Here is a 113,191-nt window from a genome sequence, read left to right on the forward strand (position 1 = left end):
CACCTTCGCCTTGGTTTCGAACAGCGGATCTTCCATCGCCTCGGGCAGATAGAGGCTGCCGAAGGTCACCTTATGCGTAGTGGCCGAATCCGCATCCATGATGATGTAGATCGCCACGTCATTGGTGATCACCAGCGAGAGGCTGGGCGGCAGGTTCACGAACAGCAGGCGGTTCTGTTCTTCCTCGGTGAGCTTGGGGAACACGGGGAACAGAGCCTTTTCCGTAGGATTGAAGGCGGCGTTCTTATGCAGCGTGCCGTTGAGGCGATAATAGCCGGCCGTGCCCTTGGGCACTTCGGGGAAGCTCGCCTTGGAACTGGGGATGTAATCGTGCAGCCCCTGATGCAGGCGGCTGGCGTGATAACCGTCATTGTTGTTTTCGAACTGGACCTTCCAGTTCCAGGCGAAGCTTTCGACAATCGGCGCGGGGCCGCGCAGCTTTTCCAGCTCGTAATTGGCGACCACCGGTTCCAGCGGAGCAAGGCGGGAAACGAGCGCCTCGGCTTCCGGATCGAAATTGACGAAGACGAAGCCGTGCCAGGTTTCCACCTTCAGCTTCGGCAGATTGTTCTTCGCCTTGTCGAAATTGCAGGTCTTGTTCATCGCCGGGGCGCCGACCAGCTTGCCGTCCAGATCGTAGGTCCAGTGGTGATAGGGGCAGATGAAGGCGCGGGCATTGCCCTGCCCTTCTGCCACCAGCATCGCGCGGTGCTGACACACGGCTGACATTGCCTGAAGATTGCCCTCGCGGTCGCGCGCAACGATGATCGGCTCGTTCGCGTGCGTGGCGGTGAAATAATCGCCTGCGGCGGGAACCCATTCCTCACGTCCGACACAGAGCCATTCGCGATAGAACAGCGCCTCTTTCTCGAAGCGATAGAATTCGTCGCTCGTATAAAGCTCGGGCGGCAGCGTCTCTGCCTCTTCCGTGGGCTTCACCGAAGTGGCGAAGCTATCGAAGAACTGGTCGGTAAGAAGCGTCATTGTGTTTCCTCGATCCTGTGCATGCCAATGATGCAGCGCACAATGCGAGTCTGGCAGGGGCTCGCGGGCGCGGCACTCAAAACGTCGAAAAATCGGGCCCGAATCCGACTTTCCGCGATGCAGCATAGGCAGCAAGCGCCTTCATGGCTTTGCAGTCTGCGAGCAAATTTTTGTCTGCCAGCAACCGGCATCTCATGCGCGCCGGTGCAAGTTCCTCTCCGTCAGCCGGGGCAATGCCCGGCTCTCTCCCCCTCTGCGGGGAAACGGATGACGAGGACTTCCGGACCGCCACTGTGCCCGGGCACCGGCATGATCCGGCCGCAGACAATGCCCTGCCTGATTGCGGCGGCGTAGCGGGAATATTCACGGGGAAACCGTGCCTTGTCCTGCCGATAAGTCGCCTCGTGCGAGAAGATGGCGTAATCCGCACGGCAACTGGGCAGGCGATTTTCATCGACATGGGCATAGTCCACCACCGGGCTTCCCTGCCGCGAGCGATCGACATCCTCCTCGGAAATCTGACCTTTCAGAGCGGCGCGGGCATCCACGCAACCCGCGGTGCCGAGGGGAAAAGTGATTTTCCATGGGCCCTGCATCAGGTCCAGCGCGGCATGTTCCACCAATATCGTGGATCCTGCCGGGATGTGAGTGCGAGCCCAGGCGGTGGCGATCTGGCGGGTATCGTGACGGCGTTCTTCGGCTCGGGCCTGCGCGGTAACCAGCATCGGGAGCGCTAGGGCGACCATGGCGACCAGCGATCCCAGCTGGGCGAGGCGTAGCTTTCCGTCAAGAATCCGCGCCAGTCCCGGCCCCGCGACCCATCCTAGCCCCAGCGCGAAGAAGGGCAGCACCGGCACCAGCCATCGCTCCCACAGCAGATGCTGGGTCGAAATAACGACCAGAAAAGCCAGAAACCCGGGGCATACGGCAATCAGCCAGATACGATCTCTCACCATGCCTCCAACGATACCTATCGCCGCGAGTATGAGACCGAGCGCGCCCATAGAGCCCGCCAGAGGCGTGGATATATACCAGAAAAGATTAGCCCAGAATCCTTCGCCCGTCGCGCCGGGATGGAAGGGCCGTGCCTCCCCCGAAAGGTCACGCAAGACGATATCGTAGCTGAAGATCAGGAAGGGCGAGACGGCGAACAATGCAAGCCCCGCCACTGCTGGCATCAGCAGCACCAGTCGCCGGTCTGCCCCCTGTTTCGCTACGCTGTAGAGCGCGGCGACGAAAGGGCAGAGCCCCACAAGGGCGGCGGGCCATTTGGTAGCACAGGCCAGTCCGGCGAAGATGCCCGCCAGCACGTAATAGCGCAGCCTGCCGTCCTGCAGGATAGCAATCGCCTGCAACACGCAGAGCAGCATGAAAAAGCTGGCCTGCACATCGGTGCGGATCACCTGCGACCATGAGATGTGGACCGCATTCACCGCCAGAAACAGCGCCGCGGCCAACCCAGCCCGCTGACCCCAAAGACGCTTGCCGATCAGATAGACCAGCCAGACGCAGGCAACGCCATTGGCCACGATGAACAGCCGCGCGGGCAGGAATACGATGCCCGGATCGAGATGCACCGCAGCCGCGAAATCCGGCAGATCGGCAAAGCGTCCGCTCAGCAGGCCAAAGGCAGCCACCGCCACCATCACCAGCGCCAGGCTGTAAAGCGTGATCGTGCCCGGATGGCCGAACCATTGCGGATTCAGCGATCCGCGGGCCAGCATGTCATAGGCCTTCATCATGAAAAGCGGCTCGTCCGGGTCGTTCAGCGCGGGCAGGCCGAAGCCCACGCCATCCACCCTCAGCCATGCCGCAAGGCACAGGATCGCGATGATCGGCCCGTAGGCGACCCAGAGGCGCGACAGGCGGTTACGGTTAGGCGTGGATGAGTTCGTCATAGTGCTGAAGGACATGACGTGGAGGTTCAATGCAAACCGTAATTCTGGCCGGCGGCCTTGGCACCCGCATCGGCGAGGAAACCGCAACCCGGCCCAAGCCGATGGTGGAAATCGGCGGGATGCCGATCCTGTGGCACATCATGAAGATATATTCCGCTGCCGGGTTCAACGATTTCGTGATCTGCCTGGGCTACAAGGGTTACGTCATCAAGGAATTCTTCGCGAATTACTTCCTCCAGACGTCCGATGTGACCATCGACCTGCGCAACGGCAACGGCATGGAAATCCACAATGCCCGCAGCGAGCCCTGGCGCATCACGCTGGTGGAAACCGGAGCGGACACCATGACCGGCGGCCGGCTTGCCGCCGTGCGCCCCTATCTCGATCCTGAAGAGCCCTTCTGCTTCACTTATGGTGACGGCGTGGCCGATATCGACATTGCCGCACTGGTGAAGTTCCACAAGAGCCACGGCAAGCGCGCCACCATTACCTCGGTCTCCCCTCCGGGCCGCTTCGGCGCGCTGGCCTTCGACAAGGATCGTGTCACCGGCTTCAGGGAAAAACCCAACGGCGATGGCGGGCGGATCAATGGCGGCTTCTTCGTGGCCGATCCTTCCGTGCTCGATCTGGTGGATGGGCCCCATGTGCCATGGGAATCGGAACCGCTGGAAAGGCTGGCCGACGCGGGGGAACTGATGGGCTATCGCCATGAAGGTTTCTGGCAACCGATGGATACGCTGCGCGACAAGCTACACCTCGAAGACCTCTGGAACAGCGGGAGCGCACCGTGGAAGCGCTGGTGAACCCCGTCTGGGCAGGGCGCCGGGTCTTCCTTACCGGCCATACGGGCTTCAAGGGCAGCTGGCTGGCCCTGTGGCTGCAAGCCATGGGAGCAAAGGTCACCGGCTATTCTCTACCCGCCCCCACGCGGCCCAGCCTGTTCGACAAGGCGCGCGTGGCCGATAGGCTGCACCACATCGAGGGCGACATTCGCGATGCCGGGGCGCTTTCGGCCGCCGTGGCACAAGCCCGGCCCGAGGTGATCTTCCATCTGGCCGCCCAGCCGCTGGTGCGCCTGTCCTATGAAGATCCCGCAGGGACCTATGCCACCAATGTAATGGGCACGGTAAACCTGCTGGAAGCCGCGCGGGCCACGCCCGGTGTCCGGGCCATCGTCGCCATCACCAGCGACAAATGCTATGAAAACCGCGAATGGCACTGGCCCTATCGCGAAGAGGATCCGATGGGCGGCCACGATCCCTATTCCAGCAGCAAGGGCTGCTGCGAACTAGTGATTTCGGCATGGCGCCGGTCGTTCTTTTCGGATGAAGGCCCCCTGCTCGCTTCCGGTCGGGCCGGCAATGTGATCGGCGGCGGGGACTGGGCAACGGATCGCCTTATCCCCGATCTGGTCCGCGCCTTCGAGGCAGGCGCCGCGCCGCTGATCCGTTCCCCCCATTCGGTGCGCCCCTGGCAGCACGTGCTGGAGGCCCTGCGCGGCTACATCATGCTGGCAGAGCGCCTGCTGGAGGGAGAACGCGGCTTTGGCGAAGGCTGGAATTTCGGCCCCTTGGAAGAAGACGCCCAGCCCGTGCGCTGGATCGTGGACCGGATGCAGGCCCGCTGGGGCGGCACCGTTCCGGCGAAGCGCCAGAGCGGCTTCCACCCGCATGAGGCCGGGCTGCTGCGGCTCGATTGTTCCAAGGCGCGCAACCTGCTGGGCTGGAAACCCGCCCTCCCCCTCGAAGCCGCACTCGACTGGATCGTCGAATGGCACAAGGCCGTGGGCAGCGGGGCCGATGCGCGCGAGGTTACGCTCGCCCAGATCGATCGTTACGCCCGGCTGAGTGCCATGGGTGAAATGACGGATGTGGCCCCGCAGCGGCTTGCCGTAGCCGGGGGCGTTTAGGCGGAAGAGAACTCCCCAAGTTCGTCATCCCAGCGAAAACTGGGATGACGAACTTGCGCAAACTCTCTCCAGTATAACCATCACCCCCGCGCCATCGTGATCATATTGCCCAGCTTGAGCCCAAGCGAGGTTCGGGGCGCCGGCAGGCGATCCAGCTTCACTCCGATCGCCCTGCCCGCTTCCTTGACCAGAAAGTCGATCGGGAAATAATTGGTACTGCGCGCCACCGCTGCCGAGGAATAGCCGGCCCGGTCGAGCATTGCGGCAATGGACGCCGGGCTGAACAATTGCGGATGCTGCAGGCAATAGGGCGGCCATTTGGGGCCCAGCACCTTGCTGAGCAACGATGCTTCATTATGCGTAACGATCATCAGCACCCCGCCAGGGCGCAGCTTGGCATGGATCTGTTTCAGCATCGCCATGGGGTCCAGCAGATGATCCAGCACATGGATCATGGCAGCAAGTCCGATAGACCCGTCAGGAACGGGCGACAGATCCGTCATGTCGGCAAACACACGGGCCGGGAACGGCATCACGGCCTGAGCGAGACTTTTGTGCACCACGCGATTGGGCTCGAACAGCCAGAACTCATTGAAGCGTCCGTCCTGCGCGGCCTGAGCCGCGACATAGCCCACATCCGGGCCGATCTCCAGATAACCGCCGCCCGGCACATCGGCCTTCCTCGCCGCCTCGAAATAGCCGCGCTGCGTGGCTTCCAGCGAAGCCGAAGGCACCATTTCCATGTTTGGCGCGAGCTCGGAATAGAGATCCGCCAATTGCTCCTCATAGAAGAAATGCGGCGCATAGAGCAGCCCGCATGCGGTGCAGCGGCGATACGAAAAGAACAGCTTGGAATCGTGGAAGCCCGACCAGAACGGGCGGAGTTCTTCCGACGAGAGAGTTTCCGCGGCAGGTTTGCTCACCACGCCGCCAGACACCTCCTGATGCCCGCAATTGGGGCATGAACGCTGCAGAAAACCCGACAAGTTCAATCCTCCCTGCGTCGGAAGCTGAAGCGGCTGTGCCAGAAATAGCTGCCGAAGATCACGATGGCGGTGAAACCGATCTGCGCGATGTCCGGGCGCACTCCGCCCAGTTCCACCAGCACGGGCAAAACCGCCCAGTTCGCCGCGTAGTTGATGACGTAGAAGCTGGAAAAAGTGACGAATTCCTGCACCACATTGCCCTGTGTGCGAAACACGCCCAGCTTGTAGGTGAAGAAGGCGAACAGCAGGCAGACCACTTGCGCGATACCCAGCGCCTGCAAATAATGCTCATGGAAATAGGGCACGAGCCAGACCAGCGCCGGATAGAACGCCAGTCCGAGCGCGGTGTTCACGCCCCCTGCCACCAGGAAGCGGAAGGGCCGGCTGCCGAGGAGCGCTGCCTTGCTCATTCGTCTTCCATCAGCTCGATCCGCATGTTCTCGCGCAGCACCTCGCGCGGGAGGAAGGGCGAGAGGTCTTCCAGCGCGGGCGAGGTAATGCGCCCGTCGGGATGAGACTTCGCGCCCAGCTTGGGTGCGAAAGACACATCCTCATCCACGAACAGTTCGCACAGAACCGGGCCTTCCGTGGCCAACGCGGCAGAGACGGCACCGGGCAGTTCGTTGTGGGAGCGGGCACTGAAATAGGCGAAGCCGAAGGCATCGGCCAGCCGCGAGAATTCCGGGAAGGTGACGTTGCTCTTGGGCCCGCCGCCCACTTCGACCCCGTTGAAGAAATTGCGGTGCGTCTGGAAGATCGAGACATAACCCGAATTGTTGATCACGAAGACCTTCACCGGCAGGCCATAACCGGCAATCGTCTGCATCTCCTGCAGGTTCATCATGATGCTGCCGTCGCCCGCGAGCGCAACCACCCGGCGCGTACCTCCTGTGGCCGCGCATACGCCGATGGCGGCGGGCAGATCATAGCCCATGGTGGCGCAACCCGAATTGGTCCACAGCCGCTGTCCCTGCCGGATATGGGCCGTCTGGAACCCGATCACGCAGGCGCTGCCATTGCCGGTGACCACCACATCGTCATCCCCCAGCTGGCTGAACACCTCGTCCAGCGCGACATAGGGGTGCATCAGCTGCGAATGGCTGAGATATTCGGGCTGGACCACCGGGAAGCGCCGCACGCGCTCCCGCGACCATTCCAGCCATTCCTTGTGGGCCTCGGTTGGCCCTTCATAGGCGGCGGCCAGCAATTCGGGGAGCAGGTCCGCCAGATCGGCGACTATCGGCATGTCGGGCACGACACTGGGCTTGCGCAGTTCCAGCGGATCGATGTCCACCCAGATCTTGAACGCCTCACGCGCGAAGCTCCGCCAATTATAGCTTACCTGCCGGATATTGAGCCGGCTGCCGAGCACCAGCAGCAGATCAGCGCTTTGCGTCACCATGTTCCCGCCCCGGTCCCCCACGGTGCCGGGCTTGCCGCAATTGAGTGGATGATCGGTCCACAGCGCATCATGCGCGTTCCAGCCCGTGACGACCGGAATACCGAGCTTCTCGATCAGCTGGAGGAACAGCTCATGCGCGCCGCTCAGCCGCACCCCCCCGCCCGCGAAGACGACCGGCCGCCTGGCCGAGGCGACCAGCGCGAGGATGGCTGCTGCCGAAGCGGGCAGATCGGTCTGCTTCCACGGTTCGTCCAGCTCAACCGGATCGAAACCGGGCAGCAGATCGTCAGGATCGATCTTCGCTGCCTGCACGTCCAGCGGAATATCCAGCCATACCGGGCCGGGCCGGCCGCTTTTCGCCAGATAGATCGCCTTTTCGAGGTGGTAGCGGATCGAGCGCGGATCGGTGACCATCACTGCATATTTCGTGACCGGGCGGACAATCGGCTCGATATCCAGTTCCTGGTCGCCATATTGGCGCAGCGGCAGGCCGGTGTGGCGCACCGTGGTTTCCATCTTCACCTGGCCGGAAATCACCACCATGCCGATGGAATCGACATAGGCGCCATAGACGCCGGTGATCGCATTGGTTCCGCCGGGGCCGGAGGTGACATTCACCACCGCCAGCCTGTTGGTCAGCCGGTAATAGGCCTCTGCCGCCATGGCCAGCGCCTGTTCGTGGTGAGTGAAAGTGGTCTTCAGGCCCGGATGCGTGCCCAGCGAATGGTTGAGGTGCATCGCCCCGCCGCCGGTCAGCATGAAGACATCGGCAATGCCATGCTCCACCAGCGTCTGCGCCACCCAGTCGGAAAGTTTGATCGTGCTCACTTGGTCCATCCATTGGCAAGGGCCGTGCGCCGGATCGCCTCTGCCAGAGGCACCGTGGCGCGCAGGCCAAGGTCGCGGCGGATCGCCGCAGTCGAAGGTACATAGCGGCCGGGATTCCAGCCCGGATCGGCCCGGCCCAGCACATCCACGCCGGGCCCGCCGAGCACTTCGGCGGTCAGCCGGGCGAGATCGGCGATTGAGATCGCCTCTTCCGACCCGCAATTATAGGCCGCCCCGGCGGGGGCATCGGCCAGCATGGTCCACAACCATGCGGCAAGGTCCGCCGAATAAAGATAGGATCGCACCGCCTGGCCCGAGCTTTCCACCCGGATGCGGCGGCCCTCCATCACATCGCGAATGAAGTTGCCCGCCGCGAAATGGAGATCGAGCGGCAACATCGGCCCCAGCAGGGCGAAAATCCGCGCGCTGACCGTGTCTAGCCCGAACTGGTGGCCATAGATGGCGCATAACGTCTCCGCCGCGCGCTTGCCCTCAGCATAGGAAGATTTCGGGTCGCGCATGTCGGGCGCGCCCGCATAGTCCTCGGACACGTGGGAAATGTCCGGCGGTTGCGCGCCATAGACCGCGCCAGAACTCATGAAGAGGTAGCGCCCCGCCCCGCTTTCCAGCGCAAAATCCAGCGTCCGGCGGGTTCCACCCAAAATCGTGTCGAACATGCGGCGCGGATCGTTCGCAGTCAGTTCCGCACTGGCATCGGTGGCGCCGTGGATCATGTGAGTGAACCGGCCTGAAGGGAATGCAAAGCTGGCCGTATCGCCTGCGATCATCTCGAACCGGCGCGCAAGATGCGGCGAAGTCCGCGCGAAACGCACTGGATCGCGGCTGAGCAGAACCACCTCCGCCCTGACCGGTGCGGCGGCGAGCGCTTCCAGCATCCAGCGCCCGATGAAGCCGGTGCCCCCGGTCATGAAGATGCGCGCGCCCTCCAGTTTGGGCCAGACCGGCGCCAGAGCCTGCACAAGTGCCGCGATGTCCTGCTGCACGATCATGCCTTCGCTCCTGTGGCGACCAGCCCGAGGGAGGGGCGGTATTTCGCATGGGCCCGCGCGACCTGCGCAATGGCGTCCAGCGACAGGGCCCAGACGATGGCGATGATCAGCGCAGGCCGCACGAAATGGCCATAGGTCAGGCCGAATTCGGGGCTGACAGTGCGCTCGCTCAGCCAGCTATTACTGGTGATCTGCAGCACCGATGCCAGCATCACATCGCCCACCAGACAGAGCACATAGGCGCACAGGATCGCGATAGAAGGCCCCAGCCGCCGCATCGGCTCCAGAAACACCAGGAACAGCAGGAACAGCTGCGTATATCCGCCGGGCGACTGGGTAACGAGATAGGCGCCGAGCAAGATGGCCGCGATCCGGCTGGCCGGCAGCGCCCTTGGCTGAAGCCATGCCGCCGCCAGCGCCGCCAGCGCCACAAGCTGTGTGGCGCGTATGGCGAGAGGCACGAAGAACTCGATCCGCTCGATCACGCGGGAGGATACGAATTCCAGCAGCGGCACCTGCGCCTGCCGCATGTTCAGGAAGGGGGTGTAGCTGGTGGAGTAATTGATCTCGTTCCACACCTGCCCGCTCTGGAATACGACCCAATTGGCAGTGTTGGACGCCAGTTCACCCGGTGTGCCTGATCCCACCCATGCAAGTGAAATGAGATACAGCGCCACAGTGGCGATCCCGGCCAGTTCCAGAGCGCGCCAGCGCCGACGCAAGGCCAGTTCGAAAACTGGCAGCACCAGATAGGGCTTGAAATTGATCGTCACCGCTGCCGCCAGGCCGCGCAGCAAGGGGGATCGCAGCAAGGGCCCATGTGCGAGTACGAAACAGGCGAAGCAGACAAGGATCAGGTTCCCCCGCTCCAGCGTGAAAAGCAGCGGCAGACCCAGCCCGAGGGCGATTGTCCGCCAGGTTGCAGTAATCCGATCAATCCGGCGCAGCGCGAGCCAGACCAGCACTACATCCAGCAGATAGAAGCCCAGCAGCGCGGCCCTGCCCAGCCAGTCGCAATCCCGCGCATAGAAGGGCGACAGGTGATAGCACTGGTCCAAGCTGAACATGTCCAGGAACACGAAAGAGAGCGGCGGATAGATGCTCCGCCAGACATCGTAGATTCCGCGATTATTCGCCCAATAGGCAGTGTTGAACCAGTCCATGAACGTGTCGTTGGTGTCGAGCACGAAGGGCTGGGGCAGATATCCAAGACGCTGGAACTGGAAAGCCGTGAAGCCAAGGCTGCCCAGCACCGCAAGGGCCAGCAGAATCTCCACGATCAGCGGCCAGAGCCGACGCTCCCCACTCCCCTCCCTCGCGATCATCGTGCGCGTGCCGGGAAATTGATCCGCTCGTCCTCAATCACCAGCGGCACGTTGCGGCTGCGCTCGCTGAGCAGGCGGACCTGTTCGGCCACCAGCCCGATGGATAGCAGGATCAGGGTCATGCCCGCTACGGCGAGACCTGCGAGGGCCAGTTCCCCTGCCGGTCCGCCCATCGCCAGCGCAATGAGCGCGGCCAAGGCCAGCCCTACGGTCATCAACGCAAAGAAGGCGGAGGCGAAAAGCGGCAGGCGAAGCAGCGACCGCGTCGATCCGGCCAGCGCCGACATGGCGAAAGTGAAGAGAGTACGGAAACTGTTCTTGCTCTCCCCCGCAGCGCGCGAGGGGCGGTCGAAAGGAATGACGGCAAGGCGAAAGCCGACTTCCAGCAGCATCCCCCGGAAGAACGGCTCAGGCTCGTTCCATTCGGCCAGTGCATCCACTACCTTGCGATCATACAGGCCGAAGCCGGTCGCGCCCGGAATGATCGGATGATCCCCGAAGCGCGCGAGGAAGGCATATCCGCCATCCCGGATCAGGCGCATCAGCACCGAAGTGGGCTCGCTGCGCCGCTGGGCCAGCACAATCTGTGCCCCCTTGCGCCATTCCTCCACGAAGCGGCCGATCATTTCCGGCGGGTCCTGGAAATCGGCGCACATACCGATCACGGCCCGCCCGCTCGCCTGGTAGATGCCGTAAGTGGGGCTGCGCATCTGGCCATAATTGCGGCTGTTGAAGATCGCCCGAATGCGGCGATCTTCCCGGCACAATTCCCGAATGATCGTACGCGTATCGTCGGTCGAGCAATTGTCGATCAGCACGATCTCATGGGAAGCGACGAACATTTCCGCCTGCGCGGTCACCGCCGCGCAGATCGCCCGGACATTCTCCTCCTCGTTGAAGCAGGGAATGACAATCGAGAGTTCGGGAGGCTGCTCGCGCCCGGTCACTGCGCCTCTCCCTCACCCCTGCGGGAAAGCCAGGGCAAGCGAATGCCTGTGGCCGGGGCATAAAGCTCGGTAAAGAGCGCCATCAGCACCAGGAGGGCCAGCGCCGCCACGGCCGGAATGTTGAACTTGCGATCGGGATCGAGATGCGCGGCTTCGATCACCTGCACATCGGTGGCCGTATCCCCGGCCAGCGTCTCTACCGCCACTTCCTCGGACGAGCGGGAGTAAACTTCGTAAAGCGCCTGGGCGAAGCGATAATCCCGATAGAGATCGAAATATTCCCCGGAAACCGCCGACAGACCGGCGACATTCGGCCCCGCCGCATCCGTGGCGGGATCGGCCGTGCGGGCAATCTGCCCCTGAAGCGAGGCAATCTCGGACTGGACGGCAACGAGGCGGGGATTTTCCGGCCCCAAGAAGCCGCTCAGCGTCTGAAGCTCCACCTTCTTCGCCTGCAATTGTGCCTGCAAGCCTGCACGCAGGGAAATCTCCGTGCCAAGCTGGGCTTCGGGCGCGGCAAGGTTGTTCTTGCGCCGGAAGGCCTCCAGCGCAGCCTCTGCCTTTGCCACCCTGTTCGACGCATCGGCAAAGCGCTGCTCGATGATCCGGCGCTTGCGTTCGGTCCGCTCACGGCCGAGCAAAACGATCCGGTCACTGATGGCCTCGCTATAGGCCTTGGTCAGCGCCTCTGCCTGAGCGGAATCATGCATCCGCGTTTCGATTTCGAGGATGCCGCCGGTGAGAGAGTGGATGTCCACCTTATTCTCCAGGGCAATACGGGCGTCGCGTTCGCTCCCATATTCGCCCTTCTCGACGAGCTTGAGGCGCCGGATAACTTCGCCCGTCACCTCGCTGCTGCGGGCCATGGCGAGATACATGTCCACCGGCTGCTTGGCCCCGCCCAGCAAGGCGGCAACGCCTGCAAATCCGCCGCCATAAGAGGTGGTCATGCTACCCAGCCCAAGGCTGTTCACATCCTGCGGCACGATCTTGGAACGCGCGACATAAGGCGCGGGCACCACGCACAGCACAGCCGCCACCAGCATCAGCGCGGCATAGCCACGACGGCGCTTGCGCGGGTCGGCCAATGCCGACCGGATCTGTTCGGCCCGGCTCATTCGACAATCGACTTCACGGAAGCGAGGCCGACCAGCCCGCCGAAGATGCTACCGGTAATATCCCGCAGCCGCGCCCAGAACTCGCCACGATTGGCATCGATCGGCACGAATATCAGGTCGCCGGGCAACGCCTTGGCCTTCAGCGTGTCGCGCCCTTCGGCCACCACGGTGCCATTGGCGCGAACCACGAAGATCTCGGCCTTGTCGCCCATCTTCTGGATACCGCCGGCCAGATCGACATAGTCGCGGATGCGGCGGCCGTCACCATAGGCAAAGGAAGCCGGGGTCGGCACCGCGCCGAACACGCCGACCGTTACCGGCCGCGGGGGAACGTAGATCGTATCGTTATTCTCCAGCACGAGATCGGCGGGCAGGTCCGTGGCATTGACCGGCAGATCGAATACCAGGCGCCCGGTCGGTTCACGCTCGCGCATCTGATCGACCACCGAACGGATCAGCTGGATATTCGCCGGCTGAACCCGCTGCACCCGGTCAGCAGAAGTGAGCGGCTGCGCGGTGAGCAGCATCTCCACATCCTGAATCGCGCGCTCGAAACTGGCCTTTTGCTGCTGGCGCACGCTCTCGCGCGTGATGACGCTGGCATAGGGGAACGCCTCGCTCGTCAAACCGCCCGCGCGCTGCAACACATCGTTCAGCGTGGTACCGGGGGTGAAATAATAACGGCCCGGCCGCGCCACTTCGCCGCCGATCGTCACCAGCAGCGATTGCTGGCGCAGCGGACGGGCGATGCCGGCATTGCTGATCACCCGGATTACCTCGCCCCGCCTGGCGGGCCGGGTCTGCGCATCGGCGGCGGAGATTTCTTCCCACCCCGCAGCGCTCTGGCCCAGCGGATCGAACACCATCAGCCGGCTGCGGTCCGCAATCGTATTGACCCCGCCCGCATAGATCAGAGCATCCGCCAGCGTCTCGCCGGGAGCGAGTTCGAAAATGGCTTCGTGATTGACGCTGCCGGTCACGGCCACCTGCTCGCCCGTGGGGGCGATATAGATCACGTCCCCGTTTTGCAGCACCGCGTCACCCCGGCGATCGCCCTTCAGCAGCAGATCATAGAGATCGAAATCGGAAACCAGTTCGCCATTGCGGCGCAGCTGGATCGAACGGAAGCTGCCCCCGGAGGAAGGGCCACCCGCCGCCAGGACGGCATTGACCAGCGTGGAAAGGCTGCCGACAGTGAAGGAACCGGGCGAAGCGGCAAAGCCGGTGACGTAAACGGTCACACCCTTGAGCTGCGCCACGTTCACTTCCAGCTCGAAGGAACGGTACTGGCGCGAAACCTCGTTGCCGATCACCTGGCGCAAATCGCCATAGCGCACGCCGCCAACCATCACAGAGCCGACCTTGGGAACGAATATCCGCCCTTCGCTGTCTACCGTCAGTTGCAGATTGCTGGCTTGTACCGAGCCTGCCAGCGCCAGCCGGATACGGTCGCCCGGATTGATGCGATAATCGGGCGGGATCGTCGCAGTGGGCGGCGATGTGAAATCGCGTGAGCCCGGCACGAGCAATTCGGCCCCGAACCGACGGAGGGGCTTGCCTGCCATTTCGGAGACATAGCTTTCGAACTCGCTCGGCAGGGGCGCCTTGGTATGGAATTTGGGAGGGGCCGCCTGTGACGATTGCGCGCCCGCCTGATCCGGCATTGCCTGCTCGCCATCGAGTATTTCGGGCTGATAGGGCGTGACAGTGGCTGCAGGCACGCTGGGCGCCTGCTGCGTGCTTGCAGCCGTGCCGGAACGCCCCGTCGATCCCTGCTGCTGAGTGGACGTATCCACCGGCAGGGCAAGCTGCGCTGCCGCATGCGTCGACAGCATCAATGCAACGGATGTCAGACCTGCTGTAAGCCTGCGAGGCCATAAACTCATCGGATCAGTTCTTCCATATTCGCGAGGCGCGCTTCGGCGCCGAGGAGCACTTCAGCCCCGAATTCCCACAAGTGATGGCTGCTGGCGGCGAGAATTCCCGTGCCGCTGCCGCCGACGCGATAGGGGGAGCGATCCCAATGCGTGACCCGCCCGCCCGCCTCGTTCACAAACAGCGCCCCGGCCGCGTGATCCCAAGGAAGCGAACGCTGGAACAGGGCCAGATCGTTCTCGCCCAGCACCAGTCGGGGATAGCTTTCCGCCGCGCAGCGCGGGATGGGGACACGTTCGAAATGCCGGGAAGCGTGAGCATGAACATGCTCTCGCCGGTGGGGATCGAGAAACTGAGTGCCCAGAGCGGCGACCGGCCTGCGGGCACCCGGTGAATGAGCCCTGATGCGCTGCTCATCGATAAAGGCGCCCTGCCCCGCTGCGGCAAAGCACATGCGGCCAGTGACGACATCGAGCATCCAGCCCATCTGCGGCGCGCCATTTTCCACCAGCGCCACCATTACCCCGAAGGGAGCCCGGCCGGCGGCGAAATTGGCGGTGCCGTCCAGCGGATCGACTAGCCAGACCAGCCCTTGCCCGACGCCGGAAAGCAGCCCCGGATCGGCGGAAACCGCCTCTTCACCCACGATACGCGCGCCGGGGCAAAGATTCGCCAGCCCTTCCGCCAGCAGCCTTTCGGCTTCCAGATCGGCGCTGGTCACCACTTCACCGGGGCTCTTTTCAGTCACGTCACCCCCCGCCAGCCGCTGGAAGCGGGGAATGATCGCGCGCTGGGCAACCGCCTCCATCAACAGGCCGACTTCGCGGTGGAGCGACATGGCGATCACGCAGCCAGGCTCTTGACCGGGGCAGTCGCATCTTCACCCAGCAGGGCGCCACTACGCTCGCGGATCATGCGGATGCGGGTCAGATCTTCGTCAGCGATGGCGCCATAATAATCGCGCTTGTTTTCCAGCCAGGCGAGTTCGAAACGCACGGCATTGGCAAGGCCATCGGCAAAGCGAGCGGATTCCGCTGCCCCGCCATCGAACACCACCTTGCGGGTTTCGAAGCGGTCGAGCCGGATCTTGCGGAATTCACGCAGGGCCTCGATCGCGTCGGCCGAAACGCCGCCGCCCACGACCAGTTCCAGATCATTGTCGCGGCAGGCCTGCGCCGCCATCAGCACCGCATCGCTGATCTGGCGCGAATTGATGTCCTTGCGCGACAGATCCCTGGAAAGGGTGAAATCGACCCGGCCGAACACCACACCGTCGAGGTTGCGGCGTGCAATGGGGATCATCGCATCGAGATTGCCCAGAGTGGTGGCTGTTTCCAGATTGAACAGGAACTTGGCGTTCGCTGCATCCTCGCCCCAGGTCTTGGCGCGGGCATCCACGAATTTGGAGAGCGCATAAGGCGTCTCTACCATCGGGGCGATGATGTAATCCGCCCCGTAAAGACGCGCTGCCAGCAGATCGGATACGGCCTCGCAGCCGCCGATCTTCAACGCTACGGCCAGATCAGCACGATGCGCCAGTTCCAGCAGGCGGAGCAGTTCATCCGGGCGGGTACCTTCCGCTTCGAACTCCGCCTTCACGGCGACGACGCCATATTCGTTGCGGCCCTTCTTGAGCATGTCGAGCATCGCACGTTCGGTGGTATTCATTGGCAGGCTCCAAAGATGAAATACGACTGTCTGAACCCGAAGACGGAGAGCGAGACGGGATTCCTCAAAGGAAAAATCGACCGGACAATTTTTTCAGGCAGAGCCAAGGCAAGCGGCGATTGTCTCCGTTATGTAGAAGATGTCCCTTCGCCTTCTGGCTCCCTCCGCGATCGCGCTGGCGCTGATTTTCCAGCCAATCCCGGCACTTGCGGGTGAAACCGGCCCAGCGGGTGAGTTGCCCGCCGGCAATGCCTTCCGCTCCCGAATGATGGATTGGTCGGCCCATCCCCCGGAACCCGAGGAAGACAGACAAGCGCCCTCCATGAAGCGCGTGCCCGCCCCCCACACGCTGCCGCGCCTCAGTTCCCATTACGGCTACCGCACCGATCCCATCGAGGGCGGCCGGCGGCTCCATGGCGGAATCGACATCCCCGGCCCCATCGGATCGGCCGTCTATGCCGCAGCCGCCGGGCGCGTCAGCTTTGCCGGATGGCGGGGCGGATATGGCGAGATGGTGGAGATCGAACACGGCAACGGGCTGGCCACCCGCTACGCCCACCTCTCCCATAGCCTCGTTCGTCCGGGCATGAGAGTAGAACAAGGCGAACGGATCGCGCTGATGGGCGCCACCGGGCGGGCAACCGGCAGCCATCTCCATTTCGAAGTTCGCAGCGACGGCCGGGCGCTGGACCCGCTCGGCTTCCTGACCGGCGGCTATCGCCAGATATTGCCGGATGCAGCGCCCCTAAAACCGCTTGAGCGGCATATCTCCCCCTTCGCCCGCGCAAAGGCAGCAGAGACAGCAGAGGTAAGCCCGTGAACCCGAGCAGCCTGCAGGCGGTGGCAATCAATGAGCGGTCCCGCCTGCTGCGTTTTCTTGCGGCGCGCGGTGCGGGGGAAGACGCGGAAGACCTGTTTCAGGAATTGTGGCAGCGCGCCGGGAAGCCACCCGTCCAGCCGCTGGCAGACCCGCTTTCCTATCTGTTCCGCGCCGCCGATAATCTGATGTGCGATATGCGCCGATCCCAGATCAGCCGCGCACGGCGCCAGTTCGATTGGCATGAGGCGGCATTCTCACAAAATGAAGACACTCTGAGCGAACGGGCCCTCATAGCGCGCGAGAGGCTGGAGGCGGTGGAGAGAGTTCTGGACAAGCTCGGCCCGCGCGTCAGCCAGGCGTTTCGCCGTTATCGACTGGAAGAGCAGAGTCAGGCCGCGATTGCCCGCGATCTGGGAGTAAGCCTGAGTTCGGTCGAAAAGGATCTCCAGAAGGCCTATCGAGCGCTGGCCGAGTTGAAGCGCCGGTTCGACAGCGAATAGGGCCGCCCGCAAGGCTACCTACCGCGAATTCGCCACTTGACTCATATCAATGAGATGTGGACGAGGCTGCGCCATACGCTTATGCGAATGCCTCGCAATAGCTGCTTCTGGAACGCCGGAAATGAACGCGCCCTTCAAGCCGGAAATCGTGATGGAAAGGCGGACGGCCTATGCCGCTGCCTATGAGCCGTCCCGTGGCGGCAAGCCGGTTGCCATGCTGGCCTCGGTTGCGTTCACCGGACTGCTGGTTTCCTCGCTGTTCATGCTGAACGTGAATGCTCAAAAAGAGGAGCGGACCAGTATTGCGGTGGTGGAGTTGAACACTCTGCCCGAAAAGCAGCCTGAGGACCGCAAGGAAAAGCCTGCGCCGGAAGAAGCAGCACTGATCCAACCGCAGATGATCGCACCTGTGCCGCCGGTCGATGCTCCGGCCCCAGTGGTGCCCATGCCTGCCTTGGCCATGGCCAATCCGGCTCCGGTCACGGTTGCTCCGCCAGCGCCCCCGGCCCCGCCCGCCCAACCGGCTGCGCGCGCCGTCGCCCCTGCCGGACCGGCAGATGGCGGCGACCTTTCGGGAAATCTTATCTCCGCGAAGCCACCTTCCTACCCGGTCGAATCCCGTCGCAAGCGGGAACAAGGAACTGTCGTGCTGGCTGTTCTTCTATCCACCTTGGGGGATGTCGCGGAAATATCCGTGGCGCGCAGCAGCGGATATGACCGGCTGGACAGGGCAGCGCTCTCCGCCGTCAAAAAATGGCACTGGGCGCCGTTCAAGCGGGATGGCGCGCCCGTAATGGTCAAGGGCCAGGTGACCATTCCCTTCATACTGACGAACTGATCCGCGCTCCCTGCCGGGGCCTCCCCAGGAATTGGGGATTTCCGCCAGATCGGCGAGCCAATCTCCTGCCTGCAAAGCCTCTTTCTATGCCGCAGAGAAAAATCACTACTGCAAATCATTCCTAATTGACGTTGCAAACGATTCGCAATAGCAGCGCAGCAAATCACGTCTCAACAGGGAAAAGGGAACCTCATGACCAAGCCCACCTCGCGCGCCGCCAAGACTCACGCGTTTCTCGCACTGTCCTGTGTCGGCTCGGTGCTCGCGCCGCAGGCCGCCTATGCGCAGGACTCGACTGCAGCCCAGGAAGAGCCGCGCGCGCTGGGCGGCGTTACCGTCAGCGATAGCGCAATCGTCGAAGAACCCGGTCGCAGGCAGGAGAGCCCCAAGGCCACTCGTCCGGTGCGCGATACCCCGCAGACCGTCACTATCCTGACCAATGAAGTGATCGAACAGCAGAACCTGCTGACCCTGCGCGATATGTTGTCCACCGTTCCGGGCATCACCTTCGGCGCAGGGGAGGGCGGCGGCGGTTATGGCGACAGCATCAACCTGCGCGGCTATTCCGCCAATACGGACATCACGACCGACGGCGTGCGCGACAGTGCCCAATATAGCCGCACCGATCCGTTCAACATGGAACAGATCGAAGTGACCAATGGCGCCAATTCGGCAACGGCCGGCTCAGGCTCGGTCGGCGGTTCGATCAACCTCGTCACCAAGCGCCCCAAGGCCGATACCGAATATAACGCGACCATGGGCGTCGGCACGGAGGATTACCTGCGCGGCACGGCGGACATCAATGTCCGCGCCAATGATCTGATCGCCTTCCGCCTCAACGCCATGGCCCACCGCAATGACGTTCCCGGCCGCGATTACGAGGAATATAGCCGTTGGGGCGTGGCCCCCTCCGTCACCATCGGGATGGAGAAGGACACCAGGCTGACGCTGCAATATTTCCATCAGGAAGATACCAACACACCGCAATATGGCCTGCCCTATTACAACAATGGGGTGACAGATGGGATGCTGCCGGGAGTGGATCGCGCTTCCTATTACGGCAATCGCAATGTCGACACGCAGGAGAGCAATGTCGACCAAGCGACCATGATCTTCGAGCATGATTTCAGCGACACGCTGAAGATCCGCAACCTGACCCGCTGGCAGGATGTGACGCAGCTGACCATGGTCAGCCCGCCGCAGGGCACCTGGTGCCTTGCCAACGGCAAGCTGCCCACCGGCGCGGCCTGCCCGGCAACGACACCCGCAGGCTATTACCTCGCGGGCGGCCCGCGCGGAAACACTCGCGATTCCCACAACCAGCTGGCCTTCAACCAGACCGACCTTTCGGCCACCTTCAACACTGGCGGAATCGAGCACACGCTCGTCTTCGGCGGCGCAGTGAGCTGGGAGAAGTACGAACTGCTGACCGGCAATTGGGCGCGCAATGCCGATGGCAGCGCGGTTTCGACCGCACAGCTGATCAACATCGCCAACCCCGACGAGATCGTCCCGGGCCCGGCAGGCTACGCCAATGCCTATGGCAGCAATTACTGGACTGGCCCTGTCAACTTCATCCCCACGGCCAAGCAGAATGGCGAGCTTGAAAACTACGCCGTCTATCTGTTCGACACGATGAAGCTGTCCGATCAATTCGAGATCAATGGCGGCATCCGTTACGAGCACAACAAGGGCTGGTATCGCGCCGACACGATCGCCGGGGCGACGGCTTCCAGCGCCGGCACCACGACGCTCGGCACCAAGTTCGAGAACGAGGATGACCTGTTCTCCTACCGCATCGGCCTGGTCTACAAGCCAATCGAGACGGTCAGCCTTTATGTCGCCTATGGCAATTCGAAGACCCCGTCCAAAACCTCGGTCAACGGATCTTGCACGGCTGCGACCTGCAACGTGAAGCCGGAAAGCGCCCTCAATTACGAGATCGGCGCCAAGGCTGAACTGTTCGACGGCGGGCTGCTGCTTTCCGCTGCCGCGTTCCGCAACGAACGCGATCAGTATAAGGTCGCCTCCGCCGATCCTGCCATTCCTGACCAGCCGCTCGATGGCCGCTCGCGCGTGAACGGCATTGCCCTCAGCGCCTCGGGCCATATCACTCCAGCCTGGGCGGTCACCGCGAACTACACCTATCTGGACAGCAAGGTGATCCGCAGCATCGCACTTAACTCGCCGGTCGGCACGCTGGACCCGCAGGCAGGCAATCCGCTGACCAACACGCCGGAACATTCGGGCAGCCTGTTCACCACCTATGCCCTGCCCTTCGGCCTGACCATCGGTTATGGCCTGACCTACCAGGGCGGCTTCTATCTGAACAACAACGCCGCGACACTGTTCAAGACGGAGGATTATCTCATCCATAATGCCTTCCTGGCCTATGATGTGGCGAAGGGCGTGAACCTGCAGCTCAATGTGAAGAACTTCACGGACGAGCTTTATTTCACTCGTGTTCGCAACAATGGCTGGGCAACTCCGGGTGACGGCCGTTCCGCCATCCTGACGGCGAACTTCAACTTCTGATGCATCTCCTCGGTCCGGGGCAGTTGCCAGCCCTGCCCCGGACCACCCCTTTGCCGCCCCGCAAGGTGGCAAGTGCGATGCGCCTCGGCTAAGACCGGGGCCTCACCCGTTTCGGTAAGGACTCCTTCGTGCTCCTGCAAATCCCAGCTCTCTTCTCGCCCGATGAAGTCCGCGAAATCCGCGCGCTGCTGGAAAGCGCCGAATGGGTGGACGGGCGCGTGACGGCCGGGCACCGGGCAGTCAGCGTGAAGGACAATCTGCAACTGCCGCTGGATCACCCAGTTGCCCGCCAACTGGGGGAGCGTATTCTGGAACGGCTTTCCATAACCCCGCTGTTCATCGCCGCAGCCCTGCCGCTGCGCATCCTGCCGCCCCGCTTCAACCGCTATGAAGGCGGGGGCACCTATGGCAACCATGTGGACAATGCCGTCTTCCCCATCCCCGGAACGCCTGTGCGGGTGCGGACCGATGTTTCGACCACGATCTTCTTCAGCGATCCCGATGAATATGAAGGCGGCGAACTGGTGGTGGAGGACACTTTCGGAGAAAAGCGCGTCAAACTGCCTGCCGGAGACGCGATCGTCTATCCCGGAAGCAGCTTGCACCGTGTAACGCCTGTAACATCGGGCACCCGCTTTGCCTCTTTCTTCTGGACGCAGAGCCTTATCCGGGACGACCGCCAGCGGTGCATGCTGTTCGAACTGGACAGCGCGATCCAGCAGCTTTGCGCGGATCACCCTGACCACCCCTCGATCGACGGTTTCACCAATACCTATCACAACCTGATGCGTGGCTGGTCGGAGACATGAGCGAGCCGCTTCCTCCACTAACAGCGATCCCCCCCGGGCTATCCAGCCTCTCCGCCTATGAAGCGCGCGCCGCCGCACACATGGCCGCCGATGCCTGGGCTTACCTCCAGGAAGGCACGGGCGACGACATTACAATGGCCGAAAACCGAGGCGCCTTCGACCGGTCGCGCCTGCTGCCTCGTATCCTTGCCGATCTCCGGGGTGGAAACACCACGCTGGACCTGTTTGGCCGCCGACATGCATCCCCGATCCTGCTCGGCCCAGTTGCCTATCACCGGCTGGTCCACCCAGAAGGGGAACTGGCCACAATACGCGCCGCGACTGCATTGGGCACGGGAATGGTGATAAGCACGCTTTCCAGCTTCACCATTGAGGAGATCGCCGGGGCGGCTGGAGCCGCAGCGCGCGAATTGGGCATGCTGGTGCCGCCGATGTGGTTCCAGCTCTACCTGCAGGAAGACCGGAATTTCTCGGCCGAACTGGTCCAGCGCGCGGAAGCCGCCGGCTATGAAGCGGTAATGCTGACCGTAGATGCCTCCATCAAGCGCGCCACGCTGACCCTGCCTCCCGGCGTGGAGGCAGCCAATTTGCGCGGCATGCCGCGCCGCCGCCAGACTGCGGATGCAGGCGGACGGATTCTCTTCGGCACTCCTCTGGCCGATATGGCCCCCCGCTGGGGGGATCTGGAATGGCTGCGATCTCAGACATCCCTGCCCCTGCTTGTCAAAGGCGTGATGGCTGCGCCCGATGCCTTGCAGGCCCTGTCCATGGGTGTGGACGGACTGGTAATCTCCAACCACGGGGGGCGCGTTCTGGATGGAATGCCCAGCGCACTGGAGGTGCTGCCCGCCATTGTCGAAGCGACCGGGGGCGAGGCGCCCTTACTGCTGGATGGCGGCGTGAGGCGCGGCACGGATGTGGCAAAAGCGCTGGCTCTCGGCGCTTCCGCCGTGCTGCTTGGCCGCCCGCAGATTCATGGGCTCGCCGTCGCCGGGCTGGCCGGGGTTGCCCACATGCTCCATCTGCTGCGGGCCGAGCTGGAACTCACGATGGCGCAACTGGGTTGCGCTGCTCTCGCCGATCTCGGGCCGGACCGGCTGTTCCTGCCGCCTCAGTAGATGTCCCGGCTGTAGCGCCCCTGCACCAGCATCTCGTTCACTTCCGCCTCGCCCAAAACCTCCCGCAGGGCGGCATCGACACCTTCTCCCATGGCAACGCTGCCGCACAGCAGGATTGCAGCATCGCCTGACACCCAGACCCGCAGCATGTCAGCCACGCGCCGCACTTCATCCTGAACGTAGAGCCCTTCCTCGGCGCGCGAAAAGGCAAGGTCCAGACGGGCCAGATGGCCTGATCTCTGCCAGCCTTCAAGCTCTGCGGCAAAGGGCCGGTCATGCAGCGGATCGCGTTCCCCATAAATCAGCCAGTTGCTTGTGCCCGGCTCGCGCGCCTTGAGATGCGCCCGCAGGGATGAAATGCCGGTTCCATTGCCGATAAGCACAAGCGGCACCCGGGATGCCGGCGTGTGGAAGCGAGGATTGGAGCGAATGCGCAGCGCCACGCCCGCACCGATTTCCGCTGTCTCGCACAGGAAGCCGGAACCCAGCCCGCTGCGGCCCTGCTCGTCGCGGAACAGGCGCACGACCAGCCCCAATTCGCCTTCCTGCGGGACTGTGGAGAGAGAATAATCGCGGTGTGGCAACGGGGGTTTGGGCAGGAAGGCTTCTTCCGCGGAGCCAGGATAGACTTCTGCGATATCACCCGCAGCCCAGCCGGGCATCTCGCCCTCGCAGGTCAGCGTGATGCGATACATCGGCCCACCAGCACTCCCGGGATTGAGCAATTCGCGGCCAGCCAGCACCCAGCGCCGATAACGGGGGGATTCCCAGTCCGGCAGGGCGGCGGAAGCGCCGAACAATCGCAAATTCTGCTGCCAGTGGCGCAAGGCCCCGGCATCACCCTGATCGACCTCCACCAGATCCGCCACCGGAACCGCTCCCGCATCATGCAAAAGCCGGTCCAGGGCGTGGCCGAAGGCGCAGAAATGCCGGTAATGCGTGTCGCCCAGCGCCAGAACGGCATAGTGCAGGCCCGAAAGGTCCGGCTTTGCCGCATGAAAACGCGCGAGGAAGCCTGCCGCATCGTCGGGAGCATCGCCCTCACCGGTCGTCGCCGCGATCAGCAGCGCCTCCCCCGCCTGCACCAGCATCACCGGCGTAACCGCCGCAAGCGACCGCAGTGCCACCGACCGACCGGAAACCTCCAACGCCTCCGCAGTTGCCTTTGCCAGGCCCGCTGCCGTCCCGGTCTGGCTGGCATAGATCACCAGCACCGCGCCGGGAGCGACAGGAGCCGCCTGGTGCAGGCGATGCCGCCATAGCGTCCCGCCCACCAGCGCAAGCCAGCCAAGGCAGGCCAGGCCTGCCAGCAGAAGGCGCATGCCCTCGCTCACGATTCCGCCATCATCCGTGCGTAGGAGGAAAGCGTGCGCTGCCAGCCCTGCCCATCCCTCTCCGTGACTATGGCCGCGACCTGCGCCCGCTCCGCCAATGCCATGCCTGCCTCACGGCCAAGGACCATTATCGCGGTGGCCAGCGCATCGGCGATCATGCATTCGGAATGAAGCACCGTGACGGCAGCTGGAGCATCGACAAGCGGCGCGCCGCTGCGCGGATCGATGGAATGGGCCATGCGTCGGCCGTCCATATCCACATAGCGGCGATAATCGCCCGATGTGGCAATCGCCAGATCCAGCAAGCCTACGCGGATCGGGGCCAGTTCCGCCCCGGGTGGCAATTCCAGTTCCACCCACCACGGAAAGGCATCCGGCTTCAGGCCGCGTGCGATCAATTCGCCGCCGAGTTCGAACAGGAAGGACCGATACCCAGCCTGCTCCAGCGCACGGGCCACGCGATCCAGCGCATGCCCCTTGGCGATACCCGAAAAGTCGAGCTGTAACCCACCAGGCTGGCACGCACGCCGGTTCACTTCATCCAGCTCGATTTTCTCCCAGCCGGATTGCGCCCGCGCCTGTTCGAGCTCTTCCGGCAAGGGCGGGAAGTGTTTCACGGCTACCGGGCCAAAACCCCATAGATCCACCACGGCGCCCAAAGTGGGATCGAAAGCCCCGCCAGTCGCACGCGCCATGGCCAGCCCTGCGCGCAGGACATGAAAGAAGCCCAGCGATAATTCACGCCAGCTTCCCGCTTCGGCCCGGTTGAAGCGGGAAATCTCGGATTCCGGCTCCCACTGGCTCATTTCCCGGATTACCGCGCCGAGCTCGGCTTCTATCAGCGCCTCCAGCGCCTGCGGGTCCGCATCGCCGGACAAATCCAGCGACCAATGCGTGCCCATGGAGGCACCCGACAGGGCATGCCGCCCCTCCCCGGCGGAACGCACCAGCCGGCCCGGTTCCACTGCGGGCGGCAACAGGACCAGCGTTTCGTTCACATCCGGCTCCGGACGGCGCCCTTCAGGTCAGGGGGCCATCACCTCTACATTGGCGGTATATTGGAAGCGGCGACCGGTGATGCCCGGGCGGGGCGAGGTTTCGTCGCTGAACGAGGCGTGGACCCAATAGAGGCCTGCCGCCGGCCAGTCCAAACTCGCCTCGCCATTGGCATCGGTGGTGGCGGTAATCGTACCCTGTTCGTCGCGGAAGCGGCGGCCATCGGGCGTTGCCTCAACCTCGATACCGGCGGCCGGCTTTCCATCGACCAGAAAACGGAAAGTCGCCGGCTCTCCCGCAATCAGATCCGCCGGATGCGTCACCGGCTCCAGTTCCAGACCACTGCCGGAAAGACGGATTTCGCTCGGCATGCCCAGCGTGACGAACACGAAATTGCGATTGCTGGTAAGCGTCAGCTTCACATCCGTCGCGCCTTCGGGAGGGGAGAAATCCGCCCCGCCGGGAACCACCACGGGTCCGCTAGGCGTGGGTCCGCTCGGCCGCGCAGCGCCGCCCGGAGCAGCACCGGGGCCGCCCTGCGCTCCGGGAGGCGGGCCGCCACGGCCGCCCACGCGATATTCCTGCCCGTCGAGTTTGTAGCTCCCCGTCACCCCTGCGCTTTCGGTGCCGATACGCCAGGTGCCCTGCTGGGTCAGATGCAGATCGAAGGTGCTGCGCAACTGGCCGGTCGATCCATTCTCGATCCGGGCCTCGCTGCCATCGGGCGCGATTGCCTTGATCATGTTCAGCCCCATCGGGCGGTGATCGGCATTGTAGACATCGGTGGAGGCGGCAACGTCGAACGTCACCCAGCCGCTCTCTCCAGCCACCGTCGTGGTTGAAGGCTTGATCCAGACATTATGCGCCTGAAGCGGAGCGGCGATCAGGAATGCCGCGGCGGCGAGAAGTATCTTGCGGTTCATGGCTATCTCTCCGAATTCAGGGCTTGATTACGGCCTTGACCGCGCCGAGTTCGGTGCGGCCGCTGGCAGAGGCAGTCGCGCTCTTGCCGTTCCAGTTGAAAGGCAAGGTCACCTGTTCGCGCCCGCCTTCCTCGCGGGCAGCTTCCACCACCAGCGCATAGTTGCCAGGCTTAAGAGCGCCGACATCGAGCCGGACCTTCTGCACGCCCGGCGCGCGGGTTGCTCCCGTCACGGCATCGGCGGGCTTGGCAGCGTTACGGCCGCCTTTGCGCCACCAGGTCCGCAGGTCGCGCAGCCACTTGGTTCCGGCATTTTCGCGATTGTCGTAGTCATACCACACCGCAAGAGTACGGATATTGGGCTGACCAACCTGCTCCAGCCAGATCGCTACATAAGGCCGGTGATATTCGGCAACCTTGAGCTGCGGAATGGCGACCGTCAGTTCGACGGTGCCCGCAGCGGCAGGAGCCGAAAGGCCTGCGGCAGCGGCGCCGGTGAAGATGATACGATAGGCAATCGGGGACATGTCTCTCACCTGTGTACGAAAAGGAGCATGAGGATCAGCGGCAGCAGCAGGCCGAAGCCCACCACTGGCCAGGTGGACGGCCGCGTGCGAGCATGAAGCTGCAGCAAGACTAGGCCGGTGATGGAGAAAACCAGGCAGGCAACGGCGAAAATGTCGATGAACCAGGACCAGGCAAGGCCGGTATGGCGGCCCTTGTGGAGATCGTTGAAATAGGAAATCCAGCCATGATCGACCGTTTCGTAACGGGCCTCGCCCGTTTCGCGGTCGATCGTCAGCGTTGCATCCCCACCGGGGCGCGGCATGGGCACGAACACTTCATATTCGGACCATTCGGCCACCACATCCGCCAGCGAGATTTCCAGCTTCTGTTCCAGCCAGTGCCGCGCGCTGGGCGGAAGCGGCCGCTTCGCCCCTTCTTCCACCGGGCGCTGCAGGGCCTGAAGCGGGGCGCCGTTCATCGTGACGGCCTGCTCCCGAGTGACGGGCTCCCCGGCAATATCGCCCGCATGGTTGAGCGTTATCCCGGTGATGGCGAACAACAGCATCCCGGCAAGACACAGGCCTGAGCTGATCCAGTGCCAGCGATGCACCTGACGCAGCCAGAAACCGCGACTGCGGCTGGCGGCAAGCATCTGGCTGGATGGATCAGAATCAGTACGGGTCACCGCGCTCGATTATCGCTATCGCAAATCACTCGCAAGAATAATCGTCTGATAGAACTGGGAAAGCGCTCCCGACACAAAGCGCGAGGGCGAAGGGCGGACAGATCACTGTGAGAATGCCCAATTGCCCAAGCCGCTTGGCAGTTGACTAATATCGGGTGCAACTACATGCTCCCGTCATTGGCCGCGCTCCTTGGGGCTGGAGTCTTCTTGGGCCTGCGGTTCAGAAGGGGGATTGCGAAATGAAACCCGTGCTGCTCCGCGCGGCGCTGCTGGCCAGTGCCTGCCTTTCCGTTCCAGCAATAGCCCAGGAGGCAGCACCACCCCTCGCTCCGCCCCAGATGGCGGGCGATACCTCGGATGAGGCGGAGGACCAGGGCAATACGATCATCGTGACCGGCACCCGCGTCGCTCGATCTGAACTGGATTTCGCCAATCCAGTGGCGACTATCACTGCCGATGCCATCACGGAATCCGGGCGCACCAATCTTGCGGACCTGCTCGTCCAGAGCCCCGCCCTTATTGGATCGGTGACCGGCAATCTCACCGCTGGGTCCAATCCGGATTTCGGCGAGTCCGGGCTCGACCTGCTCAATCTGCGCAATCTTGGTACGGACCGCACGCTGGTGCTGGTGGACGGGCGGCGCCATGTGGCCGCGCTTTCCGGGTCTGCCGCAGTGGACATCAATGCAATCCCGACCGACCTTGTCGAGGCGGTGGACGTTCTCACCGGCGGCGCGTCAGCCATCTATGGCGCGGATGGCGTGTCCGGCGTGGTCAATTTCCGGCTGAAACACGATTTCGAGGGCATCACCGCACGCGGCCAGATCGGCACTTCGAAATATGGCGATGGAGACAATGTCTTCGGTGCCATTACCGTGGGGCAGAACTTCTCCGAAGGGCGCGGCAATATCGCCGTCGCTTATGAATACAGCAAGGATCAGCGGGTTTCCGATCAGGCCCGCCCCTTCTTGCGCAATCCGGTGGCGGGCGGGCTGTTCCGCAATCAGGCAGACCTCCTGGACGACCCCAACGTGCCTGACCTGATCTACTACAATGACGTACGCTATGCCGATAGCGCCCCCATGGGCGCGGTGGATGTCGATTTTGACTATGCCGCCGATTACGAGGGCAACGGCAAGCGATATGATCGCGGCTTCGTGCTGGAGGAATCCGGCGGCTATACTCAGGGCGGATCGAGCACGCCCATCGATGGCTATCAGGGCGATCTGTTCCCCGGGCTCGAACGGCATCTGGTGAATGCCCTGGCCCAATATGAATTCAGCGATGCCCTGACCCTGTTCGCGGAAGGCAAATATGTCCGCACCCGTTCGGAAACGCTCGCCCAGCCGACCTATGATTTCTATCTCTTCATCACTCCCGAAAATCCCTTCATGCCGCAATCCATCCGCGATGCGATCGTGCCCGGCGCGGCGGCTGAATGGTTCGAGGATCCGGACACGCCCGACGGCGTGCTGGTAACCCGCGACAATTACGATCTGGGCATCAATACGGAGCAGGTCACCCGCGAGACCTGGCGCGCAGTTGTGGGGGCCAAGGGCCGGATCAGCCCGCATGCGACCTACGAAATCTCCTATGTTTATGGCGAAACCAGCGGGCGCATCCTGTCTCGCGGAAACCGGCTGGAAGCCCAGTGGCTTGCGGCGGTCGACGCGGTTGAAGATCCTGTCACGCACAAGCCGGTTTGCCGTTCCAGCCTCGATCCCGAAGCGTCGGCCGAGCTGAAGGGCTGCGTACCCTACAACATCTTCGGCTATGGCGTGCGCGATCAGGCAGCGGTGGACTTCGTCACAACGGACAGCCTCAGCCGTTCCAAGGTGACGCAGCATGTCGTCTCAGGCTCTGTCTCGGGCGATACCGGCGCATTCCTGAACCTGCCCGGCGGGCCGGCGGGTTTCGCCTTCGGCGCGGAATATCGCAAGGAAAGCAGCAGCTTCGATCCAGATCCGCTCATCGCCGATGGGCTCACCTGGCAGGGGGCCGTACAGGCCGAAAGGGGCAGTTTCGACGTGAAGGAACTGTTCGGGGAGATCAACCTGCCGCTGCTGGAACGCAAGCCACTGGCGCATCTGCTCTCACTGGGTTCCGCATTCCGCTATTCCGATTACAGCACGATCGGCAGCACCACGACCTGGAAGGTCGATAGCGTCTATGCGCCGATCCCCGACATCTCCTTCCGCGCGACCTATTCGCAAGCAGTACGCGCGCCTAATATCGGGGAATTGTTCGGCCCGGGCAGCACGGCGTTCAACTTCATCGTGGACCCATGCGATACGCAAGAAACCAATAATGGCACCAGCTATCGCGCGGCCAATTGCGCAGCGCTGTTGAACGGATTGGGGGTCGATCCCTCCACCTTCAGCCCCTCCAGCACCCCGCAGGCCAGCCTCTATACGGAAGGGACCGCCAGCGGGAATCCGGATCTACAGGAAGAAACTGCCAAAACGTGGACCGCAGGCGTGGTGCTGCGTCCCACTTTCATGCCGGGCTTCAGCCTTTCCGCCGACTGGTATGACATCAAGATAGAAAATGCGATCAACACGGCGGAAGCTCAGGATCTGGCGCAGCTCTGCGTGGACCAGCCGACTATAGACAACCAGTTCTGCGGCGGGATTACCCGCGATCCGGCCACGGGATACATTGTTGGCTTCACTGTGAAACCGGCCAATGTCGCGCAATTCCGTACGGCGGGGCTGGATCTGGCGGTGCGCTATCACCTTCCCACCGTTGCACTTGGCACCATCGACCTGTCGCTGACCGGCAATTATCTCGACTGGCTGGAATTCGTCTCAAGCCCCGGAGCCACGGTGGATTCCGACAAGGGCGAGATCTACGCGCCCGAATATTCTGCCACCTTCGATCTCACCTGGACGCTGGAACCGGTCACGATCAATTACGGCATCAACTGGTTCAGCAAGACGGATCGCTTCACCTCCGAAGTGCTGGCGGGCGATCCGGATTATGCCGATCCTCGCTATTTCAGGATCAAGGCGAAATGGGAGCATGATTTCCAGATCAGCTACAATTTCGCCGATCGCGTGGACCTCTATGCCGGGATGCAGAACATCTTCGATGCGAAGCCGGACTTCGAATATAGTTCCTACCCGGTCTCAGGCATGGGGCGGTATCTCTATGCCGGGATTTCCATGAAGCTGGGGCCGGTGTTCTGATCGATGAAACTGATGTTTCCGCTGGGCCTGGCGCTGGCCCTGCTCACATCCTCGTTTTCAACTACAGGCCTTTGGGCTGCCGGACCTGTACCTGTTACGCTGCAGGATTATTATAACCTTGCCGATGTCGCGGGGCCCGCCTTCTCCCCAGACAGCGAGCGGATTGCCTATTCCGTCACCAGAAGCGACCAGGAGCGGGACCAGCAGACCAGCGATCTGTGGGTAGTACCGTGGCAGGGAGGTGAACCACGCCAGCTGACGAAGACGCCCGACAGCAGCGAATGGCAGCCCCGTTTCGGCCTGGACGGCAAGGCACTGTTCTTCCTGAGCGACACGGCTGGGCCTGATGGCGAGGAAGATGTTCAGCTATGGTCCATGCCCGGCAAAGGCCGCAAGGCACGACGGATCACCGCCATTCCCGGCGGGATCAGCGATTACACACTCTCGCCTGACGGAACCCGCGCTGTAGTGGTGGCCGAACAGGGGCGCAATGTCGACCGCAAGACCGGCACCCAGCCGCCGATTGAAGTGGATCGCTTCTTCTTCAAATATGACGGGCGCGGCTATCTGGACGATCGCACACAGCAGCTTTTTCTGGTCGATCTGGCGAGCGGAAAGGCGCGCGCCATCACCACCGGCGCGCGCGATCACTGGCATCCGGCATGGTCGCCCGATGGCAGCCTGATCGCCTATGTTGCCAAGGATCATGCCGATGACCGGACACTGAATTACGAGATCTACGTCATCTCCCCCGACGGCGGCGAGCCAAGGAAAATCAGCACTTTCCCCGGCGCGGACAATGATCCGGACTGGGGATCGGGCCCCTCATGGTCACCGGATTCCCGGAAGCTCGTCTGGCTGCAGGGGGGCGAGGACACGTGGATCTATTATGGCTCGGTTCAGCTGGCCGTGGGCGATCTGACTACTGGCGAAGTCACTCATCCGGCCTGGATCGACCGGTGGTTCTATTCCCCTCGCTGGAGCCCTGACGGGCAGATTCTCTCGCTGATCGAGCAGGACCGCGATACCTTGCTGGCACGGATCGATCCTGCCAGCGGAAAGATCGATTATCTCACGCAGGGCAGCCGTTTCGGCTATGATTTCGCGGTGGCGCCCAATGGCAGGATCGCCCTGCTGGACAGCACCAGCGAGCGCCCGGCCGAACTGGTGTCCATTGGGACAGAGCGTGTGCTTACAGAGCACAACAAATGGCTGAGTGAACGCAAGTTGGGCGAAACGCGCGACATTTCCTTCACGAGCGGGAATACCGAGATTCACGGCTTCATGATCCTGCCCCCGGATTACGATCCGGCCCGGACGTATCCCGTGATCGTGGATCTGCATGGCGGACCGGTCTATCAGCACAGCCATGAATTCGACATCGATGCCCGGCTGCTGAATGCGGCAGGCTATGTCGTGCTGAAAATCAATCCGCGCGGCTCATCCGGACGTGGCTTCGACTTTTCCCGGGCGATCTATGCCGATTGGGGCAATCTGGACGTTCAGGACATCAGCGCCGGCATCACCTATGCGATAGATCAGGGAATTGCCGATCCCGAACGCATCGGGGTGGGGGGATGGTCCTATGGCGGCATCCTGACCGATTACATGATCGCCAGCGACAAGCGGATCGGGGCGGCGGTGTCCGGAGCGGGTGTGGCCAATGTGCTCGCGACCTTCGGGGTCGATATGTATGCCCGCGAATATATGCTGGAACTCGGCGCCCCATGGGAGAATTTCGAGACCTGGCGCAAGCTGGCCTACCCCTTCCTGGAATCCGGCCGGATCACTGCCCCCACTCTGTTCCAATGCGCGGGCGAGGATGACAATGTGCCCTGCGCGGGGGCTCAGCAGATGTATCTGGCATTGAAGGCCCATGGCGTGCCAACCCGGCTGATCGTCTATCCGGGCGAGAACCATGGCCTGTCCGTGCCGAGCTATCTCATCCACCGGATGCGCAGCGATATAGACTGGTACGATCGCTGGCTGAAACCGGCAAAGCCCTGAGGTTGGCGAGGGCAGGTTTGGCTAGCACCTCTGGCTTCAGCGCCGCGCCCACAAGGATCAGAGCCGGGCCATCGCCCAGCCCAGCCCGCGCGGCCAGCGGCAGCAGATCCAGCCGGGTCATGATGTTGCGCCCTTCAGGCAGGCTGGCGCTTTCCGCCAATGCGACGGGCGTATCGCCCGGCAGGCCCGCTGCCATTAGTCCAGCCGAGACATCCGAGGCGGCTGCCTTTCCCATATAGATGGCCAGTGTCGCCTGAGGATCGGCCAGCGCGCGCCAGTCCAGATCGGGCTCCTGCCCTGCGCGAACATGGGCCGTTACGAAAGTAAGACGGCGAGCCATGCCCCGTAGCGTAAGTGAAACCCCCAGATCGGCCGCTGCCGCGCTGGCGGCTGTTACGCCGGGGCAGATGCGCACGGCGACGCCATGGGCCCGGCAGGCCGCCATCTCCTCCGCAGCGCGGGCGAAGATCGCCGGATCGCCGCCCTTCAGGCGGACCACTCGCTTCCCGGAAAGCGCCGCTTCCACGATCAGCGCGTCGATTGCCTTCTGGTCCTTCGAATGGCGGCCGGACCGTTTGCCCACGCTCACCAGCCGGGTGCGGCGAGGCGCCAAATGGAGTATGCCCTGCCCCACAAGCGCATCGTGGAAAATCACGTCAGCCGCGCGGATCAGGCGCTCCGCCTTGCGGGTCAGCAAGTCCGGATCGCCTGGACCTGCCCCGACCAGCCAGACCATGCCGGGTTCAAAGTCATTCATTGCGCGGCCTCCTTCAATGCGGCCCGAGCCTCTTCCAGCAGGCGGGCAATCGCCGGGCGGCACGATCCACAATTCGTCCCCGCGGCAGTGCATCGGCCTACTTCCGTCACATCGCCCGCCCCACGGGAGATCGCCGCCAGCACCTGCTGTTCTCCAACATCGTGACAGATGCAGACCAGCGGGCCGAGGTCAGGCAGGGGTACGGCGGGGCGGCCAGCGAGCAGCTCCGCAATTTGTGCCCCGGCCCTGCCCAACTGCTCCGCCAGCCATTCCCGAGGCGGCAACTCCCCATTGCGAGCGACGAACAGAGCCGCCAGCAGCGTGCCATCCCGGTCCAGCACCACATGGCGCTCCATTCCCCGCCCGGCGTCGGCCACGTGGCCATATCGCCCCTGCGGCAGGAGGTCGACGATTTTGGCCGTGCCCTCTCCGGCCTCCCCCGCCAGTTCTGCAAGCCAGCCGCCCCGCAGACGCGAGCGGACCCAATAGGCCGCATCGCAAGGCAGCGGATCGCGCGAGATGAGGAAGGCCCGCCATGCCGGCTGCACAGGCTCCACACGGGCAGGCGTATCCTTGAAGCCCGGCTGGCCTGAGATGGGATCGTGCAGGGCCTGCGCCAGCCGCCCGGTGCGTCCTGCGCTGCCCATAATGTCAGTCCAGTGCATCGGCACGAAAATCTGCCCCGGCTGCTGCCCCTCGGTGACTGCAACACGATAGATGGCCTGCCCATGGGGCGTGACGATCCGCGCCAGTTTGCCGCCTGTGAGCCCGTGGCGCGCCGCATCGGCGGGATGGATTTCCAGCAGCGGTTCGCGCCTATGCTGGGACAAGGTCGCGCTCAGCCCCGTGCGAGTCATGGTGTGCCATTGATCGCGATAGCGGCCGGTATTGAGGCGCAGCGGCCAGTGGCGGTCCGGCGCCCGCTCCGCCACCGGAGCCACCTCAATCAGCCGCGCCTTGCCGTCCGGCGTGGGGAAACCCTCCGCAAAGGGATGGCGCCCGCCCCACTGGAATGGCTCCATCGCGTCATACTGCCGGGGCTCGCAATCGGCCCACTCGGTCAGGTCCAGCAGCTTGCCATGTTTTCCGGCCAGCGCCGTCATCGCGGCATATTCTCCGAAGATCGCGGCCGGATTGTCGAAGGCGAAGGCATGGCCATGGCCAAGCCGGGCGGCAACGTCGCAAATGATCCGCCAATCGGCCCTTGCCGCTCCCGGCGGGGGGAATATCGGGCGCTGGCGGCTGATCCGCCTCTCCGAATTGGTGACCGTGCCGTCCTTCTCGCCCCAGGCGAGGGCGGGCAGGCGGATATGGGCAAAGCGGCCGGTATCCGTATCGGCCATCGCATCGGAGACGACAACGGTGGGGCACCGCACCAGCGCCTCCCGCACGAAGGTGGCATCGGGCATGGATACAGCCGGATTGGTGGCCATCACCCACAGGAACCTGATCCGCCCTTCATGCACTGCGCGGAACAGGTCCACCGCCTTCAGGCCCGGCACCGCGCAAAGGTTCGGCGCCTGCCAGAAATCCGCGACATCGGCCCGCTCGCCCTCCGAAAAGCCCAGATGGCAGGCCAGCATATTGGCCAGCCCACCCACTTCGCGCCCGCCCATGGCATTGGGCTGGCCCGTGATGCTGAACGGCCCAGCGCCTGTGCGATTGATACGCCCCATCGCGAGATGGAGATTTACGATGGCATTGCCCTTGTCCGTTCCGCCAATGGACTGGTTCGCCCCTTGGCTGAACAGTGTGACCATCCGGGGATGCGCGGCCACCAGATCGGCCAGTTGGGCGAAGGCTGACGGGGAAATGCCACCGACTTCCCCCTCTTGCCCGGCAGAGCAGAGCAGATTGTTCCAGAAGCCTTCCGGCACATCGCAATTCCGGGCGAGAAAAGTCTCATCCAGCTGGCCTCGCCTGCGCATTTCCAGCAGGAGAGCGTTGAACAGGGCCGTATCCCCATCGGGAGCGAGCGCGATGTGCAGATCCGCTCGTTCGGCGGTTTCCGTGCGGCGCGGATCGATCACGACCAACTTAGTGCCACGTTGCTGCCGCGCCTTTTCGATGCGCTGCCAGATCACCGGATGACACCACGCCGTATTCGATCCCACGAGCAGGATCAGATCGGCCTCGTCCAGATCCTCATAGGAACAGGGCACCACATCTTCGCCGAAGGCGCGATTATGGGCCGCCACGGCGCTGGCCATGCAAAGCCGCGAATTCGTGTCGATATTGGCGCTGCCAATGAAGCCCTTCATCAGCTTGTTGGCGACGTAATAATCCTCGGTCAGCAGCTGGCCCGAAACGTAGAAAGCGACGCTATCCGGTCCGTATTCCTCAGTCGCGGCCTTCATGCGCCCGGCCACTTCGCCAAGCGCGCGATCCCAGGACACACGCCGATCCCCGATCATCGGATGGAGCAGGCGCCCCTCCAGCCCCACGGTTTCGCCCAGATGGGTTCCCTTGGAACAGAGCGAACCGCGATTGGCCGGATGATCCGTATCGCCCGCGATTGTCACGGCCCTCCCCTCTCCCGGCCTGGCGGCGATACCGCAGCCCACGCCGCAATAGGGGCAAGTGGTGCGGATCGGAGCCATCGACCTCAGGCCGCCTGCGGTGCAGCTTGGCGGGCCAGCACCGCTTCGCGCAGCAGGAATATCCGTCCCCCGTCCATTTTAAGCGGAATGGTGGGCACGCAGCCCTTGTCATCCCCGAGCGCCTCGCCCGTCATCAGGGAGATGTTCCAATTGTGGAGCGGGCAGGTCACCACAGCGCCATGGACAATACCCTGGCTGAGCGGCCCCTGCTTGTGCGGGCATTTGTTCACCAGAGCATAGCAATCGCCATTCATGGTGCGGAACACCGCGATCTCCTCGCCCCCTTCCACGGGCAGGGTGCGGGCGGTGCCCGGCTCGATCTGCGTTACCGGACCGATATCCAGCCATTTACCGATCATTCTGCGGGCTCCATCTGCAAAGGGCGGACCTGGGCGATATGAGCGTGAAGATCGGCGCGCTTGCCGCCCGCTCGCTCAGCCCATGGGTCATGCTGCGAATATTTCTGGGAAAGGCGGAATCGGGCGGCGAGCTTGCGCACTTCCTCCACATCAGCCAGCCGCTGGCGGAGGCTCTCGATCCCAACCCGCTCGATCCACGGGGCGGTCCGTTCAAGGTAATGCGCTTCCTCCCGATAGAGCTGGATGAAGGCGCCGCACATCTCCATCGCCTGCTCCTCGGTCTCGACCTTGCAGAGCAGATCGGTACCGCGCAGATGAATGCCGCCATTGCCGCCGACATGCAGTTCATAACCGCTATCGACGCAGATCACGCCGAAGTCCTTGATGGTCGCCTCGGCACAATTGCGCGGGCAGCCGCTGACGGCGATCTTGAACTTGTGCGGCATCCAGCTGCCCCAGGTGGCGTGCTCGATCTTCACGCCCAGCCCGGTGGAATCCTGCGTGCCGAAGCGGCACCATTCGCTGCCCACGCAGGTTTTCACCGTGCGCAGCGCCTTGCCATAGGCATGGCCGGAAACCATCCCCGCCGCGTTGAGATCGGCCCAGATGGCGGGCAGGTCTTCCTTGTGGATGCCGAACAAATCGATCCGCTGGCCGCCGGTGACCTTCACCGTGCGCGCGCCATATTTCTCCGCCGCGTCGGCAATCGCGCGTAGTTCCTTCGGATTGGTCAGCCCGCCCCACATGCGCGGGACGACCGAATAGGTGCCGTCCTTCTGGATGTTGGCGTGGAGCCTCTCATTGACGAAACGGCTCTTCTGATCGTCCTCATATTCGCCCGGCCATGCGCAGAGCAGGTAGTAATTGAGCGCCGGGCGGCAGGATGCGCAGCCATCAGGCGTGGTCCAGTGCAGCTCCTGCATTACCTGCGGAATGGCCCTGAGCTGTTTTTCAAGGATCAGGCGGCGGACATCGTCATGCGTAAAGCTGGTGCATTTGCACATGGTCTTCGGGCCGGACTTCACTTCCGATCCCAGCGTCAGCGCCAGCAAGCTCTCGACAAGCCCGGTGCAGCTGCCGCAGCTGGCGGAAGCCTTGCAGGTGGAGCGCACCGCATCGAGACTGTGGGCCCCCCCTTCGATGCAGGCCACCACCTGCCCCTTGGATACGCCGTTGCAGCCGCAGATTTCGGCATCGTCCGAAAGGGCGGCAACGGCGGTGTTAGGGTCCGCAAGGGCGCCCCCCATCGCAAAGGCCTGGCCGAAGATCAGCGCCTCGCGGACATCGGAGATGTCCTCGCCCTTCTTCAGCAGGTCGAAATACCAGCTGCCCTCGCCCGTATCGCCATAGAGGACCGCGCCGATCACGCGATTGTCCCGCACCACCACGCGCTTGTAGATTCCGCGCGCGGCATCGCGCATCACGATGTCCTCGCTCCCGTCGCTTCCGGAGAAGTCCCCAGCGGAGAACAGGTCGATCCCGGAGACCTTGAGCTTGGTGGAAGTGACCGATCCGGAATAGCCGGTGGGGCTCTCGCACAGGAAATCCGCCAGTGCACGGCACATTTCCCACAGGGGCGCAACAAGGCCATAACAGGTGCCGCGATGCTGCACGCATTCGCCCACGGCCAGGATCGCGGGATCGGAGGTCACCATGTGATCGTCCACCACGATACCGCGCTCGACCTCTATTCCCGCCGCCTTGGCAAGCAGGGTGCTAGGCCGGATGCCCACAGCCATGACCACCAGATCAGCGGGGATTTCCCGCCCGTCTTTCAGGCGGACACCCGCGACATGCCCATCCCGTTCGAGGATCGCTTCCGTATCCGCTCCGGTCAGAATGGTCTGGCCGCGCCGTTCCAGCTCTTCTTTCAGCAACCATCCGGCCGCCTCGTCCAGCTGGCGCTCCATCAGTGTGGGCATCAGGTGAACGACGGTGACCTTCATGCCCCGAAGCGAGAGGCCATGCGCCGCCTCCAGCCCCAGCAGGCCACCGCCGATCACCACCGCATCGCCCCCGGCATCCGCCGCGGCGAGCATCTTGTTCACATCGTCCAGATCACGGAAAGTGACGACGCCCGGCAGATCCTTGCCCGGCACCGGAATGATGAAAGGGTCCGAACCCGTTGCGATGATCAGCCGGTCATAGGGTTCAACGCGACCTGACGCCGCGATCACGGACTGCATCTTGCGGTCGATCCGTTCCACCGGATCGCCGGAGATCAGGGTGATGCCGCTTCCGGCATACCATTCGGCCGGATTGATCACGATATCCTCGAACTGCTTTTCGCCCGCCAGTACGGGAGAGAGCATGATCCGGTTGTAATTGACGCGCGGCTCGGCGCCGAAAATCGTGATGTCGTAGCGGCCTGGATCGCGGGCGAGGATTTCCTCCACGGCCCGGCAACCGGCCATGCCATTGCCGATCACGACCAGCCGCTCGCGCCCTCCCCTGTCGAAATTCTGCGGTGCATTCACTCTTCCTGTCCTCCAGCCCGCAAGGGGCCAAAAGCGCACGCAAAAAAGCCGCCAAGCCTATCCCGAAGGACATGACTGGCGGCGACATTGCCACGCTGTGTTGAATTCATCACGGCTGCGCTGGATCGCCCTTCCTTGGGCGGCGCGATTCCGATCGAAGGAATTTCTAACTCACAAAAACCCCTCCCGGCAAGAGACTTTTTGCAGTGCAGCATCACGCCGGGAGCAATCATCACAGGGCTACCGATGCCTGCAGCCACAATTTGTCCGTATCCGCGCCAAAGCCATCGGCGCGATAGCTGGCATATTTGGCGAGCAACCCGACTTTGCCCAGCCTGAAGCCCACGGAAGCATCCCATTCGCTGCCGTAATCCACGCCCCCGAAATCGCTTTCGAAACTGTGCCACGTCACGGCTGCATTAAGGCCGGGCAGCACCGTCACCCCGGCGAATTTGTAGCTCACCCCGATGGAATAATCGCGCAGCCCCGCTGCTGGCGTCGTCAGGAACAGATCCGCCCAGCCGCTAAAGGCATGCAGGGTGGCCAAAGGCGTCTGGAACGAAGCCACGCCGCCATCGCTGCCGAGTTCCTCATAGGCCACCTTGATGCTGAAGCCCCGCAGGCCAAGCCCGACCTGAAGATCATGGTATTCCGCCGTATAAGGGATGGGATTTCCGCCGAAATCGGACTGAGTGGCAAAACTTGCCGAAAGGTCCAGAACCACGCCGCCACCCAGCTTGACCGTTCCGGCAGCACGCAGGCCATAGGTCTGGCTGCTGAAGGCAAGGCGGGTGTCATAGTCGATGAGATAGGCAAAGGCGCTCAGCGTCACGGGCTTGAGGCCAACTGCCGCATTCAGCAGCACCAGATCGCCGTCGAAATGCTCGTTCGGGCTTTCCGTGCCGAAGACGGTGCGCTGTGAAATGGCATAGGCGGCATCGAGCTTCACCGGCCCCAGCGCAGCCTGCGCGCGCATCGCGTCGAAAGTTTGTTCGTTCTGGCGCCACCCGACATTGCCGACGAAGCGCGCATTGTCCTGCACGATACGCTGGCGGCCCAGGGTGAGACTGTATCCACCCTTTGCATAGGCGACCTGCAGACGATTGAGTTCGATATTCTCCGGATCGGCAACAATGGGATAAGGTTCCACCCCATTGCCCGGCAACGTGTCGTTGTAGTGATCCGAGATTGCCCCGGTTCCCTCCCCTTCGGCCAGCAGGGAAAAGCCGCCAGCCTTCAGCTCGGCACCCAGCCGGAGCCGTATCGTGACGGCATCGGCATCCCTTGCGACCCCGGCCTGGTCGACATGCTCATAGCGCAGATTGGCATCGAGAATGGGATCGAGGGTGACGCCGTCTCCAAGCGCGACCGGATCGCCCGGCGCGGCCCATGCGGGTGCGGCGAAAGCAATGGTGGAAATAGCGGCGAGGGAAAGGAATTTGAAGCGCATCTATACCTCCCTGTGCGGCCCATCAGGCCGGCTTGAGAGGCGAGCGCCGTTGCCCGCCGGGATCACGCGGAACCATCCGCGGCCTGCCCGGAAACCGAATGCAATGGGCAACCGGCGCCTTTGCCGGTTCCCTTCTCTCCCGATGCGTATCAGGCTGCCCTTGCGGCTGGCCCGTGATCATATTCGGCCAGGAAATGCAGCACTTCCTGTCGGTATTGATAGAATTTCGGATCTTCCAGCAGCGCCTTGCGGTCACGCGGGCGTGGCAGATCCACCTTCAGCACCTTGCCGATCGTGGCATTGGGGCCGTTGGTCATCATCACCACCCGGTCGGCCAGCAGGATCGCCTCGTCCACGTCATGCGTCACCATGATCGCGGTCACCTTGGTGCGGTTCCACACTTCCACCAGCACATCCTGAAGATCCCAGCGAGTGAGGCTGTCGAGCATGCCAAAGGGCTCGTCGAGCAGCAGCAGGCGCGGACTGAGGGCAAAGGCACGCGCGATGCCCACGCGCTGGCGCATCCCGTTGGACATCTCCGCCGCCAGCTTCTCCTTGGCGTCGCCAAGACCCACCCGGTCGAGGTAGTAATCCACGATGGCCCTCCTTTCGGCGCGGGCGGCATGGGGATAGACCCGCTCCACCCCCAGCGCCACGTTCTGCCGCGCGGTAAGCCAAGGCATCAGACTGGGTGCCTGGAACACCACGGCCTTGTCAGGACCGGCGATGTCGATTTCCCGATTGTCGAGCACGATTCCGCCCCCGCTGATCGGATTGAGCCCGGCCGCCATGGTCAGCACCGTGGATTTGCCGCAACCCGAATGGCCGATCAGCGAAATGAACTCGCCCCGGTCCATCAGCAGGTTGAAGTCTTTCACCACGGTCAATTCACCCTTCGGCGTGGGATAGGCCTTCCGCAGCTTGTAGAACTCGAGATAGCGGCTCTCCACCGCGCTGCGCGCTGCATCGCGATAGGCATGCGGCGGAGGGGCCAGATCCAGCGGCGTGACGTTGGGTAAAGCGATGGTGCTCTGCTCCTCGCCGGAAGCGGCGACGTTCAATCCACCCAGATAGCCGACGATTTCCTTGCGCAGGCGCTGAAATGCCACATCGTCATTCATCGCTTCACGCTCACGCGGGCGGGGAATGGCGATGTCGAAGGTCCGGCCGATGCGAGCTGCCGGTGCCGGCGTGAGCACCGCCACCCGGTCGGCCAGCAACAATGCCTCGTCCACATCGTTGGTGACGAGGATGATCGTGCGCTTTTCCTCTTTGCGGATACGTTCGATTTCATCCTGCAATTTCGCACGGGTCAGCGCGTCGAGCGCGGACAGAGGTTCGTCCAGCAGGAGGATTTGGGGCTCCATCGCCAAGGCCCGTGCCACTGCCACGCGCTGTCGCATACCGCCGGAAAGCTGGGCAGGCTTTCGCTCTCTCGCGTGGTCGAGGCCCACCAATTCGATCTTTTGCCTGACAAGCGCGGCGCGCTCGGCCTTGCTCCTGTCCTTGTGGACGGCGTCCACCGCCAGGGCGACATTGGCCTCCACCGTCAGCCAGGGGAACAGGGAGTAGGACTGGAACACCAGCCCCCTGTCCCTGTCCGGGCCGTCGATGGGCTTGCCACGGAGCAGTATCTCCCCCGCATCGGGTTCAAGCAGGCCCGCCACCGCCGAGATCAGCGTCGTCTTTCCAGCGCCCGAGAAACCCAGGATGGCAACGAATTCGCCCTCGGCAACCTCCAGATCCACTCCGCCCAGCACTTCGCTTACGCTGCCGGATTTGCCGGTGTAGCTCTTGGAGACACCTTTGAGTGACAGGATCGGTTGCATGGTCATCCGCCCCTCCCTCAGGCCGCGTGGTTACGATTGGCGAGCGACTGGAGCGCCATCATGACCCGGTCCAACCCGAAGCCGATGAAGCCGATCACGATCACCGCGAACATGATCCGTGCGAGGCTCTGCGAGCTGCCATTCTGGAATTCGTCCCACACGAACTTCCCGAGGCCAGGGTTCTGCGCGAGCATTTCCGCCGCGATCAGCACCATCCAGCCCACTCCCAAAGACAGGCGCATGCCGGTGAAGATATAAGGCAAGGCGCTGGGAAGGATGAGGCGGGTTAGCCGGGCGAACCAGCCCAGCCGCAGCACGCGGCCGACGTTCAGCAAATCCTTGTCGATGGTGGCAGTGCCGATGGCTGTGTTGATAAGCGTCGGCCAGAGCGAGCACAGCATTACCACCAGCGCCGAAATAACGAAGGCCTTGGGCAAGGCCGGGTCAGGGCTGGTGATCATGGCTGAAATCACCATGGTGACGATAGGCAGCCAGGCCAGCGGGCTGACCGGCTTCATGATCTGCACCAGAGGATTGATCGCCGCATTCACTCGCTTCGACAGCCCGCAGACAAGCCCGACAGGCACTGCGACGAGTGTGGCAAGCAGGAAACCCAGCGCCACTGTTTCCAGCGAGGTCAGCACCTGATCGGGGAAAGTGGGCGGCCCCGCAAATTCGAATTCCTGCACTGCGCCGGGATTGCCACCCGCCAGTGCTGCGGCATTGCGCGCCTCCTGCCCGGCGTAGAATTCCGCCTCCGCAGTCTTGGCCGCGCTCCATTCCTCATAAAGCGAAACACCCTGCTCCGCGACTTCCAGCGGGCCGGGAAGCGATCCGAGCGAGGTCTGGACCTGCGGAGCCAAAGCGGCCCACAGGCCAAGGAAGGCCGCGATGCCGATCAGCGGCCAGACAAGACCCTGCGCAATTTCCGCCACCCGGGCCAGCACTACGCTCCGCCTGGGCGGAGCGACCGGTTCCGCGGCAAGTCCGGGCGCGTTGCCTTCCGATACTCCTGCTCCTGCTTCCATCACGTCGGTTTCTTCCAAATCGGCATAGAGGGTTGCCATATCGTGCTCCTGAATCCTGCAACGTCGCGGAAAACCGCCTCAGCGGACACCGCCCGGCGTGACTTTCTGCCCTTGCTTCAGGCCGATGCTGAACTTGGCGAGATATGCGTTGGGGGCCCGGCCATCATAGGTAATACCGTCGATGAAGCCGCTCTGCGGATCGCGGAAACCATCGGTCTTGGGGACGCTGGTCGCAGGGATCGCTCCCTTTTCGACCAGCGAGTTGGCCGCCGCCAGATAGATGTCCGGGCGATAGACGGCCTTGGCGGTGTCGAAATACCACTGATCGGTCTTGTCCTGATCGATCTGCCCCCAGCGGCGCATCTGGGTGAGATACCAGACGGCGTCCGAATAGAAGGGATAGCCCGCGAACTTGCCGAAGAAGATGTTGAAGCCGGGCGCCGGCCGAGTGTCGCCGGGCTCGAAAGTGAACTGACCTGTCATGCTGGCGGCAATCACCTTGGCATCCGCGCCGACATAATTGGGCTGGGACAGGATCTTGACCGCTTCCGCCCGGTTCGCCCCGCCATCGGCGTCCAGCCATTGCTGCGCCTTGATGATCGCTCGCAGCATGGCGGCAGTGGTGGCGGGATATTTGTCGGCGAAATCCTTCCGCAGGCCGAAGACCTTTTCCGGATTGTCGTGCCAGATCTGATCGTCGGTAATCACCGGCACGCCGATCTTCTTCTGCACCGCGGCCTGGTTCCACGGCTCGCCCACGCAATAGCCTTCGATGGTTCCGGCCTCCAGCGTGGCGGGCATCTGCGGCGGCGGCGTGACGGAGAGCTTCACATCCGCCCCCACCGTGCCACCCACATCGCCCGGCGTGTAGAAGCCGGGATTGAGCCCGCCCGCCGCCAGCCAGTATCGCAGCTCGTAATTATGGGTGCTGACCGGGAAGACCATGCCCATGGTGAAGGACTTGCCCTGCTTCTTGAGGCCATCGACCACCGGCTTTAGCGCGGCAGCCGAAATCGGATGGACCACCTTACCGTCCGCCCCCTTGGGCAGGGTCGGCTTGATCTGGTTCCACACCTTGTTGGACAGAGTGATGGCATTGCCGTTCAGATCCATGCTCAGCGGGACGATCAGATCGGCCTTGGTGCCATAACCGATGGTTGCGGCGATCGGCTGGCCTGCCAACATATGTGCCCCGTCCAGCTGGCCGCCGATCACTCCGTCCAGCAGCACTTTCCAGTTCGCCTGCGGCTCCAGCGCAACGTTCAGCCCCTCTTCCGCGAAGAAGCCCTTTTCCTTGGCGATGGCCAGCGGGGCCATGTCGGTCAGCTTGATAAAGCCCAACTTGAGGACGGGCTTTTCCACCGCGCCAGCGGCACCCGGTGCGGCGGCGACATCGGCCCCGCTCTTGCTGCCCCCGCTCGATCCGCAGCCGGCCAGGGCCGCGCTGGCCAGCAAGGCCACGATCACGCCCCGACGGTTGAACTTGCTTCCCTCGAACCCTGCCATTCGCACCACCCGTCGCTATGCGAACAACACAAAAAAGCCGCCACGATTCAACTCCGGTAGAGGGAGCGGATCGGGCGGCGACGTTGCCACGCAATGTTGAATTTCGTCCGGCCTGTGTTGGACAATCCCCCATCGGATGACCGTCCGGACAAAGCGATGACTAACCGATTCGCCCGAGCGGCGTAAAGCGTTTTTTGCGATGCAGCATGCGATTGCCCGTCACAGCAGCTTCGCAAGATAGCCGGGAATATCGTCGGGATCGAAGATTCCGCCATCGAAAAAACTGTTTTGCGATAATACCATGGCCCCCTGCTGGGCAGTCACGGAAGTCAGCCCGCGCAGGCTCCCTTCAACCTTGGAACTGGCCCCCGGAAGCACGTCGCCCGTGCCCATCAGTGCACTGCGGTAAACATCCGGGCGAAACACCCGAGCGGCCGCCTGCGCATCCTGCGCCGAATAGGCCAGCCCATCCCAGCGGAGCATCTGCGAATAGAGCCACTCCGCCTGACTGACCCAAGGGAAGTTCGCCGCCTCACGATACTGGAACATGAAATCGGAATAATGCACCGGCTCCCCGCCGCGCCGCAGCACCAGCCGGTCAGAGATCGAACGCATGATGAGCCCGGCATCGCCATCGAGATATTCGGCGCGGGCGAGAATTGCAGCATTGTCCTGCCAGTTCTCCGGCTCCACAAAATGCCTGCCGGCCTTGCGCATCGCGCGGATCAGTGCCTCGATGGTTGGGCGGCGATCTTCCAGCAGCGGCTCGCGCAGGGCGAGGACCTTTTCCACGCCACGCCGCCAGATCTGCGCCGTGGCCAGCACGATGGCGCCCACGCCGCGCTCCACGCAAACGCTGTTCCATGGCTCACCCACACAGGCACCATGGACCTCCCCGCTAGCAAGCGCGTCGGCCACGAAAGGCGGCGGGACAGTGACGATCTCGATATCCCGGTCCGGCCGGATTCCACAGGCTGCCAGCCAATAGCGCAGCATGTAGCTATGGCTGGAATAACGGTGGACCACGCCGAAGCGGAGCTTCTCCCCTCGCGCCGCAAGCTCGCGCACTTCCTGCGCCAGCGCCGCGCCGACCAGCCGCGGATCGCCAAGGGAATCGGTCGGCGCGACCTTTGCCGCAAGCGCGTTCGACAGGGTGACGGCATTGCCGTTCAAACCCAGCACAAAGGGTGCTGAAAGGGGCTGGGGCGGACGGTTACGGCCCAGAGTAGTCGCGATGGCGAGCGGCGCCAGCATATGCGCGGCATCGCTGTGCCCATAGAGCAGGCGGTCCAGCACCGTTGCCCAGGATACATCGCGCACGAAGTCGAGCGAGAGCCCCTCCTCTTCCGCAAAGCCATGTTCCTGCGCCAGGATCGGAAGGCAGGCATCGACGAGCGGCAGGAAGCCGATGGTCAGCTTTTCGCTCATTCCGCGTCTCCCATCCCGCTCATTTCCCCATCAGTTCATGCGCGGTGACCACCGCTTCGGCAATGTCCACGATGCGCCGGCTCGATTGCATCGCCTTGCGGCGCAGCTCGGCATAGGCTTCGGGTTCGGTAATGCCCTTGCTGTCCATGAGGATGCGCTTGGCACGGTCCACCGTCTCGCGCTCGGCCAGCTTGCCCTTGGCTTCGGCAAGATCCGCCTGCAGCCGCGCAAAGGCATTGAAGCGCTTCACCGCGAGATCCACCACCGCCCGGATGCGGCTGGCATGCAGGCCGTCCACCACATAGGCCGAAACACCCGCATCAATTGAAGCGCCGATCGCCTGATCGTCGGCCTGATCCACGAACATCGCAATCGGTCGGGCGAGCGCGCGGCTGACGGCGAAATATTCCTCCAGCACGTCGCGCGAGGGGTTGCCCAGATCGATCAGGACGATGTCAGGCGAGATTTCCTCGATCCGGGCGAGCAGCCCCTTGCGCTCGGCCAGAACGAAAATCTCGCATCCCGCAAGTTCACGAAGGCCCTCCTCGATGACCGAGGCACGCGCTGCGCGCTCATCGACGATGGCAATCCTCATGCCCGCGATATTGCAGCGCAGCATTGCGCTGGCAAGCTGTCAGCTTACGAACTGACGAAATACCGCCACGATGCATCGACCCGCCGCCCCAGGCAGTCCGGCAAAATACGGCGGCTAACGAAATATACGTAACGCCGTGCGTGCCAGATCCCGTGCATCTTCCTCGGCCAGCCCCGTACCCCAGTGCCCAAACCCTCTCACAACTGAAGAAAATACAGCCACGAGCGAGGGCGATGTCAGTTCATTCTCGCCCAGGAACTTGGCGAGAAGAGCCCCGCCAACGGGGTCACGGAAGCCGCGGATCACTCCACATAGCGCGCGGTCCCCTTCATCGCGGGACAGATTGAGGATCACTTCGTCCAGCGCCCTCAGCAAGGGCTCATGACCGCCGATTACACTTTCGATAACGGCTTCCGTCGCCGCTTCGGGATCGGAAGGCATGGCGTCGATCAGGGTAAGGGTCGGTGCGGTGGAACTGCCTTCATACACGCCCTGCAATGCCAGCCGCAGCATCTTGGACTTGGAGCCGAAATGATAGGACACCGCGCCCAAAGTGGAATCGGCACGCCGGGCAACCGAACGGAAGGTCAACGAAGCAAGGCCCTCCTCCGCGAGTATCGCAGCGGCAGCCGCGTCAATCGCGGTAAACTCCTCTCGCGCCCCGAATGCCTCACGATACTGGCGCTCAGCCAGATCCTGATATTGCACGCGGATGACGGAAGATGGCGCACTGCTTGGTTCGACAAAATGAAACAATGCCGCAACCGTCTCATCCAGCAGAGCGCGATCCAGCAGGCGATGCCAGCGGATGAGATGCTGGCTTGCCTCACCGTCAAAAAACAGCGCCAACAGTTCCTCATTCGGGAAAAAGCCCACTTCCCGGCACAGCCGGCTCCACAAGTTGCGCCATAGTGTGGTCCATTGACGATGAGGCTCGCATAGTGCCGGGTTGGCTGCCACAGCCGCATGCGCCTCGCGCCAGGCGAGCGCCAGAGAACGCTGATCACAAGTCCACTGCTCAATGAGCGAAGCCAGCAGGGAGGCCCGCGCAGCCATCGGAAATGTATCCAGCGGAAGAACGCGCAACTCTTCGAAGACGCCGTTCATCCACGCGCTTGCCTCCATCAGCGCGGCATGCTGGGCATGGACAAACAACTGTTCCAGACTGCCAAAATGATAGTCAATGGCGGAAACGGAGGCATCTGCCTCCCTTGCAATCATTCGTACGGAAATCTCCGCCTGACTGTGCCGCAGCCAAAGCGCAGAAAGCGCCTTGATTAACCGGCCCTGCGTATCACAAGCGCCCGCTTCCCTACGAATTGAAGACGAATTTCCAGCGTTATACGCCATTGATTATTTTGCCCCAGTCCCTTTTCCCATCTCGCAAAATGCACGATCCCGCACCGTTTGGGAATGCCCTCAGTTTCGCTCCAAAAGTGACATACAGATGTTCTAAATTACAGCGGTTGGCAGATAAGAAAGAAGGAAGCCCCAATAAGTACCAGGCCCGCTTCTCGGGGGGCCGTTCCCTGCTTTACGGGGCAGCAGTTGCTCTTGTATTTATGTTCGGCGCCCCTCGAAAGGCGGCTCGCCTCCGCCAAGCAGGCCGACGCAATCGCTTGCTAGGCAGCTTCAAGTCGCCGAATACGCCCACCCCTCTTTTTCCTTGCCCAATCAACAGGATATGGCAAACCCCCATAAGGGCACAGGGGTATGGGATGATACAAGCAGTCATGCCGGAGAGCGCCAGAGCAGGCTTGTTCTGGAATCCGGCAGCGATCAGCTATCTTTCACAATTACTGATTGCCCTTATGCTGTTCCTCTATCTGGCCTGGCGCGTCCGGGCGGAATACCGCATCGGGCGTGAGATCGCGCCAACGCTGCTGTTTGGCCTCACGATCGGCTTTCTCGTCCCGGCCCTGCTGACTTCATTGCTCTACGCGATGACCGGCGGCGGGTGGATGAGTTACGTTATGCCGTGGATCTCCCCGGCTTCGTTTCCGGTGCTGGCGATGCCCTGGGTCTCGGTATTCACGGGCAGCGCCGCGGCCACCTTCACCCAGTTTGCCTATCGCTTCCCTCGGCCGTTACCTCGAGCGAAGCGGGAGCCGATGATCGTGGGCGGGCTGATGGCCTGCATGGTTGCTATGGAAGCGGTCATCGCCCTGCGAACCGATGCAGCTATGCTGGCGGGGGACAATTGGGCTCGTCCCGATTGGGTCGCATGGTGGATGAACGCCGCCGCGCTTTGGATCGCGATGATATTCGTACGCCAGTATCTGGCCGCGCAAATGGCAGCGCACCTGCCCAGCCCCCCCCTCTATCCCGGCAACCTCGGTGCGCGATCTCATCCGAGCTGGTTTTGCCCCAGCCACGAGCCGCGAGGCGAAGGCGGCACGGGGCGTTCTGATTTTCACATTGCTGCCGGTGATGCATACGACCGCCCTCGCCTTGCAGCAGCAAGGCTTACTGGGGCCCTACTCGATCGACATCCTCCTCTGCTGGTCGGTGCTGGCGCAACTTACCGGCTTTACTCTCGTTTACATCGGCTATCTGCCGGAACGCTCGTCCTTCCTGTTCAAGCTCACTTCGATCAGCGCCGCGCTGCTGCTGGCCGCGATCAACGGCACTTGCTGGATCATCGCCCCCAGCTATTTCGCACAGTTCGAAGCACCCGGCATGGTCACTGCCGGGCAGGAAATCCGCTTCTCGCCCAATGGCCATGGCGGTTACGCCGTGGGAGACGCCCCCCAGTCGCCCGCCCCCATGACCGGACGAAGGATCGGCCCGCAAGGGAGCATGGTGCCGCTTCCTTTCACGTTCCCCTTCTATGGGCGGAAATATCAAGCGGCCTATGTTTCAGCGGATGGCACTGTCGCTTTCGATCATGTTCCTCACCCTGCTGAAACCGTGTTCCATTATGGCGCCCAGCCTACGATCTATCCGTTGCTTGTCTCCGTTCCCAAAGCCGGGACCGATGTACGATTCCACACCGCTCCAAAGCGCCTCGTCATTACGCGACGCGACAGATGCGCCTTCGGACAGGAAGGCTGCTATGGCTTCCAAACTGTCCTGCACGCCGATGGACGGATCGATTTTGTCTATCTGGCAATCCCTGCCCAACCCCGGTTTCAGCCCTTCAAACCCCTGGCTTCACCATGGCTGATGGGGATCACTCCCGGAAATGGGTACAGCGCGACGGGTACTTCCCCACAGGTCACTCTGATCCGGGATTACCACCATGAATTTCTTACCCATATCGACCGCCTTTATGCGCCGCTGGTTCCCTTCCTGATCGGCGCATTGTGCGTTCTGATAGTGGGGTTACCGCAGCTTCTCAGAGGCTTTCTGGTGCGCCCCCTCGAACAGCTGCTGGAAGGGATGAGGCAATTTCGCGATGGCGATCTGGGCGTCCAGGTGCCGGTCAGCTTCAATGACGAAATCGGCTACCTCACCGAATCCTTCAACGCCATGGCTCGCTCGCAACACGACATGGTGCATGGGCTCGAAACGATGGTTGCCCAGCGCGTGGCCGAAGTCACCGACGTCACTGCGCGGAACGCGCAACTGGAGGAGCGCAATCGCCTTTCCGCCGATCTGCATGATTCCGTAAGCCAGACGCTGTTTTCGGCCGCTCTGCTCTCGGATGCCCTGCCCGGCCAGTGGCGCCGGAACCGTATCGAAGGGATCAAAACTCTCGAACGGCTCGGACAATTCAACCGCGATGCACTCAACGAGATGCGGTTGCTGCTCACCGAATTGCGGAACGGCGTGGAGGAGGACCAGCCTCCGGGGGGACGGATCAAGGCCCTGGTGGCCCAGTTCGAGGCAAGACATGGCCTGAAGGCACAAGTGGACATCTCCGGCGACGCCCCTTTGCCTGCCGAAGTCCGTACGGTTTTTCATCGTATCACACAGGAAAGTCTGAATAATATCGCAAAACACGCGCAGGCCGCTAATGTGCGCGTGGCATTCGAGGCATTGCCGGGACAGGCACTGCTCGTAATCGCCGATGACGGCCAAGGATTTGATCCGACCGCCATCGAAGGGGACCATTTGGGGCTACAGATCATGCGGGAACGTGCGCAGCGCATCGGCGCGACGCTGGAGATCGAAACTGCTTCCGGCAAAGGCACCACCACTACGCTGGTATGGATGCGTAACCATGCCGAATAGAGGTATCCGCATCCTGCTGGTGGACGATCACATGGTGGTGCGCGCGGGGCTTGCACAAGTGCTCGGTGCAAAAGCCGGCTTCACGGTGGTGGGAGAAGCGGAGAGCGGAGAGGAAGCCTTGTTCCTGTGCCATCAGCATCAGCCCCATGTGGTACTGATGGATGTGGTGATGCAGGGCATGGGCGGGATCGGCGCAACCGAAGCAATCCGGAAATACCAACCGAATACGCGGGTGATCGCCCTCAGCACCTTTGCCGATGGTGATACCATTGCGCAGTTGCTGGCTGCCGGTGCGAGCGGGTTTCTACCCAAGACCATTTCGGCCGAGGAACTGGTCGATGCCATCAAACGGGTCCATGCCGGGGAGACGATCGTCCTTTCAGGCCCCGCTTCCCCAGAGCCGGTGCAACAGACAGTTTCCCCCGGCGAAATCAAGCTGAGCGGACAGCAGCGGCGTGTCCTCGCCTTGCTGACCAGAGGCTATACAAATGGCGAAATCGCCGCCTATCTTCGGCTTTCGCTTCCCACTGCGCGCTATCACGTCAGCGCGATCCTGTTGAAGCTTGGCGTCTCCAACAGGGCCGAAGCCGCAGCACTGGCCGAACGCAACCGGCTGGTGGGCGAAGCGGATTTCTAGCACCCCTGTACAATCGTATAGGGTGTACTGGCCGTGCGGCCAGTTCCGCTTCCCTGTTCCATCCCTATCCTCCCCGGCCAACAGGCGGGTCCGCCCGCGAACGGGGGTGATCATCTTGAAGCTCGTTTGCCAGGAGCGCTCCGACCGAAGAGTAGCTCTGCTCGCGGCTCCCGCAATGCTGGGGCTAGCGCTGCTCACCAGCGGCTGCGACGACGCGCCTGCTGCCGACAGAAGCGACACTTCAGTTACTCCAATGCGCGTAGAAACGGCTGCAGCAGCCCATCTGCCGTGCCCCGACAAGGGGCCGAGACTTCCGCTCACGGGATTATGCGTCAGCCGCGCAGTCAAATATCTCCATGAGGTCGATGGAGGCACTCCGGAGAAACCGGATGGGTGCGAATGGGTTGTTCAGGAAACAGCGACGCCCGGCGGCGACGTTCTGCTCTATCGGGCACTACAATGCGCAGGTAGAGCCACCAAGCTCGCCTGGTCCGCCATCGATACGCAAAGCGCCCAGCTCAAATATGAAAGCTCGGCACTGGGCCACAAGGCAGGCGATCTGGCAGTAACGATCACGGGGATGGAAGAAGGCAATCCCGGCGCGGGAGCCCTGGCCTTCGCCCGGGCAGCGCTGGGCGATCCCGGTAAGACCGTGCGCTGTGTAGCGCGCAAGTCCGATGTGGCCGATTGGCCTGCCGACGCGCTGGTGATCGATGCCTGGCCCGGCACGCCTGCCGGCGGCGCTTGCGGACCCTTTGGATTTCAACCCGGCACGCCTGCTTACTGGCGCGAATTCCAGCACCAGTCGTGGTTTTTTCAACTCGGCCCAGGCCGCCCGGAGTTTGATCCCGGTTCTTTCACCCTGATTACCTGGGACGGGCAGGCCTCGCGCTGGAGCAGGGCGCAATAGCTGCGCTGCCAGAGCGCATCATCTCATGCGGAAGAATAGGGGGCCGGACGCTTGTTGCGTCCGGAAAGGACGATCCGCCGGCCCAGGGGGCATCAGGGCCGGCGGATCGGACATCCTTCCGTCCAGCCCGATGCTGCACTTGCAGGCAAGCACTGGCACAATCGGGCATCTAGGCTGGTCCATCACAGCTGAAGACTAAGGGATTGGATGATGGACGAGTTGCAAACCCTGAGGGATGAACTCAAGCTCCTGCGCGCAGACTTCGATGCGATGGCGACAAAGGCCCGCAAGGCAGACGATTACATCGAGATCTGCAATCTTCAGGCGGCCTATGGCTATTATGTCGACAAAGGCCGGTGGGACGACGCGGCAGACCTTTTCGCGCCCGACGCGACGCTCGAACTGGCCGGTCGCGGGGTTTATGTCGGGCAGGAGCGGGTGCGGGCCTATCTGCATCACCTGCCGCCCTATGACCGGGGCGTGCTCTACAACCATATGCAGCTCCAGCCGGTGATCCATATCGACAGCACCACAGGCACCGCCAAGGGCCGCTGGCGCAGCTTCATGATGGTTGGCGCGCTGGGTGCCGAAGCCCGCTGGGGCGAAGCGACTTACGAGAACCAGTACAAGCGCGTGGACGGCAAGTGGCGGATAGCTCTGCTCCATGGATACATGAACATCTACACCGATTACGAACAGGGCTGGCACAAGGGCGGCGTGAAGCTGCTACGCTCCATTGACGGCCTGCAGCCCGACCTGCCGCCGACGATGGAATATGAAGCCTATCCCGAGCCGGTGATCGCGCCCTATCATTACGATAAGGTGTGAGGTTGCCGGCCCCCGCCGGGAAAGGGCGACGATGTGTCACCTTTGCCTGCGCGAAAATGCCATGTTTCGTGCAGGGTATGTTACCCCTGCAGCACACGGTTTCACGCGATTTTTTACCGTCATGTGCGCCCCGAATTGCGCCGCTACTTCCCCACGCCGCCCGGCCCGAAATCCTCGTAGCTCCGCTTCGCCAGATAGGTGCGGATCGCCTCCGCATCAGCGCGGGTCAATTTGCCTTTGAAGCTGGGCATGCCGTTCCGGGCGAGCGCACCATCCAGCAGGATGGCAAAGAAGGCATCGTCCATCACCAGCGGCGAAAGGCGCAGATCGGGATAGGCACCCGCGCTGACGGCGCCGCTGCCATGGCAACGCAGGCAGAAGCGGCCGAACAGTCCGTCCCCCTTGGCAATGACTCCCGCAGCTATCGGCATGGCCCGCACGATAGGTTCATGCGGCACTTCCTGCGGCGTGAAAGGCGGCAGCTTCGCCTTGCCGTCCAGCGCGAAAACCAGCAGCCGGTTCGGCCCGATGGACTTACCGGCCTGCAATGCCATCACCCCGCCAGTCAGCGGCCAGCCGCCGCCCCATCCGGCCATCACCGCCACATATTGCCTGCCATCCAGCCTATAAGTGATCGGCGGGGCAAGAATGCCTGTCTGCGCATCGAAGCTCCACAGCTGCTTCCCCGTCTCATCATCATAGGCGACCATCTGGCGTGCGGTATTGCCGGCGAAGACCAGCCCGCCCGCAGTCGCCAGCACTCCGCCATTGAAGGGCGCGGCCTGGTCCACTTTCCAGCGCGCCTGCTGCTTCACCGGATCCCACGCAATCAGATAGCCCTTCATCCCGGCGTAGAGAGCCTTGCGATCCGCCTCGCTCATCGTGCCGCCGCCGCTCATCGCCACGCCCGAAGTATAGACGCCAACTACCTGCTTTTCCGCATCATTGGGTGCGAAGGGCATGCCCACATCCTGGGCAGGAATATAGACCAGCCCCGTGCGCGGGCTGAACGCCATGGGCGGCCAATTATGCCCGCCCCCTGAACTCGGAAACTGGAAATGCGCCTTGCCGGTGCGATAATAGCGCGCTTCCGGCAGTTCTATCGGGCGGCCCGTTTTCGGATCGAGCCCGCTGGCCCAGTTCACATTGACGTAAGACTTGCCGGAAATGAACTCCCCCGTCTTCCGGTCCAGCACATAGAAGAACCCGTTTTTCGGCGCCTGCATCAGCACCTTGCGCAGCTTTCCGTCGATCTCAAGATCGGCCAGCACAATGTTCTGCGTGGCCGTATAGTCCCACGTATCGGCCGGAGTTTCCTGGAAATGCCAGGCATATTCGCCCGTATCGGCCTGCAACGCGACGATGGAGGAGAGGAACAGATTATCCCCCTTCCCATTCGAGCGCATGCCGTGGTTCCAGGGCGAGCCATTGCCGGTGCCGATATAGATGAGGTTCAGTTCGGGATCATATTCGATGGCATCCCACACCGTGCCGCCGCCGCCATATTTCCACCATTCGCCTTCCCAGGTGGGGCGGGCGATCTTCATGGCGCTGTCGGATGCGGCCTTGTCCTCTACACCCGGCTTGCCCGGCACAGTGTAGAAGCGCCAGCGCAGCTTGCCGCTGGCCATGTCATAGGCACCAACAGAACCGCGCGCCCCGAATTCCGCGCCGCCATTGCCGATCAGCACCATGTCCTTCACCACCCGCGGCGCGCCGGTGATGGTGTAGTTTTCCGCCAGAGGATCGGCCTGATCGATTGTCTGCGTCTGCCATACCGGCTTGCCGCTTTGCGCATCGAGCGCGATCAGCCGCCCGTCCAGCGCACCGAGGAACACCTTGCCGCCTGCCACGGCAACGCCGCGCGACACCGGCCCGCAGCAGGACCGGGCAGAGGCTTCCCGCACCTGCGGATCATAGCTCCACAGCAGCGTACCATCGCGCGCATCCAGCGCCTGCACCACATCATAGGCGCTGACGAGATAGATGCGCCCGTCCACCACGATCGGCGTCGCTTCCTGCCCGCGATCCGTATCCAGATCGTGGAACCAGGCGAGGCCGAGCCGGGAAACGCTCTCCCTGTCGATCTCTTCCAGCGGGGAATATCGCTGCGCCTCCGCCGTGCGGCCATGCATTGGCCAATCGGCATCCGCGCTGCCGCAGGCTGCCAGAAGGCAGGCGGCGGCCAGCGCGGCGAGCCTCCTCATGCTGCTGCTTCAGCCCGGTGCCGCGCGCGAGCCGCCAGATAGAGGGCAAGCCCGCCAAGCGCGAAGAATCCGGCAAAAGTCGCAATGGCCATTTGCAGCCCGCCCGCCGAAGCCGCCGCGCAGGCCGATCCGGGAACCTGACCCGCCGCGCCCGCACATAGGGCAGCGAAGTTCCCGCCATAAATCATGGACGACGCCGTATCGCTGACCGTGCCCACCAGTGGCGGGCCCACGCCCTGCCCAACAAGATGGACGATAAGCAGGAAGATCGCCGATCCCGTCGCACGGCTCCAGGAATCGAGATTTCCATGAAGAGTAGCGATGGCCGGGCCCATCGCGGTGTAGAAGAAGAACGATCCGACCAGCATCACGGGAATGGCGATGGCCAGATGGCCGCTCATCAGCCCGATCACGAACAATGGCGCGCCGAGAACCGATCCGAGCGCGGGGAAGCCCAGCAGCCAGCGCTGATCGCGCCGGGCGAAATATTCGCTGGCGAACCCGCCCAGCAACGTCCCCACCAGCGAAGCAACGCCCGAGATGGTGCCGAAGACCAGCCCCGCCTGCCCTGCATCGAGCGCGTAGGAGCGTGAGAAGAAGGCAGGCAGGAAGGTATTTACCCCGAAGCTGCCCAGGCTGATGCAGGTCACACCCACCAGCAGGAAGCGGATGGTCGAACTGCCCATCATGCCGCTGAACACCTGCCAGGCGCTAGGCTTTACAGTCGGCCCGCTTTCCTCCGCCACAGTCGCCCGCGCAGGCTCTTTCAGGAACAGGAAGCACAACAGCGAGATTATCCCGCCCGCCACGCCGAAGAACAGGAAGGTGGAGCGCCAGTCGTAATTCTCGGCAATGGCCCCGCCCAGAAACGATCCCAGCAGCGAGGCGACCGGAACGCCGAGCATGAAGATGGAAATCGCCGAAGCGCGCTTTTCCGGCGGATACATGTCCGAAATCATCGAATGCGGCGGAGCTTCCGTGGCGGCGCTGCCCACCGCCATGCCCAACCGGGCCGCCAGCAACTGGGTGAAATTCACGGTCAGGGCCATGAAGGCTGTGAACGCCGATCCGATGAGCAGGAAACCCGCCGAAATAGTAGAGCGGCGATAGTTTTCCGCCATGCGCGCTACCGGGACGCTTGCCAGCGCGTTCACCACGGCAAAGGCAGTGCCGCCCAGCAGGCCGATCTGGAAATCGCTGACCAGGAACTCGGCCTTGATCTTCTCGGCCACCAGCGCAACCACCACGCGGTCGATGAAGCCGAAGGCGTTGAGCGAGGCGAGCAGCAGCAAGGCCACTGCACGGTCACGTTGCGTCACTGCATTCCCCTCTATCCGGGCCTCGCTCTCGCGGCGGGCATTCGGCCGTTTCTACCCTTGGGGCGCTGCCTGAACGTGCATGCGAGCGCATTAACAAGCGTGGCAGCGAAGCGCAGCGTGATGGAGACCGATCTCAACGCCTTGGGGCAACGTCAGTGCAGCACCGCCAGAGCGCGGCATTCACGCGGAGTCCGGCCGAAACGAGCCTTGAAGGCGCGGCTGAAATGCTGGGAATCGCTGAAGCCCCAGAAATGGGCGATGTCGGTAATCGAGCGCGCCGCGAAAGCCGGATCGGTCAATTCGCTGCGGCAGCGATCCAGTCGGCGGTTCCAGATGATCCGGGCAAGCGTATTCGCCTCCCCCTCAAACAATTTGTGCAGCGTTCGGCTGGAACAGCCCAACGCCTGTGCAATCATCGTCACACCCAGGGCAGGATCGGCAAGGTTCCGTTCGATGAATTCCAGCACTGCGGCCCGGCGCCTTTCACGCATATCGGGCAGAGAACCGGAATCGCCCGCCCGCAATGCCAGTTCCAGCAACTGGATCATATGGCCGCCGATCAGTTCACGCTCAGGCTGAGACAGCGTCGCCCCGGTCATCACGGCAGCCGAAGCACCTGCATGCAGCACCTGCACCGCGCCTGACAGATAGCTGCGCGGCCTGCCCCACCAGTTGAAGCCGGGGCGCGGCGCCGGCAGCAACCGGCAAGGCAAGGTTATGGTCAATTGGCGCGAATGGCCGGGCGCATCGAATTCATAGGCGATATCCTTGCGCAGGGCACACCATTGGCCGGGCCGGATTTCGATCTCGCGCCCGTGCTGGCGCAATCGCGTAATCCCTTCTTCCTGAAAGAAGAACTTGAGCGCTGCCTCTTCCGCTTCGCGATCCAGCCGGGGGGCCTGGGCGATGCGATGCCGCCCCAGCGAGGCTTGGCACAGGCGCACGGATCCGAAATCGCTGCCTCTGAGCGATGCCTCGCGATCGTCGTCAATCTCCACCCGGTCCGCGCCGGTGAAGGCCAGCCACTGGCGGCTGCGTTCAAGGCGACTGGCCGCCCTGGTGGAAAACACCTTCAGCATCTCACCCCTCGCTACCCGGCCAAACGGGGCCTTGCCGACCCGCTTGTCTTTATGGCCGCTTCAGGCAGAACTAATCCGCAAGGACAAAGCTGTCCAGAAGAGGCAGCGGCCGTCAACGAGAGGAGAAAGCCGATATGGCACGCATTCCGGTGGAAGATGAACTGGCGATCAGGGAACTCTACGCTCGCTATTGCTGGGCGCTGGATACGGGGGATACTGACGGATATTGCGATCTCTTCACCGACGATGCCGAAGCCACGGAAGAAACCTCCTCCGGCGGGCTGGAAATCCGCAAGGGGCGGGACGAGATCCGCAAGCTGGTACTCAAATTCCATGACCGGCCGGATTTCCCCGGCCACCAGCACCAGATGGACCAATTCACCTTCGAACCCGATCCTCTGGGCCGCCCGGATTGCTGGGTGGTGCGCACCTATGCCTGGGCCACGATCAACCGCCCGCCCGAACACCCCATCCTGCACTGGTGCGGCCATGTGCGAGACGAAGTGGTGAAAGTGGATGGCGACTGGAAAATCGCCGCCAAGGACATCATGGGCTGGGGCGGCAAGGTGCTGGAACGGTTCGGACCGCGCAATTGATATGACTGCGCCACATACATGCGGCTGCACTTTCAGTCCCTAACCATCGCGGCGAGGCAAGTCCGCACGGCTGCCGGATGCTAGGGGCGGGAGGAAAGGATTTACGATGAGCCAACCCGCCCTTCCCGTCCTGCCACCCGCCCGCCACCATATTGGCGGCTCCTGGGCACAGCCTTCCGGCGGCGCGACCATCGCCGTGGAAGACCCTTCGACCGGGCAGACCATCGGCGACATTTCGGCCGGCAGCGCCGAAGATATCGATGCCGCCGTCTCTGCCGCGCAGCAGGCGATGTATGCGCCGGGTCGCGAGCGCTGGACACCGGCCCAGCGACAGGGCGCGCTGCTGAAGCTGGCTGACGCCCTGGAGGCCCGTGCGGAGGAATTCGCCCGTCTGGAATCGCTCGATGCGGGCAAGCCGATCTTCAATACGCGGATAGTCGACGTGCCCGGCGCTGTTGCCGCCCTGCGCTATTTCGCGGGCTGGGCCACCAAGCTGACCGGCGAGACGATGGAGCTTTCCGCTCCCGGCAACTGGCATGGCCACGTCCGGCGCGAGCCGGTGGGCGTGGTGGGCCAGATCGTTCCGTGGAACTATCCCCTGATGGGCGCGGCCTGCAAGATCGGCCCTGCCCTCGCCGCAGGTTGCGCAGTAGTACTCAAGCCAGCCGAGCAAACCTCGCTCTCCACGCTAAGGCTGGCGGAACTGGCCAGCGAATGCGGCGTTCCTCCGGGCTATTTCAACGTGGTGACCGGGTTTGGCGCAGAAGCGGGCGCGGCATTGGTGGAACATCCCGATGTCGCCAAGATATCCTTTACCGGCTCCACTCTCACCGGTCGCCGGATCGCGGAGAGCTGCGGGCGGCAGATCAAGCGCTGCACTGTGGAACTGGGCGGCAAATCTCCCGTTATCGTGCTGCCCGACGCCGATCTGGATGCCGCCGCGCGGGGGATCGCAACGAGCATCTTCTTCAATAGCGGCCAGACCTGCTCCGCCGGATCGCGGCTGCTGGTCCATGGCAGTGTCGCCGATGATCTCGTCCAACGGATCGCGGCCATCGGCGCAGCCATGACCATCGGCGCCCCGAGCGATCCCGATACGCGGCTTGGCCCACTGATTTCCGCCGCGCAATTCGCCCGTGTTTCCGGCTTCGTGGCAAGCGCTCAAAGCGAAGGCGCAACCCTGGCGGCAGGCGGTGCGCTGGACGGCGCAATCGCCGGAGGCAGAGGCCATTACTTCCGCCCGACCATCCTTGCCGACGTGACTGCCCGCATGGCCGCCGTGGAAGAGGAAATCTTCGGCCCGGTCCTGTGCGTGGCGCGCTTCGAAACGGAGGATCTGGACGAGATCGCCGCATTTGCAAACGACACTTCCTATGGCCTTGCATCCTATGTCTGGACCCGCGATCTCGCCAGAGCACTGGGCCTGATCGACAGACTGCGCGCGGGCACGGTGCGGATCAATTCGGGCGGCGGGAACGACTTTTCCATGCCGGTGGGCGGAGTGAAGCAGTCCGGCTCCGGCCGGGAAAACGGCCGCGCCGGGATCGAGGCTTACACAGAGCTCAAAGCCGTCACGATGGTGTATTGAGGGGCTTGAGGATGACACAGGAAGCCACAGCACCCACACCCGGCCTTGTCCCCGCCTTCACGCTCGAAACATTGTTCGGGCCGCCGCTCGATGTGGGAGAACTCCCTATCGGTGGGGCACGCAGCCATTGGCCGGTTGCGGGTGGACGCTTCCATGGCGACGGGCTGGAGGCATCGGTGAAGGGCGGAGCCGAAACCCGCTTCGCCCGCGCCGATGGCGTGACCGTGGTGGAAGCCAGTTACTACATCGAGGCAGAGGGCACTCTCGCCCGCGGTTTCGGCACGGGATACCTTACCACGGATGGCGAGTTCCAAGGCACCCGCCTCACCCTTCTGTTCGAGGCGGAGGTCGATGGCCCGCTCGCCCAACTGGCAGGCGCTGCCTATGTCGCCGAGCGGCCTGCGGGCGCCACCGCCCTCACCATTCACAGGATCGTCTGATGCAGCTGGAACTCGCGCTCGAAATGCAGATCACGTTGGGCCCGCGCATGCATATCCACATGGATGGCTATACGCGCGGGGCCGTTCTGATCGAGAAAGGCACTTTCCGCGGCCCCGGCATTTCCGGCCGGATCGTGCCGGGCAGCGGAGGGGATTTTCCGCTGGTGCAGGCGGACGGCAATGGCCGCTTCGAATCCCAATATCTGCTGGAAACCGATGACGGCGCCTTCATCCTGAAGCGCAGCACCGGCATCCGCCATGCCCCGCCCGAAGTAGTGGCCAAGCTGCTGGCGCGCGAGGAAGTCGATCCGTCCAGCTATTACATGCGCATGACCCCGCGCTTCGAGGCGCCTGTCGGGCCTTATGAATGGCTGAACCGCACGATCTTCGTCGGCGTGGGGCAGCGTAACCCTGACGGTTCCCTGTTCCGCTTCTGGAAGGTGGTTTGAACGCAATGGAGCAGTTCGACTATATCGTCGTTGGTGCAGGTTCCGCCGGATGCGTGATCGCCAATCGGCTGAGCGAAGACCCTTCATGCCGCGTGCTGCTGCTGGAGGCTGGCGGCAGCGACCGTAGAATGGACGTGCGCATCCCGCTCGCCGTCTCCAAATTATGGCCCAATCCCGATCTCACCTGGGGCTTCTTCTCGGAGGAGGAACCCGAACTGGATGGGCGCCGCCTGCCCGTGGCACGGGGCAGGATGCTGGGCGGTACTTCCTCGCTCAACGGCATGATGGCGATCCGCGGGCATCGCCGCGATTATGACGGCTGGCGCGATGCCGGGTTGCCCGGCTGGGGCTGGGACGATGTGCTGCCCTATTTCCGCAAGCTGGAGAGCCATTGGCGCGGCGACACTCCGTTGCATGGCGGCAGCGGGCCGCTCTGCGTGCAGCCGCATCCCGCACCCAGCCCACTGATGGCCAATGCGGTGGCAGCTGCACATGCCATGGGTTTTCCCATCACGATGGATTTCAATGGCGAGCGGACCGATGGCTTCGGCATGCCCGATTTCACCATCAGGGACGGCCGGCGTCACAGCGCCGCCGACGCCTATCTGCGCCCCGCCCTTTCCCGGCCCAATCTGGAAGTCCGCCCCCATGCGCTCGCCACCCGCATCCTGTTCGAGGGGAAGCGGGCAACCGGTCTCGCCTGGATGCAGGGCAGCGAGGAAAAGCAGGCCCATGCCGCTCGCGAGGTGATCCTGTGCGGCGGGGCGATCAACTCGCCGCAATTGCTGCTGTTATCGGGCATCGGCCCGGCAGAGGATCTGTCGGGAATGGGCATTCCCGTTCTGCATGACAGCCCCGATGTCGGCGCCAATCTGATGGATCATCCCGGCGCCGGGATGGAGCTGGACCTTGCCCCTTCCCTCGCCTTTGAAAGCCAGCTCCGCTTTGACCGGCTGATGCTGTCCGGCCTGCGCTGGCTTATGCGGGAAAAGAGCCCATTCGGCGCCCCGCCGCTGGCCATTTCCGCCAATGTCGCCACTGGCACAGAACCTGACCTTGTGGACCTGCACATCTTGCTGATCCCGCTGGCGATGGAATCGCGCGTCTGGTTCCCCGGCATCGCCCGCCCATTCGGCCCGCGCATGGGGGCAATGTGGTCCCTCAACTATCCCAGGAGCCGGGGATGGCTGAAGCTGGCCGCGCCCGATCCCCGCGCCCATCCGCGCATCCGCTTCAACCTGCTGTCGGCAGAGGAAGACCGGGCGGAAATGGTGCGTGGCTATCGCACCTTGCGCCGCCTTCTGGCCCAGCCTGCCCTGGCGGAAGTGACCGGCGCGATGCGGCGACCGGAAATGGCACCGGAAAGCGACGAGGATGTGCTCGCCTATATCCGTGCAACCGCCGCCACGGCTTACCACCCCTCCGGAACCTGCCGCATGGGGGGTGACGAGCGCGCCGTGCTGGATGGAGAGTTGCACGTGAACGGCGTGGAAGGCCTGCGCGTGGTGGACGCCTCAGTTTTCCCACGCCTGCCGGGCGGCAATACCAATCTGCCGGTCATCATGGTGGCCGAACGGGCCGCCGATTTCATCAAGGCAAGCCGCAGGTAGTCGCAAACGGAGGAGTTCGGCCATGGGTCTGCTGGAGGGCAAAATTGCCATCGTTACCGGCGCCGGACGGGGGATCGGGCGGTGCCATGCTCTTACCCTGGCGCGCGAAGGTGCAGCGGTGCTGGTGAATGACGCGGGCACGGCAATCACCGGAGGTGGACAGGACGCCGGTCCTGCCGCTCAGGTTGCGGCGGAGATCATAGCCGCAGGCGGGCACGCCATTGCCGATACGAGCGATATCGGCAGCTGGAACGCCCCTAAGGCTCTGGTCGAGCGGGCCCTGGATGAATTCGGCCGGCTCGACATTGTGGTGAACAATGCCGGCATCACATTGTATGATTCCATTGCCACCGAAAGCGGCGAGAACTGGCAGCGGGTGATGGATGTGAACCTCACCGGCACCGCCGCCCTCATCCACTGGGCCGCCCGATATTGGGAGAGCGAGGGGCCGCAACTCGGCCGCGCAGTGGTGAACACCTCCTCCCCCGCCGGAACGAACCCGCCACCGGGCGCAATTTCCTACGTGGTTTCCAAGGCCGGGGTCGCCGCCCTGACCATGGCCGCCGCCACGGAGCTTTGCCATCTGGGCGTGCGGGTGAACGCGCTGGCGCCCATGGCTCGATCACGCATGAGCGAAGCGATCCCCATGCTCGACAAGATCATGAAAGTGCCGGAAAGCGGGCTGGACCGGATGGCGCCGGAGAATGTCTCCCGCCTGATGTTCTATCTTACATCCCCCGCCTGTCGCTTCACCGGGCGCGTCTTCGGCGCGGATGGAGACCGGATCTATCTGTTCCAGAGCATGAGCGCGGAACCCGGAATCGACAATGGTGGCAAGGTCTGGACGCAGAAGGCACTGGCCAGCGCGCTGGAGGCCGTGCCGCAACGTGACGCATCGTGGATGATAGCCCCCAATCTGCATGTACAGGCCGGCGCTCCCCCGCAGGATGTTCTGGATGCCTTCGGCCGTATCGCGCGAGATGAGCCGGTACGGGTCTGGGCCCCTATCGACCGGCGCTAATCACCCCATCAGCTTCCAGGTCTCAAGGCTCCATGAAATAGAGGGTCGCGTATCCACCAAGACTGCGATTGTAGAGCGGACGCATCTTTTGCAGGGTCGGCAAGGCAGCCTCCCGGAGAGGCGGGCGCTTCGCGGCGAGTTCCAGCCATGACAAATACTGGTCGTCCCCCAGATAGGAATCGCTTTGCCCTGCATCACCGGCGCGGGCCGCCACGAGGGAAGGCGTGGCGTTGATGGCCAGCGTATGACCCAGAATCGTATCGAGCGAACGGCCGTCCTTCGTTACCGCATAAAGATCATAGCCCTGGCGCGCGGCGATCTGGGCGATGAATGCCAGATACATCGCTGCATAGTTTTGATAATGCGCGGCGTGGCTGCCCCGCCGCATTTCCAGCGCCAGCGTGCCGTCCGGCGCCGCATCGTCCACTGCCGAATAGACCGCGCTCACGCCATAGCGGAACAGTTCGTCATCCCGCGTCAGCACTCCGATCATCGCGGCATAGACGGCGCGGCGATAGAAGTGGTTGTTGCAGCATGTGCCTTCACGGGCTCCGGGATAGGCCATATGTGTCCGCGCCGCAGCTACCAGCCACGCCTCTATCCGCGCCTTTTGCGCTTCCATGCCGGGCACATCCTCGCGCACGAGAGAATAGGCGAAGGCCATGGCAAACAGCGTGGATTCGATCTGAAACCAGGTCTGCAAGCCCGCCTTCTTACGATCATAGGCCAGAAATGCCCTCCCCCGCGCCCAGCGGTCCAGCGCCTCGATCACGCAGCGCCCGCTGGCCATCCGGGTCGGCGCCACGAACTGGGCCGCCGCCAGCGCGGAAAGCGCGTCCTCGAAACGGTGGAACTGGGCCACCTGCATTTTCCAGGTCGGATTGTCCTTGTAGAAATCCGCCAGCGCGGCATCCCCCGCGAAAGGTTCCATCTCCATGGCATCGGCGCATGGCACACCCGGGCGGACCCGCTTGATCTCCTCCCGCAGGATCGGATCGGTGGTTGTGGCCAGATAGGCCCGGCGCGCGGCGCGATCGAAATAGCCTGCCGCCCGGTCGGTGACACGATAGGCCGAAAGATCCAGCGCCTGCCGCTCTTCCAGCGTCATCGCCCTTGCCGGCTGCCCCCCGAGCGCGAGAAGAACCACCACAAGTGCCGTAAACCGGCGGGCGAGCAGGATCATTTGAAGATTACCACATCAGCCACAGCCGGGCTTTCCCGCCGGGCAGGGATTTTTGAGAGATGGAGCAGGACCGGGACAGTTCCGGGCGCCGCGCCGCCTGCGCCTTGAGGTTCGTAGCGTGACAAGGTGGAAATTCCCGCACCGAAACTCTCCACCTTGGCCGCGATCGGGGGGGAACCAGCAATGCGGGCCTCCGCGCTTTGCCCGCGATGCAGCTCGCCCTCACGCTCTGCCGGAACGCGCGCGATCACGCGCAAATCCTCCGGTGCCGCGGCGGAAAGGGCGGCCAGGGGCAGCCCCGGAGCAAGGGTAGTTCCGACGGGGGAAACCCATTCGACGATGCAGTCGCATGGGGATCGATATCGCAGCGCTGCCACGCGCCCCCGCAGCGATGCAAGCAGCAGCGCGCCTGCCGATCCGGTATCGGCTCTGGCAAAACGCAGTTCGTTTTCCGCCAGCTGCGTCTGGGTTTGCGGAGCATCGAGAACGGCGAGAAGCTGCCCCTTGCTGACCCGCTGGCCGGGCGAGACGGCAACACCGCCGACCCTGCCAATATCCAGGGCCAGCACATCGCTGCGCGGGGCGACCAGCCGGGCGGTAGTCGCCTGAACCGTCGTTGCCGATGCCCACACCCGTGCTCCGAGAAACCCTGCCCCCAGTACCAGCGCCACGACCCCCAGCGCCAACACCGCCATCGGCACGAATCTGGTGCCGATGGAGGCCGGCGCGGCAGCATGCTGCGGCAGCGGGGTTTCCTGATCATGGCCCGCCTGGAGATCGTCCACCGTGGGCAGCACCCCGGTGAGCACGACGCGGACGATCTGCGCTAACACCGCCTGCGCGCGTACCTCGTAAGGTGCGATGACATAATGCAGAAGGCCATCCTTGATCTTGCTATCGGCCTGCGGGACGGCAGTGACTTCCAGCGCAAGCTCGAAGCCCGAAAGGGGCAGGCTGAGCTTCACGGTGCGGTTCGCATCGCTTGTGGTCCATTCGCCATGGTCCGGGCAATTCGCGGAAGGCGGCAGCTTTACCGTCAGCACACAACGGGAGAGCCGGACGCCCTGATAGACACGGTCCCCATCGGTGAGGCGGAAATCAAGCGCGACCTCCACAAATGTCCGGGGATCGCGCCGCTCCACCACAAAGGGCGAAAGCGTTTCCAGCATGTCCTTTTGCGGCGGGCGGCTGCCAGTCATATCCGTCTTCCCCTGATCCATGAGGCTCTCAATCCCTGTATCACCGCGCGGCCATCAGCCAGACGACCGAGAACAACCCGGCCAATGCCAGCAGATGCAGCCCGCCCGCCGCGACATTTCCTGCCACAGCCTCGCTGCCGCCGGTAACGATGCCCTGCCGGGTCCAGCTCTGCCGGTGGAGCCGGAACTGAAGATATGTCTTCAGCAGCGCCCCCCATATCTGATCGTAGGCGAGCAGAAGGGGCCAGAGCGGATGGAAGCGCCCCCAGGCAAGCCCGTTGAGCCCTGCAAGGACGAGGCGCGAAAGGGCCACCCATGCCAGATAATACAGCAGTACCACCGGCGAGACGGTCAGGGACAAAATCAGGGCCAGAACCGGGCCGACCAGCGCGGTCCACATGGTGAGCCGCTGATCGAGGATACACAGCCAGGTAAAAGTGCCGCACACCCCTGGCCCCAGCTGCAAAGCGCGCGAATTGGAACGCAGCATATTGCCCAGCCAGCGATGCATCAGGCGGGTCGATCCGGACAGGAACCCGTATCCGGCGGGCAGCGCCTCGAACCCCACCGCCGTGACATCTGGAATGTAGAGCATCTTCACCTTGCGCCGTAGCAGGGCATACCAAGCCGATTTGTCGTCCCCAGTCAGGAAGCGGAAGCGGCCATGCAGCCAATCGCGCATCCCGTCATTCTCGATCAAATCGATGAATTCGGGGCGCACCACTTCCTCGTTTCGATAGAGCGAGAAACGCCCCGTGAGTACGAGCAGCCGCCGACTGAGCGAAAGCGACGACATCAGGACATGGCGCTGGGCATAGCGCAGCGAATACCATGAGGCCGACACCCCATCGCCATTGGTGACGGCGGAATTATTGGTGGTCAGTGCCCCAAGCGTGGGATCAGCCAGGAAGAATGGCAGGCATTTCTCCAGAGCGCCCCGCTCTACCACCACATCCCCATCCAGCAGCATCGTTACCGAACCGCGGGGCAATTCGCGCCGGGCAAGGCAGCGCAGCGCCATGCCGAGCGCGCTGCGCTTTCCGTCTCCGCGCTGGAACTGGACGATCATCTCGATCCCCGCCGGAAAAGTGAATGATGCCAGCATGTCGTCCAGCAGCATCCGGTCCCGGTCCGTAGTGATCGCGGCGATCACCGTGGCGGGCGCGCCATATGCGGCCAGATCGGCGAACAGGGCGGAATAGACCGCCCGGAACTCTGCCCGGGCGATGTTGTAGGATGTCACCACTACCGCGACATGGGGAACGCGGCGCCCTTTGGCCCCTTCCCGAACCCTGACCGCCATGCGGGGGAAAACGAGGCACAGATAGATCGCCGCCCTGGCGAAGTGCAAACCGGCCCAGCTGTGGCGCCACATTGCGATAAGGCCGTACATGCCGGGCACGGCCACCAGCAGCGTCGCCACGCGATCGGATTGCAGCAGCAATGCCGCGGCCCAAACCGCCACCGCAGCCAGCAACACGAAGCCCATCAACAATGGCGGATCGGCAAAGCTCTGGCCACCTTGCGCCGCATCGACTGGATCGTGCGGACGCAATTGATCGAGAGTCAGGATCGGCATAGCGCCCTTGGCTTCTACGCTTCCAAAAGCAGAGCGCGCCCGGCCGCGCGAGTTCGAGCGCGGGTCGAGGATCGCTTCCCCAGGCAGACTGGCCACGCGGATCGCCCCTGCCAGCTCGCCTTAGAACCGAAACTCCGTGCCGATGCCGGCGTAGGGAGAATCGCGATCGCTGCCCTCCTCACTCCCGAAGGAATATCCGCCCCGGAAAGTGAGCCGAATATCTCCTGCCTTGATGTTGGAGAGGCTGAAGCCGACCTGCGTGCTTTTGAAATAATCGCTGCCCACCCGCGAGACTTCAGGTCCGATGAAAACAGAGCCCGTGCGCATTTCTACGCGCCCCGCGACCCGATAGGCATTATCGCGTGTAACATATTCCGCAGTTCCCGAAACAAAGACCGGCCCCTTGCGGTCAGTAAAGGCCTCCAGCTTGAACATCGCCGCCGCGCCTTCGCGCTGGCCGACATTAGCCCCAGTACGGTCGATATAGGCTGCTCCCGCTGAAATCCGGGTCTTCCAACCCTTGCCCGCGATCTGATAACCCACCAGCACATTTGCACGCAGCCGTTCGTTGGTAGCGCCAGATTGCGATTCCGACGAGCCATAGCTCACATCCGCGCGCAGCAGCGGCCCGCTTTCCTTCAAGGAGCCGGACAGAAGCGTTGTATAGCTCCCCGTGATATTGGCGCCATGATCGTAGATTTTCGCGGTGACGCCCAGACGCTGCACATCGTCCTTTGCATGGGCCGGCACGGCGCAGATAAGCGCCGCCGGAATGGCGCACGGCATAGCCGCGAGAATCGATCCCCTGATGTTCATGGAAGCCCCCTTCGAATTTGGGATTACCATGAAGGGAAACGGTTAATGCATCGTTCGGAAACTTCTCCCCCGCAAGTTTTTTCTAGGGAAAACCAGCATTATGAGCGCCGTCCTGCCTCTCCCGCGATTGTCAGCTACCAACGATAATTCCGCCATTGGGGTGCAGCACCTGTCCGCTCATATAGCTGGAATCCTCACAGGCGAGGAACAGGAAGCACGGCGCCACTTCGTTCGGCTGCCCGGGCCGCCCCATCGGGGTATCTTCGCCAAAATGCGCCACCTTCTCGGGCGGGGCGCCTCCTGAAGGATTGAGCGGGGTCCAGATCGGACCAGGCGCCACCGCATTCACCCGGATGCCTTTCTCGATCAGGTTCTCGCTCAGAGAGCGCGTGAAGGCCGTGATCGCACCCTTGGTGCTGGAATAATCCAGCAACTGCTTCGATCCCTTGTACATGGTGACCGAAGTGCAATTGATGATGGCGCTGCCTTCCCTGAGATGAGGCAGGGCCGCCTGGGTGAGGAAGAACATCGAGAAGATGTTGGTCTGAAAAGTACGCCGCAATTGCTTCTCGGTGATGTGGCGGATGTCCTCATCCGGATGCTGCTCCCCAGCATTGTTCACCAGAATATCGATCTGGCCGAACTCCGCGATGGCTGCCTCGACCAGATTTCTGCAGATCGCTTCGTCTCCAAGGTCACCAGCGAGAGTCAGCGCCCTGCTGCCTTCTTCGCGAACTATCCGGGCAGTTTCCTCAGCATCGTCATGTTCGCAGAGATAGGCAATTACCACATCCGCCCCTTCGCGTGCGAACAGCGCGGCCACCGCCCGGCCGATCCCGCTGTCGGCGCCAGTTACGATAGCGACCTTGCCCTTCAGCCGGCCTGAGCCGGGATAGCGGGGCTGCCAATTGGGCTTGGGCTCCAACTCGCTCTCATGGCCGGGAAGGCCGTCTTCATGCACCATGCCGGTTGTCCGGTTCATGAAATTCTCTCCTTGCACATGGCGCCGCGTCGCCCTTTCCAGGTAGGAGTGGAGACACGGGTCAGGTACGACGCGGCGCTGTGGGCGGGAGCAGAGAGTTGTGTGGGAGGCTCCCGCCTCACCGTTAAATGAACCCCCGGCAAGACCCTTGCAGTCAGTTGCGAGGCTTGCCTGCCTTGGGCGTGGGCGATCCAGCTGAGCGGAAGCTTCGCTCCAAACTGTCAATCAATGGCCCAGAAGCCGTTTTCGCTACGCCGGATGGTGCAGAGGCGCTCCCGATCGCACCACAATTCGGCAGAGCGGTTCGGCTCGTGCCTGTCCGCTATGTTCAGGGCCGCACCGGGATCATTCGCATCGAATTCAATCGTCTGGGCGACACCGATGCCATCGTCTGAATAAATCAGCCTGTATGTGTACATTGGACAGCTCCCGATCTGGAGAGGCGATGAAACACCTCAGGAGTTCCCCTGTCGCTGTCCAAAATTTGCATGGGCCGCCGCGGCGGGCAAGCCCCCTCGCCGCCTGCCCGTCCCGATTCACGCACGGTTCGGGCAGGCGACGTTCATTGAGCACGACGCGAGATTATTCCTCTTCGTCGTCCATCATTTCTTCGCCTTCGAAGGCATCCATATCGATCCGGCCCGAGCGGAGCATTTCCTCCTCCTTCTCTACCAGATCTGGCACGTCGCGCGGAACGAGATCGGCGGGATTGGCCTTGCCTCCCGGCTCGCTCTCTTCACCCAGCTGCAGATGCCGCGCTTCTTCAGCAATATCCTGGGCCTGCGTGCCTTGCTCATTCTGCTCGGAATTCTGCAGATCGGGATCATTATAGTCATCCTGGCGCTGCCGGGGATCATCCTTGCTGTCCATGATAGCACTCCGTTTCTGCCGGTTACTTCCTAGATTTTGCTCCGGCCCGGCGCGATCCAGCCTTGGGCGCGGGCATCTCTTCGTCGCGCTCCTGGCGGTTATGATCAAGGCGGCGCTTGAGCGCATATCCCCCTGCCAAAGCCGCCAGCAGGCCGAACGGGCCGATCTTCTTGAGCGCTGCCACCCCGCCTGCGCCCAAAAGCGCTCCGGCGGTGCCGTTCAAGCCGTCCACATGCCGCGCGGCGCGTTCGCCCGCATAAGCACCGATCATTTTGCCGATCATCTGGTCCTCCTTCCGTTGCCAGTGTGTGTTTCCGTCGATCTGTCAGAACTCTGCCCCGGCATCGCTCCGGGGTTGCTACGGGGTTCATGAGATCAACGGACACGGCGGCAAATGGCTCCGCCTGCCATGGCAGGACGCCGCAAAGCGCGCACAGCCAGTCCCGCGGCAGGAGGGGCCGATCTAATGATCGAAGTTTTCCGGCTTGCGCCAGTTGATGCGAGGGAAGGCTCCCGCGCCCCCGAAAGACGCGCGGGATCACTTTACATTGCAAGCCGAACGCAGGCCATGGCGGGGCAAGGAAACCGCCATCGCGCCTGCAGGCGGAAAGACGCGGAACCGTGGTTGGGAAACCGCGCCGGTCACACCTGCAGAGATAATCGCGCCAGCGGCCCTGCAGCTTCGGCAGCACCACGGCCCGTGCCGCCTAGACTATCAAAGCCGATCTGAAAGTTTCGTCGGTAAGGGCGCGGCCGGTTCCGAGAGCTACGCAGCACATCGGATCCTCGGCGATAGAAACGGGTAGCCCCGTTGCCTCGGCAAGGAACATATCCAATTGCGGAATAAGGGCTCCGCCGCCAGTCAAGGTAATCCCGCGATCCACGACGTCGGACGCGAGTTCCGGGGCCGTATTCTCCAACGCCACCCGAATTCCTTCGGCAATCACTGCAATCGGTTCGGCAAGAATCTCCGCAATCTCTGCCTGATTGATTTGCACTTCCTTTGGAACGCCACCGACGAGATCGAGTCCCTTGATCGAAACGACCTCGCCCACCTGGTCCTCGGGAGGCATGGCGACACCATAGGCCAGCTTGATACGCTCTGCGGTCGCTTCGCCGATAAGCAGGTTATGATGGCGGCGGACATAGGAAACGATTGCCTCGTCCAGCTTGTCACCACCCATGCGGATCGAATTCGAATAGGCCAACCCGCCTAAGGAGAGGACCGCCACTTCGGTGGTGCCTCCGCCGATGTCGATAATCATCGATCCGATCGGCTCTGTAACCGGCAGTCCGGCGCCGATCGCCGCAGCCATCGGCTCCAGTATGAGCGAGACACTCGAAGCTCCGGCATTGCTCGCGGCATCCCTGATCGCGCGGCGATCAACTGAGGTCGATCCCGATGGCACGCACACGATCACCTCGGGATAGCGCATCAGGCGGTTCTTTCCGAGGACCTCCCGGATGAAATGCTTGATCATCTCTTCCGCGATTTCAATGTCCGCAATCACGCCATCGCGTAGGGGTCGGATAACCTCCACATTGTCCGGTGTCTTTCCCAACATCAGCCTTGCCACCTTGCCAATGGCTGTAATGGATTTAACTCCACCTCTCGTTTCGACGGCAACGACCGAAGGTTCATTGAGAACGATGCCACGATCCTGCATATATACAAGAGTATTGGCTGTACCCAGATCAATCGCAATATTCGGAGAACGGAAGAAAGGAATTCGCGGAACGCGAGCAGGCATCAAAATTTCCTCGATCAACAATTATCCGGCTCAGAACCTTCGCCTGGCCAGACATAATCTTCTTGTTATTATCGATAGCAACAGTGAGGTATTGCGATCTGAATCCCAGACCAACCGCATACCCCCTGTTTACTGCAACGCAGCCAGAACGGAGCGCCTCCCGCCAGCTCAGGCCCTTTTAACTGCGGCGAGCTGCGCCTCCATGAATTCCCGCTCGTTGTTTTGATTGCTGACTTCTTTCTCAAGCTCGAAAATCTTGAAGTTCAAGGATTCCAGCACGTCTTGATGCGCTCTGGTTTTATCCTCAAGCTCTTCGGTAAGCCGCGCGACTTCGGTTTCGAGCTTCTTGTTTTCGTTTTCTCTCTCACGGAGAAGCTGGCCCAGAGCATCCAGTCGAGTAGACATGGCGAGCCGCGATTGATCTATCTGCTTCTTGGCATCCAGTGCGGCTTCGAGATTTGTCGACAGACGCGCGTTCTTGGTTTCGAGACGATTGATAGTCACTTCGCTCTTGTCGCAATTTTCGTTCAGCTGCCGAATTTGGGCAGCGAGCTTTTCATTATCCAGCTTCAGATCGCCATTGACCTGCTCCAGCATTTTCAGGCTGGCCGACATCTGCGCCTTCTCGCCCTTGAGGGCTGCAACCTCGCGATCGCGCTCTTTCGTCTCTGTCTGATACTTGTCGAACAGCCTGGAGAATTCGGTCCGGCTTTTGGCGGCTTCATCCTCTCGCTCCAGCGCGAGCTGGCTCAGGCTTTTGTTCTCGGCTGACAAAGCCTCGATGCGGTCCTTGAGTTCTGCGGCCTCATCCTCGTGCGTCCGCACCGCGAACTCATAGTTCTCGCACCGATTGGAAAGAAGAATCGTTTCCTCAAGAGCTTCCTTGAGCTTGGCCGCCATTTCCGAGATTTCTCGCGAATCCGTTTCGGCACGCTGCTTGAGCAGTCCAACTTCCATGCGAAGCCCCTCGGCTGCATCCTGGGCGGACTGCAACTGGCGAGCGGTTTCCGTAGAAAGCTCATCGGCTTCCTTCTTCGCGAGATTGAGAAGATGGTGACGCTGCTCCAGGTCACTCAGATTGGTCTGGTGCTTTTGCAGGTCCCGCGACACATCGTTGAGGCGGACCTCCAACTCTGAAGCAGTCTTGGAAAAACGGTCAGCCGACGTCGCCGCGTCGTGATATTTTTCCTGAAAATGGTCCCGCTCCTGAACGAGTACCGCATTGGCCAGGGCAAGCTTGCGATGCTCCTCGAAGATTTGCGCGAGTTCGTCTCTCAACGACACCATGCGCCCGGTAAATTCCTGAAATCCCGAGAAGCCCTGAATCACGGTGGCCATCGAATAGTCGATGTTCTGCTGAATTTCGGCCAGTCCGCGGATACTGCTCTCATCCGGACGATCCAGCTCGGAACGAGATGAGCCATGATCCTTACCTGATAATTCCTCTCCTAAAGAAGCCTTATCTCTAATGAAAATATCAAATATCGTTCCCATTGTCTGCCCCCATTTTCATTTCTAATTTTCATCTAAAAAATAATAAAGAACAATTCCCATTGTTACTAATTTTTATTGCGGATTAACCATTGGCAACTTCACGCAAGCGGAAAAGTAATCATTTATTTATCAAAAATAATTCTTTATTTTTAATTGCTTATATTTGCGTTTGACTCGGATCATCAGCATGATGCAACACCAGTTTGCGCCACGCTAGTCGGAAAATGTTAATTTGCTTCGAATGGGCGTCAGGGCACAGCTCCCCAGGAGGGGTATCTGTTTTTCGAAGCACAAGTTTCTTGAGACAGGCCTATCAGGAAGCGAGCGTGGATATTCGGATGGCAACCCACGCCCCAAAAGACCGGCGAGGAAGCAGTATTGGTATAAAACGCTTTTCTTTCAGATGCATATACTGCGCAGCAAAACCATCTGTCGGTATCTGCCTATGGCAGCTGCATAATCTTCATCCCCCTTGCGGCGTACTGTCCACATGGCCAATGATACCTGTACATCTGTATAGGCATCCCTGAGGAAGGCTCGGCCCCGGCGCTGCCTAAAACTAAGGGAAGCCAAATGCGTTCCGATCCTGTATAGGGCCCGCAAAGCTGCCAACATAGAGGGCTGGCTGGGCAGGGTATTGTCCCGGGGGGCCCGGGCTGGCGTATGGCCGCCACCAAACTTATTAAATCGCCCAGCATCGCGTTTCGCGCGGTGCCAATCACTGTGAGTTGAATGACCTTTTCCAATCTCCCGCCGATCCTCGGCGAAGCTCTTGCCGAACGCGGCTACGCCCAGCCCACGCCTGTTCAGGCCGCCGTGCTGGAACCTGAAGCGCTTGGCCGCGATCTGGTGGTTTCCGCCCAGACCGGTTCGGGCAAGACCGTCGCCTTCGGCCTGGCTATGGCCAGCGAACTGCTGAACGAGGCAGGCACAGCCGCCGGAACCGGGCGCCCCAAGGCGCTTGTGATCGCCCCCACGCGCGAATTGGCCCTGCAGGTCAGCCGCGAGCTTGCCTGGCTGTATGGCAAGGCCGGCGCACGGATCGCCACTTGCGTGGGCGGCATGAATCCTTCGCAGGAGCGCCGGGCGTTGCATGCGGGCGCGACTATCGTGGTTGGCACTCCGGGCCGCCTGCGTGATCATCTTGAGCGCGGTGCGCTCGACCTCTCGCAACTGGCCGCCATCGTGCTCGATGAAGCGGATGAGATGCTCGACATGGGCTTCCGCGAGGATCTGGAAGAGATTCTGGACGCTACGCCCGAAACGCGCCGCACTCTGCTGTTCTCCGCCACCATGCCCCGCCCGATCGAAGCGATGGCCCGCCGTTACCAGAACGACGCGCTGCGTATTTCCACGGTCGGTAATGATCGCGGCCATGGCGACATCGCCTATCAGGCGGTCACCGTCTCCCCGTCCGAAATCGAAAACGCGGTGGTCAACCTGCTGCGCTTCCACGAGGCGGAAACGGCAATCCTGTTCTGCGCCACGCGCGACAATGTGCGCCACCTGCACGCCACGTTGCAGGAGCGCGGCTTTGCCGTGGTCGCCCTGTCGGGCGAACATTCGCAATCGGAACGCAACCAGGCCTTGCAGGCCCTACGTGACCGGCGCGCAAGGGTATGCGTGGCAACAGACGTGGCCGCCCGCGGGATCGACCTGCCCTCGCTCAGCCTGGTGATCCATGTCGAGATTCCCCGGGATGCGGAAACGCTGCAGCACCGTTCTGGCCGAACGGGTCGCGCGGGCAAGAAGGGCACCGCCGTGCTGATCGTGCCCTTCCCGCGCCGCCGCCGCGTGGAATCCATGCTGCAACATGCGCGCATCAACGCCGAGTGGATTTCAGCGCCCGGCCCCGACGAAATTCGTGCGCAGGATCGCACGCGCCTGCTTTCCGCCCTGCTCGCCCCCGTGGAGGTGGACGAGACCGATCGCGAATTGGCAGACGCCCTGCTGGCCGAACGCAGCCCGGCAGATATCGCCGCCATGCTGGTGCGGGCCCATCGTGCTTCCCTGCCCGAGCCGGAAGAACTGATGGAGAACACGCCCGAAGCACGCCGTGCCGCGCAGAAGGAGCGGCACCGCCCCGGTTTCGAGGACGCCGTGTGGTTCCGCATGAATGTCGGCCGTCGCCACAATGCCGATCCCCGCTGGATCCTGCCGCTGCTCTGCCGCCGCGGGCACATCACTCGCAACGAGATCGGCGCGATCCGTATCGCCCCCAACGAGACGCATTTCCAGGTGCCTCTCGCCGTCGCCGCCAAGTTCAACGCCGCGCTGAAGCGCACGGCGGGCGGCGAAGGGGATGAGGAAGGCGTGCTCATCGAACAGTCGAACGAAGCTCCGCGCGAAGCCGCACGCCGCAATCGCGAGCATGGGCGCGATAACGCCGCCGGCGCGGCCGGAAGCTATGCCCGTCCCCGGCACCCGCATAAAGGCAACGGCCCCCGGCAGGACCGCGAAGGCGGCAAGCCCGCACCCTGGAAAGGCAAGAAGAAGCCCTTCCACGCCGGCAAAAAAGACCGGTGAAAGGTACGGCGGGCAGGAATCCCCTGCCCGCATCCTATCTCGACAGACGAGCAGGCGCCGCGATCCAGCGGCCCCTGAGGGTCAACAACACCCCGAGCCGGGCCGCCAAGGGCAAATGGGGCCGATTTCCAGTTGCCTAACACCAAAAGCTGGCCGATCCCCCTAGGCAAATAAGGGGGAGTTAAAGGATGCTCGAAGGTGTGGACGTGGATACGTCCCTGAGGCAACGTGTAGGCCGCAAGATCGCGATCTGGCTGGTATTGCCGATCGCGGTGCTGACATTCGTCAATTCGATCGACCGGGTGAACGTCAGCTATGCCGGCAGCGCCATGTCCGCCGATCTGGGGCTTACGCCCGACCAGTTCGGCCAGGGGGTGAGCATGTTCTTCATTGCTTACCTGCTGTTCCAATATCCCCATGTCCAGCTGCTGAAGCGCATAGGCATCAAGGCATGGCTGTTCTGCTCCATGCTGCTCTGGGCCTGCTCCGGCTTCTGGATGGCCCATGTACAAAGCGCGACGGAATTCTATGTCGCACGCTTTCTCCTCGGCATGGCTGAAGCCGGTTTCGCTCCGGGGATGACCTGGCTCATCTCCCAATGGACGCCCCCTTCCATCCGCGCACGGGCACTCTCGGGCGCGCTGGTGGCCGTTCCGCTTTCGATGGTGCTGGGCGGGCCCCTATGCGGCTGGCTGCTGGGCATTGCCAATCCGCTGGGCATGGAAGCATGGCGCTACATGTTCCTGGCCATCGCCATTCCCAATGTGGTGCTGGCCATCGCCGCGGCGTTTTATTTCGTGGATCGTCCGGATCGGGCTGGCTGGCTTACGGCTGCGGAACGGGATTGGCTGAACCGGGAAATGGCTCCGTCGGGCGAAGATGTGCGTATACCCGCCCCGTCTTTCACGCAGATCGCCCGCGATCCTTGGTTGTGGCGCTGTTCGATCGGCTGGCTGCTGATCATGACCGGCGCCTATGCACTGGCCTTCTGGTTGCCGCAGCTCGTCCGGCAGCTCGATCTGGGCGGAAGCGAACTGATGATCGGGACGCTCAGCGCCCTCCCCATGCTGGGCATAGCCATCGGCCTTGCAGTGAATGGCAGACTGTCAGACCGTGCCGGGGAACGGCTACGCCATGTCGGCATCCCCAGCGCCGCGGCAGGCATCGCCATGCTCGCGGCGGCCGGGCTTGAGCCCGGCTGGCCAGTTCTGGCGCTGCTGTTCGTCGCCGGGTTGGGCCTTGGCGCGGCTCAGGGTGTGTTCTGGGCCATCCCCAGCGCCGTCCGCCTTGGCGGCGGATCGGTGCCGGTAGGAGTGATCGCGCTGATCAGCATGTTCGGCACAGCTGGCGGAATCATCGGGCCTTGGCTGACCGGCTTCCTGGTGGGTAGCAGCGGCAGCTTTTCCGTCGCAATCGGCGTGCTCGCCGCGCTGCTGGTGGTCGCTCCGCTGCTCCTGAGTTTTGACCGGGCCGGAAGGACCGGCATGGCTCAGCGGGCCTGAGCGATCAGGTCTGCCGCCTTTTCGGCGATCATCACCGTTGGCGCATGGGTGTTGCCGCGAATGACATCCGGCATCACGGAAGCATCGGCGACACGCAGGTTGTGGGCTCCGATCACCCGCAACTCGCTGTCCACCACGCTGCCCATGGCGCAGGTGCTGGTCGGATGGCCCGCACTGATAAGCGAGGCGCGCAGCCAGGCGTCGATTTCCTCGTCGCTCTGTGCCTGCACGCCCGGCGCCAGCTCTATCTGGGCAATCTCGCTGGCCGGGGCGGTGGCAAAGAACTGGCGGATGAAACGGAAGCCCTTGCGCAGCCGTTCCCGGTCTCCCTGTGTGCCCATGAAATTGAACTGCACTTTGGGCAGATCGAGCGGATTGGGCGAGGCAAGCGTCACTTCACCCCGGCTTTCGGGATCAAGCAGGATCGCCCCGCAGGAGAACATTCCCGTCGGCTGCTTGCGCCACATTGGAAACCATACCTGCGCGTCATAGCCGCTATGAACGATCTGGAACTGGATATCCGGCCGGTCCTGATCGTCACCCGAGCGCAGGAAGCCCTGGATCGACATCGGGCTCTGGCTCATCGGCCCGCGCCCGGTCAGCTTCCAGCGCAGGAAATTCAGCGCCACCTGATCAAGCCGGATCTCGCGGTTGAAACCGATCGGCACCGCTGATTTCCAGATGCCCATGGCGATAGGATGGTCCTGCAAGTTCTGCCCCACCCCCGAAAGGTCGATCAGCGGATCGATCCCCATCGCCTTCAGAGCCGCTGCCGGGCCGATGCCCGAATGCATCAGCAAATGCGGGCTGCTCAGCGCCCCGGCCGACAGGATGACTTCGCCCCGGCATTCGATCACCCGGCGCGTGCCTCCGGTGGATATTTCCACCCCGCTGGCCCGGTTGCCATCGAACACCACGCGAAGGGCGCTGCTATTGGCGATCACGTCAAGATTGGGGCGATCCTTCACCGGATCGATGAAAGCACGCACGGTGCTCGCCCGGCGGCCTTCGCGGATGGTGCAATCGGGCATGCCGAAACCTTCGGGCTGCGGCACGGTGAAATCCGGACAGGCCGAATGCCCCAATGTCTGAGCGGTTTCCAGAAAGGCCGGGAACAGCTGCGGATCGGGTGCCATCGGCGTGACATGCATTTCCCCGCTACCGCCATGAACGGCGTTCTCGCCGCGCCAGTTGGTTTCCGAGCGTTTGAAATAGGGCAGCACATCATCATAGCCCCAGCCCGCATGACCCGCATCGCGCCAGGCATCGTAATCCGCTGCCGCGCCGCGAATATACATGGTTCCATTGATGGAAGAGCAGCCGCCCAGCACCTTGCCGCGCGGGATCGGCTGTGTGCGCCCATCCAGATTGGGATCGGGCTCCGCCTCGTAACCCCAGATGAAACGCGGATTGGCCGCAGCCTGCATCCAGGTCAGCGGCATGTCGATCAGCGGATGGCGACATTCCCCGCCGGCCTCTATCAGAGCGACGCGCAGGGAAGGATTTGCGCTCAGCCGGTTGGCGAGAACGCAACCCGCACTGCCCGCGCCAACGATGATGTAGTCGTACACTTTCACCCGGCATGCCTCTCGGTTACTGTTTGCCGGCTGCCTAGCGCATCTTTCCGCAAATCGGGAAGGGGCGCGATGCCGGAACGCCCGATAGGGCGATAATGAGGAGAGGATTACCTTGAAAAGACATCCGCTGGACCAGAAGAACCGCGTCCAATCCACACCCTTCATTCCAGCTTGAGGCGATGATGGCTCACGAACTCTCGACCGCCGACCAACTGGCGATCCGCGACATCATTTCCCTCTACGCCTGGGCGCTCGATACGGGCGATGTAGGGGGCTTTGTGCGCTGTTTCTGTAGCGATGGAATATTGCTGTGGGACGCATTCGAGGAGCCGCTGCGCTGGCAAGGGCACGATGCCTTGCGCCACTTCGCAACCTTCTTCCGCGACATGCCGACCTCAGCCGGACGTCAGCATCATGTGACCAACACACTGATCACCCCATGCGCAGAAGGGGCACGGGCACGTTCTTATGCGGCCGTCGCACTGCGTCAGGGAGACGGGCCGCACCTGCTCCACGTGATGGGATATTATGAAGATCTGTTCCGGCAAGAAGGCGGGAAATGGGCCATAGCCGAACGCGTCATTCGCGACTGGTCAGGCCCGATCCTCAAGGAATTTGCCGGGCAGACGGGCGAGCGCGTTGCCCGCCCAATGCCGCTGCCACTGGCCGGGGCGCTTTATCCCGACAGCGGCAGCTGAGCCTGGTTCAGAAGGTGGAAGTAGTCGCGCCACCATCGATAACGAGGCTTTGCCCCGTGATGTAATTCGCAAATTCGCTGCAGAACATCGCAACGAAGGCGCCCACATCGTCGCAATCGCCGAAGCGACCTGCGGCAATGCGCCATTCCCGGGAAAATTCGGCAACTTCCTGTTCGTAGGTGGTACCCTTTGCCCGTGCACGCTCATTGAACTGATCTTCCACCGTGGCGCTATGATGCATACCCGGCAGGAGATTGTTGATCATGACGTTATGCTTGGCCACCACCTTGGAGACGGCGACAGTGTAATTCGCCAGAGCAGCCCGGGTGCTGCCGGAAAGGACGCGGATTTCGCCGGGATATTTGGCGGCAACCGTCGCGATGTTGACGATCCGACCCCATTTGCGTTCCACCATGCCATCCAGAACGCGGCGCATGAATTCCACGGGCGACAGTAGCGAAATATCGATCGCCTGGCGCCACTGCTCGTCCGTGATTGCCCGGTAATCGGGCGTGAAGGCAGGCGGCGCGCAAGTGCCCACCAGAATGTCAGGATCGGGACATGCCGCAAGGATAAGCTCGCGGCCTTCGGCACTGCTGTGATCCGCGCAGATGGGAACCACCCTGGATCCAGTTTCCGCAGCAATCTCGGTGCAGGCTTTTACCAACCGTTCCTCACCACGGGCCGAAACGTATACTTCCACCCCTTCCCGCGCCAGGGCCAGCACGGCGCTGCGCCCCATGCCCGCACTGCCGCCATTCACGATGGCCTTCCGCCCCCTGATACCCAGATCCATGCTTATCCTCTTCTCCCTGCCCGGCTCCTGACGGCCGACAGAGCACCTATGGGGCATCAGGAAGCAGCCTGCAATCGATCGGCAGGCTATGCAGGGGTGGCAAGCGAACCGAACAAAGCAGCATCGAACTGAGCATTACGCAGATGCTGTTTGGCGCGAGTGCCAGCGAGAAGGGCACGGCGGATTATCTGCGCGTTCCGATTAAGGAGAACCGGCTCAATCCCATCGATGCGAGATAGGCAGTTCAGCCCTTGCCGATGGCTATCATCGCACGAAAACCGAAAGCCGCCCTTCGTTGCCGAGGGACGGCTTTCGGCTATTATTCGTCAGAAATCCGCAGAAACCTGGACGAACCAGTTTCGCGGACGCGCGTAGATTTTTTCTGCATAGCCCAACGTGCCGAGCGAGGCATTGCCCTGGATCAGGTAACGCTCGTCAAACACGTTCATAACACCGGCGGTAAGCTTCCAGCCGCTATCGTCATTGGCCAGTGACACGGAAACATTGCCCGTGAAATAGCCGTCCTCCTCGATCTCCGGAACGCTGCCGGTGATGAAGGTGATCTTGGAAGTGTAGCTGCCATCGAAGCGCGGCGTCAGCGAGAGGCTGTCCGTCAACGGGAATTCATAGGCCAAGCCGAAACTTCCCTGGAATTCCGGCGTGAACGGCAGATCATCCGCCGGAGTAACGGTCGCGGTCGCACCCGGAACCGGGGTGATGCTCAGGATATCGTCATCCAGCACGCTGGCAGATGCATCGAACCTGAAGCCGCCGGAACGATAGCTCACTTCGCCTTCAAGGCCCTGGATACGGGCCTTGCCCGCATTGAACAGCAGCGGCACCACACCCTGACGGAAGATCAGCTGGATGTTGTTATAATTGGCGATGAAGGCCGCGGCGTTGAACCGGAAATCGCCCAGATCGAACTTGGCCCCGATTTCGTAGCTCTCGACTTCTTCCTCGTCGAAGGGAACCGGCACATTGCCCGGAGGGGCAGCGTTGTAGCGCGTATTGAACCCGCCCGATTTGAAGCTGCGCGAATAGGACGCATAGGTGCTGACCTGATCGCTCCAGGAATAGCGAATGCTGGCCGAGCCGGTCACTGCATCGAAACTGTCCTTGAACGGACGGTTGTAGATGAACAGCGGGCCACCCTCGGGAACGGCCTTGGTAGGCAGCGGATCGGGATCAGGCAGGGTCGCCGGGAAGAGGTTCAGCACCGTGCCGGTGAAGGTCTTCTTATCCCGCGTGTAACGAAGGCCGCCCGAAATTTCGAGCTGTTCGACTGGATTGACCGACAGCTCGCCGAACACGGCGATCGAGTCCGTTTCCAGGTCGGAAATCTGAAGGTCGCGCGATCCGGGCCCACCGGCCAGCATTGAATTGATGACCGGCGGCGACGGGGGGAATGCCAGCGGAACGGTTGCCCGTTCATGCGTCTTTTCGTTGAAGTAATACCCACCCAGAATGCCGCTCACGATGCTCGACTGATATTGCAGCTGCAATTCCTGGCTGACCTGATCGGACTGGGACCCCACATCGGTGGTGATCATTACGAAAGGCGTATTGTCCGCATCGCGAATGCCGCGCGATTCGGTGGAACGATAGGCCGTGATCGACTTGATCTTGAATGCCTCGGAAAGGTCGGCCTCAAGCGTGCCGGACAGGCCCCAGACTTCCGAAGTGCTCAGAACATCGGCAACGCCACCATTTACGAAATCGCCCTTCGCCTGGAAATCGTTGGCGCAGCGCGGATCGTTGATCATCGGCACGTTCGGCGCACCGAAGCGCGGATCGGTATTGGGCAGGACGAAGGGGATCGTCGCCCCCGGACAACCCGCAGCCACGCTGACGATGGCGGCAACCGGCGCCTGTTCATTAATCCCTGCGAAAACGAACGGCGCGCCATGTTCGTCACGCTTCGTATAATCGGCGCGAATGTTGAGCTTCACATCCGGGCTGGCTTCCCACAACAAAGCGCCGTTGAGGGTAAAGCTGTTGTCATCCCCCAGATCGAGCCCGTCAAAGTCCCGGATCACATAGCCATCCCGCTTGCGGAAACCGCCCGAGACGCGCGCGGCCATCGTGTCGGCAATAGGCAGGTTGAGGGCAGCGAAACCTTCATACAGATTGTTTTCGCCCACACGGAAGCGGCCATTGCCGCTGAACTCTCCCAGCTTGGGCTCCTTGGTGCGCACCAGGATCGCGCCGCCGATGGTGTTGCGGCCGAACAGCGTGCCCTGCGGGCCACGCAGCACTTCGACGCTGGCGATGTCGCCAAACTCGATTGTCCCGCCAACAGCGCGGCCGAGATAGACCTCGTCCAGATAGATGCCCACGCCCGGATCGACCGCTGCGGTGGGATCGAGTTGGCCGATGCCGCGAATGAACACCACCGAAGCGGCGGAATTGCCCGAAAGCTGGCCGGCAGGCTTGAACTGCAGGCTGGGGGTTATCTGTTCCAGATCCGACGTCTGCTGGATTTGGCGATCCCGCAATTCTTCTGCGCTGAAAGCCGAAACGGCGATAGGCGTGTCGATCAGCGCCTCATCCCGGCGGCGGGCGGTAACGACGATCGAACCGCCGCTTTCCGCCTCCCTCGCCCCGGCTTCATCCTGCGCCTGGGCGGAAGTACCGAAAGACATCGAAAGCGCCGCACTCAGTCCCAGAACGCTGGTGCGTATCATCAGCCGCGTATTGTCGCGAAATCCAAGCATTGCCTCGTCCCCTCATTGGACACCGAACCTTGCCGGCTATCCTTCAAAGGTCATTCAAGATATAGTTATTGTCAATAACCATTGACCCAAACCACTCCGAATTGGAGAGTAAGGTGCAGAACAGCCACATTGCGGCACGAACCGCTATTGGCCACCGGGATGAAAAGAGGGCCGCCAACATGGCTGCGACTGAGCGCAATGATCCAATATTGTTTGATTCTTCATATAGTTATGGACAACTAACCAGCCTGACCGGCTTTGCCCTGCGCCGGGCCAGCCTGTTGGATTTCAGCAAGTTTGGAGATTCGGTGGGGGACCGGGCGATTACGCCCCTCCGCTATTCATTGCTGGAATTGGTCGGGGCCAATCCCGGGTTGCAGCAAGTGGCACTGGCGAAAATTCTCGGCCTCTCGAAACCCGCCGCCACGCTCGGCATGGACTTCTGGGAGAAAAGGAACTGTATCTCCCGCCGCAAGGACCGGGACGACCGGCGATCCTATGGGATCTACCTCACCGAAACCGGCGAAGCCACGCTGGCACGATTGCGTGATGATGTGCGGCGGCATGACGACGAGCTGACCACCTGCCTTTCGGACGAGGAGCTACTGCAACTGCGCACCCTTCTGCGCCGGATCTACAGCGGCTGATACGACGCCTGGCCAACGTCATTTGGCGAGACGCGACGCACCGCCACCAATTCCGGCCTTGAGGATTGCGTCGTGCAATATCCGCAGCGCGGCTGCGGCGGCCAGTTGACGCCCCTCATTGCGCTCCACTTCTCCGAGATGGAACTCGCCGTGTATCTCCTGACCGGCCCGATCGCGCGCGGCGACATGCACCAAGCCGTTCTCGTGGCCTCCTGCTGGGCCAGTATATCCACTTACCGCCACTGCGACATCTGCATCGGAAATCGCCAGCGCCCGCCGCGCCATAGCCAGAGCGATCTGCGGGCTCACGGCGCCGTAACGGTCGATCTGCGCCATCGGGATGCCAAGCAGGCCGGTCTTCGCCTCGTCACTATAGGTTACAAATCCGGAGCTGAACGCGCTGCTAAGGCCTTCAATCCCGGTCAATGTCGAAGCGATCAACCCGCCTGTGCAACTCTCGGCGGAAGCGACCGAAAAGTCACGATCCACTGCCGCCTGCAGCAGATCTTCAGCCAGTTGGCTCAGGTTTCGCTCCAACTGAAGCGGCTCTTGTATATCCACCAGCACACGCTCCTCTTCCGCTTTGCCCGCACAAGCTGAAAGATATGCTCGGTGTTCCAGCAAGTATCACAAGATGGGATGGCCCGGCGTGGTCCTGCGCCGGATTGCCAACGCACGAGGCGCCCCTTTCCCGATCCACGAACGCAGGCTCTACTCCAGAGCTGCCAGTTGAAGTGGGCCAGCGCCACCGGCGGCCGGGTCGGAATAGGAAGCCGCCCCATTCTCCACATGGCCAGCCAGCCGCCAGATCTGCCCTCCGGCGGCGAACTGCCGGTCATACCAACCATGGCTTTCCGCAAGATCGAGGGGAATGCGGCGAGTTTCGCCAGCAGCGAGAACGATGGCCTTGGCGGGCGCACCATAGGCTCTGTCCGTCATACGGATCGACTGAGGCGCGGAGCCGAGATTCGTCAGGCTGAGCGCTGTCGATGAAGTTCCCCCCTGATCGACGCTGACCGAGAACACATCGCCCCGCCCTACAAGGCGCCGGTGGAAGCCATTGGGGCCGAGGACGAAGACGTCCAGATCCTCCCCCGATGCCGACAACGGATGCGCCAGTTCCTGCCCGGCGCCGACCGTATAGCGCGCGGGAACCTCTTCCAGCAGCTTGACGTCATAGACATGGAATACCGCTGCACGCTCAGCCGAATTGTTGACGAACAGCAGTGATTCACCGGTCGGCTCCCTGACCAGACGGGCATCCAGCCTGTAGGGCGTTGCCCGCCGGCGCCGCAGCCCGGTTTCCTGCACCGGGGCAGCGATCCGGGCGGGAAGCGGGGGCGGGATTTCCTCCAGAACCGATGCCCGCTCCGACAAAGCGGCAGTCTCAGGCAGGGTCGCCATGAAATCGACCGTGTCGGGCGAACCGAAATCGAAACAGGATGTCAGGTCACCGCAGACCGCGCGGCGCCATGCGCTGATATTCGGTTCATGCACGCCAAAACGCGCCTCGAGGAAGCGCAGAATACTCGTATGATCGAACACCTCGGATGCCACATGGCCACCCTTGCTCCAGGGCGATATCACATAGAGGGGCACGCGCGGGCCAAGGCCATAGGGCCGGTCGAGATAGGCCGCATCATCGGCATTTTGGGAATGAATATGATATTCATCATCAGCAGGAATGGAGGTGCCGCCCACCACGCGTCCTGAAGCGCGCGCCGGGGGAGCAGGCGGTGGCATGTGATCGAACAGCCCGTCATTCTCATCGAAATTCACCAACAGCACCGTTCGTGCCCACACATCCGGATTGGCGGTGAGCGCATCGAGTACCTGCGCGGTGTAGTCCCCGCCCTGCAACGGCGTGGAAGCGCCGGGATGTTCCGACATGGCGGCAGGCGCGACGATCCACGATACTTCCGGCAATCTTTCCGCCAGCACATCCTGCTTCAGCTCGTCGAGCTTGCGGGTGGTGATGGTCCGCCGCGTGAGAAGGTCCGCCGCGATGGCCGCCGCCCCCTTTGGCTGACGATAACGCTGAAACCCGACCACCGGATTGTCGGTGAAATTGTCCGCCATGTCCTGGTAAATCTGGAACCCGATGCCGGCGGCCATCAGACGTTCGGGATAGGTGCTCCAAAGATAGCCACCATGATGCCGCGGATCGCCCTCCAGCGTGTCATATCCATTATCTATGGCAGGGCCATTGCCGCGCCCCAGCGGGTCATGCGTGCCGCTCCAGATATAGAGCCGGTTGGGATTGGTGCTGAGATGCAATGCGCAATGATAGGCGTCACACAGAGTGAAGGCTTCAGCCAGGGCATATTGGAACGGCAGGTCCGCGCGGGTGAAATGGGCCATCGAGTGATTGTGCTTGGAGTGTGTCCAGGCCCCCATCCGACCATTGTCCCACGCCGCCTGGCTATCCGTGAAGCCGTGGGGGGTGCCCAGCGGGCGGTAGAGGCGGAAATCCACCGAAGTGTCGAGCCGGAAGGGCGCGATCAACGCCGGATCGGCCCCGGCATGCTCGTTAGGCTGGGCCAGCACCGAGCGATCCGGCGCACCGGGAAGCGGCGGAGCGGGAATTGCGAAACGATCCCCATAACCACGCACACCCCGCATCGTGCCGAAATAGTGATCGAAAGACCGGTTCTCCTGCGTGAGGATGACGACATGACCGACATCCTGCAACGTGCCCGTGCGGCGCGCAGCAGGGATTTCCAGCGCGCGAACAATGGAAGGGGCAAGCGTCGCCGCTGCACCTGCGGAGGCCATCATGTCGCGGATGAAGCTGCGGCGATCCTGCGTCATCACCATGGCCGCTTTCCCGACCGGCTGCCGTGAACAGACTTCGCACCGCCTTGCTCGTTGAAAATCACCCGTAATTCTCCTGTCTTACTCTTGTGGTCTGGACCACGGATGTGTCGGTTGGGTGACGGGAAGCAGGAAATGTGGAAGGCGGGTTTAGCTCTGGTGGCATGTTGCATCTTGTCCGGCCCGGTCTGGGGTCAGCCCTCCAGCTGTGACCTCACCGCGCCGGAAATCGAGGATGCGGGGCCAGGCTGCCTGCGCGTATGGGTGGACCATAATCTGAGGCTGAACGACATCGTCGCTGTCGGCACTCACAACAGTTACAAGGTGGAACTGCCTGAGCAGATACTGGCCATGCTCCGCGCATCCGCTCCTGAAAGCGCGGAAGAGCTGGATTATCGGCACCGCCCGCTGATGGAACAGCTGGACGCGGGCGCCCGCCAGTTGGAGATCGACGTCTATAACGACCCGCAAGGGGGGCGCTTCATTGCCCCTGCGGGCCTGCGCGCTGCGGGCATCCCCGTGGACGCGGCCCGGCTGGCGGCGCTGGCCGAGCCTGGTTTCAAGGTGATGCACGTGCAGGACATCGATGTCCTGAGTTCCTGCGTGAGCTGGCGGGTCTGCCTTGGTATCGTGCGAAGCTGGTCTCTGGCCCGCCCGGATCACGCGCCCATCCTGATCATGGTCAACGCCAAGACCGACAGGGCGGCACTGCCCGGCGGAGTGGATGCCCTGCCCTTCGATACCGCAGCCTTCGATGCACTGGACCAAGATGTCCGCGATGTGTTCCCGCCAGAAGCACTGATCACTCCCGACGATGTGCAGGGAAGCTATCCGACCTTGCGCGAGGCGGTGCTTAATAACGGCTGGCCCAGCCTCGGGACGGCCCGTGGCCGTGTCATGTTCGCGCTTGACGAGGCTGCCGCCAAGGTCGCGATCTATCGAGGCAACCGGCGATCGCTGGAGGGGCGCGTATTCTTCGTCAATACGGACGAGGCTTCGCCAGCGGCGGCCTATCTGACACTCAACGATCCCATTCTGGAAGGGGACCGCATCCGCAAGGCAGTGGCGGCCGGTTTCATCGTTCGCACCCGCGCCGATGCTGGCACCCATGAGGCAAGGGCGGGTGATTTTAGACGGCGCGATGCCGCGCTGGCATCTGGCGCGCAATTCATATCGACGGATTATCTCTGGCTGGATCCCCGGCTGCATAATGACTATCGGGTCCGCCTGCCCGGTAATGCGGCGGCGCTGTGCAATCCGTTGCGCACGGCCAGCCGTTGCGCTGGCGTGGCGGTAGAGCCCGCTGCGGGCGACAAGCAATATTAGCCCTGGGATCTGCCCAAGGGTGTCCGGATTGCGGGCACGATGTCGTTTCAGCCGAGACTGTCACAGAGGTGTAGCGGCAACCTGCTTAAGGCCGCTGGTCCAGACCAAAAACCATGGGGTAACTATAATGAATGCACTTCCTGTTCGGGTCATGAACCCGAGCAAACGCGGCCTTTTGCTGGCTGGCGTCGCGACAATCATCGCCGGCGCCGTGCCGCAGACCGCTTTCGCGCAACAGGCCGAACCGCAGGATGACGCGATCGTGGTCACCGGCTTTCGCAAGTCGCTGAGCGAAGCGCGAAATATCAAGAAAGAGGAAGTGATTCAGAAGGACGTCATCGTCGCTGAAGACATGGCGAAGTTTCCGGAACTGAATCTGGCCGAATCGCTGCAGCGCCTGCCCGGCGTGCAGATCACCCGCGAAGCGGGCGAAGGCCGCCGCATCTCGCTGCGCGGCCTCGGCTCCGATTTCGCTCGGGTCCAGCTGAACGGCATGGAAGTGCTCGGCAACGTCGACTCGGCGCAGGACAGCCGCGGCCAGCGCACGCGCGACCGCGCGTTCGACTTCAACATCTTCGCCTCGGAACTGTTCTCGCGCGTCGAAGTCGAGAAGACTTTTCAGGCGGCCCAGAACGAGGGCGGCATGGCCGGCACCGTCGGCCTCTTCACCGGCAAGCCGCTCGAATATGGCGAAGGCACCAAGGGTGCCATCTCGCTGAAGCTGGGCACCAATGAATATACCAAGGATGCGCAACCGCGCATTGCAGCCATGCTCAGCCAGAACTGGGACGACCGGTTCGGTATCCTGCTGTCGGTTGCCTATTCGAAGCGCAAGACCACCGAGCAGGGCCACAATACCTATAATTATTCCAAACCCGGCGCCGAAACCATGCAAGGCCTGGTCGACAAGGGCCTCGACATCTCTCACCTGAGTGCAGAGCAGCAGGCCAAGCTCCTGTCGGGCGACCTCTATTTCGCAGACGGCAATCGCATTTCCTCATGGAACGCGGAAGCGGAGCGTCTCGGCCTGACCGGCGCGGTGCAGTGGAAGCCGAACGACGATCTGCTGCTGACCCTCGACGTGCTGCATGGCCAGTTCACCACTCACCGGAACGAGATGCACCTCGCAACCCGTCCGCTTGCGTCGACGGGTTCAGTCGCATTCGACACGGCTGCAGGTGCTGTCTGGCCTGCCGCTTTCAAGACCCCGTCCGTCATCAACGATCTTGCATGGGACGATAACGGCTACGTCACCATGACCGACGTCACCGGGACCACCTTCGGCAGCGAGCATCGCCGTTCGCTCAACAAGAACCGTTTCGATCAGATCGCCCTGACAGGCAGCTGGGATGTGACCGACCGGCTCACCTTCGACGGTCACATCGGCTATGAAAAGTCGACCTACAAGACGCCGTATGACGACAAGTTCTACATGCGCGCCAAGGGCAATCTGGTGGCCAATTACGGCGCCGACGGCCAGTCCGCCTCGTTCGAATATCCGAACTGGGATCCCACCGATGCGACGAACTACGCAATGGACGATTTCTATTATCGCGCGTTCGACAATTCATCGGAACTGCGCGAAGGCGTGGCCAATCTGCGTTACAAGCTGAACGACGCGCTGACCTTCCGCGCGGGCGTTGCCTATCACCGCTTCTCGCAGGACGGCATCGACCTGTTCTATGACGGCAACGTCAACGGAACCCGCCCCAAGACGCGCGGCACTTCCGTGGCGGACATCACCACGGTCTTCACCAATCAGTTCGGCTCCTGGCTGATCGGCGATTACGATCTCGGCTTCGCGAAATACAATGAGTACCACCGCCTTGAGAAGAACAAGGACGGTTCGGGCGGCGCACTGCAGGACATCGAGAACGTCTACACCACCTCGGAAGAGACGATCTCCGAATATGCCCAGATGGACTGGGATAGCCAGCTGTTCGGCAAGCGTTTTCGCGGCAACATCGGCCTGCGCGGTTATCACACCAAGACCCATGGCACCGGCTGGATCCAGGGTGACAGCTACGCCTATCTCGGAACTACCGACGTAAGCGGCAGCTACTCGGGCGTGCTGCCCGCAATGAACGCCGTGCTGGAACTGACCCCCGACATGCTGGTGCGCTTCGCTGCAACGCAGAACCTGAACCGTCCCGGCATGGGTTCGATGGCGGCCAAGGGCAGCGCCTTCAAGAATGAGGATTCCGGCGAAATCACCGCCTCGCGCGGCAACCCGGAACTCAAGCCCTATAAGGACACCACGCTGGACTTCGCGGCTGAATATTACTTCGGCAAGGTCGGCCTGATTTCGGCAAGCGTGTTCCACAAGTGGATAAAGAACTTCATCGGCAACGAAACGCTGGAAGACATCCCCTTCAGCGAAACGGGCGTGCCCTATTCGACGATCCCGGGGGCCACGGCGGACACCATCGTTTCCGAATTCAACATGCCGGTCAACGTACCCGGAACGAAGAGCCTGACAGGAATCGAACTGGCCGCACAGGCCCAGTTCTCGTTCCTCCCGGCCCCCTTCGACAATCTCGGCGCGGTGGCGAACTTCACTTACGTGGATGCCGATGAGGAGATCACCGGCATTTCGAAGACCAGCTATAACGCGACGATCTATTACGAAACCGACCGCTGGGGCCTGCGTGGTTCGATGAGCCATCGCAGCCGCTGGTATTCCGGCCGCAGCGATTCCGTGATGAGCGCCAGCACCCGGGGCTTCGAGGCAACCACCTATGTTGACGCTTCGGCCTTCTACAACATCACCGATGCATTCCAGATCTCGCTCAATGCGATCAATCTGACGAATGAGAAGGACACCCAGTTCTGGGGCCAGAACCGCTACCTCTACAATCAGACCCAGAGCGGGACGACCTACATGGCCGGCCTCAGCTACAAGTTCTGAGGTAGCCACCCGTTCCACATCGTGCGCCCCCTCTCTTTGACGAGGGGGCGCATTTTTCGTGTGATGCACCATGATAGTTTCCCATCATCACCGCTTCATCTTCACGGCCGTCCCCAAAACCGGCACTCATGCCGTGCGGCAGGCCCTGCGCGAACAGATGGGTGATGAGGATATCGAACAGGTCGGCCTGTTCGTGAACAGGCGCTTCCCCTGGCCTGAACTGGCGGCGATCCAGCACGGCCACCTTTCCCTGCGGCAGCTGCGGCCGTTCCTGGGTGAGGATGCCTTCAACGGCTATTTCAAATTCGCCTTCGTCCGCAATCCCTTCGACCGCTTCGTTTCCTATTGCGCCTTCATGCTGCGCGGTGGAGACCTGTTCGAACGGCAGCCGCGAGAGGTTATGTATCACTTCCTGTTCCGGGAGCCGCCGGAGCAGCACATCCTGTTCCAGCTGCAAGCCGCGCTGCTGGTGGATGATAACGGCAAAACCCTGCTGACGGATCAGGTCGGCCGGGTGGAGGATATGCAGGGTTCCTACGATACGATCTGCGCGCGGATCGGCATTCCCTCCCGTCCGCTCGACCGTGTGAATGGCAGCAGCCATGCCGACTATCGCCGCTATTATGACCAGCCTCTGATCGATGGCATCGCCGCCCGGTATGCGCTGGATCTTGAACTGTTCGGCTATGATTTTGAGGGCGCTCGATGACCCCTGCGCGTCCCGCCGCCAATCCACGCAAGACCACCACGGTCCGCAAGCTAGGCCCAGTCGACATCGCCGCCCTGCGCGCGGCCGTTCTGGCGATCCCGGAAAGCGTGTGGGAGGTGGAAAATGCCGCAAAGCCCAACAAATTCGAAGTGCTGGACCAGACCCGCCACATCGTGTTCCGCTTCATCTCCAGCCCGCGAGACTGGCGCGGCTCTTATGATTGCCCCGCCTGGGCACAGTGGCGCGGCCTGTTGGAGCCCGTGCTGGCCAAGGCCGTTCGCACCTATGGCTATGCGCGCGGGGTCTTCCCACGCGTGATGCTGGCCCGGATGCCAGCGGGCGGAGTGATCCACCCGCATATCGACGCCAATCCCGCCGCCAAATGGCCGCACAAGATCCACATCCCCCTGCTTACCAATCCCGAGGTCATTTCGTGCTTCGGCGGGGCGGAGCACCACTTCACAGCGGGTGAGGCGGTGGAAGTCAACAATCTCGGCCCGCATTGGGTGCACAATGGTGGCCAGACCGATCGCATTCACCTGATCTTTGAATATTACGACATCGACCAACCGGAACCGGACTGGCTCGAACCGCTGCTGCGTGCGGGAAACATGCGGTGATCCTGTCTGCCGCTGCCGATGACCGCGAGGCGCTGCTGCAGGAAGCGAGAAGTATGCGCGCCGAAGGGCGGGTTCCGCAGGCACTGGCCATTCTCGCCCGGCTGGAACGACACCACCCCCGCTTCAGCCGCCTCTATGAGGAGCGCGGCCACTGCTACATCCTGCTGGGCGATGGCCCTGCCGTCATTGAGGCATTGCAGATCGCAGTGAGCCTCAACCCCACATTGCCCGCATGCTGGGATATGCTGGAGCAACTTTACCGTCTGCTGGGTGATGCCCCAAGCGCGGAAATGGCGGCTCAAAATCTGGCGATGCTGAAGCAATTGCCGCCCGAGCTGGTGGTGGCAAACAGCCTCTATTCCGATGGCGATGCCGACCTGGCGGAAGATGTCCTGCGGGCCTATCTGCAAAGGGATAGCGGCAATGTCGGCGCCCTGCGTCTGCTGGCGCGCATCTGCGCTGATCGCGATGCTCCAGCTGAAGCTGAAGCACTTCTCAAATCCGCCACTGAGCGCGCGCCGGATTACCACGAAGCACGCTTCGATTATGCGATGGTGCTGTTGCAGCAGCAAAAGCATCTGCAGGCCCGCCAGCAGGCCGAATGGCTGCTCCGTCATGTTCCTGGCAATCGCGACTATCTCAAGCAATATGCCGCCGCCTGCGTCGGCCTGGGCGACCATGAGGCCGTGATAGATCTCTACGCGCGGCTGCTCGCTGACGGGCCAGCGTCAGGCCCCGAGGCGGCGGACCTCCATCTCTGGCGGGCAAATGCCCTGAAGGTGGCGGGCAGACAGAACGAAGCGATTGCCGCCTATCACGCCTCTCTGGCGGCCTACCCCGATTATGGCGTGGCCTGGTTCAGCCTTTCCAACCTCAAGACCTATCGCTTCACCGACACGGAGATAGCGCGCATGCAGGCCGCCGAGGCGCGCGCGGATATTCAGGATATGGACCGCGTCTATTTATGCTTCGCCCTGGGCAAGGCATTGGAGGATAGGGGCGAATTCGCATCCTCATGGCGCCATTACGAGCGCGGAAATGCGATGAAACGGGCCCACGGCCCCTATCGCCCGAACACGGCCGATACCGTTAGCCAGCGCCTGAAAGAGATATTCACGCCCCAATTCTTCGCCGCGCGTACCGGCTGGGGCGTGGACGACCCCGCGCCGATCTTCATTCTGGGCCTGCCGCGATCGGGCTCGACATTGATCGAACAGATACTGGCATCCCACTCGCAGGTGGAGGGCACTCAGGAGCTGACCGACATTGGCCGCTATGCGGGCGATCTATGCGGCCGAGACACGGAGAGCGGCTTGCCCCTCGCTCCAGAGGCCCTGACGCGACTGGATGCTGGTCAGGTTCGGGCTCTGGGCGAACGGTTTCTGGCCGAAACCCGCGCCTATCGTCGGCTCGGACGGCCTTTCTTCATCGACAAGATGCCGAACAATTTCTGGCATATTGGCCTGATCCAGCTGATCCTTCCCCGCGCGACGATCATCAATGTGCGGCGCGATCCCATGTCCTGCTGTTTCAGCAATCTGAAGCAGCTGTTCGGCACCACCAACCAGCCCTTCGCCTATGGCATGGCGGACATCGCCCATTATTATGGCAGCTATCTGGGCCTGATGCGGCATTGGGATTCCGTGCTGCCAGGGCGCGTCCTGCGGGTTCATTATGAAGATGTGGTCAATGATCTGGAAGGCAGCTTGCGGCGTCTGCTGGGCCATTGCGGGCTGCCTTTCGAACCAGCCTGCCTGACCTTCCATGACACCGTGCGCAGTGTGCGAACCCCAAGTTCGGAACAGGTGCGCAGGCCCCTCGCCCGCGAGGGCCTCACCCAGTGGCGAAATTACGAGCCCTGGCTTGCCCCGCTGCGCCGAATGCTGGGCGATGCCCTGACGAGCTACAGGAACTGACCCATGCGGCTTTCACGCCCCTTCTTCCAGCTTCCCATCCTGTTCGACGTAGCCCGCCTTCAGGCTGAAGTTGCAGGCCTGCCCGAGGAAGCATGGGTGCCACATCCCGATGGAGTGCCCGGCAACAGCGCGGCGCGGCTGATCACTGTTGGCGGCGTGGAAACGGACGCGATCCACGGCCAGATGCTGCCAACGCAGTGGCTCGCGGCGATGCCCTATCTGCGGCAGGTTCTGGCAGGCTTCGGCGTAGTGTGGGGCCGCTCCCGGCTTATGCGGCTGGCGCCCGGCGTCGGCGTGCCGGAACATGCCGACATCAATTACCACTGGCACACGCGGGTGAGACTGCACATTCCCATCTTCACGCGTCCGCAGGTGCGCTTTCATTGCGACGGGGAATCCGTCCATATGGGTGCCGGAGAAGCCTGGATCTTCGACAACTGGCGGCGGCATCACGTGGCAAACGGGGCCGATGCCGAACGCATCCATCTGGTGGCAGATACTTCCGGAACGGCTGGCTTCTGGCGGTTCGCTTGCGGCCAGGTTCCCCCGCGAGAGCAATGGAAGATGGCCGCCTGGAACCCCGGGGCGGATGCCCGGCTGCAGACCGAATGCAACCAGCGCTCGCCCATAATGCCCGCAGCCGAGGTTCAGCTTCTGGTAGAGGATTTGTGCGAGGAGCTCGCCATAACGGCCGATACGCCTGAACTAAGGGCCCGTGCCACACGCTTTGCCATGCTGATGGAAAGCTTCGTGTTCGACTGGCGCCAGCTCTGCGCCCTGCATGGTATCGCAGGAACGGCTCGGCCGGAATTCCGCCATCTTGCCAGTTCCGTGCGGGAAGCCGCGGCAATGCTGGCGGACGGGCTCGTCATGCGGACGAACGACGCCGGCGCCCTGCTCGTGCTCGAAAAGCGGGTTCTGCAACATTTGGTACAGGAGGACGGGACAGTCTGATATTACGCTTGACGCATTCTGTAACATCGATAGTCTCAACATCGGTCTTTCAGAACCATATCACTGGGAGAGTGTCATCAATCATCGGGCGGTCCTCCGCCCGTTGGAGGAGACTCTTCCATGGATCGGACTTTTCTTTTCCCGGTCGAGCTGAAAACCAAACTCCATCTTTCCTGGCAGGCGCTGGCACTCACAGGTGCGATCCTCTCCGCCGCCCTTGCCTCGCCAGCCATGGCTGCTTCCGGACCGACCACCAAGGTGGTTGGATGCGGCGATCAAAGCTGCCTTTTAGTTTCCGGGCATCGCGACGATCCCACACTGCTCGTCAGCATCAACGGACAAGTGGTGGACGTGGAAGGCGGGCAGAACTGGCGGGTTCGCGTTCCAGTCGAAACGGTGCGCCAATTGTCCGCCCCTAACGCCCGGACGATCGAAGTGGGGCTGCTGACTTCAAAGGCCCAGATGGCGAGCAGTGCCAGCGTCGATCTACCGATTGGCTTGCTGGGCAACCTGACGAACCTTGCCGCGCTGGAAGTAAGAGTGCGCTAAACGCATCCTTATGCGCGTACAGACAAGAAATGGCGGATTTCCGCCAATTGTCTACTGATAGAGATAGGACTATTGCTCTACCCAGCCGCCGAAGAGCGGTGACAACCTCTTTCGCAGGAGAAGATGATGAAAAAAGGCCTTTTGGTCCTGGCCGCATGCGCCATGGCCAGCTCGGCTTCGGCCGCCAACACCACCAACGATCCCTTTGTTCAGGACAAGGCAACGCTTCGCCTCGACGGGCTCGACCTGTCCACGGCTGACGGACAGCAGCGCCTCGCCATTCGCATGGATCAGGCTGCCCGCGCAGTTTGCGGCGATGGCCTGTCGAGCATTCACCTTGTCCTCGGCGCCAGCGAACGCGAATGCCGGGCCGCCGTGATTGCCGATATCCGCACCCAGATCGAGGCGCGTATCGCCGCAAACGCCCCGCAGACAAAGCTCGCTTCCAGCCGCTGAAATCTGCCCTGCCGCAAGGGCTGCCCCGGCTTGCCGGAAGCAGCACCTGCGGGCAGGAAGGGCTGCCCGGCCCTGCAAGATATTACATTTGCAAAGATAAGTAACACTCCATAAGCTCGACCGATGGATTCCATCAGGCTCGAGGCTCAGGCGAGAGCAGCGCTCAAACGCGGGAACCTGCCCGTAGCCGCCACCGCCGCGAGAGCCCTCACGCAGGACCATCCCGACGAAGCCGTCGGCTTCTTCCTGTCGGGCATCGTCGCGGCCGAAGCGAGACAGATCGCGAAGGCAATCCCGCTGATCGAAGCCGCCATAGAGCGCGAGCCGAAGGCAGAATATCTCGCTCAGCTTGCCCGGCTGCTCATCCTTCTGAGACGAGACGGCGAGGCTTCAAGGGTCGCTCGCGAGGCGCTGGAAAGGGCCCCTGCCGATGCGCGGACTTTTGATACAATCGGCTGCGTTCTTGCCCGGCTTGGGGACCATGAAGCATCGGTCAGGCCCTTCATCGCCGCCGTGGAAGCGGAGCCGGACAACCTCGATTATCGCTACAATCTGGCAGCAGCGAGCGGCTTCACCGGCCGGATTGACGAGGCGCGCGGCCATTACGAAACGATCCTGGCCACCGATCCCGGCAACGCCCGCACCCATTATGCCCTGGCCATTCTCTCTCGCCAGACCGCGCAAACGAACCATGTGTCCCGGCTTGAAACCGCCCTTGCCACCGCCGGGAAACCGGATGACGCGCTGCGTATCCGCTATGCGCTGGCGAAGGAACTGGAAGACTTAGGCGATCCGGCTGCCTTCCACCATCTCAGCCAAGCCAATGCCGCCCACAAGCGCAATATCCGTTACGATTTCGGCCAGGATTCCGCGATTTTCGACGCGATAGAAGCGCTGTTCGAGAGTGCCAAAAACAGCCCTGCCCCCGACATCGGCAACCCCGATCCCGCCCCGATCTTCGTGGTCGGGATGCCACGTACAGGGACAACGCTGGTAGACCGGATACTCTCCTCTCATCCGGAAGTCGGCTCGGCAGGAGAGCTGCAGGCGATGCCGCTGGCGGTCAAGCAGCTCACCCGCACGCCATCCCGCTTGGTGATCGATCCCGACACCATCGCAGCAAGTGCCGACATCAGCGCGGCGGCAATCGGCGATGCCTATCTTGCACGGGCAGCCCACCATCGTCCGCCGGACACGCCACGCTTCATCGACAAATTGCCGGCGAACTTCCTCTATATCGGCCACATCGCGCGTGCCCTGCCCAATGCCCGGATCGTGTGCCTGCGCCGCAATCCGATGGATACGGTGTGGGGCAACTACAAGAACCTGTTTGCCAGCCAGTCCGCCTATTACGCCTATTCCTACGACCTGATGGATACGGCACGTTATTATGCCCGCTTTGACAGGTTGATGACATTGTGGGAGCGTCATTTTCCCGGGCGGGTTCTGCAATTGTCCTACGAAGGATTGGTGGCAGACCAGGAAGGGCAAACCCGGCGCTTGCTCGATCATTGCGGTCTTGGGTGGAACCCAGCGTGCCTGGCATTCCACAAGAACAGCGCCGCAGTGGCGACGCCCAGCGCAGCGCAGGTCCGGAGGCCGTTAAACGCCGATGCCGTGGGGAAATGGCGCCTGCATGAGGAAGCACTGCGCCCAATTGCGGAATGGCTGGCAGCGCAAGGTATCGAAACGGAATAAGGCTGCTCCTCCAAAGCCTGCCCTATACGCGGTCAAGGCGCCTGCCGTTTCCGGCAAGCGCCCTTCCCGCTGTTGATCGATCAGTATTTGAAGCGCGCTTCGATGCCGAAGGTGCGTGGGCTGATTACCGTCTGCCGATAATAGCGCACGGCAATGCCATCGTTGACCCCAATCCGCGACCTGTCGTTATCGACGGACGTCACCGCATATTTGTCGAAAATATTATTCGCAAACAGGCCGATGGAGTATTTTTCGGTTTCATAGGTAAACGACGCGCGGTGCAGCGTATAGCCGGGAATCTTGTCGCCATAGGCACGATCCCACCCAAGCCTGGAAACGACATCTCCACGATAGGTCGCGGTCCAGTTGGCAACCAGATCACCATCCAGCAACGGCTTGGTGTAGGTCACTCCAAGGCTGCCCGAATTCTTGGTCGACCCGGGAAGTCGATCGCCCGCGAGCGCGTCGAGTTGATCAAACCTGTTGGAATAGTCGCCCGGCGTCTCGCGAATGGTGATGATGCCCGGCACATCCTGGGTCAGCTTGGCGTCGGTATAGGAATAGGTGCCCTGGATCGACAATTCGGGCACCGGTCGCAGCTGAAACGACGTTTCGAAGCCCTTCGACCGCGCCGTGCCGCCATTCACTGTGATCCCGGTGGCACCATTCAGAGTGGCGGACGCGACTTGCAGACCGCTCCAATCGATATGGAACACGTCGAAATTGAATGTCAGCTTGCGGTCGAACAATTGCGTGCGGAACCCGATTTCGACATTCTTCGTAGTGTCCGGCCCGTATTGGAGTTCGTTCGGCAGGGCGCAGATATTCTGGCCGGGAGGCAGCGGATCGTCGCAAGGCGCAACCGTGTTCGGGCCGCCGATACGATAGCCCTTGCTGTAAGTAGCATAGAGCATGAGATCCGGGGTGAAATTATAGGAAGTATTGAACTTCCATACCCAGCCATCCTGCGATGCGCTGCCGCCGCGCACCGTCTTGTCATAGGGACTGAGCGGCTGTCCGAGCAAAGGCAGCGTCTGCGCGCCGGCAATATCCGAGGTATATTTGAAATAACGCGCGCCAGCTGTGACCTGCCATTCAGGGGTGATCTTGAACGAGCCTTCGCCAAAGATCGCCTTCTCCGTCACTTTCGAAGTAGTGTAGGAGACATATTCGAGCGCATCAGGGTTGCTGTCTGTATCCACCCAGGGGTGACCCGGCACGTGTTCCGCATAATCGCGCTGAGACTTCTGTTCATTGTAAAATCCGCCGAGTACCCAGTTGAACGGCCCACCATGGCGCGAAACGAGGCGGATTTCCTGATTGACTTGCTTGTAATGATTCTCGCTTTCGTTCCAGCCAGAGAAGGCCGGGAAGAGCTCATAATCATAGTCCAGGTCGAGCAGCAGGTCGGTTACATCGCCCTCAGTCGTGGTACGGACATCGGTGTAGGCCGTGGTCGATACGATATCGAAGATATCGGCGACGTTGGCGTTGATTTCCATGCTGGCAAGATGCGCACTGCGATCCACCGGCTCCTTGTAACGGGCCGCATTCTCATATTTGCCTGTCCCTAGCACGCCGGCACTGTTGGACTGCGCACCGTCGGTCTTGGTTTCCTGATAGGCGTAGGTGAGGATCACCTTGAAATCTTCGCTGGTCTGGAACAGCAGCTGATTGCGCGTGCTGAAGGTTCTCTCGAAATTGAGATCCTTGAGCTTGTACAAATTGGCCGCATAGCCAGCATCGGAAACGCCATCGGGTCCGTCCGGCTGTGGCAGCGACACGCCTGGCTCCTTGATCAGCAAGGGATAGTCGATAAAGCCCGGATCGTAATAATAGCCGGTCGATGAGCGGAAGGCGATGTGGTCCGTGACAATGGGCAGGTTGATGACGCCGTCGACCTGATAGCCCAGATGACTACTGTGATCCTTGCCATAGAACCTTCCGTGGGCCTCCCCTTCAATATCAGTCAGGTTCGGGCGGTTGGGAATATAGCGAATGGCGCCGGCAAGCGTGCCGAGGCCATATAGCGTGCCCTGCGGGCCCAGCAGCGTTTCCACGCGCTCGAGGTCGAGCAGTTTGAAGTCATAGTAAAGCGGAACTTCGCCAAGATAGACGCCAAGTGCGTTATCCGTGTTGGAACCGAAGGAATCCGTATCCGATGCGCGCAGGCCGCGCAGCACGACAGTGCCGGTCGAACGCGGCCCTGTGTCGGAAATGGTCATGCCCGGAGTGAAATCTGCGAGATCGCGTACGTCATCGATCCGCTGGCGCTCGATCTCTTCCGAACTGACGGCTGAGATATTTATCGGCGTTTCCATGATCGTAGTGCTGCGGCGGGTGCCGGTCACGATGATCTCATCCCCATAAGTGCTAGCGCCAGTCTTTTCCGTTGCCGTCTCTGCTTCTTCGGCCGAGGCATGTGAGGCAAAGGCTGCCGCCGTGAACATAGTCGCTGAAAGAAGTCCCAATCGCAATTTCGCGCAATACGTCATGTCTTACCCCCAGTCTGGGTTAAAGCTTCCCGTGCCCTGGTTCGCACCAAAGCTGAATTAGGTATTGATTTTAGGACCTTGCGCTCCGCCAGCCGCCGCTTTTCGGCTTATTGGCTGACTTGCTTGCCGCTCGACTTAAAAAATCTGTCGAGTCCTGCGATCCGATGTTTCTCCTGCGGTCCGCATAAAATCAGTTCGGCGCAGATGCCGATTTCTCCCGCTTCGCCTTGATCGTGTCGATCATCGGCTGGAACGGGAACATGAACTGTTCGTAGATCGACAACCGCTTGCGATCGTCCTGGCCGACGATGGCGGATTCACCTTCGCGATAGGTGCCAAACATACGATCGAAAACGATCACCGAATTTCCGTAATTGCAGCGCGTATCTTCATAGCTGAGCGCCGTGTGATGCAGGCTGTGGTTGCGGATCGTCGTGAAGAAAAAGGAATAGGCCAAAGGCGGGTCGGAACGCACATTGGCGTGCGCAAAGCCGGCAATCACCCCGCCCATATTGACCGCACAGAACAGTGCAGCCTCGCTGAAATCGAACAGCGCAACCACGCTGAGGCTGATCAGGAAAAGCTCGATAGGATTGCCCACGAAGCCTTTCATCGCATTGAGCTGCGTGACGTGGTGGTGCGGCGCATGGGTGAGCCACAGCGGGTACCAATTGTGCATCCAGCGATGCATCCAGTACTGACCGAATTCGATCAGGAAGAGGACTATCAGAGCCTGCACCAGGAAAGGCAGTTCCGTCATCCACGGAGTGGAGATGCCAAGCGCTTCCTTGACAGAGAGCAGCGGCTCTTCCGCAAGATGCGTTGAAACCCAGGAAATCGCGGTATAGCTCAGCACGACATAGAAAACGTCTGTCGCGAACTCGCGCTTGTTCAGGCGCCAGCCTTCATGCCGCTCCAAGAACCTTTCAAGGCCTTGAATCCAGGCCATGATCGCCACGCCCGTGAGCACCAGCGTCCAGGGATATTGGACCACCGCGTCAGGCGCGAGGCCCCAGAACAGGATAACTGCGATAAGCGTCAACGGCGGGATCAGATTGACCAGCGCAGCCTTGATCCCGGTGCGTATGGGATCCCCGGCGCGCTCTATGGCTTGCAGATCTGCTGGCGAAGGAGCGCTGGACGATGGCTGGTCCATAGAAAATCTCCATATCAAACCGCCACGCGGTTCAATGTTGCAGATCCTCTCCCCATGTCATTGGCGCCACTCTTCAGGTGACAGAAGACACGGTATAGATATTACGTAATGCGTCAAGAGTATTAATTACGAGGGAGATTTAGTCGGAAAATCAGCGAAAAATTCAAGAAATACCAGCACTTTTCCCGGATTTGGTATCCCCTGAAATTAAAACGATCATGCAAGTTTTTGCACTACAGCGACTGTGGATCATCACCGCCAAGTCGGACCCGAAACTCCCGACTCGGTACCCCGCCCGGTTGACAGGCCCCGGCCGCGGACTGTCCTATTCTCCTGCTTCCGAAGAGCCGGTCCACCATGAGAGGCTGTGCAGATCATGGGCTGAAGTCCAGATGCCAGCCGGCGTGTAGCGCAGCGCCCCGCTGCCGGAGGGCTTGCCCATCCGCGCGACCACTTCCATCGCCTGCGGATCGATCACCGCGAACATCTGGTCGTCCGTCGTGCGCAGCCACACCTTGCCACCGCCGGTGTCGATATCCCCCCATTTGAGGTTCTCACCGACCTTGATCCGTCCCGTGACCTTTGCCGTTTCAGGATCGATCCGCGCGACTGTGCCGTCGCCCTGCTCCTGAATCCACACAGCCCCCTCTCCCGCCACCAGAAAGCCGGGCATCTTGCCCAGCGTGATCGTGTCGATAACCGCGCCAGTCTGGGGATCGATACGCTGGAGCGACTGGTTCCTGCCACTGGCGGCCCACACGGCGCCGAAGCCGAAGGCCAGGTAGGACGTGCCCGGCGCAACTGCGATCGTCGCCACCACGCTGTTGGTTGCCGGATCGATCTTCGAAATCGTGCCCGCCGTTTCACTCGGAGCCCAGATATAGCCCGCGCCGGCGACGATATTCAGTTCCCCGCTCGGGCCGAGGCCCACCGGAATGGTCATCACCACCGCCGTTGTCTCAGGGTCGATCCGGTACACTTCACCACCCCTGCAATTCGCCACCCAGAGCGAACCGAAGGCCAACGCCATCGTGCCGCAGGGATGAGGCATCTCAACGGCAGCGAGTTTCCCCAAGGGGGACCATTGCTCGACCCGTCCTGCATTGGTGACCCACACCGTATCACCATCGACAGCCAAAAAGTCCGCGAACCCCGGAACGCTGATCTCCTTCTCAACGAGCGTGGAAGCGCTGAGCGGCGCCGAAACGCAGATCGCGGCAGATGCCAGTGCCAGGCAGATGGATTTCTTCATGCGCTTGCTCCTGCTCTTGCGGTTCAGCTGTAACGGTAGGGGTTCTTGTCGATCGTGGTCGTCCCGCGCGTCTGGTTGCAGAGGAATACCGTGCCCGTGAAATAGATGCCCGGCTCAGTGATCGTCTTTGCGTATTCGAAGGCTTCGCGCAGTTGGGCGACAGTCATCTCCACTGGGGCCTCATCGGGCTGCCAGGTCATGCCGTAGGCATAATCCTCACCGGTGTTGCTGATCTCCACGTGGCAGCCCATCACATGGGTTACCGGATGGGTGTCGCAAAAATCGATCAAGCGCTTCATGCTGTCGAACCACGGCTGCCAGAAACTGATGTAGCAGCGCCCCCGATAAAACATGTCCCCGGTGTAGAGAATCTGGGTATAGGTATCGTAATAGGCGAATTCGGACACCACATGACCGGGCGATCCCCAGATCAGGATTTCCCGCCCGCCCAGATCCAGCGTCACCCGTTCTTCAGGGAAATTGGTCATACCCCAGAAGCCGACCATCTCCTCATGGGTCAGCCCCATATAGCGAGTGTTCGGCCGATCCGCGAACTGGTTGACCGCCGCGTAATGGTCTGCATGCAGATGGCTGAAGGCGACCAGCAACTCAAGGCTGGCAGGGTCACGGTCATTACGACGGCACCATTCCTCGATGCACTGATCGACCACCCCGCGCAGATCCCAGTCGTTACGCAGCTGGACGAAACCTTCATCCAGCAGCAGGACGCGATCATTGCCGAAATAGAGCGGGGCGAAGGGCGCCTCGTAACTGTAGGCCTTGTTCTGCCGCAGGATCGCCGTGTGCGGATTGTACCAATGGACCTGCACCGGAGGATCGGTGTTGTCCATGCAGGAGGACGATCCGCAAATCCACTTCGGCGGAAAGTTGCCCGGCGCGGGCAGATTGCTCTTGAAATCAATGGGCGCCCCACCGGTGGCAGCGGAGGCGGAATTGGCGAACGAGGCCAGCCCGGCGCCTGACAGGGGAACTGCGGCCAGGGCATTATATGCGAGGAAAGTACGACGATCCATGATGCTCTCTTCTCCCGAAAGGCGCGTCAGAAGGGGCGCGGAGCGTTGATGTTGGGCACGCCCTCGGGCCAGACCTGCGTTCGCTGATCAGGGCTGACGCCATTGAAGAGCACGAAATCCGGCCGGATGAGCATCATGTCCTTGCCCTGGACTTCCCGGCCATATTTGATGGCCTCGTCGATCAGAGCAGGCTCCATCTCCAGCAGGCGTTCATAGGGTTTGTAGGTCGCGAACCGCGCGTAATATTTGCCCGGCACGAACATCATCTCGATATGGCCGCCCAATATCCATTTGACCGGCCTCTCTGCCACGAAGGACTTGAGCCTTTCGAGCGAGGCGACGAAATCGCGGTCATTGCCGATATTGATCTTGCCGGGGAACAGCAGGTCGCCGGTGAAGAGGAAATCGCAATAGGGATCGTAGAACGTCACCCCATCCTTGTGGGTTCCCGGCGTAGGGATGACCTCGATCAGGCGATCTCCCAGATCGATCGTGCCCCTGCCCGCCGGCCAGCTGCCTGCCAACCCATAGAAACCTTTCATCGCACCAAGCGGCTTCGGCACAATCACCGTGTCCGGCCGCCCGGCGAATTGCACCAGCCCCTGGTTCTGCGCGATGTCCTCACCAGATGTCAGGGCGACGGTCAGAGGAACCCGGCTGCGTCCGCGCGCCTGCCCCCAGCGCGCGATGATCGCATCCACTGTCTTGCGTAGCGGATAATGATCGGCGTTCGCGGTGGCCCCGCTATCGATCAGCAAGGCACCCTTGTTGCCGAACAGAAGATAGGTGAACGGAGCTTCCCAATGCACGCAGACGTTCTGGCGCAGGACGAAGGTGTCCTCGTTATATTGCACCACCTGCACGCGGGGATCGCGATTTTTGGCCGCGATATTGGAGCCATATGTCCAGCGAAAGGCCAGATTACCGGCCGCGGGCCCCTCGCAGCTGTACTCGTGGACCACAGGACCTTTGCGGTGCAGCGGCACCGCGCTGTCCGTGTTGCGGGCACCCGGGGGATTAAATCCCAGATCGGGATTACCGTTGGGATATGCCCGCGCGGTGGCGGACTGGGGATTACCGGACAATGCGGGGTTATAAGTCGGGCTTTGCGGCATCGAAATCCCTCAAAACGGCTGCGGATGCAGCCTTGAACGAACCCTTCGATGCACGCCCTCCCAGACGTCGCGATCTGCCGGTCGGAAGACGATCCGGCCCGCGAGGCAATGATCATATGGATATTACAAACTATATCAATGGTAATAATTTGCCGATAGACAAGGCCCAGCTTTGCGGCAATGCTGCATGTGCGAAAGGAGTCGAATCATGCTCAAGGGAATCCGCACCGCGGGAAGAATTGCACTGATAGCTTGCGCCCTGCTGGTTGCGTCGTGCTCGCCCTCTGCGACCGAAGCACCGGAACCGAAGACCGAATTCAACATCGGCTGGTCGATTTATGCGGGCTGGATGCCCTGGCCCTATGCCCAACAATCCGGCATCGTGAAGAAGTGGGCCGACAAATACGGCCTCAAGATCAATTTCGTGCAAGTGAACGACTATGTCGAATCCGTGAACCAGTACACAGCTGGCAAGTTCGATGGTGTGACCGTCGCCAACATGGATGCGCTCACCATTCCCGCCGCCGGGGGCAAGGATACCAGCGCGATCATCGTGGGCGACTATTCCAACGGCAATGACGGCATCCTGCTCAAAGGCGGGGACAATCTCGCGGCGATCAAGGGGCGGCAGGTGAACCTCGTCGAGCTTTCCGTCTCGCACTATCTGCTCGCGCGCGGCCTTGAATCCATCAACCTGCCGATGACTGCGGTGAAGACGGTCAACACCTCTGATGCCGACATCGCCGGTGCCTTTACATCCCCGGACGTTAACGCAGCGGTTGCCTGGAACCCGCAGCTTTCGGCAATGAAGGCCACCCCGGGTGCCAAGCTGGTGTTCAGTTCCGCCGATATCCCGGGCGAGATTCTGGACCTTCTGGTCGTCGATACCGAAACGCTCAAGGCCAATCCCAACCTGGGCAAGGCCCTCGCCGGCATCTGGTATGAGACGATGGCGCTGCTGCAGCGTCAGGATGCCGAAGGAAAGGCCGCGCGGGCGGCTATGGCGAAGCTGGCCGGCGCCACTCCCGAGGAATTCGATAGCCAGTTGAGCACCACCTATCTCTACGCAGACCCGAAGGCGGCTGTGGCGGCGACATCTTCCCCCGCTCTCATCACCACGATGACCCGTGTGCGGGACTTCAGCTTTGCAAACGGGCTGTTCGGCCAGGGTGCCAAGTCTGCCGACGCAATCGGCATGTCCTTCCCCGGCGACAAGACACTGGGCGATCCGGGTCATGTCACTCTGCGCTTCGATGCAACCTTCATGCAGATGGCCGCGGATGGTAAGCTTTGAAAGGGTAGAAGCTAGCAGAAATCAGAACATATGCGCTGGGTGAACCGCCGCGTTCGGCGTGGTAACAGTATCGCATTGGGCGCGATCCCCATCGCGGCCCTGCTGTTGCTCTATCTCGTGCTCGCGGCGGGTCGCCACGCAGCCAATCCGAATGACAAGATCCTGCCCCTTCCCGGGGCTATGGCAGAGGCAATGGCAGCGCTGCTGTTCCAGCCTGACCAGCTCTCCGGGAAGCTGCTGTTCTGGGCAGATACATTCGCCAGTCTGCAGCGACTGGGACTTGGCCTCGGGATCTCCACACTTTCGGCATTGCTGGTCGGGCTGTTGCTGGGAGTGCTCCCCCCGGTGCGAGCGACGTTCGGGCCGCTGGTGACCGCAATCGCAGTTGTGCCGCCCATCGCCCTGCTGCCAATCCTGTTCATCGCCTTCGGCCTGGGGGAGACATCGAAAGTGGCCCTGATCGTTATCGGGATCGCGCCATTCATGATCAGGGACATCGCTGCCCATGTCGCTGCCCTGCCGAAGGAACAGATAGCCAAGGCCCAGACACTTGGCGCCAGCAGCTGGCAATTGATGCTGCGCGTTGCCCTGCCGCAAGCGATGCCTCGCCTGATACAGGCAGTACGTCTCTCGCTCGGCCCCGCCTGGGTGTTCCTGATCTCAGCCGAGGCAATCGCATCCGACATCGGGCTGGGTTATCGCATCTTCCTCGTTCGGCGCTATCTCTCGATGGACGTCATTCTCCCCTATGTTGCATGGATCGCCCTGCTGGCCGTGTCGATGGACTTCCTTCTGACCTGGTCCAGCCGCCGTCTGTACCCCTGGGCACACGGAGCAGGCCATTGAGCGCCCTCCTGAGCCTCCGCAACGTCTGGGTCGAATATGGCGAAAAGGTCGTTCTCGAAGACGTGAAACTCGATATCGCGGCGGGTTCCTTCGTCTCGATCATCGGGCCATCGGGTGCAGGCAAGAGCAGCCTGCTGCGCGTCATTCTCGGGCAGGAGACGCCAACTCGCGGGACAATCCTGCTGGATGACGAACCCCTGACCCCGGAATGCGGACCGGATCGCGGCGTGGTGTTTCAACGCTACTCCGTGTTTCCGCATCTCTCCGCACTGGGCAATACGGTGTTCGGCCTCGAATGCGCGCAAGCACCTTTCACTGCTCGCCTGTTCGGAAAAAAGCGCCAGGCGGCAATTGCCGAAGCGGAAGAAATGCTGGCAGCCGTGGGGCTCGGCGATAGCCTGCATCTGTATCCGGCCGAGATGTCGGGCGGCATGCAACAACGCCTCGCTATCGCCCAGGCCCTGGTCAAGCGCCCTCGCATCCTCTTGCTCGACGAGCCCTTCGGCGCTCTCGACCCGGGGATCAGAGCGGACATGCATGCGTTAATCACCCGGCTATGGCGCGACTATTCGCTCACCGTCGTCATGGTCACTCACGACATCAAGGAGGCTTTCTCACTGGGAACACGCGTACTGACACTGGATAAACGCCGCCACGATCCCCACGCCCCGCATCGCTTCGGCGCTACGGCGGTGTATGATCTGCAACTGACCAAGCCCAAGCCTGGTTGCACCGACAAGGATGATGACGGCAGTATTACGATTGACAAAATTAATAATAATTGAGAGTACAGCAGGATGAGCACGGACCCTACCAGTCTCGCCCGACTCAGCATGAGTCTGCCGGCAGAACTGTCTCGCCAATTGGACATGATGGTTGAAGAACGCGGGCTTCCTTCGCGTTCGCAGCTAATCGCAGAATTGATCCGCCATGCCTTGGCGGAGCACGAGGCATTGACCCGCCCCGAGAACATGCTCGCGGGCACAATTACCCTGGTCTATCGCGGCAATCGTGGCCGTGTGCGGCAACAGCTTGCGGAAACGCAGGTGGATTACCTGAAGGAAATAATCTCTTCGCAGCATGTCTTCCTGGAGGATGACCAGTCGCTCGAAGTCTTACTGGTGCAAGGTCCGGCCACGCGCCTGAAGGCCCTGTGCGACTCTCTGCGCGGCATTCGTGGAGTGCATCAGTTGCAGCTGGTCACCACCACTGCCCTGCTTCCGCCTCTGCATGAGCTGGACGGGCTGGACGATGCCTCTGGCAGCAAGGGTGCCGTGGAGAAGGAAGCCGCTGCATGAATGCCATTCTTGCCGATCCAATGGCCGCGCGCGACCATGCGCGCGCAATGGCCGGCACCGTGGTGGATACCATGCCGGTAATCCCCCCCGTCGCGAGTGATCTTCCGGCCGAAGTTTCGGCGGATGATCTTGTGTGGGAAGAGACGATCGCTGCGGGTGGTTATGCCACCCGCAGACTGGCCCGCGGCACGCGCCTGCGGCTGATCGATCTTGAGGGCGATGCCTGCGCATCGATGCTGATCTACAATGCCGAAATGCCGACGGAACGGCTGAACGTTGCCGACACGGTGAAGGTGCAATGGAACGCCTATCTGGGCGCAAGCAAGCTGCTGCTGTCCGACATGGGTCGCGTGCTGATGAGTATCCTGGCGGACAAAGCCGGCACCCATGATACGTTTTGTGGAACGTCAAACGCCGCGACCAATCAGGCCAAATATGGAGAAGGCCGCAACAGCGGCGCTTATCCCAACGGCCGTGATCGCCTGCTGCTCGGTTCGGCCAAGCACGGACTGCAGCGTCGCGATGTCCATCCTTGCGTCAACCTGTTCAAGGGCACGAAGATCGAGGCGGATGGTACCATCACGCCGCTGGTGGGCCCCTTCGAGGCAGGCCGCTCGATGATCCTGCGCGCGGAGATGGATGTCATCGCCGTCATCGCCAACTGCCCACACGTACTCGATCCGCGGGAGGAATGGTCCGTCACTCCACTGCGAGCGACGGCCTGGCGCGGCCCCATCACGCCGGTTGACGATCCTGTCCGCATGGCAACGCCGGAAGGCTTGCGCGCCTTTCTGAACGTCGAAGACTATTTCCGCCGCTAGGAAGGGAACACAGGCCGAAATGACCACCGATCCGGACCTCGCAGGCCTTTCCGGCACTGTCGTTCACGACGAGATTGTCCCTGCACGAGCCCCGTGGCTCCACCATGTCGCGGCCGGCCAGACCCTCCGCATCGTTGATCTCGAAGGCAACCAGGCGGTCGACTTTCTGCTATATGCCGCTGCGGACGATGCCGAACGCTACAGCGCACAGGATACCGTAGCCTCGCAGGGCAATTTGTTCCTGAAAGCGGGCACTGTCCTGCGATCGAATGAAGGACGCCCCATGATGACCATTGTGGGCACTTCCGTCGAATATCACGATACGATCGGCGGCGCCTGCTCCTGTGAATCCAATACCCTGCGCTATGGCCATCACACAAAATCTCAACATGCCTGTGTGGAGAATTTTCTCGAGGCCAACCTGCTGGAAGGTCGCGGCAAGCGCGACATGGTTTCGAACATCAATTTCTTCATGAACGTACCGGTCGAGGAAGACGGTGCATTGGGTATCGTCGACGGCATCTCCGCGCCCGGCCTCACGGTCGATCTGCGTGCGGAAATGGATGTTATCGTCGTCGTTTCCAACTGCCCGCAGATCAACAATCCCTGCAACGCCTTCAACCCCACGCCCGTTCGGATGATCGTTACGGCATGACTTTCGATACAGTACTGGTCGCAAACCGGGGTGCTATCGCTACCCGGATCATCCGCACGCTGCGCCGCATGGGTCTGCGCTCGGTAGCAGTCTATTCAGAGGCGGATGTCGGTTCGCTTCACGTCTCGCAGGCGGATGTTGCGGCCTGCATCGGCCCTGCCCCCGCGGCGGAGAGCTATCTCAACATTGCCGCAATCCTCAAGGCGGCGAAGGACACTGGCGCGGGTGCGATTCATCCCGGCTACGGCTTCCTGGCTGAGAACACCGATTTCGCGGAAGCCTGCGCTGCTGCCGGGATCGTATTTATCGGTCCCACTTCAGAAAATATCCGAACCTTCGGCCTGAAGCACAGCGCCCGCGCCCTCGCGGCCGCGCATGGCGTGCCGTTGGCGCCCGGGACCGGCCTGCTGACGGATGAGGAGGAAGCGGCTCAAGCTGCTTGCGAAATCGGCTTCCCCGTCGTCCTGAAGGCGACGGCAGGCGGCGGCGGGATCGGCATGCGCATTTGCGAAAATGAAGCCGCGGTGCGCGAGGGTTTTGCCGCCGTTGCGCGTTTGGGCGAAGGAAATTTCGGCGATGCCGGTGTATTTCTGGAACGCTACATCGGCCGCGCGCGACACATTGAAGTACAGATTTTCGGCGACGGCGAAGGCCGCGTCATGCCTCTCGGCGAGCGAGACTGTTCACTACAGCGCCGCAACCAGAAAGTGGTGGAAGAGGCCCCTGCGCCGCTGCTGTCTGATGCCAAGCGAGGCGAACTGATCGATGCGGCCGTCCGATTGGGTGAGGCTGCGCACTATCGCTCCGCGGGGACAGTCGAATTCCTGTTTGATGCCGACCGCCAGGAATTCTTCTTCCTCGAAATGAACACCCGCCTGCAGGTCGAACATGGCGTCACCGAAGAGGTAATGGGCGTTGATCTGGTCGAATGGATGATCCGCGGCGCAGCGGGGGATTTTGACTTCCTCGATAGCGAGCCTCCAACGCCTCGGGGCCATTCGGTGCAGGTTCGCCTTTATGCCGAAGATCCTGCGCTCGACTATCGCCCGACGGTCGGCACCCTTACCGCCGTCCACTTCCCACCGAATATTCGCGCGGAAAGCTGGTGCATGGCAGGCAGCACCGTCAGCGCCTGGTATGATCCGATGTTGGCGAAGCTAATCGTCCACGCCTCTTCGCGTGACGCAGCCATATCTGCAATGCAGGCCGCTCTCGACGAAAGCCGTGTCGACGGCATTGAGACCAATCTGCGCTGGCTGCGGAACGTGGTCCGCAACGATAAATTCGCGAGTGGTGAAGTTTCTACCCGCCTGCTCGAAGTTGTCTCCTATAATCCCCGAAGCATTCGCGTGATCAGCGGCGGCACGGCCACCACCGTGCAGGACTGGCCGGGACGACAGGGTCTTTGGGCCATTGGCGTTCCGCCATCCGGCCCGATGGATGATCGTTCCTTCCGGATCGGGAACCGCGTTCTTGGCAATCCTGAAGGCACGGCGGGCCTCGAAGTCACGGCCAGCGGGCCGACCCTGATGTTCAATGCCCCCGCACGCATCTGTATAACCGGTGCCGATTTCGGCGCCACTCTGGATGGCGTGTCGATTGAACGCGGCGTCGCGATCGACATAGCCGCTGGGCAGGCACTCACCCTTGGAAGGGCGACAGGCGGGGGGATACGCGGCTATATCCTCGTTGCCGGCGGGTTGGACATTGCCCCCTATCTCGATAGCCGCAGCACCTTTGAATTGGGTCAGTTCGGCGGTCACGCCGCGCGGAGGCTACTTGCCGGCGACACGCTACACCTTGGCGCAGTAGATGCGGTAACGCCTGTTTTGCCGACACCCGCACCGGCTTTCGGCGAAACCTGGATTTTGCGCGTCCTCTATGGTCCGCACGGCGCACCCGAGTTCTTCACCGAAAGCGATATTACCTCCATCCTATCTGCTGAATGGCAGGTACACTACAACAGCAATCGCACGGGCGTTCGCCTGATCGGGCCGAAGCCTGAATGGGCGCGAAAGGATGGCGGGGAAGCGGGGCTACATCCCTCCAACATTCACGATAATCCCTATGCGGTCGGCGCCGTGGATTTCACCGGTGACATGCCCATCATCCTGGGGCCCGACGGCCCCTCCCTGGGCGGATTCGTCTGCCCGTTTACGGTGATCGCTGCGGATCGCTGGAAAATCGGACAACTTTCACCCGATGACCGCCTGCGATTTATCCCCGTAACAGTCGAAGACGCCGCAGCAGCCGATCTCGCGCCACCAGAATTTCCGGCCGGAGACATCGCCGCCCGTGATATAGCGACGCTATCCGCTATCCTCGCCGACATACCCGCTCAAGATGCACGGCCGCGCACTGTCTATCGCCAACAGGGTGACCGTAACATCCTGGTCGAATATGGGCCGATCGTCCTCGATATCGAACTTCGTATTCGCGTTCATGCATTGATGGCTGAGCTGGAGCGAATGAAGCTGCCTGGCGTAATTGACATCGTGCCCGGTATTCGCTCACTTCAGCTGCACTTTGATGGACGGGTGTTGAACCAGCGCGGTGCACTGGCAGCACTCATGCAGGCGGAAGAAGCCTTGGGCGATCTGGAAGATTTCTCGGCACCCTCCCGCATTGTCCACTTGCCGCTGAGTTGGCGCGATCCCGCCACAATCGAAACGATCGAAAAATATATGGGCGCAGTGCGCGACGATGCGCCATGGTGCCCTGACAATATCGAATTCATTCGGCGCATTAACGGCCTGCCCGATGCAGACGCGGTAGAAAAGCTGATCTTCGATGCAAGCTATCTCGTACTTGGCCTGGGAGACGTTTATCTCGGTGCCCCGGTAGCTACGCCAGTCGATCCCCGACATCGGCTCGTCACCACCAAGTACAATCCGGCGCGCACATGGACTCCCCAAAATGTCGTTGGCATCGGCGGCGCTTATATGTGCATCTATGGAATGGAAGGCCCCGGCGGATATCAGCTGTTCGGACGCACCATCCAGGTGTGGAACACGCACCGTCAGACCGATGCCTTTGTCGATGGGAAGCCTTGGCTGCTACGCTTCTTTGACCAGATCCGCTTCTTCAAAGTGAGCGCTGAAGAGTTGGCCGAGTGGCGAAGGGATTTCCCCAACGGCCGCCGCTCCATTCATGTGGAAGAGTCCGAGTTCCGCCTGGCCGATTATAGAGCCTTTCTTGCCGAGAACGCCGCATCGATTACGTCTTTCGAAGCGCAACGTCAGGCCGCTTTCGACGAAGAACGCACCCACTGGGAACGGTCCGGGGAATTCGACCGGATCACGAACCTGACCGAAGGCAACGACGCGGGTTCTATCGACAACGAAACGATCGAAGTGCCTGAAGGAGCCGATCTGATCGAGGCCCCGTTCGGAGGCAGCGTCTGGAAGCTGATGGTGGCTCCAGGAGATATTGTGGAGACCGGTGATATCATCGCCGTAATCGAGACGATGAAGATGGAATGCCCTTTGGAGAGCCCCGGCACCGGTACAATTGCCGCGCTTTATATGCAGGAACGACAATCCTTGCAGCCGGGGAGTCCCTTGCTAGCGCTTAGGCGTCACGGATAACGGGAGTGTCATCAGTACGGCCGGGGCCTTGCGCCAAACTGATCCTCGCCAGTAGGCAATAGGATTACCGGGAAGGCAGTAAGCCCTCCCCTCGCCCCATCTTCAATCAACGCGATCCGTCTGCGCTGCCCGAGCGGCTGTGTTTGGGTGTTTCAGGGTTTTGGTTGCGGGGGCAGGATTTGAACCTGCGACCTTCAGGTTATGAGCCTGACGAGCTACCGGACTGCTCCACCCCGCGTCACCGAAGCGCGTA

91 protein-coding genes and 1 tRNA gene (1 of these 92 only partly in view) are annotated in these 113,191 nt (G+C 62.1%); 40 read left to right on the forward strand and 52 right to left on the reverse strand.

Going from position 1 to position 113,191, the window contains the following annotated elements:
• Window positions 1-984, reverse strand: the 5' portion of a protein-coding gene (locus H0274_RS07560) for an aromatic ring-hydroxylating oxygenase subunit alpha (RefSeq protein ID WP_226794302.1). 219 nt of this gene lie to the left of the window's left edge; only the first 984 of its 1,203 coding nucleotides appear in the window; it begins with the start codon at window positions 982-984; its stop codon lies off the left edge, out of view.
• A gap of 221 nt (window positions 985-1,205) precedes the next feature.
• A complete protein-coding gene (locus H0274_RS07565) occupies window positions 1,206-2,882 on the reverse strand; it encodes an ArnT family glycosyltransferase (protein WP_226794303.1) in 1,677 nt (558 codons plus the stop codon).
• Window positions 2,883-2,911: 29 nt separating this feature from the next.
• On the opposite strand from H0274_RS07565, the gene rfbF reads away from it, so the two are divergent.
• Together rfbF and rfbG are read left to right on the forward strand one after the other, a co-directional pair.
• Window positions 2,912-3,685 (forward strand): glucose-1-phosphate cytidylyltransferase, encoded by a 774-nt coding sequence (rfbF, locus tag H0274_RS07570; protein ID WP_226794304.1) that lies wholly within the window; start codon window positions 2,912-2,914, stop codon window positions 3,683-3,685.
• The gene (rfbG, locus tag H0274_RS07575) at window positions 3,670-4,791 is read left to right on the forward strand and encodes a CDP-glucose 4,6-dehydratase (RefSeq protein WP_226794305.1); all 1,122 of its coding nucleotides are present in this window, start codon (window positions 3,670-3,672) and stop codon (window positions 4,789-4,791) included. Before rfbF ends, rfbG begins: the two co-directional genes overlap by 16 nt.
• An 80-nt stretch (window positions 4,792-4,871) precedes the next feature.
• Here the strand turns inward: rfbG and H0274_RS07580 are convergent, their stop codons facing one another.
• From H0274_RS07580 to H0274_RS07625, 10 genes are all read right to left on the reverse strand, one after another.
• Window positions 4,872-5,714, reverse strand: coding sequence for a class I SAM-dependent methyltransferase (locus H0274_RS07580; RefSeq protein WP_226794306.1), 843 nt, complete (start codon window positions 5,712-5,714; stop codon window positions 4,872-4,874).
• 65 nt (window positions 5,715-5,779) lie between these two features.
• Window positions 5,780-6,187, reverse strand: coding sequence for a GtrA family protein (locus tag H0274_RS07585; RefSeq protein ID WP_226794307.1), 408 nt, complete (start codon window positions 6,185-6,187; stop codon window positions 5,780-5,782).
• Window positions 6,184-8,007, reverse strand: a complete 1,824-nt coding sequence (locus H0274_RS07590; protein ID WP_413463467.1) for a thiamine pyrophosphate-binding protein — start codon at window positions 8,005-8,007, stop codon at window positions 6,184-6,186. Before H0274_RS07590 ends, H0274_RS07585 begins: the two co-directional genes overlap by 4 nt.
• Window positions 8,004-9,017, reverse strand: a complete 1,014-nt coding sequence (locus tag H0274_RS07595) for an NAD-dependent epimerase/dehydratase family protein (protein WP_226794309.1) — start codon at window positions 9,015-9,017, stop codon at window positions 8,004-8,006. Before H0274_RS07595 ends, H0274_RS07590 begins: the two co-directional genes overlap by 4 nt.
• Window positions 9,014-10,342, reverse strand: coding sequence for a glycosyltransferase family 87 protein (locus H0274_RS07600; RefSeq protein ID WP_226794310.1), 1,329 nt, complete (start codon window positions 10,340-10,342; stop codon window positions 9,014-9,016). Before H0274_RS07600 ends, H0274_RS07595 begins: the two co-directional genes overlap by 4 nt.
• Window positions 10,339-11,289, reverse strand: coding sequence for a glycosyltransferase family 2 protein (locus H0274_RS07605; RefSeq protein ID WP_226794311.1), 951 nt, complete (start codon window positions 11,287-11,289; stop codon window positions 10,339-10,341). The genes H0274_RS07600 and H0274_RS07605 overlap by 4 nt, the downstream gene beginning before the upstream one ends.
• Window positions 11,286-12,407 (reverse strand): capsule biosynthesis protein, encoded by a 1,122-nt coding sequence (locus H0274_RS07610; RefSeq protein WP_226794312.1) that lies wholly within the window; start codon window positions 12,405-12,407, stop codon window positions 11,286-11,288. Before H0274_RS07610 ends, H0274_RS07605 begins: the two co-directional genes overlap by 4 nt.
• Window positions 12,404-14,242, reverse strand: a complete 1,839-nt coding sequence (locus H0274_RS07615; RefSeq protein ID WP_226794313.1) for an SLBB domain-containing protein — start codon at window positions 14,240-14,242, stop codon at window positions 12,404-12,406. Before H0274_RS07615 ends, H0274_RS07610 begins: the two co-directional genes overlap by 4 nt.
• Window positions 14,243-14,289: 47 nt before the next feature.
• Entirely contained in the window at window positions 14,290-15,120 is an 831-nt protein-coding gene (locus H0274_RS07620; RefSeq protein ID WP_226794470.1) for an inositol monophosphatase family protein, read from the reverse strand.
• A gap of 5 nt (window positions 15,121-15,125) precedes the next feature.
• On the reverse strand, window positions 15,126-15,950 hold the full coding sequence (locus H0274_RS07625) for an aldolase/citrate lyase family protein (RefSeq protein ID WP_226794314.1): 825 nt from the start codon (window positions 15,948-15,950) through the stop codon (window positions 15,126-15,128).
• Window positions 15,951-16,089: 139 nt separating this feature from the next.
• Between H0274_RS07625 and H0274_RS07630 the strand changes: the two genes are divergently transcribed.
• The 6 genes from H0274_RS07630 (at window position 16,090) to H0274_RS07655 (ending at window position 22,570) form a co-directional block, all read left to right on the forward strand.
• The gene (locus H0274_RS07630; RefSeq protein WP_226794315.1) at window positions 16,090-16,770 is read left to right on the forward strand and encodes a M23 family metallopeptidase; all 681 of its coding nucleotides are present in this window, start codon (window positions 16,090-16,092) and stop codon (window positions 16,768-16,770) included.
• The gene (locus H0274_RS07635) at window positions 16,767-17,270 is read left to right on the forward strand and encodes an RNA polymerase sigma factor (protein WP_226794316.1); all 504 of its coding nucleotides are present in this window, start codon (window positions 16,767-16,769) and stop codon (window positions 17,268-17,270) included. The genes H0274_RS07630 and H0274_RS07635 overlap by 4 nt, the downstream gene beginning before the upstream one ends.
• A gap of 121 nt (window positions 17,271-17,391) precedes the next feature.
• A complete protein-coding gene (locus tag H0274_RS07640; protein ID WP_226794317.1) occupies window positions 17,392-18,108 on the forward strand; it encodes an energy transducer TonB in 717 nt (238 codons plus the stop codon).
• A gap of 192 nt (window positions 18,109-18,300) precedes the next feature.
• Window positions 18,301-20,643: a TonB-dependent receptor gene (locus H0274_RS07645; protein WP_226794318.1), complete on the forward strand. Its 2,343-nt coding sequence runs from the start codon at window positions 18,301-18,303 to the stop codon at window positions 20,641-20,643.
• A gap of 128 nt (window positions 20,644-20,771) precedes the next feature.
• Window positions 20,772-21,452 carry a Fe2+-dependent dioxygenase gene (locus tag H0274_RS07650; protein WP_226794319.1) on the forward strand — a complete coding sequence of 227 codons (681 nt, stop codon included), beginning with the start codon at window positions 20,772-20,774 and terminating at the stop codon, window positions 21,450-21,452.
• On the forward strand, window positions 21,449-22,570 hold the full coding sequence (locus tag H0274_RS07655) for an alpha-hydroxy acid oxidase (protein WP_226794320.1): 1,122 nt from the start codon (window positions 21,449-21,451) through the stop codon (window positions 22,568-22,570). The genes H0274_RS07650 and H0274_RS07655 overlap by 4 nt, the downstream gene beginning before the upstream one ends.
• On the opposite strand, the gene H0274_RS07660 is transcribed toward H0274_RS07655, so the two are convergent.
• The 5 genes from H0274_RS07660 to H0274_RS07680 are packed head-to-tail and all read right to left on the reverse strand — an operon-like array spanning window position 22,564 to window position 26,981.
• Window positions 22,564-23,904, reverse strand: a complete 1,341-nt coding sequence (locus H0274_RS07660; protein ID WP_226794321.1) for a sulfite reductase subunit alpha — start codon at window positions 23,902-23,904, stop codon at window positions 22,564-22,566. The genes H0274_RS07655 and H0274_RS07660 overlap by 7 nt on opposite strands.
• Complete coding sequence (locus H0274_RS07665) at window positions 23,901-24,902, reverse strand: FAD:protein FMN transferase (protein WP_226794322.1); 1,002 nt, start codon at window positions 24,900-24,902, stop codon at window positions 23,901-23,903. The genes H0274_RS07660 and H0274_RS07665 overlap by 4 nt, the downstream gene beginning before the upstream one ends.
• A gap of 27 nt (window positions 24,903-24,929) precedes the next feature.
• Window positions 24,930-25,823: a DUF4198 domain-containing protein gene (locus H0274_RS07670; protein WP_226794324.1), complete on the reverse strand. Its 894-nt coding sequence runs from the start codon at window positions 25,821-25,823 to the stop codon at window positions 24,930-24,932.
• Window positions 25,824-25,839: 16 nt separating this feature from the next.
• Window positions 25,840-26,349, reverse strand: a complete 510-nt coding sequence (locus H0274_RS07675; RefSeq protein ID WP_226794325.1) for a DUF2271 domain-containing protein — start codon at window positions 26,347-26,349, stop codon at window positions 25,840-25,842.
• A gap of 5 nt (window positions 26,350-26,354) precedes the next feature.
• Complete coding sequence (locus tag H0274_RS07680; protein WP_226794471.1) at window positions 26,355-26,981, reverse strand: PepSY-associated TM helix domain-containing protein; 627 nt, start codon at window positions 26,979-26,981, stop codon at window positions 26,355-26,357.
• Window positions 26,982-27,253: 272 nt separating this feature from the next.
• On the opposite strand from H0274_RS07680, the gene H0274_RS07685 reads away from it, so the two are divergent.
• Together H0274_RS07685 and H0274_RS07690 are read left to right on the forward strand one after the other, a co-directional pair.
• Window positions 27,254-30,202, forward strand: a complete 2,949-nt coding sequence (locus H0274_RS07685) for a TonB-dependent receptor domain-containing protein (RefSeq protein ID WP_226794326.1) — start codon at window positions 27,254-27,256, stop codon at window positions 30,200-30,202.
• 3 nt (window positions 30,203-30,205) lie between these two features.
• A complete protein-coding gene (locus tag H0274_RS07690) occupies window positions 30,206-32,209 on the forward strand; it encodes a S9 family peptidase (RefSeq protein ID WP_226794328.1) in 2,004 nt (667 codons plus the stop codon).
• Here the strand turns inward: H0274_RS07690 and cobA are convergent.
• The 11 genes from cobA to H0274_RS07745 all read right to left on the reverse strand — a co-directional run bounded on the left by cobA (window position 32,145) and on the right by H0274_RS07745 (window position 47,588).
• Window positions 32,145-32,966, reverse strand: coding sequence for a uroporphyrinogen-III C-methyltransferase (cobA, locus tag H0274_RS07695; RefSeq protein WP_226794330.1), 822 nt, complete (start codon window positions 32,964-32,966; stop codon window positions 32,145-32,147). The two genes, H0274_RS07690 and cobA, sit on opposite strands and share 65 nt — an antisense overlap.
• Window positions 32,963-35,566, reverse strand: coding sequence for a nitrate reductase (locus H0274_RS07700; protein ID WP_226794331.1), 2,604 nt, complete (start codon window positions 35,564-35,566; stop codon window positions 32,963-32,965). The genes cobA and H0274_RS07700 overlap by 4 nt, the downstream gene beginning before the upstream one ends.
• Window positions 35,567-35,571: 5 nt before the next feature.
• Window positions 35,572-35,925: a nitrite reductase small subunit NirD gene (nirD, locus tag H0274_RS07705; protein WP_226794332.1), complete on the reverse strand. Its 354-nt coding sequence runs from the start codon at window positions 35,923-35,925 to the stop codon at window positions 35,572-35,574.
• Window positions 35,922-38,402: a nitrite reductase large subunit NirB gene (gene nirB, locus H0274_RS07710; protein WP_226794334.1), complete on the reverse strand. Its 2,481-nt coding sequence runs from the start codon at window positions 38,400-38,402 to the stop codon at window positions 35,922-35,924. Before nirB ends, nirD begins: the two co-directional genes overlap by 4 nt.
• A gap of 232 nt (window positions 38,403-38,634) precedes the next feature.
• On the reverse strand, window positions 38,635-39,852 hold the full coding sequence (locus H0274_RS07715) for an alginate export family protein (protein ID WP_226794336.1): 1,218 nt from the start codon (window positions 39,850-39,852) through the stop codon (window positions 38,635-38,637).
• A gap of 149 nt (window positions 39,853-40,001) precedes the next feature.
• Complete coding sequence (locus H0274_RS07720; protein ID WP_226794337.1) at window positions 40,002-41,687, reverse strand: ABC transporter ATP-binding protein; 1,686 nt, start codon at window positions 41,685-41,687, stop codon at window positions 40,002-40,004.
• An 11-nt stretch (window positions 41,688-41,698) separates the two neighbouring features.
• On the reverse strand, window positions 41,699-42,748 hold the full coding sequence (locus H0274_RS07725; protein ID WP_226794339.1) for an ABC transporter permease: 1,050 nt from the start codon (window positions 42,746-42,748) through the stop codon (window positions 41,699-41,701).
• A 39-nt stretch (window positions 42,749-42,787) separates the two neighbouring features.
• A complete protein-coding gene (locus H0274_RS07730; protein ID WP_226794341.1) occupies window positions 42,788-44,215 on the reverse strand; it encodes a CmpA/NrtA family ABC transporter substrate-binding protein in 1,428 nt (475 codons plus the stop codon).
• A gap of 219 nt (window positions 44,216-44,434) precedes the next feature.
• A complete protein-coding gene (locus H0274_RS07735; protein ID WP_226794342.1) occupies window positions 44,435-45,643 on the reverse strand; it encodes an ABC transporter substrate-binding protein in 1,209 nt (402 codons plus the stop codon).
• Window positions 45,644-45,662: 19 nt separating this feature from the next.
• Window positions 45,663-46,238 carry an ANTAR domain-containing response regulator gene (locus H0274_RS07740; protein ID WP_226794343.1) on the reverse strand — a complete coding sequence of 192 codons (576 nt, stop codon included), beginning with the start codon at window positions 46,236-46,238 and terminating at the stop codon, window positions 45,663-45,665.
• Window positions 46,239-46,352: 114 nt separating this feature from the next.
• A complete protein-coding gene (locus H0274_RS07745; RefSeq protein WP_226794345.1) occupies window positions 46,353-47,588 on the reverse strand; it encodes a TetR/AcrR family transcriptional regulator in 1,236 nt (411 codons plus the stop codon).
• 1,080 nt (window positions 47,589-48,668) lie between these two features.
• On the opposite strand from H0274_RS07745, the gene H0274_RS07750 reads away from it, so the two are divergent.
• From H0274_RS07750 to H0274_RS07765, 4 genes are all read left to right on the forward strand, one after another.
• Window positions 48,669-50,414, forward strand: a complete 1,746-nt coding sequence (locus tag H0274_RS07750; protein WP_226794346.1) for a HAMP domain-containing sensor histidine kinase — start codon at window positions 48,669-48,671, stop codon at window positions 50,412-50,414.
• The gene (locus H0274_RS07755) at window positions 50,404-51,051 is read left to right on the forward strand and encodes a response regulator transcription factor (RefSeq protein ID WP_226794347.1); all 648 of its coding nucleotides are present in this window, start codon (window positions 50,404-50,406) and stop codon (window positions 51,049-51,051) included. Before H0274_RS07750 ends, H0274_RS07755 begins: the two co-directional genes overlap by 11 nt.
• 253 nt (window positions 51,052-51,304) lie before the next feature.
• A complete protein-coding gene (locus tag H0274_RS07760; RefSeq protein ID WP_226794348.1) occupies window positions 51,305-51,961 on the forward strand; it encodes a hypothetical protein in 657 nt (218 codons plus the stop codon).
• Between the two features lie 210 nt (window positions 51,962-52,171).
• On the forward strand, window positions 52,172-52,789 hold the full coding sequence (locus tag H0274_RS07765) for a nuclear transport factor 2 family protein (RefSeq protein ID WP_226794350.1): 618 nt from the start codon (window positions 52,172-52,174) through the stop codon (window positions 52,787-52,789).
• A gap of 143 nt (window positions 52,790-52,932) precedes the next feature.
• Here H0274_RS07765 and H0274_RS07770 read toward each other — a convergent pair whose 3' ends face one another.
• From H0274_RS07770 to H0274_RS07780, 3 genes are all read right to left on the reverse strand, one after another.
• A complete protein-coding gene (locus tag H0274_RS07770) occupies window positions 52,933-54,996 on the reverse strand; it encodes a PQQ-dependent dehydrogenase, methanol/ethanol family (RefSeq protein ID WP_226794351.1) in 2,064 nt (687 codons plus the stop codon).
• A complete protein-coding gene (locus tag H0274_RS07775) occupies window positions 54,993-56,315 on the reverse strand; it encodes a spinster family MFS transporter (RefSeq protein ID WP_226794352.1) in 1,323 nt (440 codons plus the stop codon). The genes H0274_RS07770 and H0274_RS07775 overlap by 4 nt, the downstream gene beginning before the upstream one ends.
• Before the next feature lie 152 nt (window positions 56,316-56,467).
• A complete protein-coding gene (locus H0274_RS07780) occupies window positions 56,468-57,394 on the reverse strand; it encodes a helix-turn-helix domain-containing protein (protein ID WP_226794353.1) in 927 nt (308 codons plus the stop codon).
• Between the two features lie 134 nt (window positions 57,395-57,528).
• Between H0274_RS07780 and H0274_RS07785 the strand changes: the two genes are divergently transcribed.
• The 6 genes from H0274_RS07785 (at window position 57,529) to H0274_RS07810 (ending at window position 63,098) form a co-directional block, all read left to right on the forward strand.
• Window positions 57,529-57,990: a nuclear transport factor 2 family protein gene (locus H0274_RS07785; RefSeq protein WP_226794354.1), complete on the forward strand. Its 462-nt coding sequence runs from the start codon at window positions 57,529-57,531 to the stop codon at window positions 57,988-57,990.
• Window positions 57,991-58,096: 106 nt separating this feature from the next.
• The gene (locus H0274_RS07790) at window positions 58,097-59,578 is read left to right on the forward strand and encodes an aldehyde dehydrogenase family protein (protein ID WP_226794355.1); all 1,482 of its coding nucleotides are present in this window, start codon (window positions 58,097-58,099) and stop codon (window positions 59,576-59,578) included.
• An 11-nt stretch (window positions 59,579-59,589) separates the two neighbouring features.
• Window positions 59,590-60,018 (forward strand): DUF3237 family protein, encoded by a 429-nt coding sequence (locus tag H0274_RS07795; RefSeq protein WP_226794357.1) that lies wholly within the window; start codon window positions 59,590-59,592, stop codon window positions 60,016-60,018.
• The gene (locus tag H0274_RS07800; protein ID WP_226794358.1) at window positions 60,018-60,467 is read left to right on the forward strand and encodes a DUF3237 family protein; all 450 of its coding nucleotides are present in this window, start codon (window positions 60,018-60,020) and stop codon (window positions 60,465-60,467) included. Before H0274_RS07795 ends, H0274_RS07800 begins: the two co-directional genes overlap by 1 nt.
• Window positions 60,468-60,472: 5 nt before the next feature.
• Complete coding sequence (locus H0274_RS07805; RefSeq protein ID WP_226794360.1) at window positions 60,473-62,077, forward strand: GMC family oxidoreductase; 1,605 nt, start codon at window positions 60,473-60,475, stop codon at window positions 62,075-62,077.
• A gap of 22 nt (window positions 62,078-62,099) precedes the next feature.
• Window positions 62,100-63,098 carry an SDR family NAD(P)-dependent oxidoreductase gene (locus H0274_RS07810; RefSeq protein ID WP_226794363.1) on the forward strand — a complete coding sequence of 333 codons (999 nt, stop codon included), beginning with the start codon at window positions 62,100-62,102 and terminating at the stop codon, window positions 63,096-63,098.
• A gap of 22 nt (window positions 63,099-63,120) precedes the next feature.
• Here the strand turns inward: H0274_RS07810 and H0274_RS07815 are convergent, their stop codons facing one another.
• The 10 genes from H0274_RS07815 to H0274_RS07860 all read right to left on the reverse strand — a co-directional run bounded on the left by H0274_RS07815 (window position 63,121) and on the right by H0274_RS07860 (window position 72,972).
• On the reverse strand, window positions 63,121-64,281 hold the full coding sequence (locus H0274_RS07815) for an alginate lyase family protein (RefSeq protein WP_226794365.1): 1,161 nt from the start codon (window positions 64,279-64,281) through the stop codon (window positions 63,121-63,123).
• Window positions 64,278-65,480 (reverse strand): HlyD family secretion protein, encoded by a 1,203-nt coding sequence (locus tag H0274_RS07820; RefSeq protein ID WP_226794367.1) that lies wholly within the window; start codon window positions 65,478-65,480, stop codon window positions 64,278-64,280. The genes H0274_RS07815 and H0274_RS07820 overlap by 4 nt, the downstream gene beginning before the upstream one ends.
• A gap of 40 nt (window positions 65,481-65,520) precedes the next feature.
• Window positions 65,521-67,155 carry a glycosyltransferase gene (locus tag H0274_RS07825; protein WP_226794369.1) on the reverse strand — a complete coding sequence of 545 codons (1,635 nt, stop codon included), beginning with the start codon at window positions 67,153-67,155 and terminating at the stop codon, window positions 65,521-65,523.
• Window positions 67,156-67,179: 24 nt separating this feature from the next.
• The gene (gene bcsS / locus H0274_RS07830; RefSeq protein WP_226794371.1) at window positions 67,180-67,875 is read right to left on the reverse strand and encodes a cellulose biosynthesis protein BcsS; all 696 of its coding nucleotides are present in this window, start codon (window positions 67,873-67,875) and stop codon (window positions 67,180-67,182) included.
• 130 nt (window positions 67,876-68,005) lie between these two features.
• Window positions 68,006-68,857 carry an SDR family oxidoreductase gene (locus tag H0274_RS07835; RefSeq protein ID WP_226794373.1) on the reverse strand — a complete coding sequence of 284 codons (852 nt, stop codon included), beginning with the start codon at window positions 68,855-68,857 and terminating at the stop codon, window positions 68,006-68,008.
• Between the two features lie 221 nt (window positions 68,858-69,078).
• Window positions 69,079-69,276, reverse strand: coding sequence for a hypothetical protein (locus tag H0274_RS07840; RefSeq protein WP_226794375.1), 198 nt, complete (start codon window positions 69,274-69,276; stop codon window positions 69,079-69,081).
• A gap of 163 nt (window positions 69,277-69,439) precedes the next feature.
• The gene (locus H0274_RS07845; RefSeq protein WP_226794376.1) at window positions 69,440-69,727 is read right to left on the reverse strand and encodes a hypothetical protein; all 288 of its coding nucleotides are present in this window, start codon (window positions 69,725-69,727) and stop codon (window positions 69,440-69,442) included.
• Between the two features lie 22 nt (window positions 69,728-69,749).
• On the reverse strand, window positions 69,750-70,010 hold the full coding sequence (locus H0274_RS07850) for a hypothetical protein (RefSeq protein WP_226794377.1): 261 nt from the start codon (window positions 70,008-70,010) through the stop codon (window positions 69,750-69,752).
• A 424-nt stretch (window positions 70,011-70,434) separates the two neighbouring features.
• Complete coding sequence (locus H0274_RS07855; RefSeq protein ID WP_226794472.1) at window positions 70,435-71,478, reverse strand: rod shape-determining protein; 1,044 nt, start codon at window positions 71,476-71,478, stop codon at window positions 70,435-70,437.
• A 168-nt stretch (window positions 71,479-71,646) separates the two neighbouring features.
• A complete protein-coding gene (locus tag H0274_RS07860; protein ID WP_226794378.1) occupies window positions 71,647-72,972 on the reverse strand; it encodes a coiled-coil domain-containing protein in 1,326 nt (441 codons plus the stop codon).
• Window positions 72,973-73,704: 732 nt separating this feature from the next.
• On the opposite strand from H0274_RS07860, the gene H0274_RS07865 reads away from it, so the two are divergent.
• Both H0274_RS07865 and H0274_RS07870 read left to right on the forward strand, forming a co-directional pair.
• Window positions 73,705-75,498 (forward strand): DEAD/DEAH box helicase, encoded by a 1,794-nt coding sequence (locus H0274_RS07865; protein WP_226794379.1) that lies wholly within the window; start codon window positions 73,705-73,707, stop codon window positions 75,496-75,498.
• Between the two features lie 188 nt (window positions 75,499-75,686).
• Window positions 75,687-77,000 (forward strand): MFS transporter, encoded by a 1,314-nt coding sequence (locus tag H0274_RS07870; protein WP_226794380.1) that lies wholly within the window; start codon window positions 75,687-75,689, stop codon window positions 76,998-77,000.
• Here the strand turns inward: H0274_RS07870 and H0274_RS07875 are convergent.
• Window positions 76,988-78,577 (reverse strand): GMC family oxidoreductase, encoded by a 1,590-nt coding sequence (locus H0274_RS07875; protein ID WP_226794381.1) that lies wholly within the window; start codon window positions 78,575-78,577, stop codon window positions 76,988-76,990. The genes H0274_RS07870 and H0274_RS07875 overlap by 13 nt on opposite strands.
• Before the next feature lie 182 nt (window positions 78,578-78,759).
• Here H0274_RS07875 and H0274_RS07880 point away from each other — a divergent pair, with 182 nt between their 5' ends.
• The gene (locus tag H0274_RS07880; RefSeq protein ID WP_226794382.1) at window positions 78,760-79,275 is read left to right on the forward strand and encodes a nuclear transport factor 2 family protein; all 516 of its coding nucleotides are present in this window, start codon (window positions 78,760-78,762) and stop codon (window positions 79,273-79,275) included.
• A 7-nt stretch (window positions 79,276-79,282) separates the two neighbouring features.
• Here the strand turns inward: H0274_RS07880 and H0274_RS07885 are convergent, their stop codons facing one another.
• Window positions 79,283-80,071, reverse strand: coding sequence for an SDR family oxidoreductase (locus tag H0274_RS07885; protein ID WP_226794383.1), 789 nt, complete (start codon window positions 80,069-80,071; stop codon window positions 79,283-79,285).
• A gap of 326 nt (window positions 80,072-80,397) precedes the next feature.
• The gene (locus tag H0274_RS07890; protein WP_226794384.1) at window positions 80,398-82,788 is read right to left on the reverse strand and encodes a TonB-dependent receptor; all 2,391 of its coding nucleotides are present in this window, start codon (window positions 82,786-82,788) and stop codon (window positions 80,398-80,400) included.
• A 179-nt stretch (window positions 82,789-82,967) separates the two neighbouring features.
• Between H0274_RS07890 and H0274_RS07895 the strand changes: the two genes are divergently transcribed.
• Window positions 82,968-83,435 carry a MarR family winged helix-turn-helix transcriptional regulator gene (locus tag H0274_RS07895; protein ID WP_226794385.1) on the forward strand — a complete coding sequence of 156 codons (468 nt, stop codon included), beginning with the start codon at window positions 82,968-82,970 and terminating at the stop codon, window positions 83,433-83,435.
• An 18-nt stretch (window positions 83,436-83,453) separates the two neighbouring features.
• On the opposite strand, the gene H0274_RS07900 is transcribed toward H0274_RS07895, so the two are convergent.
• Both H0274_RS07900 and H0274_RS07905 read right to left on the reverse strand, forming a co-directional pair.
• Window positions 83,454-83,996, reverse strand: coding sequence for a CinA family protein (locus tag H0274_RS07900; RefSeq protein WP_226794386.1), 543 nt, complete (start codon window positions 83,994-83,996; stop codon window positions 83,454-83,456).
• A 150-nt stretch (window positions 83,997-84,146) separates the two neighbouring features.
• Complete coding sequence (locus H0274_RS07905) at window positions 84,147-86,252, reverse strand: phosphocholine-specific phospholipase C (protein WP_226794387.1); 2,106 nt, start codon at window positions 86,250-86,252, stop codon at window positions 84,147-84,149.
• Between the two features lie 156 nt (window positions 86,253-86,408).
• On the opposite strand from H0274_RS07905, the gene H0274_RS07910 reads away from it, so the two are divergent.
• The 9 genes from H0274_RS07910 to H0274_RS07950 all read left to right on the forward strand — a co-directional run bounded on the left by H0274_RS07910 (window position 86,409) and on the right by H0274_RS07950 (window position 97,385).
• Window positions 86,409-87,575 carry a phosphatidylinositol-specific phospholipase C1-like protein gene (locus H0274_RS07910; RefSeq protein ID WP_226794388.1) on the forward strand — a complete coding sequence of 389 codons (1,167 nt, stop codon included), beginning with the start codon at window positions 86,409-86,411 and terminating at the stop codon, window positions 87,573-87,575.
• A 151-nt stretch (window positions 87,576-87,726) separates the two neighbouring features.
• Window positions 87,727-90,483: a TonB-dependent receptor gene (locus tag H0274_RS07915; RefSeq protein ID WP_226794389.1), complete on the forward strand. Its 2,757-nt coding sequence runs from the start codon at window positions 87,727-87,729 to the stop codon at window positions 90,481-90,483.
• 70 nt (window positions 90,484-90,553) lie between these two features.
• The gene (locus H0274_RS07920) at window positions 90,554-91,192 is read left to right on the forward strand and encodes a sulfotransferase family 2 domain-containing protein (RefSeq protein ID WP_226794390.1); all 639 of its coding nucleotides are present in this window, start codon (window positions 90,554-90,556) and stop codon (window positions 91,190-91,192) included.
• Window positions 91,189-91,812, forward strand: coding sequence for an aspartyl/asparaginyl beta-hydroxylase domain-containing protein (locus H0274_RS07925; protein WP_226794391.1), 624 nt, complete (start codon window positions 91,189-91,191; stop codon window positions 91,810-91,812). Before H0274_RS07920 ends, H0274_RS07925 begins: the two co-directional genes overlap by 4 nt.
• Complete coding sequence (locus H0274_RS07930) at window positions 91,809-93,728, forward strand: tetratricopeptide repeat-containing sulfotransferase family protein (RefSeq protein ID WP_226794392.1); 1,920 nt, start codon at window positions 91,809-91,811, stop codon at window positions 93,726-93,728. The genes H0274_RS07925 and H0274_RS07930 overlap by 4 nt, the downstream gene beginning before the upstream one ends.
• Before the next feature lie 3 nt (window positions 93,729-93,731).
• Window positions 93,732-94,682: an aspartyl/asparaginyl beta-hydroxylase domain-containing protein gene (locus tag H0274_RS07935; protein ID WP_226794393.1), complete on the forward strand. Its 951-nt coding sequence runs from the start codon at window positions 93,732-93,734 to the stop codon at window positions 94,680-94,682.
• 120 nt (window positions 94,683-94,802) lie between these two features.
• The gene (locus H0274_RS07940) at window positions 94,803-95,231 is read left to right on the forward strand and encodes a hypothetical protein (protein ID WP_226794394.1); all 429 of its coding nucleotides are present in this window, start codon (window positions 94,803-94,805) and stop codon (window positions 95,229-95,231) included.
• A 126-nt stretch (window positions 95,232-95,357) separates the two neighbouring features.
• Window positions 95,358-95,687, forward strand: coding sequence for a UrcA family protein (locus tag H0274_RS07945; RefSeq protein WP_226794395.1), 330 nt, complete (start codon window positions 95,358-95,360; stop codon window positions 95,685-95,687).
• 123 nt (window positions 95,688-95,810) lie between these two features.
• Window positions 95,811-97,385: a tetratricopeptide repeat-containing sulfotransferase family protein gene (locus H0274_RS07950; RefSeq protein ID WP_226794396.1), complete on the forward strand. Its 1,575-nt coding sequence runs from the start codon at window positions 95,811-95,813 to the stop codon at window positions 97,383-97,385.
• A gap of 80 nt (window positions 97,386-97,465) precedes the next feature.
• On the opposite strand, the gene H0274_RS07955 is transcribed toward H0274_RS07950, so the two are convergent.
• The 5 genes from H0274_RS07955 to H0274_RS07975 all read right to left on the reverse strand — a co-directional run bounded on the left by H0274_RS07955 (window position 97,466) and on the right by H0274_RS07975 (window position 104,407).
• Window positions 97,466-99,835, reverse strand: a complete 2,370-nt coding sequence (locus H0274_RS07955; RefSeq protein ID WP_226794397.1) for a TonB-dependent receptor — start codon at window positions 99,833-99,835, stop codon at window positions 97,466-97,468.
• Between the two features lie 235 nt (window positions 99,836-100,070).
• Entirely contained in the window at window positions 100,071-101,036 is a 966-nt protein-coding gene (locus tag H0274_RS07960; protein WP_226794398.1) for a sterol desaturase family protein, read from the reverse strand.
• Window positions 101,037-101,361: 325 nt separating this feature from the next.
• Window positions 101,362-102,288 carry a Vgb family protein gene (locus H0274_RS07965; protein WP_226794399.1) on the reverse strand — a complete coding sequence of 309 codons (927 nt, stop codon included), beginning with the start codon at window positions 102,286-102,288 and terminating at the stop codon, window positions 101,362-101,364.
• A 23-nt stretch (window positions 102,289-102,311) separates the two neighbouring features.
• The gene (locus H0274_RS07970) at window positions 102,312-103,322 is read right to left on the reverse strand and encodes an MBL fold metallo-hydrolase (RefSeq protein WP_226794400.1); all 1,011 of its coding nucleotides are present in this window, start codon (window positions 103,320-103,322) and stop codon (window positions 102,312-102,314) included.
• A 26-nt stretch (window positions 103,323-103,348) separates the two neighbouring features.
• Window positions 103,349-104,407: an MBL fold metallo-hydrolase gene (locus H0274_RS07975; RefSeq protein WP_226794401.1), complete on the reverse strand. Its 1,059-nt coding sequence runs from the start codon at window positions 104,405-104,407 to the stop codon at window positions 103,349-103,351.
• A gap of 238 nt (window positions 104,408-104,645) precedes the next feature.
• Here H0274_RS07975 and H0274_RS07980 point away from each other — a divergent pair, with 238 nt between their 5' ends.
• Genes H0274_RS07980 through uca form a run of 7 tightly spaced genes read left to right on the forward strand, consistent with a single transcriptional unit; the run spans window position 104,646 to window position 112,938 of the window.
• Entirely contained in the window at window positions 104,646-105,731 is a 1,086-nt protein-coding gene (locus H0274_RS07980) for a putative urea ABC transporter substrate-binding protein (protein ID WP_226794402.1), read from the forward strand.
• 30 nt (window positions 105,732-105,761) lie between these two features.
• On the forward strand, window positions 105,762-106,577 hold the full coding sequence (locus H0274_RS07985; RefSeq protein ID WP_226794403.1) for an ABC transporter permease: 816 nt from the start codon (window positions 105,762-105,764) through the stop codon (window positions 106,575-106,577).
• Window positions 106,574-107,362 (forward strand): ABC transporter ATP-binding protein, encoded by a 789-nt coding sequence (locus tag H0274_RS07990; protein WP_226794404.1) that lies wholly within the window; start codon window positions 106,574-106,576, stop codon window positions 107,360-107,362. The genes H0274_RS07985 and H0274_RS07990 overlap by 4 nt, the downstream gene beginning before the upstream one ends.
• 12 nt (window positions 107,363-107,374) lie before the next feature.
• Entirely contained in the window at window positions 107,375-107,875 is a 501-nt protein-coding gene (locus tag H0274_RS07995; protein WP_226794405.1) for a CopG family ribbon-helix-helix protein, read from the forward strand.
• Window positions 107,872-108,696: an urea amidolyase associated protein UAAP1 gene (locus H0274_RS08000; protein WP_226794406.1), complete on the forward strand. Its 825-nt coding sequence runs from the start codon at window positions 107,872-107,874 to the stop codon at window positions 108,694-108,696. Before H0274_RS07995 ends, H0274_RS08000 begins: the two co-directional genes overlap by 4 nt.
• 19 nt (window positions 108,697-108,715) lie before the next feature.
• Window positions 108,716-109,351 carry an urea amidolyase associated protein UAAP2 gene (locus H0274_RS08005; protein ID WP_226794407.1) on the forward strand — a complete coding sequence of 212 codons (636 nt, stop codon included), beginning with the start codon at window positions 108,716-108,718 and terminating at the stop codon, window positions 109,349-109,351.
• Window positions 109,348-112,938, forward strand: coding sequence for an urea carboxylase (gene uca / locus H0274_RS08010; RefSeq protein WP_226794408.1), 3,591 nt, complete (start codon window positions 109,348-109,350; stop codon window positions 112,936-112,938). The genes H0274_RS08005 and uca overlap by 4 nt, the downstream gene beginning before the upstream one ends.
• Before the next feature lie 161 nt (window positions 112,939-113,099).
• On the opposite strand, the gene H0274_RS08015 is transcribed toward uca, so the two are convergent.
• Window positions 113,100-113,176: transfer RNA gene (locus H0274_RS08015), tRNA-Met, on the reverse strand.
• Window positions 113,177-113,191: the final 15 nt, after the last annotated feature.

It is taken from the genome of Fulverythrobacter ferritrahens, from assembly GCF_020539485.1.
GTDB classification, from domain to species: Bacteria; Pseudomonadota; Alphaproteobacteria; order Sphingomonadales; family Sphingomonadaceae; genus Andeanibacterium; species Andeanibacterium ferritrahens.

Bases quoted from the DNA above. Each gene is read 5' to 3' on its own strand.
- H0274_RS07565 (WP_226794303.1), bottom strand. From the start codon at position 2,882: ATGACGAACTCATCCACGCCTAACCGTAACCGCCTGTCGCGCCTCTGG.
- rfbF (WP_226794304.1), top strand. From the start codon at position 2,912: ATGCAAACCGTAATTCTGGCCGGCGGCCTTGGCACCCGCATCGGCGAG.
- H0274_RS07585 (WP_226794307.1), bottom strand. From the start codon at position 6,187: ATGAGCAAGGCAGCGCTCCTCGGCAGCCGGCCCTTCCGCTTCCTGGTG.
- H0274_RS07595 (WP_226794309.1), bottom strand. From the start codon at position 9,017: ATGATCGTGCAGCAGGACATCGCGGCACTTGTGCAGGCTCTGGCGCCG.
- H0274_RS07600 (WP_226794310.1), bottom strand. From the start codon at position 10,342: ATGATCGCGAGGGAGGGGAGTGGGGAGCGTCGGCTCTGGCCGCTGATC.
- H0274_RS07610 (WP_226794312.1), bottom strand. From the start codon at position 12,407: ATGAGCCGGGCCGAACAGATCCGGTCGGCATTGGCCGACCCGCGCAAG.
- H0274_RS07615 (WP_226794313.1), bottom strand. From the start codon at position 14,242: ATGCTGTCGACGCATGCGGCAGCGCAGCTTGCCCTGCCGGTGGATACG.
- H0274_RS07620 (WP_226794470.1), bottom strand. From the start codon at position 15,120: ATGTCGCTCCACCGCGAAGTCGGCCTGTTGATGGAGGCGGTTGCCCAG.
- H0274_RS07625 (WP_226794314.1), bottom strand. From the start codon at position 15,950: ATGAATACCACCGAACGTGCGATGCTCGACATGCTCAAGAAGGGCCGC.
- H0274_RS07630 (WP_226794315.1), top strand. From the start codon at position 16,090: ATGTCCCTTCGCCTTCTGGCTCCCTCCGCGATCGCGCTGGCGCTGATT.
- H0274_RS07640 (WP_226794317.1), top strand. From the start codon at position 17,392: ATGAACGCGCCCTTCAAGCCGGAAATCGTGATGGAAAGGCGGACGGCC.
- H0274_RS07645 (WP_226794318.1), top strand. From the start codon at position 18,301: ATGACCAAGCCCACCTCGCGCGCCGCCAAGACTCACGCGTTTCTCGCA.
- H0274_RS07655 (WP_226794320.1), top strand. From the start codon at position 21,449: ATGAGCGAGCCGCTTCCTCCACTAACAGCGATCCCCCCCGGGCTATCC.
- H0274_RS07670 (WP_226794324.1), bottom strand. From the start codon at position 25,823: ATGAACCGCAAGATACTTCTCGCCGCCGCGGCATTCCTGATCGCCGCT.
- H0274_RS07675 (WP_226794325.1), bottom strand. From the start codon at position 26,349: ATGTCCCCGATTGCCTATCGTATCATCTTCACCGGCGCCGCTGCCGCA.
- H0274_RS07680 (WP_226794471.1), bottom strand. From the start codon at position 26,981: ATGCTTGCCGCCAGCCGCAGTCGCGGTTTCTGGCTGCGTCAGGTGCAT.
- H0274_RS07685 (WP_226794326.1), top strand. From the start codon at position 27,254: ATGAAACCCGTGCTGCTCCGCGCGGCGCTGCTGGCCAGTGCCTGCCTT.
- H0274_RS07690 (WP_226794328.1), top strand. From the start codon at position 30,206: ATGAAACTGATGTTTCCGCTGGGCCTGGCGCTGGCCCTGCTCACATCC.
- cobA (WP_226794330.1), bottom strand. From the start codon at position 32,966: ATGAATGACTTTGAACCCGGCATGGTCTGGCTGGTCGGGGCAGGTCCA.
- H0274_RS07700 (WP_226794331.1), bottom strand. From the start codon at position 35,566: ATGGCTCCGATCCGCACCACTTGCCCCTATTGCGGCGTGGGCTGCGGT.
- nirD (WP_226794332.1), bottom strand. From the start codon at position 35,925: ATGATCGGTAAATGGCTGGATATCGGTCCGGTAACGCAGATCGAGCCG.
- H0274_RS07715 (WP_226794336.1), bottom strand. From the start codon at position 39,852: ATGCGCTTCAAATTCCTTTCCCTCGCCGCTATTTCCACCATTGCTTTC.
- H0274_RS07720 (WP_226794337.1), bottom strand. From the start codon at position 41,687: ATGACCATGCAACCGATCCTGTCACTCAAAGGTGTCTCCAAGAGCTAC.
- H0274_RS07725 (WP_226794339.1), bottom strand. From the start codon at position 42,748: ATGGCAACCCTCTATGCCGATTTGGAAGAAACCGACGTGATGGAAGCA.
- H0274_RS07730 (WP_226794341.1), bottom strand. From the start codon at position 44,215: ATGGCAGGGTTCGAGGGAAGCAAGTTCAACCGTCGGGGCGTGATCGTG.
- H0274_RS07735 (WP_226794342.1), bottom strand. From the start codon at position 45,643: ATGAGCGAAAAGCTGACCATCGGCTTCCTGCCGCTCGTCGATGCCTGC.
- H0274_RS07740 (WP_226794343.1), bottom strand. From the start codon at position 46,238: ATGAGGATTGCCATCGTCGATGAGCGCGCAGCGCGTGCCTCGGTCATC.
- H0274_RS07745 (WP_226794345.1), bottom strand. From the start codon at position 47,588: ATGGCGTATAACGCTGGAAATTCGTCTTCAATTCGTAGGGAAGCGGGC.
- H0274_RS07750 (WP_226794346.1), top strand. From the start codon at position 48,669: ATGCATACGACCGCCCTCGCCTTGCAGCAGCAAGGCTTACTGGGGCCC.
- H0274_RS07755 (WP_226794347.1), top strand. From the start codon at position 50,404: ATGCCGAATAGAGGTATCCGCATCCTGCTGGTGGACGATCACATGGTG.
- H0274_RS07760 (WP_226794348.1), top strand. From the start codon at position 51,305: ATGCGCGTAGAAACGGCTGCAGCAGCCCATCTGCCGTGCCCCGACAAG.
- H0274_RS07765 (WP_226794350.1), top strand. From the start codon at position 52,172: ATGGACGAGTTGCAAACCCTGAGGGATGAACTCAAGCTCCTGCGCGCA.
- H0274_RS07770 (WP_226794351.1), bottom strand. From the start codon at position 54,996: ATGAGGAGGCTCGCCGCGCTGGCCGCCGCCTGCCTTCTGGCAGCCTGC.
- H0274_RS07780 (WP_226794353.1), bottom strand. From the start codon at position 57,394: ATGCTGAAGGTGTTTTCCACCAGGGCGGCCAGTCGCCTTGAACGCAGC.
- H0274_RS07785 (WP_226794354.1), top strand. From the start codon at position 57,529: ATGGCACGCATTCCGGTGGAAGATGAACTGGCGATCAGGGAACTCTAC.
- H0274_RS07790 (WP_226794355.1), top strand. From the start codon at position 58,097: ATGAGCCAACCCGCCCTTCCCGTCCTGCCACCCGCCCGCCACCATATT.
- H0274_RS07795 (WP_226794357.1), top strand. From the start codon at position 59,590: ATGACACAGGAAGCCACAGCACCCACACCCGGCCTTGTCCCCGCCTTC.
- H0274_RS07800 (WP_226794358.1), top strand. From the start codon at position 60,018: ATGCAGCTGGAACTCGCGCTCGAAATGCAGATCACGTTGGGCCCGCGC.
- H0274_RS07805 (WP_226794360.1), top strand. From the start codon at position 60,473: ATGGAGCAGTTCGACTATATCGTCGTTGGTGCAGGTTCCGCCGGATGC.
- H0274_RS07810 (WP_226794363.1), top strand. From the start codon at position 62,100: ATGGGTCTGCTGGAGGGCAAAATTGCCATCGTTACCGGCGCCGGACGG.
- H0274_RS07815 (WP_226794365.1), bottom strand. From the start codon at position 64,281: ATGATCCTGCTCGCCCGCCGGTTTACGGCACTTGTGGTGGTTCTTCTC.
- H0274_RS07820 (WP_226794367.1), bottom strand. From the start codon at position 65,480: ATGACTGGCAGCCGCCCGCCGCAAAAGGACATGCTGGAAACGCTTTCG.
- bcsS (WP_226794371.1), bottom strand. From the start codon at position 67,875: ATGAACATCAGGGGATCGATTCTCGCGGCTATGCCGTGCGCCATTCCG.
- H0274_RS07835 (WP_226794373.1), bottom strand. From the start codon at position 68,857: ATGAACCGGACAACCGGCATGGTGCATGAAGACGGCCTTCCCGGCCAT.
- H0274_RS07840 (WP_226794375.1), bottom strand. From the start codon at position 69,276: ATGTACACATACAGGCTGATTTATTCAGACGATGGCATCGGTGTCGCC.
- H0274_RS07845 (WP_226794376.1), bottom strand. From the start codon at position 69,727: ATGGACAGCAAGGATGATCCCCGGCAGCGCCAGGATGACTATAATGAT.
- H0274_RS07850 (WP_226794377.1), bottom strand. From the start codon at position 70,010: ATGATCGGCAAAATGATCGGTGCTTATGCGGGCGAACGCGCCGCGCGG.
- H0274_RS07855 (WP_226794472.1), bottom strand. From the start codon at position 71,478: ATGCCTGCTCGCGTTCCGCGAATTCCTTTCTTCCGTTCTCCGAATATT.
- H0274_RS07860 (WP_226794378.1), bottom strand. From the start codon at position 72,972: ATGGGAACGATATTTGATATTTTCATTAGAGATAAGGCTTCTTTAGGA.
- H0274_RS07865 (WP_226794379.1), top strand. From the start codon at position 73,705: ATGACCTTTTCCAATCTCCCGCCGATCCTCGGCGAAGCTCTTGCCGAA.
- H0274_RS07870 (WP_226794380.1), top strand. From the start codon at position 75,687: ATGCTCGAAGGTGTGGACGTGGATACGTCCCTGAGGCAACGTGTAGGC.
- H0274_RS07880 (WP_226794382.1), top strand. From the start codon at position 78,760: ATGGCTCACGAACTCTCGACCGCCGACCAACTGGCGATCCGCGACATC.
- H0274_RS07885 (WP_226794383.1), bottom strand. From the start codon at position 80,071: ATGGATCTGGGTATCAGGGGGCGGAAGGCCATCGTGAATGGCGGCAGT.
- H0274_RS07890 (WP_226794384.1), bottom strand. From the start codon at position 82,788: ATGCTTGGATTTCGCGACAATACGCGGCTGATGATACGCACCAGCGTT.
- H0274_RS07895 (WP_226794385.1), top strand. From the start codon at position 82,968: ATGGCTGCGACTGAGCGCAATGATCCAATATTGTTTGATTCTTCATAT.
- H0274_RS07905 (WP_226794387.1), bottom strand. From the start codon at position 86,252: ATGGTGATGACGCAGGATCGCCGCAGCTTCATCCGCGACATGATGGCC.
- H0274_RS07915 (WP_226794389.1), top strand. From the start codon at position 87,727: ATGAACCCGAGCAAACGCGGCCTTTTGCTGGCTGGCGTCGCGACAATC.
- H0274_RS07920 (WP_226794390.1), top strand. From the start codon at position 90,554: ATGATAGTTTCCCATCATCACCGCTTCATCTTCACGGCCGTCCCCAAA.
- H0274_RS07925 (WP_226794391.1), top strand. From the start codon at position 91,189: ATGACCCCTGCGCGTCCCGCCGCCAATCCACGCAAGACCACCACGGTC.
- H0274_RS07935 (WP_226794393.1), top strand. From the start codon at position 93,732: ATGCGGCTTTCACGCCCCTTCTTCCAGCTTCCCATCCTGTTCGACGTA.
- H0274_RS07940 (WP_226794394.1), top strand. From the start codon at position 94,803: ATGGATCGGACTTTTCTTTTCCCGGTCGAGCTGAAAACCAAACTCCAT.
- H0274_RS07945 (WP_226794395.1), top strand. From the start codon at position 95,358: ATGAAAAAAGGCCTTTTGGTCCTGGCCGCATGCGCCATGGCCAGCTCG.
- H0274_RS07950 (WP_226794396.1), top strand. From the start codon at position 95,811: ATGGATTCCATCAGGCTCGAGGCTCAGGCGAGAGCAGCGCTCAAACGC.
- H0274_RS07955 (WP_226794397.1), bottom strand. From the start codon at position 99,835: ATGTTCACGGCGGCAGCCTTTGCCTCACATGCCTCGGCCGAAGAAGCA.
- H0274_RS07960 (WP_226794398.1), bottom strand. From the start codon at position 101,036: ATGGACCAGCCATCGTCCAGCGCTCCTTCGCCAGCAGATCTGCAAGCC.
- H0274_RS07965 (WP_226794399.1), bottom strand. From the start codon at position 102,288: ATGAAGAAATCCATCTGCCTGGCACTGGCATCTGCCGCGATCTGCGTT.
- H0274_RS07970 (WP_226794400.1), bottom strand. From the start codon at position 103,322: ATGGATCGTCGTACTTTCCTCGCATATAATGCCCTGGCCGCAGTTCCC.
- H0274_RS07980 (WP_226794402.1), top strand. From the start codon at position 104,646: ATGCTCAAGGGAATCCGCACCGCGGGAAGAATTGCACTGATAGCTTGC.
- H0274_RS07985 (WP_226794403.1), top strand. From the start codon at position 105,762: ATGCGCTGGGTGAACCGCCGCGTTCGGCGTGGTAACAGTATCGCATTG.
- H0274_RS07995 (WP_226794405.1), top strand. From the start codon at position 107,375: ATGAGCACGGACCCTACCAGTCTCGCCCGACTCAGCATGAGTCTGCCG.
- H0274_RS08000 (WP_226794406.1), top strand. From the start codon at position 107,872: ATGAATGCCATTCTTGCCGATCCAATGGCCGCGCGCGACCATGCGCGC.
- H0274_RS08005 (WP_226794407.1), top strand. From the start codon at position 108,716: ATGACCACCGATCCGGACCTCGCAGGCCTTTCCGGCACTGTCGTTCAC.
- uca (WP_226794408.1), top strand. From the start codon at position 109,348: ATGACTTTCGATACAGTACTGGTCGCAAACCGGGGTGCTATCGCTACC.